The sequence below is a fragment of the Dyella sp. GSA-30 genome, assembly GCF_027924605.1.
Classification (GTDB): Bacteria; Pseudomonadota; Gammaproteobacteria; order Xanthomonadales; family Rhodanobacteraceae; genus GSA-30.
Map to the genome: position 1 here is coordinate 2,067,343 of NZ_AP027042.1, position 115,343 is coordinate 2,182,685.

Sequence of the window (115,343 nt, forward strand, 5' to 3'; positions counted from 1 at the left end):
CGCCCCTATCTGTTGATCGGAGCGTTGGTGATTCTGGTATCGAACTAGACGTTCGCGAACACCGGGTTGTCGGCGAGGTTGACGCGTTCGCTGCCCGGGTTCGCATGGCTCTTTGCCTGCAAACGGGTGATTTCCCAGACGACCTTGATGAACGCCGCGCTAGCAAGAACGCATATGGCGCGATAGGTGACCAGCCAGAACTGCAGACTCATGACGTCTTCGATGTTGGTCCCCTGGGTCAGCCGACCGGTGATGTAGCCGCCGAAGCTGTAGAGCAGAAACAACGTCCACCAGACAACAATCAAGGCGGGCTTGCTGTTGTCGTCCCAATCATGGGGTTTCTCGCTGGCCAGAAAAATCTGCCGCATGGCCCTGAAGGGCCGGACCAGGTTGGCAAAGGGTACCGCGTACCAGCCCACCGCCCAGCCAGGACTGTCGTCCAGATCGTCTGCGCCCAGCGCGCGTACGTTGCATGCAACGCGATAGATCCACATGCCGCCGCCGACGTAGCTGACCAGCAGGCAAAGCAGGATCAAGCCGTTGGTGACCACTAGCAACTTGTCGCCGGATGCCAGCGAAGAACGCGCGTCCACACCGGCAGTGGCACCATCCCGTACCAGACCGAGCAAGTGGTGCTCATAGATCAACACCGCGGCGTTCATGAGCAGCGCGGCGATATGCGCGCCCACGGTGATATAGGTGCCCAGCGCCAGCCCTTGAGCCGGTCGAAAAAAGTATTTGCCGCTCGTGGTCCTGTTGAGCAACTCGCTGCCTTGCAGCGCACTCTCGGGCGCGCTGTACGGATTTTCCGTCTGCATGTTCGACATCCCCCTGTCGTTCCCCCGCCAGCGGGCGCTGGCCTGCCGATCATGCGCAGCGAAACGTGGCAAGACAAGTCCGGTCAGGCGTTTCGCAATACCTTGCCGTAGGCGTGCACTTCGTCCACCAGCACCTTCACATGCTCCGGATCGACTTCCGGCGTGATGCCGTGGCCAAGGTTGAACACGTGGCCGGGGTGGTTGCCGTAGCTGTCGAGCACGGCGCGCGCTTCGCGGCGGATGGTCTCCGGATTGGAGCGCAATACCGACGGGTCGAGGTTGCCTTGCAGCGCGACTTTGCTGGCGACGGCCTGGCGTGCATCGGCCAGATCGATCGTCCAGTCCACACCGAGCGCGGTGCAGCCGGTATCGGCCATGGTCGACAGGTGGTGGCCGGCGCCCTTCGAGAACAGGATAATCGGCAAGTCACGAGCCGAGGCATCCGCCTTCAATGCGTCGACAACCTGCGCCATGTAACGCAACGAGAACTCACGGAACGGAGCCGGGCCAAGCAGGCCGCCCCAGGTATCGAAAATCATCAGCGCCTGCGCGCCTGCGGCCGCCTGTGCCGACAAGTACGCGGCGACCGACTGGGCCAAGGTGTCGAGCAGTTTGTGCGCCAGTTGAGGCTCGTTCCAGCACATCCCCTTCAGCCTGGCGAAATCGCGCGAGCCTTCGCCTTCGACCATGTAGCAAGCAAGCGTCCACGGGCTGCCGGAGAAGCCGATCAGCGGAACCCGGCCATGCAGTTCGCGGCGGATCAGGCTGACCGCATCCATGACATAGCGCAGCTCGCTGGCCATGTCCGGTACGCCCAGCTTGTCGATATCGGCCTTGCTGCGCACGGGATGCGCAAACTGCGGGCCCTCGCCGGTAGCGAAGGAAAGACCCAGGCCCATCGCGTCGGGAATGGTCAGGATGTCGGAGAACAGAATGGCCGCATCCAGCTCGAAGCGCTCGAGCGGCTGCAAGGTTACCTCGCAAGCCAGTTCGGGATTTTGCGCCAGGGCCATGAAGCTGCCGGCGCGCGCGCGGGTGGCGCGGTATTCGGGCAGATAGCGGCCAGCCTGGCGCATGACCCAGATCGGTGTGGTATCGGTGGGCTCGCGGCGCAGCGCCCGCAGGAAGCGGTCGTTCTTCAATGCATCGGTCATATCAACGTCCGTAGGGGCCTTCTTGTCCCTGGCTGAACATCACGCGGTAACCGCGCTTGAGTTGCGCGTCGCGTGCTTTTTCGAAGGCGACGATGGCTTCGTCGCGTTCGAGATATTGCTCGCGCTTGAGCGTGGCGCGGCCACCCTGGGTGCCGGTCTCGCGATAAAGCGTCCAGCCGCCAAGCAGATCCTGCTCCAGCACGATCTGGACATAGCGTGGGGCCTCGGCGGTGCCGGGCACGGTTTGCATATAGATGCGCATGGGGCCGAGAGTTTAGCTGGTTGTGCGGCGTGCTGTGCCGTTCAACCGGGACAGGCCTCGGTCAACACAGCTAGAACCTGGGCTTCGTCCACGCCACTGACGATCTCCGCCTGCCCGATGCCGCGCCAGAGAATCAACCGCAGAGTGCCGGCGAGGTTTTTCTTGTCCAGCCGCATCAGGCCCAGCAGCACATCGGGCTGCATGCCCGGCGGGATCACGGTCGGCAGGCCGGTGCGTTCGAGCAGGGTCTGCAATCTCGCGGTATCGGCCGCTTCGCTCAAGCCCAGCCGCTCGGACAACCGCGCGGCCAGCACCATGCCGACCGCCACGCCTTCGCCGTGCAACAACGTGGTGTAGTTGCCGGCCGTTTCCAGCGCATGGCCGAACGTGTGGCCGAGATTGAGCAGGGCGCGTTCGCCCTGTTCGGTTTCATCCCGCGCGACGACGCCGGCTTTGTAGACCACCTTGCGGGCGATCGCGTCGATCAGTGTTGCTGTGTCGCGCACGGACAGCGCATCGGCATGCTGTTCGAGCCAGCCGAAGAACTCGGGATCGCCGATCGCGGCACCCTTGATCACTTCGGCCAGACCGGCGCGGTACTCGCGATCGGGCAGGGTGGTCAGCGTGTCGGTGTCGGCGATGACGGCGCGTGGCTGGTGGAACGCGCCAATCAGGTTCTTGCCGGCGGGCAGGTTGACGCCGGTCTTGCCGCCGACCGAAGAGTCGACCATCGCCAGCAAGGTGGTCGGCATCTGGATAAAGTCGATACCACGCATCCAGCAGGCAGCCGTAAAGCCGGCCAGGTCGCCGACCACGCCTCCGCCCAGCGCAATGACGCAGGCATCGCGGGTCGCACCCAGATGCGCCAGCGCTTCGAGTGCACGGCCCACATTGGCAAAGCTCTTGTGCGCTTCGCCGTCGTCAAGCAGGAACGACGACCATTGCAGGCCATCCAGTCCCTTTGCGATGCGTTCGAGGTAGAGCGGCGCGACCGTGGAATTGCTGATCACCAGCGCATGGCGCCCACGCAAGCGGGCACGCCAATAAGCGGTGTCGTCGAGCTGCCCGGGTCCGATGGACACGGTGTAGCTGCGGTCGCCCAGGGTGACGTCGATGCGGCGAAGAAGGGAGGAGAGACTCATACGTCGGTTGTCTTCAAGGTGCCGGTATCGGCATGGTGGTGCGGAGCCTGTCGCTGCCAGGCCTGGTCGATCAGGCCGATGCTGCGCTCGCTCGCCGCGGGCACGCCTTCGAACTCGCCGGGGATGGCCAGGTCGGCGACTTCCCGATAAAAATCGACGCGTGCGAGCGACATGTTTTCCAGCCGCTCGCGGCGGTCGACGCCGGCCAGCAACGGACGCTTGGTGTCGCGTGCAAGGCGTTCGAGCTGTTGTTCGACGCTGGCCTGCAGCCAGATCACAAAACCGCGCTCGCGCAAATGCCGCCGGTTGTCGGCGGCCAATACGGCGCCTCCACCGGTAGCCAGCAAGACGCCCTGTCGTTGGCTGCATTCGTCCAGCAAGGTCGATTCGCGCTGACGAAAGCCCGCCTCGCCCTCGATTTCGAACACGGTACTCACGGGCACCCCGCAGTGGTGCTCGATCTCCTGATCCAGATCGATAAAGTGCAGCCCATAATGCGCAGCCAGACGTCGACCGATCGACGTCTTGCCGGCGCCGGTCGGACCGACGATAAAGAGATTGCACGAGGGATTCATAGGTGAACTTTAGCAGCGAACGCGTCCTGCTCGCCGGCTGCGGCGATTTGGGCCAGCGCGTAGCCCAGCGGCTTATCGATCGCGGTGCGTCCGTATGGGCCCTGCGCCGCCATCCACCCGCGTGGAAGGGGGCGCTTCGATGGCTGCGGGGCGATTTGTCCGACCCGGCCAGCCTGGCTAGCCTGCCTGCCGGTATCACCCGCATCGTGTTTCTGCCGGCGCCCGACGCGCGCGACGAAGCGGCGTATCGTGCGGTATTCGTCGAGGGCTTGCGGAATCTGCTTGGTGCGCTGGATCTGGCCGTGTGCCGGCGTGTGGTCTTTGTTTCTTCCAGTGCCGTCTATGGCGAGCACGATGGTGCGTGGATCGGCGAGACCACGCCGCCTGATCCGTTGAGCTTCAACGGTCGCGTGTTGCTGGAAGCCGAGCGATGGCTCGCCGATCAGGCGTTGTCATCGGTCGTGCTGCGCCTTGCCGGCATCTATGGGCCGGGGCGCATGCAGTTGATCGAACGCTTGCGCAGCGGTCAGGTACGCGTGCCGCGCGACGTGCCGCATTGGGCCAATCGCATCCATGTCGACGATGCAGCCGATGCGATCATGCATCTGCTTATGCTCGCTGAGGTCTTGCCGCTCTACGTGGGCGCGGATGACACACCGCTGCCGTTGGATGTGCTCTATGACTTTCTTGCGCGGCAGGTGGGTGTTCCGGTGCCCGCGACAGGGCCCGCACCGGCGGGTGTCGGCAGCAAGCGTTTGAGTAATGCGCGGTTGCGGGAAAGTGGTTTTGTTCCTCGGTGGGGCGATGCTCGGGAAGGTTATGCGGCGTTGCTTCAAGAGCCCCCCTCACCCCAACCCTCTCCCCCGGCATAGCCAGGGGAGAGGGGCCTGACTGAGGCAAGCTTTGCTCCCTCTCCCCTGGCTATGCCGGGGGAGAGGGTTGGGGTGAGGGGGAACAAGAGGCGATGCGAAGCGAGCCCGCCGCCGTATAGGATGCGCAAGACATCCCACGGAGCGTTCGTCCATGCCTCAGCGTATCCAGCCCCACCTGGTCAGCACCAGCAACGAAATTCCCGGTTTTCGCATCGTCCGCCCGGTCGGCATCGTGCGTGGCATCACCGTGCGTTCGCGCAGCGTCATCGGCAACCTCGGCGCCGCGCTGCAGACCCTGGTCGGCGGCAACATCACCATCTATACCGAGCTTTGCGAAAAAGCTCGCGAAGAAGCCTTCGAGCTGATGCTGCAGCATGCCGCCGAGCACGGCGCCAACGCGGTGATCGCGATGCGCTACGACGCCAACGATGTCGCCGAGGGCGTCACCGAAGTGCTCGCCTATGGCACGGCGGTATGGGTCGAACCGGTCGCCGGATAACTCTTAGTTGTGCGTAATGCCGGTGACGTGCCGGTGGTTGTCGTACTCCACCGCGCTATCGGCAAGCGACGGCAGGGTAGCCAGGGCATGGCGGCTCAGGCGTTCGTAGTGGGCGAGAAAGCGCACCATCGCCTTGGCGTCCATGGCCAGTGGAGCATGGCGGGCCAGCAGTTCTTCTTCCTGCTGGCTGCGCCATTGCCGCACGATGTCCCAGTTCGGTGCCTGCAGCACGATCAATGCGTCGAGCTTGCGCCACAACGGCTGGTAGCCGCGTAGCTGCTTGTTGACCCAGTGACGCCAGACGCAGTCGGGATCTTCATCGCGTTCGAGCGCGTTGATCGGCGGTTCGAGTGCTGACTGCAACTGCGGTCGAATACCCAGCGCCCAGCCTTCGAGGATGATCAGCCTGGGTGGACGGGTCACCTTGGGCCAGCGTGACGGTGGCAGGCGGGTATCGCGACCCTTGTCGAACCGCGGATAGCTGACCGGCAGTTTGTCCGAGGCATGCGGCAGGGCTGCCAGCACCGACATCAACAGCTCGATCTCGTGGGTGCCCGGCACGCCGCGGGTGCGCAGCAACGGGTGAATCTGATGGGCGAGCACCTCGCGCTCACTGCGCGAGTAGTAGAAGTCATCCAGCGAAAGGACCTCGGTCGGCCAGCCGCGTGCCTCGGCCTGGGCTTTCATTTCCCGGGCCAGGGTGCTCTTGCCGCTGCCTTGCAGGCCGGACAGGCCCAGCAGGTAGGGACGCCTGGCACGCGCGATGCGCCCGGCGTATTGATCGAGCAGGTGTTCGGCCAGGGCCGAATTCTGCATGCTAGCATCGATATTCATGCGCGCCATGATGGCGCGAGACGGCCACGAATCAAGAGTTTCCAGTCCTTATAACGTCATGCTGAATCAAGAAATTCTAGCTACCTTCCTACAACTGCTCGACGAGGCCAAGACGGCCGGCGAGCGTGAACCCACCGCCATGACCCTGGCCACCGTCGACGGCGACGGTCGCGCCAGTTCGCGAATCGTACTGCTGAAAGGCGCCGATGAGCGCGGCTTTCGCTTTTTCACCAACTATGACAGCGACAAGGGCCAGCAACTGGCGGCTCATCCGCAGGTTGCGCTTTGCTTTCACTGGAAACGATTGCGCGACGGCGTGCAGGTGCGTGTCGAAGGTGTGACGCGCAAGCTGCAGGCTCCCGAATCGGACGCCTACTTTGCTACCCGTGCACGACAAAGCCAGATCGGCGCCTGGGCCTCGCTGCAGTCGCAGACCCTGCCTGAGCGGGCGACGTTCGAGCAGCGCGTGGCGCACTACGAGAAAGAGTTCGAGGGCCGCGACGTAACGCGCCCTCCACACTGGGGCGGGTATGTGGTTGAACCCGACATGGTCGAGTTCTGGTACGGCGCCGAGTTCCGCCTGCACGAGCGCGTGCGTTGGAACCGCCATGGCCAGACCTGGACCCACCGCCTGCTTTATCCCTGAGCCATCCGCCATGACCGCACGCGCCAAGCCAGCCGATCACGTCGCCCAGCAAGGCTTCACGGTCCATAGCCGTGGCCGTGGTTTTGTCGAGATCAGCGACGAGGTTGGCGACGTCGTCAGTGCCTCGGGCGTGCAGACCGGCATCGTCAATGTCTTCGTGCAGCACACCAGCTGTTCCTTGCTGATCAGCGAAAACGCCGACCCGGCCGTGCGTGACGATCTGGAGCGCTGGTTTGCACGTGCGGTGCCCGACGGTGACCCGTTGTTCCAACACGACGCCGAAGGTCCGGACGACATGCCCTCGCATGTGCGCGCCATCCTCACCGGTGTCACCCTCACCGTGCCGGTTCATGGTGGCAAGTTGGCCTTGGGTACCTGGCAGGGCATCTATCTGTGGGAGCATCGGCGTGACGCGCATCAGCGGAAGGTGATGGTGACGGTGCTTGGGCATTGAGCGGGCTACGCGTGTTCACGGTCGGGTGGCTCAAGCAGGCCACCATTTTTCGCACAATGAAAATTCATGAGTTGGCGATCTTCGTGCTGGCATGGTGTCTGCTCGGATGTTCTCCTGAATCAGGGAAAAGAGATTCCGTGCCGCCGATGTTTCGAATGAGCGTTGCGCCGAACGACGCCTTGGCTCGATTTGATCTCGTGCTGGAATCTGAAGACCCGCACCCTCTTTGTTTGTCCGCTGAACAATGGCCTGACCAATGGGGAGAGCTCGGTGGTTGGACCGGGCAGGCGAAGGTCATCATGCATAACACGGTATCGCCGTCCAAATTTAAGAACTTTGGTTACTGCCCCTCTAACTGCACGAGGTGGACGATCACTCGGGAGCAGCCATTGCACGGATTTATTGCCTACGACCAATTCGCATCGAGCGAGCCGTTAGCCACGGTGGTCGACAAGCGATTGTTTTTCGAGGTGCAGCCTTATGTCTGCCCTAAAGCTTCCCGCTTCTGAAATGCCCGCCGGACTTGTGCGAAAGTAGGAAGTCCCTCCACGCCCAGCCGGTTCATTGTGTCCGACGCCTTCCCTAGTCGCATCGTCTGCCTCACCGAAGAGCCCACCGAAGTCCTCTACGCCCTTGGCGAAGAACACCGCATTGCGGGTATCTCCGGTTTCACCGTGCGGCCACCCCGTGCGCGCAAGGAGAAGCCGAAGGTCTCGGCGTTTACCAGCGCAAAGATCGGTGAAATTCTCAAACTCGAACCGGACCTGGTGATCGGTTTTTCCGATATCCAGGCCGACATCGCGCGTGACCTGATCAAGGCCGGCATCGAGGTCTGGATCAGCAACCATCGCAGCGTGGAGGGCATCCTTGCCTATATCCGGCGCTTGGGAGCGATGGTGGGCGCGGCGGAGAAGGCCGATGCGTATGCGCGCAAGGCCGAGCAGCATATCGCCGAGATCGAGGCCAAGGCCGCTTTATTGCCGCGTCGTCCCAAGGTGTATTTCGAGGAATGGGACGAACCGCTGATTACCGGTATCCGCTGGGTGGCCGAGCTGGTGCGTATTGCCGGTGGCGACGATGTGTTTCCGCATCAGGCCGGCGAATCGCTGGCCAAGCATCGCATCCTGGAAAACCCGGATGTGGTGATCGAGCAGGCGCCGGACATCATCCTGGGCTCATGGTGCGGCAAGCGTTTCCGGCCCGAGCGTGTCGCGGCCCGCACCGGTTGGGAGGCGATTCCCGCCGTGCGCGATGGCGAGCTGCATGAAATCAAATCGCCGCTCATCCTGCAGCCTGGACCCGCCGCATTGTTCGACGGGCTGGACGCGATTCATGCCGTGATCAGCGGCTGGGCGTCACGCAGGGCTTGATCTCGTCGGCGATCTGCTGGGCTTGCCAGGTCTCCGGGGCGAAATGCGCGACCAGCGGCTTTTCGCCAGAGCGGGAGGCGTCCTGAGTCCAGGTCAGTTCGCCGCCGGCAATCCCCAGGGCCTCGGCGACCCGTAGCAGCGACGCCGGGGCGCTCTTGGCTGGTGAGCCTTTGGGAGCGCGTTTGCCTTTCTTGGCGACCGGCGCGGGGCCGGTCATGGCCTGACTGACGGTAAATGTGTAAGGGGCTTGGCCACGGCTGCCGTAAGCGCCCACCGAGATCAGCGCCGGCGCTTGTTGCGAACCGGCCGAAAGATGCGCGCTGGGCTTCTTCGATGCCGCCGTGTTCGGACCCTCGTAGACGTCCAGGTCGAAATTGAGCCGTGCGGTGCTCATTAGTTGCAAATGCATGGAAAGGGCACCGCCCTGACCGGGCGCGCAGGTAATGGCGAGCTTTGCGGTTCGCTCGGTGCCGTCGGGCGTCCGCAGCGTTCCGTCGACAACCACTTGCGGCGTATCTGCCGAACTGTCTACCGCCGGCGCGCCGGCAAGCATGCCCGTGAACACCATCCATGCTATGGCGAACATCAAAACGACCTCTTGAGGATTGTCAGCCGACCGAGCCGATGCCCAGGGCGAGCTGCATACCGTAACCGGTTAGCGGCGCGACCACCAGCAGGCGCAGCAGGACCAGCACGATCATGACCACCCAGGGGCCGAAATCCAGCCCGGCGGCCACCAGTTTGCCCCTCACCGGGCGCAGTATCGGCTCGACCAGGCTGCTCATCAGGCGCAGGACCGGGTGGTAGCGATCGACCTGGAACATGCTCATCAGCGACCACACGAAAATCAGCACCAGGTAGAACACCAGGATGAAGTCGAGCAGGTCGGCAAACGACAACAGCAACAGCCCGGCGATACCGGGCATGCGGCCGAGCAGCACGAAGATCAGCAGGCGCTTGAGCAGCATCAGTAGCCAGGCGATCAGCACCGCCGCGGTATTGATCCGCCGCCAGTTGGGGATGATCCGCCGGATCGGCGACAGGATCGGATTGGTGTAGCGGTAGATGAACTGGCTGAGCGGGTTGTTGAAGTCCGCCCGGCTCGCTTCGGCCAGCAGGCGCAGCACGATCAGGGTAGCCGCCGCGCTGAAAACCACTTCAAGCAGAAAAGAGAACGCACTGATCAGGTAGCTCATGCGCCCATCTCCTTGTCCAGGGCGGTGGCCATTTCCTCGCCACGACGGGTGGCGGCGGCCACGGCGCGAGCGGTGATGCGCGCCAGGCCGTCGGCGGCGAAGCTCTCCAGCGCGGCCTGGGTGGTGCCATTAGGAGAGGTGACGCGCTGGCGCAATACCCCAGGGTCCTCGCCACTTTCGACCATCATGCGGCCGGCGCCAAGGCAGGTCTGCGCGGCCAGGGCGCGGGCGGTTTCGCGCGGCATGCCCTGGGCGACCGCGGCGTCTTCCAATGCCTCGACCAGGGCAAAGAAATAGGCCGGACCGGAGCCGGAGACCGCGGTGACGGTATCCATCAGGCGTTCGTCGTCGATCCAGCGGGTCTGGCCAACGGCGTCGAGTATGTGTTGAGCCTGCGCGCGCTGGGGTGGGCTGACCCGCTGGTTGGCGTACAGGCCGGTCGCGCCGGCGCCGATCAGGGCGGGCGTATTGGGCATGCAACGCACGATCGGCAGGCCATGGCCAAACCAGCGTTCGAGCTGGTCCACGCGCACGCCGGCAGCGATCGAAATCAGCAGGGGGCGGTGGCGTTGCAGGGTGTCGCGCAGCTCGGTATGCAGGCTGGGCATGATTTGCGGCTTGACCGCCAGCAGCAGCACCTCGGCTTCGGCAGCGGCCAGGCGATTTTCCGCAAAGCAGGCCACCCCGAATTCGCGCCCCAGTTCCTGACGCACGTCGGCACGGGGTTCGGCCACGCTGATGGAGGAACTGGCGATGCCCGTCTTGAGCAGGCCGCCGATCAGGCTGCGGGCCATGTTGCCGCCGCCGATAAATGCAATTCGTGTCATGCCGCTTCCTTACCTGTAGAACCTGCTTACCTTAGCGCACCGGGGGTGGCCGCGGTCATCGTCGCGTCATCGCTTATCTGGTCTAGTTGCGCACCTTTCATCAACCGTAGTTCGCACTTTGGACATAGGCCCGCCGATAAGGCTGGTGGCGCGGGCCTTGGCACGAGTAGTATCGGGTCCGCTGCACGGGGGGAACCTGCGGTCCGGGCCGGGTGCGCAAGCGCCTAACGCGTCCAGGTGCGCCCTCGGTAGCCAAAAGATAAGAACATCCGGACTTAAGGGTTTTAGGGGGAACCGATGGATATCGCCGAACTACTTGCCTTCTCGGTGAAGAACAAGGCATCGGACTTGCACCTGTCCGCCGGCCTGCCGCCGATGATCCGTGTGGACGGCGACGTGCGCCGCATCAATATTCCGGCGCTGGAGCACAAGCAGGTCCATTCGCTGATCTACGACATCATGTCGGACAAGCAGCGCCGCGACTACGAAGAATTCTTCGAGTGCGACTTCTCGTTCGAAATCCCCGGCCTGGCGCGCTTCCGCGTCAACGCGTTCAACCAGAACCGTGGTGCCGGTGCGGTGTTCCGTACCATTCCTTCCGAGGTGCTGACCCTGGAAGACCTGGCTGCGCCGCGCATCTTCCGCGAACTGATCGAGCAGCCGCAGGGCCTGATCCTGGTGACCGGCCCGACCGGCTCGGGCAAGTCGACCACGCTGGCGGCGATGGTCGATCACATCAACAAGAACGAATACGGCCATATCCTCACCGTCGAGGATCCGATCGAATTCGTGCACACCTCGCAGAAGTGCCTGGTCAACCAGCGCGAAGTGCATCGCGATACGCACGGCTTCAACGAGGCATTGCGTTCGGCGCTGCGCGAAGATCCCGACTTCATCCTGGTCGGCGAGTTGCGCGACCTGGAAACCATCCGACTGGCGCTGACCGCTGCCGAAACCGGCCACTTGGTGTTCGGCACGCTGCATACCAGTTCGGCCGCCAAGACCATCGACCGCATCATCGACGTGTTCCCCGCCGGCGAAAAACCGATGGTCCGCTCGATGCTGTCCGAGTCGCTACGCGCGGTTATCTCGCAGACGCTGATGAAGAAAGTGGGCGGCGGTCGTATCGCGGCTCACGAGATCATGGTCGGTATTCCGGCGATCCGTAACCTGATCCGCGAGGACAAGGTCGCGCAGATGTATTCGTCGATCCAGACCGGCCAGCAATACGGCATGCAGACGCTCGACCAGAACCTGCTCGACCTGGTCAAGCGCGGTCTGGTCACGCGTCAGGCGGCCGGTAGCTACGCGAAGAACAAAGAGCAGTTTAAATGAGCTGTGACTCGGGAGTTCAGCCATGAGCGATTTCGACTTCACCTCGTTCCTGAAACTGATGGTCCACAAGAAGGCCTCGGACCTTTTCATCACGGCCGGCATTGCGCCGTCGATGAAGGTGCAGGGGCGCGTGGTGCCGATCACCCAGAGCCCGCTGTCGGCGCAGCAGTCGCGCGACATGGTGCTCAACGTGATGACGCCTTCGCAGCGCGAGGAGTTCGAAAAGACTCACGAGTGCCAGTTTGCGATCTCGGCGCAGGGCGTAGGCCGCTTCCGCGTCTCGTGCTTCTACCAGCGCAATTGCGTCGGCATGGTGCTGCGCCGGATCGAATCGAAGATTCCGACCATCGAAGAGCTGACCCTGCCGCCGGTGATCAAGCAGCTGGCGATGACCAAGCGCGGCATCATCATCTTCGTCGGCGGTACCGGTACCGGTAAGTCGACCTCGCTCGCCTCGATGATCGGCTACCGCAACCAGAACTCCACCGGCCACATCATCACCATCGAAGACCCGATCGAATACGTGCACAAGCACGAGGGCTGCATCATCACGCAGCGCGAGATCGGCATCGATACGGACAACTGGGAAAACGCGCTGAAGAACACGCTGCGCCAGGCGCCCGACGTGATCATGATCGGCGAAGTGCGTACGCGTGAAACCATGGAATACGCGATCAACTTCTCCGAAACCGGTCACCTGTGCCTGTGCACGCTGCATGCGAACAACGCCAACCAGGCACTGGACCGCATCCTGCACTTCTTCGCCGAGGATCGCCGCCAGCAGTTGTTCATGGACTTGTCCCTGAACCTCAAGGGCATCGTCGCGCAGCAGCTGATCCCGACACCGGACGGCAAGGCGCGTCGCGTGGCGGTGGAAGTCATGCTGGGTACGCCGCTGGTGCAGGATTACATCCGTCAGGGCGAGATCCACAAGCTCAAGGAAGTGATGAAGGAATCGACCAACCTGGGCATGAAGACCTTCGACCAGAGCCTGGTCGAGCTCTATCACGCCGGTGAGATCTCCTACGAAGACGCTCTGCGTCACGCCGACAGCTCCAACGAAGTGCGCCTGCGCATCAAGCTCGCGCAGGGCGGCGATGCACATACCCTGTCGCAGGGTCTCGATGGCGTGGAGCTGGAAGAGACACGCGACAGCCAGAACTTCGGTGGTGGCTTGTACCAGCGCTGAGCTGCCGGGTTTCAACGACAGGTAGCGTTGGACTCCTCATAAGGGCGATTCGGGTCGAATCGCTCAGGGGCTTTGTAGTCCAATCCGCAGAGGTGTCCTTCGCTCGTCTTGAGTTGCAAGCGGGCACCGATCTGGTCGTTTGTCAGCATGATATTTCCGCTGTCTGCGACGGTACTTACCAGCTTGCCGGATATGTCCAGGACGGCGCTCCCCTGTGGTGCGGGCCGACCGTCCGCCATGGATGCGGTCAAGATCAGTTGACGGACCTGGGACGCATCTACGGTTCGGCGGATAACACTGCCGCGCGCAGGGGAGAGCTCTACGGTGCTGCTGGCGACGCGATACGTTATGGGAATGCTTTTGCCATCGACATATGCCGTTTGTGTTTGATAAGGCGACAACTGGGGAATGAGGCTGTATCCATGCTTGTTGGTCACCGTTGCGCCGCCCGGGCCGCGGAGGCGCAGGCCGGCAAGTTCCGGGAAACGCATAACGGCAAACGTATCCGTCAATGGTGAGGGGGAGAAAAGTAGATTCCGGTCGGCCAATACCATGCCGCCGGACGCATGGATACTTCCAGATCGCGACGATCGACCGACAGAGAAGCTTGCACTGGATCGGGCGAAACGATTGTTGAGCGATGTATAGGCTCCCAGCCGTGTGCTACCAGCGTTGTCTTGCGTGGCTTGAAAGCGATAGCTACCTCGGCTATCCGGGAGCGCATTCGAATAGCTGGCGGTGACACTACGATAGTTTCCGCTGGCTTGCGCGCTGTGTTGCCATCGAGCGGTTCCCAACGGGATGTCGACATTCAAGAATAGCGTTTGCCAACGGTTTCCATCGTGTTGAGCCGTTAGATTCCAAGTGGACGACTTCATCTTCCAGCTTGCTGTGAACGCGTGGCGGACGGGAGCAAGCCACGCGGTGGCCTGGTTCAGCGATAACGAATAGCTATAGGTACCCCATCCGGGCGAGAACCACGCGAGCGAAGATGTCATTGCGCGTTGCGACGATGAAGGAATGGCGCGCTGAGCGCTTACCCCAGGCAGTCGCCATAAACCTTGTTCGGGCGTTGCAAAGCGCCGCGAACGCACGAGCACGGATGTATTTGCCACTATCTGCGGTGTAAGAGCCCAGGACCCATTGGCCGATAGTTCGACGCCTGCGCCAAACGACGGTGTCTTGGACGCGCGGAGGTTTACTCCCGCACTGCGGCCTTTGTCGGGGTGGCTGGTATTCACGGAAATAGCGGCCGAACGATAACCTTCAGACCAGAGCAGGCCAAGCGATCCACTGGTGCGGGGAGTAAGCGGTGTACCCCGTTCCATGGTGAGGACCATCGGCGCGTGACGATCGCTGCCGCCGGCTCGGTAATCGGGCATATATCTACCCGCGCCGAACTGAAACGAAGCCACTTGCGTCACATACGCAGCGCCAGGCGGTACAGGGATGCTCAGTAATTGCCGATGTCCGCTCTCCTCGGTGATCGCGACCTCCATGTCGATGCCTGGAACAACGCCCGGTATGGATGAAAGTGAGAAGGGTCCGGGAGGCACGACGGTGCGATACCTTAGTTGTCCATGCTGGCGAATTTCGACAATGGCCTGCGTTTGCACTACACCTGTCGCTACCGCGGATGAGGCGCCTTGCTGAGATTGAGCGGTATCCGATGCGATCTGTACGCCCGTGAGGGGAAGACCACCCCATGAGAAGGTGCTACTGGTAAAGCGCCCTGCCTGAAAAATTGCGGATAGGGGTTCGATGGCTTTGGCGATGTACGCGCCTTCGTTCCAATAGCGACTTGTCCCCTGATAACGCGAATAGTAGGCCTTGGCGCGCAGGGTCCACCCGCTTACGTTGATGCCCGGCTCAAGTCGGGCATCAAAATAGTTCCAGTGGTGAGAGCGGTATTTGGACTGCGTTGCTTGAACATCGTAGTTAAGTAGAACCGCCTGTCCGCCGCGATCGAAACCATCGTGGTTTGGCGGCAATGCCGTGTCGGCTACCAGCAGCTCGATAGACGAGCGGGATGGATCCAGTGTCAGTTGGAGATGTTGCGAGGGCCTGCCGGGCGTCAGACAACCGGCAGGCATGTGTTCGCCGCGTATGCGTAGTTGCGTCCATAGGCGGTCGTCAAAACAAGGAAAGCCTTCCTCATTGAAGCTCAACTCCAAACTTTGAGGAGGTAGGCCATTAACACTTACCAAGACCGGCTGCACGCCGGGAAGGAAATGTGGTTTGTCGCGAAAATAAGTGGCTATTTCGTCGGGAAATCCGCGTGCGCGAAGGAGGTCCGCATCGAAATCGACCGGGCCGCCATGGGGAGCCGCGCAGCATGGTTTTGTTGCGAGGCAGGTCGAAAGCAGTGCGGTCGAAAAAACAACTCGAGATATCTTGATCGACATGTGACTCCGTTCATCATGGCGATGGATTAATTTGATGGTGGTGCGTGACCAGCTTTTTTTCTACACGCGGATATTGACTTATAGGCCTTGCTTAATGGTCAGCGTCAAATGGCCCTTCAATGGTGTGCCGTCCGGAGGCAGTCCCGCCATTTCACTTTCTGTTGCAAGCCTGGGGTTTACTTCAAGGTCTACTTTGAACTGCCGACCACTAGCTGGTAGGTTTCCATTGTCCAAGCGCATCCAGGTGCTGTGCGCCCCTTTTCTGAGAAGAGCAGTCGCGCTACCTTGGGGAGCAACGGTGTAAGTGGAAAAGAGCGCATCTTGACCGTCGACGGCAGGATTTTTTGCTGTAACTGTATAGGAGCCCAATTTCCCGGTGCTATTTACATTCCCAAGTCCGAAATTCCGATCGCCTAGCTCTGACGAGCTGGCGCTCTCAAGATCCGCCGTTGTGAGTGTGACGTAAGTTAATATGTCGCATGCCACCGTCCATGTGGCAGTCTGAGATTGAAGAGGGGTGGTTTGGTTTTTTCTAACGAGTGAAGACGAGATAGTGCCAAGGTCGTAAGTTCCACCATTTGATACATCTACGGAGCATTTGCCAGAGTCTCCAAAGACGCCAATGACATTAAGATCGGCGACTTGAGCATGAGATTCGAAGGCTGTCGCAATCAAGGCGGTTAAAGCTAGTATTTTTTTGTTCACGATGAAACCTCGCTGAGTTTGAATGACGTTGTTCGATGCGCTGCATTTGCGTTGGTGATCGCGCTGATCAAGCGTGACCGGCATCGGTCAGTCGCTGCCGATGTTTTTGACAGTGATGGTTATGGGTGTGAGTACGGATCCTCGTCTATTCATAGGGGTGATACGTATACGTTCTGGTTTGTCTGACAAGCGATGGCTTGTGACCTCTCCTGGCATGAGATAAGGCAGCTTCAAGGGGATGTCCGCGGCTTGAGGTTGAGTCTGTAGGCTGGGCAGTAGACGTACGACGTGTTTGCCTGTGTTTCGTATTTCGAGCCTGCCATCCTCATGGCGGACGGTTAGATCTCGCCAGGGCTCGTCCGTCGTCGCAATGGATTTCGGATAGATCATCAGCGGTATGATCTGTTTTATATTGATTGTCGCGGCGCTTTGTTTTTTAACGGGTATGGCCTCGAACGAGGCTTCCAGCATGTGTTCTTCCTGCAGCGCTTCGCCTTCTCGAAGCACGTAATGGATAAGCTGACTCTGACGCGGCTCGATGCGCGTTATGGGCGGGGTGACAAGAAGACGATCGGCGATGTCGTCTTCTTTCAAGTTTTTGACCTTGCTAATAACAAGAATGGGATCGTCGCCGGTATTGGTGACGTTGAAGGCAGCCCTGCCTTCATCCTCGTAAAGGAGAACGCTGCCGGCTTCCAGGGCAAACGTTGCCGCGTGACCATTTGCGGTCACGAACAAAAAGAGTACGACGAACCTCTGTGCGAGGCTCAATGATGTTCGCCAATCCATGGCTTGTCTCCATTGAGAGTGCAGCTATGCCGCTCAGTGTGGAAAGAGTATCGCCGACGAATTGCGATGTCTGTCGGATCGACCAATGTTTTTTTAGGTGTTCTATATCGATTTAATGCATGCCTTCCGACGCAAAAAAGACAAAAAAGAAGGGATCCTAAGATCCCTTCTGGTGTTGCGTTGTCACTGGCGCGGCGGCCGGATCGCCGGCTTTCAGTCGCTCGACGATTAGCTCGATGCCGGCGAAGCGCTGACCGTCAGGCCGCTGGCGTCCACACTCTTGACGCCCTTTATCTTCTTGGCGATCGCGGTTGCATGTGCCTTTTCCTTGGCGGTAGCTACAGTGCCGCTCAAGGTGACCACGCCCTCAGTAGTGCTTACCGAGATATCGCTGGCCTTGACGGCCTTGTTGGCGGCAAATTCGGATTTCACCTTGGTGGTGATCCAGGCATCGTCGACTTTGCCGGGCACGGTCTGGTTATCCGACGACTTGCTCATGCTGGCGCCGGAATCCTGAGCGACGGCCTGGGTGACCGGAATCGCGCCAAACGCAGCGATAAAACCAGCAGCGATCAGAGTCTTGCGAATTGAAAAGGACATGGCGACCTCCTTGCATTGGGGAAGATGCTGTCTTGCAAGACAGACGGTATGCCGAACTGGACAGTGACCGTGATCCCATGGCAACAGGAAGGAAGTGAACGCGATGTGCCCATCGCTTGCTTGCGTTCAGGCGAAAAGCGGGAATGCGAAATTGGCGTGCTTGAGTTGTACAAAGTTTGCTATTGCGCTCATCGTTGCAGCAGGAATGCAATCTTTGTAGGAGCGACTTCAGTCGCGACAGGTCGTGATGTAATTGTGGATCGCGATTGAAATCGCTCCTACAAAATCAGGTGGCTTTAGAGAGTTGCTCGGCCGCCAAAAAAAACGGGGCGCCGAAGCGCCCCGTCGAGTATCGCAATCGCGTTGTCGCTTACTTCAGTTCAACGCTGTTGGTGATCACCAGGCCGTGCTCGTCGACATGCATCTCGCCGGAGAGATCCTTCACGCGCGCAGCCTGTTGACGCATCGATTCAAACTGCGCCTTCGAACGTGCGGCAGCCTGCTGCTGTTCCTTGACCGCATCGGTGTCGGCAGCATCGTCGTCGCTCTTGCCCATGTTGGCGGTGAGTTGCGCCAGCTGTTCGGACTTGGCTTCCATCGCCTGCACCCAAGTCTGGTACATGTCGCCGGTCAGATGCATGCGCATCATGCGGCCGGCGTCGCCTTCGGATGCCTTGAGCATGTCGCCGAGCTTGCTGTCTTCACCGGTGCCGATGCCAAGCACCAGGGCCTTGTCGCTTGTCGCCACCCATGCAGGTTGGCCGAGCGTAGCGGTCATGTCGGCGGGCAGTGCCACCGGCTTGCCGTCGTTGGTCAGCTTGAGCTGGCCCAGCGCCGGCATGGCCATCTGACCCATCGCGATCAGGCCGGTCGGGTTGCTGGAAGCTATCAGCACGCGGCCGCTGAATTTGGGCAGCGTGGCGTTCGGATCGGGTGCAAAGGTATCGAGCACGATGCGCAGGCCCTGCATGTCGCCGAAGGGTGGCATCGCAGCACGCTGAGCCAGCTGACCGATCTTGGCGAACTGGTCGTTCATGTCGAGCAGTGCGGGGCAGGTGAAAGGCTTGGCGGCCACGGCATCGGCCTGCGCCGACCAGAACGTGCGTACATCCTTCATCGGCAGCGCGATGCTGAGATCGAACGGTGCGTCGCCGCTGCTACCCAGGCCCGGCAAGCCGACCTTCAGGCCGGAGAATGCCTTGACGATGTCATCGGCCAGCGCCAGATCCACGCGCGCCGACTGCTGCTTGCTGTCGAGCGTGGTGTAACCGAAGCTCATCGACGGTACGCGTGCAGCGATGCGTGCCGCGTCGGCCTGACAGGTCGGCGGAATCTGCATCTGATTGGCGACTGGCTCGCCGGTCTTGGCCGCTTCGCTTTCCGCGTGTGCCTTGAACATCGCGCTGAAGAACGGGTCCTTGCCGCCGGATACCAGTGCCAGGGTACGGGCGACGTCGAGTTGGCCGACGGCATAGGGCTTGTAACCCTTGTCCTTGGCCAGGGTTTCCAGGCGGCCGTCTTCCTGCAGGCTCTTGGCCGGACGATCCAGGCCCAGCGCCTGACGCAGCATCGACTCGGAGGCATCAGCCGGCAACAACGCCGCAACGGCCTGCTTGCCGACGACGGCTAGGATGACCTGGGTGCCGGCTTCGGTCGACACGTGCTTACGGTAGGACTGACCACCGACGCTCGCCGTGTCGAGCTTTTTGCCATAGGCCGTTTCCAGGCGGCCGACAAAGGCTTCGAATGCCTTCGGGTCGCTCAGCTCGATACGCGCCACCGGCGAAAGGCCCAGGCCGTAGAACGCCGAGTAGCCTTTCACATCCAGTCCGGTGTTCTGCGCAAAGGCCTCGGCGGTCTTGCCGTCGATCTCGGCGATAAAGGCCTTGAACAGACGTGCGTTGTCCGGATCCTTTATCTCGTCGGCAGCCGCTTTCATCTGCGCGACCTGGCCCGGCAACTGCGCATCGGCCTGGCTCAACAAGGCGGCGCGGGTGCTGTCATCCAGTACATCGAGGTTGGCAATGACATAAGGCGTATCGGCGGGCACGAAGGCCAGCGGAGCATCTTTGTCCTTGTGTGCGCAGGCGGCCAGCAATACGCCGGCAAAGCCCAGCGCGAAAAAGCGCGTCGTCGATCGCATCTTGATTCCCTAGTTTGAAGATGATGTTGCGCTGCGCATTATGCCTGCTTTACGGGCTGTCATAACGTGTAGCTAACAAAGATGATCGTGCTTGCTTTCAGTTTGACGACGCGCGCTTGATTTTATTGATGTCAATCATCATCTAATATGGCGAGTTTTCCAAGACCACCCCTCGAGGTCGCCATGCAACATCAGGATCCGATCGTCATTGCCGCGGCCGTACGCACGCCGCTGGGCCGTTTTCTCGGCGAGCTCACGCCGCTCACCACGCCCATGCTGGGCGCGAGCGTATTGACGGCGGCGTTACAGCGTTCTGGCCTGGCCGCCGAGCGGGTCAGCGAAACCATCATGGGCTGTGTACTGCCGGCCGGCCTTGGCCAGGCGCCGGCACGGCAGGCCGCAAGAGACGCGGGCCTGCCCGACGGCGTTGGCGCGACCACGGTCAACAAGGTCTGCGGTTCGGGCATGAAGGCGACGATGCTGGCGCACGACCTGCTGCTGGCGGGGAGCGCGGATTTCATTCTCGCCGGTGGCATGGAAAGCATGTCCAACGCGCCGTATCTGTTGCCCAAGGCCCGCGCGGGGTATCGGGCGGGACACCAGCAGGCGCTCGATCACATGATGTTCGACGGGCTGGAGGATGCCTACGAAGGCGGGCGACCGATGGGCGACTTCGGTGAGGCGACGGCTGCCAAGTACGGATTCAGTCGCGCGGACCAGGACGCCTATGCGATGGAAACGTTGCGGCGTGCACGTTACGCGGTAGAGCAGGGCGTATTCGATCCCGAGGTGGTTGCAGTCAGTGTGCCTACGCGTGGCGGCAGCATCGATACTTCCCGTGACGAACATCCGCTCAAGGTCGATCCGGCGAAGATTCCCAGCCTGCGTCCGGCGTTTCGCACGGACGGCACGATCACTGCAGCCAGCTCTTCGGCCAATGCCGACGGTGCGGCGGCGCTGCTATTGACCCGTCGTTCGCTCGCCGAACGGGAAGGGTTGCCGATCCTTGCTGAAATTCGTGGGCATGCCACGCACAGCCAGGCGCCGGAATGGTTTACCACGGCTCCGGCACCCGCTATTCGCAAGCTGCTGGACAAGGTCGGTTGGAAGCTGGGCGATGTCGACCTGTTCGAAATCAACGAGGCTTTTGCGGTCGTGGCGATGACGGCGATGCGCGAGCTGGGCATCGGTCACGACATCCTCAATATCCATGGCGGTGCGTGTGCGCTTGGACATCCGATCGGTGCGACGGGTGCGCGGTTGATCGTGACGTTGTTGCATGCGTTGGAGCGCAATGGATTGCGGCGTGGGGTGGCGTCGCTTTGTATTGGTGGTGGTGAAGCTACTGCGATCGCTATCGAGCGGGTCTAGAGCCCCTCCTCACCCCAGCACTCTCCCCCGGCAGAGCCAGGGGAGAGGGAGCAAATTCGCGCAACGTTGGAGACTTGCCTCCGTCAGTCCCCTCTCCCCTGGCTCTGCCGGGGGAGAGGGTTATGGGTGAGGGGGAAGCAAGAGGCGATGCGAAGCGAGCCTTAACGCCCCATCACCTCACACAAAACAGCCATCCGCACAAACACCCCATTACCCACCTGCTCGAGAATGCGCGACTGCGGCCCATCGGCTACCTCGGACGCAATCTCGATCCCGCGATTGAGCGGCCCCGGATGCATCACCAGGCACCCTTTGCCGGCCAGTGCCAGGCGTCGATTGTCCAGGCCAAAGCGCTCGAAATAAGCCGCCTCATCAGGCAGATCGGTCGACGCCATGCGCTCCTTCTGCAAGCGCAACATGATCACCGCATCCACGCCTTCGATCGCTTCGTCGAAATTCTCGACGATCGTGCAGCCGGGAAATTCGCTCGCTTCGGGCATCAGGCCGGCGGGGCCACAAAGGCGAATTTCCTTGGCGCCCAGCGCACGCAGCGCATGCACGTCCGAACGCGCCACGCGCGAATGTTTTACGTCGCCGCAGATCACCACTTTCAACTGACGGAAATCCGGCCGATGCTCGCGAATCGTCAGCATGTCGAGCAGGCCCTGCGTCGGATGCGCGCGATTGCCGTCGCCGGCATTGATCACGGCGACGCCACTCATGGCGTGGCGCACCAGTTCGTCCGGCGTGCCCGAGATCTTGTGGCGCACCACGATCGTGTCCAGATGCATCGCTTCGAGCGTATGCAGCGTGTCGAACAGCGCTTCGCCCTTGCTGGTCGACGACAAGCCGATATCGAAATTGATCACGTCCGCGCCAAGGCGCCGTGCGGCCAGCTCGAACGAGGTACGCGTGCGCGTGGACGGTTCGAAGAACAGGTTCAGCACCGTTCGACCGGCCAACAGGTCGAGCTTGCGCGTGCCGTGCGCGCAGGCGTCGCGCATCGAGACGGCGCGATCGAGCAAGCGTTCGATGGTGGCGCTGGGCATGTTTTCCAGCGAGGTCAGATGGCGCAGGCGTTGGCTCATAGAGATCGATCGATATGAATGAGGAAGATGGGCGGGGCTCATGGACTGGCAACGCCGGGGATGGCCTCGGTCATGCCGGTGAGCCAGCCTTCGAGAATGACGGCGGCAGCTTCGGCATCGATTTGCTGCGCGTCGCGTTTTCGCTTCAGACCGGCAGCGCGAGCCTGTGCGAAGCGACGTGCGGCTTCCTGCGACGTGTGCCGTTCGTCCACCAGCACCACCGGCAGGTTATAGCGTTCGCTCAGCTGACTGGCGAAGCGGCGCGCGCCGCGGCTGGCGGGTTGCTCGTCGCCGTCGAGCGTCAATGGCAGGCCGACGACCAGGGTGTCGGGCAGCCAGCTCTGGCGCAGGCTGTCGAGCTGCACCCAGTCGGGCGTGCCGTCGCGATTGGGGATGGCGGCAATGCCACGCGCACTGGCCGTCAACCGGTTGCCGACGGCTACGCCGATCAAGCGGCTGCCGTAGTCGAACCCGAAGGCACAGCTCATGCGTGGCCCGCGTAGCCGGGCAATTGCAGCGGGTCGACGCCGACCAGGCCGGCAGCAGCGCTCCAGCGCTCCTCCAGCGGTGTATGGAACACCACCCGCTCACTGGCCTCGACGGTCAGCCAGGTGTTGTCCTTCAATTCCTGTTCGAGCTGCCCGGCGCTCCAGCCTGCATAGCCCAGCGCCATCAGGGCCAGACGCGGACCTTCGCCGGCAGCCATGGCCACCAGGATGTCGCGCGAAGTGGTTACCGACCAGTCGGCATTGACGCGGTAGCTCGATTCCCAATGGCCGTGCTCACGGTGGAGCACAAAGCCGCGCTCCTGCTGCACGGGGCCACCGATCAGCACCGGCGCATCGGCCAGTTCGATATCCGAACAGCCCAGTTTCATCTGCGCCAGGACATCGCCCAGGCGGTATTCGGAAAGCTGATTGATCAGCAGACCCACCGCGCCGTCCTCATCGTGCTGGCAGACAAAGGCCACGCCGCGAGAGAAGGGCGGATCGGCCAGGCTGGGCATGGCGATCAGGAAATGGCCGGCGAGAGTTTGCTGACTGGGGGAGGTCATGGGGCCATTGTAAGCCGGGATGGTGCTCCGGGAGTGAGGATGTTGTTTCGCTCCCCACAAGCGACCTCAGTTTTCATCGTCGCCCCGGCGAAGGGGAGGCTGCGGGGACTACCGATTCCGCAGCACGTTATCCGGCCCGAACTGCCACGTACGCGTGATGTACAGCTCGTCCACCCGCTCCTTGTCGTCGGCAGGCAGGGCGGGGAAAGGCGCCGCCAGCCGCACGATGCGCTGCGCCGAGGCGTCGAGTACCGCCTCGCCCGAGCTCTTGATCACGTCGATGCTCTTGATGCTGCCGTCGCGGTTCAACCCCACGGTCAGCACCAGGTCGCCATGCAGGCCTTTTTGGCGGGCCTCGTTGGGATAGTTGAGGTTGCCCAGCCGCTCGACCCGGTCCACCCAGCCGCGCATGTAGGCGGCGTAGACGAATTCCTTGGTATTGGCCGAAATGAATTTCTTCTTCGGGCGCTTGGCGTAGGCCTCGCTCTTGCTGCGCAGCTCGGCAGCCAGCCTGGCCATTTCTTCCTGCTGCTTGAGCTCGGCCGCCGACTGCGGCTGGTCGGGCGTCAGCTCGGTCTGGCCGGTATCGCTGTTGACCGACTGCGCGCTGTTGCCAGTGGTGGTGACCAGCCGTTGGGCGGTGGCGTCGCGTGGCGCCGGCACGGTGGCATCGACGTGGCGCTGCGCGGTGCCTTGGGCCTCGGTCGGTAGCGGGCCGGAGAAGGGCTGCGAGGGGCGGGCGGCCTTGTCGCTCTCGCCGCCGCCGGAGTTATTGGCCTGGGCCAGGAAATCGGCCTTGTCCGGTGCCTCGCGGTTGGCGACGTCGACCAAGGTCACATCCAGCGTGGGCAGGCTGGGCTTGGCCTTGACGTAGTGAAAGGTAATGCCCAACAGCAGCACGCCGTGCAGCAGCAGCGAGAACAGCAACGTGGCGCCGATCGGGTCGGCGCCGTTGTTGGGGCGAACGGTGGCATTCACGCAGCTTGGGTTCCGAGGCTTTCGATGACGTCGAACAACTGGCCGGCAATATTAAGCCCGAACTGCGCGTCCAGTTCGCGCACACAGGTCGGCGATGTGACGTTGATCTCGGTGAGGTAGTCGCCGATCACGTCCAGGCCGACGAAGATCAGTCCGCGACGCTTGAGTTCCGGGGCCACTTCGGCGGCGATCCAGCGGTCACGGTCGGACAGCGGCACACCCTCGCCGCGGCCACCGGCCGCCAGGTTGCCGCGAAATTCGTTGCCCTGCGGGATGCGCGCGAGCGCGTAGGGCACCGGTTCGCCATTGACCAGCAGGATGCGCTTATCGCCGGAGGTGATCTCCGGGATGTACTTCTGGGCGATGGTGAAATGCCGCCCTTCGCCATGCGGGCCGCCGGCCAGCAGGGTCTCCAGCATCGAGTTGAGGTTGCTGTCGCCGGCCTTGACCCGAAAGATGCCGCGCCCGCCCATGCCGTCCAGCGGCTTGAGCACCACCTCGCCGTGCTCGGCGGCAAAGCGGCGCAGCTCGCCGGCATCGCGCGAGACCAGGGTGGGCACGATGCATTGCGGGAACTGCAGCGCGAACAGCTTTTCGTTGCAGTCGCGCAGGGCCTGCGGGTCGTTCACCACCAGCACGCCGGCCTTTTGGGCCAGCTCCAGCACCATCGTGTCGTAGATGAATTGCGGGTCGACCGGGGGGTCCTTGCGCATCAGCACCACGTCGATCTCGCGCAGGTCGCGCCACTGGGCCGCTTCCAGTTGGAACCAGGCCTTGGGATCGTCCTTGACCGACAGCTCGGCCACGCGGGCCCAGGGGGCGCCATCGCGGATCGACAGGTCGCCCTGCTCCATGTAGAGCAGCCTATGGCCACGCCGCTGGGCTTCCAGCAGCATCGCGAAGGTGGTGTCCTTGACGGTCTTGATGCCCGAAATAGGGTCCATGAGTACGGCGACCGACAAGGCCATCGTCATTCTCCGGTAGTCGAAACGTGTGAAAACGGCCATGTTCGCCGAGGGGGGCCTCGCGCGGCAAGGTTGGGGATCGTCGGCCTCCCGTACAAGGCGGCGGTTCCACGGGCAAATGTGAAGATGCAAGAATCGCGATTTCGGAAGCAGTGTAAGCAATTGCAGCTTGACGCCACGGCAGTGAAGGCGGTAAACAGCAAATGCATAAAAGCCCGCCTCACGAGCGGGTTACGGAATTATTCTTGCGGAATTCTTTGTATTCCATATCGAGCCGACGGCCACAAGGCTGACGGCTATGCGTTTACCTGAGCCGGGGCAGGTCGCAGGGGGGTTAAGTGAACTTGAACGTAAATGGCAATGGCCTGGCCGGTCTTAAGGTCATGGTTATCGATGACTCCAAGACGATCCGCCGTACGGCGGAAACCTTGTTGAAGAAGGAAGGCTGCGACGTGCTTACCGCCGTCGACGGGTTCGAGGCTTTGGCCAAGATTTCCGACCAGCGTCCGTCGATCATCTTCGTGGACATCATGATGCCGCGTCTCGACGGCTATCAAACCTGCGCGCTTATCAAGAATAATCCGCAGTTCCGCGGCACCCCGGTCATCATGCTGAGCTCGAAGGACGGGTTGTTCGACAAGGCCCGCGGCCGGATCGTCGGCGCGGAACAGTATTTGACCAAGCCGTTCACCCGAGACGAACTGCTTGGCGCTATTCATCGACATGTCAGCACGGTTTAAAACCTGCGACTACAGCATCTGAGGGGGAGCTGTGGCCCACATTCTCATCATCGACGACTCGCCGACCGACGTGCGCGTGTTCACCACGCTGCTCGAACGGGCGGGTCATCGTGTCGACTCGATCGGTAACGCCGAGGAAGGCATCGAGCGCGTCCGCGCCGAGCTTCCCGACCTGGTCATCATGGACGTCATCATGCCCGGCATGAACGGCTTCCAGGCGACCCGTACGCTGACCCGTGACCCGGTCACCTCGGGCGTACCGATCGTCATGATCACCACCAAATCGATGGAAACCGACCGCGTCTGGGGCTTGCGCCAGGGCGCGCGCGCGTTCATCACCAAACCGGTTAACGAGAAGGAACTTCTGGCCTGCATTCATGACCTGCTGCCAAGCGCGGCGGCCTGAGGGCAACGATGAGCCAGAACGCCAACCTGACCCCGTTTGAAATCCTCGCCCATTACGAGCGCCTGTCCCTGGCGCACGCCCTGGAGTCGTCGGACAAGCTCGAAGCCCCCGGGCTGTGGCGTGGTATCGGTTACCGCGCCGGCAGCCGTTCGTTCGTCAGCGGCATCGACGAGATCAACGAACTGCTGGCGGTGCCGCCGCTGACCCCGGTGCCCGGAACGCAGACGTGGCTGCTTGGCATCGCCAACGTGCGCGGCAACCTGGTGCCGGTGATCGACCTGGCGCGCTTCCTGTTTGGCGAACGCACCGTGACCACCGAGCGCAGCCGCCTGCTGGTGGTGCGCCAGGGCGCGGGCAGCGTGGCCCTGCTGGTCGACGAAGTGTTCGGGCAGCGCACCGTCGACGCCGAGCAGCGCCGCGAAGCCGAGCCGGAAAGCGATCCACGCCTGACGCGTTTCGTCGACGATCGCGTCGGCGAGCAGCGGCTGGGCTTGTTCAGCATGAATCGGCTGGTACGCGCGCCTGACTTTCGTCAGGCGGCGGCCTGACGGCCAACACACAAGCTTGGGGTCCGGCGCCTGTTGCGGCCGGGAGATTGAATGGTTCGAAGGGGCGGTTCGGCCCCGGACATCGCCGGCGCAAAGCGCCGGCGCGGTGTAGACGGCGAGGTGAAGAGCATGAGCACTACTGGGGGCGTCGGCAGGGAGCGCAACTATTCCGGCATCATTATCGGCGCGCTGCTGATCATGATCGGCTTTGCCGTGCTGGATTTTGTCCTGCTCACCATCAAGGCCGGTGAGGATCGCGAAGCGATCGGCCTGACCACGCAAATCCAGGTGCTTTCGCAGCAGACGGCCAAGTACGCCCTCGAAGCGGCGGACGGCAACGTCGAGTCGTTCAAGGAGCTGGAGAACAACCGCAACTCCATCGACTCGGCCGTGCAGCGCCTGAACAAGGGCGACTCCAAAGGCAGCATGCAGGCTTATGCCGACAACAACGCCTCGCCGACCGGCCGGGCGGTGTCCGCATTGAGCACCGCCTGGGGCCAGCTCGACGGCGACATCGGCAAGATTCTTTCGAACCGGGCCCTGGTGCTCGATTCGGCCCAGCGTGCCAGCACGCTTTCGCGCGAACTGCCGCTGCTGAACTCGTCCATGGAGCAGGTGGTGAACATCCTGCAGCAGCATGGCGGTAGCGCGGACCAGACCTATACCTCGGCCCGCCAGATGCTCCTGGCCGACCGTATGATCCGCCGAGTGCAGGAAGTGCTGCAGGGCGGCGATGCCTCCCAGCCCGCCGCCGACGGTCTGTCCCGCGATGGCCAGTTGTACGGCAGCGTGCTCAACGGCCTGCTCGCCGGTAACTCGGACATCGGCGTGCGCTCGATGGGCGATGCCAACGCCCGCAAGATCCTGACCGACATGCAGGGCAAGTGGAACGACGTCCAGGACCCGGTCAACAAGCTGATCAGCGCGGCCGGCAACCTGAGCGACGTGAAGCGCGCCGGCAACCAGGCCTCGCTCGATTCGCAGAACGTGCTGCTGCGCGCGAACGAACTGGCCGACCAGATCGGCAAGCTGCCGCTGCGCCGCCTGTTCCCGAACGTGTGGTGGGGCGTGCTCGGCGCCGGTGGCGCGGCGCTCTTCGCCGTGTTGCTCGTCGTGCAGCAGATCGGCGACCAGCGCCGCCGCTTCCGCGAGTCGACCGAACTCAACCAGCGTAACCAGGAGGCGATCATGCGCCTGCTGGACGAAATGGGCTCGCTCGCCGAAGGTGACCTGACGGTCAAGACCACGGTCACCGAGGACATTACCGGCGCGATCGCCGACTCGGTGAACTACGCGATCGACGAGTTGCGCACCCTGGTGACCACGATCAACGAGACCTCCGAGCAGGTGTCCTCCTCGGCACAGGAAACGCAGACCACCGCGCGCCATCTGGCCGACGCGGCCGAGCATCAGGCGCAGCGAATCAGCTCGGCGACCACGCTGATCAACCAGATCGCCAGCTCCATGGACGGCGTGTCCAAGGACTCGGCCGAATCGGCCGACGTGGCCGAGCGCTCAGTGCAGATCGCTTCGCGTGGCGCCGAAGTGGTGCGCGAAACGATCTCGGGCATGGACTCGATTCGCGACCAGATCCAGGAAACCTCCAAGCGTATTAAGCGCCTGGGTGAGTCCTCGCAGGAAATCGGTTCGATCGTGGAACTGATTAACGACATTGCCGAGCAGACCAACATCCTCGCCTTGAACGCCGCGATCCAGGCGGCCTCGGCGGGTGAAGCCGGCCGCGGTTTCGCGGTGGTGGCGGACGAAGTGCAGCGCCTCGCGGAACGCTCCGCGAGCGCGACCAAGCGAATCGAAACGCTGGTGCAGACGATTCAGTCCGATACCAACGAAGCGGTGAACTCGATGGAACAGACCACCGCCGAAGTGGTGGCCGGTGCCCGCCTGGCCGAGGACGCCGGTAGCGCACTGGGCGACATCGAGCGCGTGTCGCACGATCTGTCCGCGCTGATTCAGAACATCTCCGCCGCGGCACGCCAGCAGTCGGCCGCCGCGACGGACATCTCGCAATCGATGAACGCGATTCAGGAAATTACTTCGCAGACCTCGCAGGGCGCGAGCCAGACGGCCGACTCGATCGGTTACCTGGCGCAGCTGGCGAGCGACCTGCGGCGTTCGGTGGCTCACTTCAAGCTGCCGGGTTGAGACATGAGCCTGCCCGATATCTCCGAGTGGCCCGCGCCAGAAGCTGTTTGCGCGCAAGACCAGGAAGAGCGAGAGAGTGTATGTCGATACACGACCGAGTGATGACGCAGGATTGCGTGCAAACAGATCTGGCCCGAAGGGTTGGCTCTCTGCGCCCGCCCATCGCCGACGCGTGGCTCGACCTGACAGACGGTCAGGCGCGTCGCCACGCGTCACCAATGGACGAGCGCAGAGAGCCAACGCGGGCTACTCGGAGATACCGGGCAGGCTCAATGACAGGGGGCAACCTCAACGGTTGCGAGACGCGTTACAGCGCGGCCGCTGAGATGGGCGTATGAGACTTCAAGACCACATCGATTTCACCACGCTGCAGTGGGTCAAGCCCGAGCTTGACGAGACGCTGGCGCTCGCGCGTGAAGCGCTGGAGTCCTACGTCGACAACCCGGGCAACCGCGATGTCATGCGCTCATGCGCGGACAGCCTGCACCAGGTGCAGGGCACCTTGCGCATGGTCGAGCTCTACGGCGCCGCGATGGTCGCCGAGGAGATGGAAACCCTCGCCATCTCGCTGCTCGAAGACCACGTTGTCCAACGCGAAGACGCCTATGCCGCGCTGATGCGCGGCCTGATGCAGCTGCCCGATTACCTGGAGCGTTTGTCCAGCGGCCACCGTGACGTACCGGTGGTGTTGCTGCCGTTGCTCAACGACCTGCGTTCGAGCCGTGGCCAGCAGGCGCTGCACGAATCGGCGTTGTTCAGTCCCAATCTCGAAGCCGTGCTGCCGCCGGAAGCGCCGGGCGCGGCCACCAAGGAAATCGCCGACCACAAGCGTGGCGAAATCGCCGAGCTGCGCGTGCGTTTCCAGCAGCAGTTGCTGGCGTGGTTCCGTGGCCAGTCCGAAGGTGGCCTGGCCGGCATGCGCCAGATGCTCGATGCGATCAGTGCGCGTTGCTACAGCATTCCCGGTCGCCGTCTGTGGTGGATCGCCTCGGGTGTGCTCGAAGGTTTGCAGCAGGGCGTGCTCAAGCAGCAGGCGAGCGAAGTACGCCAGTTGATCGGCAAGGTCGATCGCAGCATTCGTCAGTTGATCGAACAGGGCGAAGGCCATATGCGCGGCGGCGACGCCGACGAACTGGCGCGCAAGCTCCTGTACGTGGTGGCGCAGTCCAAGCAGCGCACGCCGCAGATGGCGTTGCTCGCCAAGACCTATGCGCTCGATGCCTTGCTGCCCGACGCCAGCGAGCTGGAACATGCGCGCGGCTCGATGTCCGGGCACAACCGTGCCTTGCTCGACTCGGTCTCGCGTGCACTCAAGGACGATCTGCTGCGCGTCAAGGAAGCGCTGGATCTGTTCCTGCGCCAGGCCAACGCCGACCCGGCCCAACTGTCTGGCCAGATCGATATCCTCGAACGCGTCGGCGACACGCTGGGCATGCTTGCCCTGGGCGTGCCGCGCCGTGTCGTCAACGAACAGCGCCGCGTGCTGGACGAAATCGCCAACCGTATGCGCGCGCCGGACGAAGAGATCCTGCTCGATGTCGCCGGTGCGTTGCTTTACGTCGAAGCGTCTCTGGACGACCACATCGAAAGCCTTGGCGCCGAAGACGAGTCGGCCAGCGATTCGAATACGGCCATGCTGCCGCGTAGCGAAGCGCGCCACATCCTTGCCACCCTGATGCATGAGGCGATCGCCAACACCAGCAAGGTGAAGGAATCGATCGTCGCCTTCGTCGAGTCGGGTTGGCAGCATCAGGAGCTGACCGAAAGCGGCCCGCTGATGGATGAGGTTGCCGGCGCTCTGCGCATGCTTTCCGCGCCGCGGCCGGCTGAACTGGCCGAAGGCATCGGCCGTTTTATCGGCAACGAGTTGCTCAGCGATCGTCGCGTACCCAGTAGCGTGCAGATGGACCATCTGGCTGACGCTTTGGCTGCGCTGGAGTATTACCTCGAAGCCGCGCGCGAACACCGCGGTGGCCTGGAACACATTCTCGACGTAGCCGAGCACAGCCTGAGCAAGCTCGGTTACTGGCCGCCGCCTGCCGCGCGCGCGCCGGTCGAGGAAGCGCCGCTGGATCTGGCCGCTACGCCTGCGGCCACTACGCTCGATTTCTCCGGGCAACCGGATCTGTCCGAAACGGTCAGCCTGGCCGACGGCGTGGATCCGACGCGTCTGTTTATCGGTTCGCAAGAAGCCTTGCCGACCGCGCAGCACGACATCGCCGGCATGCGCCTGGCCGACACCGAACATCTCGGTGGCAGCGCCGCGCCGATATCGGACGACGCCGACTGGATGGAAATCGAAGAGGAAATCTTCGAGCAGGTGCCCGTGTCGGGCGCGCTGGCGTTCAACGCCGGCTTCCATGCCAGCACCGAAGGCATTGATGATGAGATTCGCGAAATCTTCCTGGAGGAAATGCAGGAAGAAATCGACAACCTCTACACCGCGCAGAAGCAGTGGCTGTCCGATGTCACGCAGCGCGATGCATTGACCTCGATCCGCCGCTCCTTCCACACCCTCAAGGGCTCGGGCCGCCTGGTCGGCGCCAGCCTGCTCGGCGAGTTCGGGTGGAAGGTCGAAAACATGCTCAACCGCGTGCTCGATGCATCGATCGAGCCGCATGAAGGCGTACAGGAACTGGTGCGTCACGCCATCGATGCCTTGCCGCAATTGCTGCAGGCGCTGAAGGACGACCACCAGCCGACCGCGCCGCTCGCCGCGATCATGGATACCGCCGACCGTCTGGCCGGTGGCCACGAAAACGCGCGTATCAGCGACTTTGTCGTCGGCCCGACCGAAACCGTCCGTCGCGTCGTGCGCCGTCGCGTGCCGCGTCTGGATGCGGCCGCCGATGCCGTACCGGCCGCCGCGCTGGCCGAGGTCGAGCGCACGCCGGCCGAGCCGGTATTCGAGCCCGTTCCCGAAGCCTATGCCGCACCGGTGTTGCCGCCGGTCGATCCGGTCTTGCTGGAAATCCTGCGCAGCGAAGTGGCGCAGTACCTGCAGACCATCCGCAACACGATCAACCGCGTCGACGGCGAAGTAAAGGTCGACGACGGCCTGCTGCGCGCCGTGCATACGCTGCACGGTGCGATCGCGATGGTCGACATCCCGCTGCTGACGCAGTTGCTGTCGCCGTTGGAAAGCCTGCTTAAGCGTCTGCGTGCTGCCGGCCAGCCGCTGTCGATCGAAGGCGTGAGCCTGCTCGCGCGCAGTGCCGACGCGGTCGACTATGTGATGGGCCAGTTCGACAACGCCAACCCGCAGTTGCCGGATCTGGAAGCGTTGATCGCACGCATTGTCGACCTGCGCGATAGCCAGCCCGAGCCCCAAGTGGCGCACGTGTTGTTCGAGCCGCAGGAAGACGAGATCGAGCAGGACGAAACGGAAGCGCGCGAAGCGGCTCCGCCCGCCGAGGCGCCCGCCGCCGCGCCGTCGCCGGAAGACGAACATCACAACGCCTACGCTGCCGAACTGCTGGCCGCGCTCGATGCATTCGAGCTCGATGCCGCCAACGAGGCCGAACTCGATGCGCCAGCACCGATCGTCAAGACCGGTCATGGTGATGAGGAAGACGACTTTGCGGCACTGTTCGGCGACCTGATCGAAGAGGACGCGAGCGAGCCCTCGACCGATGCCGCTACGCACGAGCAGGCGCCGACTGATGTCGAATCGTTTGCCGTGGCGCCGGTCGAGATCGAACCGGTGTTGACCGATATCCCGCTCGAAGCGGAGTCGGCCGACAACGTTACGCATACCTTCGTCCCCGAAGTGATTCAGGACGTTTCCGACCTGCCGTTGATCGAAGAAGAATCGGCACTGACCGATTCCAGCGAACTGGTTTCCCTGCACGAAGCACTGCAACACACGGAAGAAACGCAGCCGGCCGCGCTGCACGACGAGCCGGTTGTCGAGGCCATTCCAGCCATCGACGCCGACGCCGAAGCCCAGCTGCTGCGCGAAATCGAAGCGGCCGAAGCGAACCTCGCCGCTGCTGAAGCTTCGGTGGAACTGCCGGCAGTCGAAGCGCTTGCCGAACCGGCGGTCGAAGAAGTTCACGCCGTCAAAGCGCCGGTTGAAGAGGCCGTTGAAGAAGTCCCGGCTGCCAACGAAAGCAACGCGGCGATGGTCTACGGCCAGATCGACCCCGATCTGCTTGAGATCTTTATCGAAGAAGGTCGCGAGATCCTCGACCACGCCGATGGTGTGCTGGCGCAGTGGCGTGCCGAGCCGACCGAGCTCGAGCATGTCGCCAGCCTGCAGCGCGACCTGCACACCCTCAAGGGCGGTGCACGCATTGCCGGCATGCTCGCGGTGGGCGATCTCACCCACGCGATCGAAACCCTGCTCGAACGGCCGGTCGGCCAGCACACGCTGCAAGCGAGCGAGCTGATCTCCGCGCTGGAAGGCGGCTTCGACCAGTTGCACCTGCTGGTGCAGCGCGTGTCGCAGGGCCGTCCGATCGAGTACCCGCAGGCGATGATCGATCGCTTCCTCGAACTGTCGGGCGAGACCAGCGTCGAAGAGGCTGTGCCGCCGCCGGCTATCGCGCCGCTGCGCGTGGACCTGCCGGAACTGCTGCCCGAAGAGGGTCAGGAAGAAGAAAACCGCGGACCGCAGGAACAGATCCGCGTTCGCGCAGAACTGCTCGACAGCCTCGTCAACCATGCCGGCGAGGTGGCGATCTACCGTTCGCGCCTCGAACAGCAGGTGGCTGGCTACCGCTTCAACCTGGTTGAACTCGACCAGACCGTGCAACGTCTGCGCAGCCAGCTGCGCATGCTCGAAATCGAAACCGAAGCACAGATCATCGCGCGCTTCCAGCGCGAGCATCGCGAGGCCGGCCTGTCCGTCTTCGATCCGCTCGAGCTCGACCGTTACTCGCAGCTGCAGCAGTACTCGCGTGCGCTGGCCGAGTCGGTCTCGGACTTGGTCTCGATTCAGAACATGCTCGACGAGTTGACCCGTCAGGCCGAAACGCTGCTGATCCAGCAGTCGCGCGTCAGTTCCGAACTACAGGACGGCTTGCTGCGCACGCGCATGCTGCCGTTCGACACGATGGTGCCGAACCTGCGCCGCACGCTGCGCCAGGCCGCACAAGATCAGGGCAAGGGCGCCCAGCTGTACGTGGAAGGTGCCCACGGCGAAATGGATCGCAACCTGCTCGACCGTATCAAGGCACCGTTCGAACACATGCTGCGTAACGCGGTTGCGCACGGCATCGAAACGCCGGCCGAACGTCGCAAGGCGGGCAAGCCGGAAGAGGGCGCGGTACGCATCCGCGTCGCGCGCGAAGCTACCGAGGTGGTGGTACGCGTGACCGACGACGGTCGCGGTCTCGATCGTGAGGCCATTCGCAAGCGCGGCGTGGAGCGCGGTTTGCTGCGCGCCGAGTCGAACCCGAGCGATGACCAGATCCTGCAGCTGATCACCCAGACCGGCTTCTCCACCGCCAGCGAAGTCACCCAGCTGGCCGGTCGCGGTGTCGGCATGGACGTGGTCGCCAACGAGATCAAGCAGCTCGGCGGTTCGCTCGCGATCGATTCGCAACAGGGCAAGGGCACTACCTTTGTGCTGCGCCTGCCGTTCACGCTCGCGGTGACCCAGGCCATCCTGGTGCGCATCGGCGAGTCGAACTTCGCCATCCCGATGACCTCGGTACAAGGCGTTGCCCGTATCACGCCGGCCGAACTGGTCGTGCGCATGGCCGAGCCGAACCCGACCTTCGAGTATGGCGGCGAGCAGTACGGCATCCACGATCTTTCCGAACTGCTTGGCCTGGTACCGAATCACGCGCTGGACGAAGTCCAGTTGCCGCTGCTGCTCACCCGCGCCGGTGACCTGCGTGCCGCGATCCGCATCGATGCCGTCATCGGCTCGCGCGAAATCGTGGTCAAGTCGGTCGGCCCGCAGGTCAGCTCGGTGCCGGGTATTCTCGGCGCTACCATCATGGGCGACGGCTCGGTGCTGGTCATTCTCGACCTCGCGCCGCTGGTGCGTCATGGCATCGTGCGCCGCGAACAGCGCCTGAGCGAAGGCCTGAGCGCCATCCAGACGCCGGTGGTCGAGGAAATTCGCACCAAGCCGCTGATCATGGTGGTCGACGATTCGATCACCATGCGCAAGGTCACCGGTCGCGTGCTGGAGCGTCACGAGTACGAAGTCAGCACCGCGAAGGACGGCGTCGACGCCGTCGAGAAGCTGCATGACCGCGTGCCCGACCTGATGCTGCTCGATATCGAGATGCCGCGTATGGACGGCTACGAGCTGGCCACCCATATGAAGGCCGATCCGCGTCTGCGCAACGTGCCGATCATCATGATTACCTCGCGTACCGGCGATAAGCATCGTCAGCGTGCCTTCGACATCGGCGTCGATCGCTACCTCGGCAAGCCGTATCAGGAAGCCGAGCTGCTGATGCAGATCAACGAAGTGCTGGAACAGCGTGCGATGGCCGCAGTGGAGTCGATCGATGAGTGAGGCGGCAACAGCGGTCGCACTATTGTTCGACGATGCGGAACTCGGTGGCCACCTGCGCGACGCGTTGCGTGAACGCGGCGCGCAGATCGTGCACGAAGGCACGCTTGCCACACTCAGTCGCGAAGCCTTGCAGGGCTCCGGTGCCGAAGTCGTCGTGGTCAATCTCGACGACCAGGCGGTCGAAGTCATGGATCACCTCTATGACGTGATCGATTCGGATCGCCCGCGCGTCGTCTTCAACGATGCCCAGGCCAGCCGCGGCCTGGACGGTTGGGACCGTGCGCGTTGGGCGCGCCATCTCGCCGCCAAGGTCATGTCGCTGGTCGATCTCGACCCGCCGCGTCCCGCCGACGCACCGGCTTTCGTGCCGCCGCCATCGGCAAGTGCGGAGCCCGAAATCGTCGCAGCACCAGCGCCAGTACTGTCGGTGGTGCAGGACGTCGTCGACACGGCACCCATCGAGGCGCCGATCGAAATGCCAGCGCACGAAGAGACGGTGGTAGATGTAGCCGACGATCTGCCGCTCATCGACGATGCGCCGCTGGAATTCGCCAGCGACGGTGAAATTCCGGAAGAATCGATCGAAGCCTCGGAAACGCTGGCCGCCGAACTGGAAGCCTTGCTGGCCGCCGACGAGCAACATGTCGTTGAAGATGAATTCGGCAGCGGTCTGAACTACGACGCGGGTGATGAGCTGGCGTTGCACGACGGCGATTTCGCCGCGACGCCGCTCGACGAGCCCGAATTCGAGCCAGTAGCGATCGAGCAGCAGCCAACGCAGGCGCCGGAAGCCCCGGCAGTCGCGCGCCCCGCATTTCAGCTCGATCACCTTTCGCTAGCGCCGCTGGACGAGAACTTCGCGCCCGTGCTCGCAAACAAGGTGGCCACCGCGGATGCTCCGGCGTTCGGGCAGTCGTCGACCTGGTCGTTGATCGACGAAGACACGCCTGTCGCAGCGGTCGAACAGGCCAAGTCGTCGTCGGCCGAATTCGGCATCGAGAAACTCAGCGCTGCCGATTACCTTGCGCCCGATGCCGGCGACCACAACGAACACGACCTGCAGCCCGGGCTGAGCCTGGAACTGGTGTCGATGGAAGCGGCGATCGCTCCACAGCAGCGCGAAGACCACGAAGTCATGCTCGGCGAGCTCGACTCGGCGATCGCACGCGTGCTGCTACTCGGCGCTTCCGCTGACAGCACCGATGCCGTTTGCGAGTTTCTGCGTGCCTTGCCGAAGGGCCTGCGCCTGACCGTGCTTCACACCCAGCATCACGCATTCGATGCCGCCGATGCCTTGGCGCAACGCTTGAAAGATCACACCTCCATGCCTGTGCGCGTGGCAGGACGAGATAACCGCACGCGCGCGGGCGAAATCCTGTTCGTGCCCGCCGGCCAGCAAGTGCGCCTACTGCGTGATGGCCGTATCGAATCGCACGTCGTCGACGGGGCGGCTCCGCAACAGCCATCCATCGATGCAAGCTTCACCACCGCAGCCGGCGTATTCGGCCGCGACGCCATCGCGATCGTCTTCGCCGGCAACGCCACCGACGCTGTCGCCGGCGCGCAAGCCGTCTACGACCGCGGCGGCCAGGTATGGGTCGAATCCGCACCGGGCGACCACTACGCCGGCATGGTCCGCGGCATCGAAGCCGAACGCCTCGTCAGTTTCAGCGGCACGCCGCAAGAACTGGCAGCACGCCTCACCGAACAATTTGCCTAAGAGAGTCCCACGATGAGCGAACAACCGCTGCCGCGCGAAATCCGCTGCGTCCTGGTCCCCGTAGGTAACCTGCGCCTGCTGCTTCCCAACGCCACCGTTGCGGAAGTCATTACGTTGCCCACGGCTGAGCATGTCGATGACGCGCCTGAGTGGGTGCTCGGTCGCATTGCATGGCGTGGTTGGCGTGTGCCGTTGATTTCGTTTACCAAGCTTGCTGGTGCGCAGGAAGCCGACTCGGAGTTGAGCGTTCGTGTTGCTGTGCTCAAAGCACTAGGCGGCAACCCCAAGCTGCCATTCATTGCAGTAGTCACCCAAGGCTTCCCCCGCCTGACCACGCTCAACGCCGAACTCATCATTCCGACTCACGACGGCACGCCGCTGCCGCCAGGAGTTAAAGCCGAAGTGCTGGTGCGCGATGACGTGGCGGTGATTCCGGATTTGGAAGGGATTGAGGCGGAGTTGGCGGAGATGTTGGAGCTAGCAAGCTGATTGTAATAATGCTTTTCTAGTATCGACATCGGATTTGTCTATCCGATTTATTCGGAGTCTGCGATCGGATACACGATATTGCCCTGGTGGCTGAATTACCATTCAGGAAGAAATGGGGGGAATGGATGCGCATATCGATGTTTCTCGCGCTGTCTGCGATGTGTTTTCCCACGCACTGTGCAGATTATTATTGGGTATCGAACTCTGGTCCGGCTGGTCAGTTCCCGTCGGCAGATGCGGCTTGCCGTGCCGCATACGAGCAGTGGACGACGTGGGATGTTCAAGCCAATCCCACTCGTATTCCGCTTCCTTATAGGGCGCCATATGCCTATAGGGAAACCCTTTTCGTATGTGACCTGAAGGACACGACCTCCGCCACCGGAATGCCCGCAGGTGGCCAAGATTTCATTAGCCGCGGTGGCAGTAGTTGCCCGTCCGATGAAATTTACAATTCCGCGTCGGGTGCTTGCGAATCGCCAGACGATCTTTTGCCTCGAAAGCAACTGGGATTTCCTAAAGATATCCTGGGCGGCCCGAATGATTGCCACGGCAACCCAATCAACGGTTCCACGGGCAACAAGTTCCAGGAAGAGAACGACTATCAGGACGCCGGCGGTGAGCTTGAGTTCGCTCATATCTATAACGGCGTCGACGGCCAGTGGCATCATAGTTACAGCACGTCCATCTATGTTGGTAGCAGCTCGATAGTGCTGACCTTTGAGGATGGGCGTTCATCGCTCTTTGCGCTTGTGGGCACTGTGGCAACTGCGGAACCGACAGAGTTGGGTCAGCTAAGCAAAGTCGGGACTCAATGGGTCTATACCTCGCCGGCCAATGAGCAACTTAGCTTTGATACGCAAGGGCGCCTCGTGCGCTTGCAGCTGGCGAACGGAAAAGCGCAGGCCCTGAGCTATACCGCGTTGTCTGACGGATCCACGAAAGTGACTGTGGTGGATTCCCAGGGGCGGTCGCTAAACTTCCGGGAGGACACGGATCATCGACCGTTGAGCCTGGGGACTTCTGGACTGACGGCCACATATAGCTACAACGGATTCAATGAGCTATCGAAGGTCAATTATGCGTGGACGAACAAGTCCGCGACGCGGACCTATGTGTACGAAGACACCCGCAATCATGGTTGGCTGACCGGCATCGTTGATGAACGTGGAGTACGCTACGCGACCTGGCACTATGATGATCAAGGCCGCGCGATATCCAGCGAGCACGCGAATAGCGCAGAAAAAGTCACGCTGAGCTATAACAGCGACGGCTCAACGACGATAACAAACGCCTTGGGTCATGCATCGACCAATCACTATCAAGTGATTCAAGGCATCAAGCACATTACCTTGGTGGAAGGCGCGCCTGCTGCGGGTTGCCCGGCGAGCAATTCGAGCTACACCTATACAACAGTTGGTCAAGTCGCAACCAAGACGGATGCACTCGGTCATGTCACGGCTTATACCTATGACGCACAAGGGCGTGAAATACAACGTGTCGAAGCGCAAGGCACTTCACAGGCACGCACCATAGTTACTACTTGGCATGGTGCCACTTTTTTACCTGAATCCGTCGTCACGGCTGGTCGCACGACGACTTACACCTACGATGCACAGAATCGATTGCTTTCAACAAGTAGTCGATCGAACTAGGGTATTCAAGTCATGGTTGTTGGATTCGATCGACTTAAATTTTTCGTGTCGTCGTTCTTAGCTTTTGCGTCCTTTTGCTGCCACGCCACAGACTATTACTGGAAGGCACAAGTTTGGCCTGGACAAACTGACCCTGGGCCGCTGCCCTCAGCCGAGGCGGCCTGTCAGGCTAGCTACGCCAATTTTGTGGCAAACAACAAAAATATAACTGCCTACGTCGAGCTGACGCGGCCCTACAAGCCGCCCTATCCGGATCCCGCATATGCGCCGAACAACGAAGCGCATTTTATGTGCGAGTTAGTGGGCTATTCACAGGGAAGCTCTACAAACAACGCGGGAGGGCCGTACCCTATACCTAGATACGGAGACGGTTGCCCCGCTGGCGATGTCTATAACGTCGCACTCGGTCAATGTGAAAATGCTACCGATTTTTTACCGCGGAAGCAGCTTGGTCTCCCGAGGGATCCGCTTGGCGGGCCGACCACCTGCGAGGGAAACCCTGTCAATTCGGCTACGGGCAACAAGTTTGAAGATGAGGCCGATTACGTCGGGCCGGGAGCATTTCCGCTGCGGTTTACCCGCTACTACAACGGTGAAACCGGATTGTGGTCTACAAGCTACTCAGCTCATGTTGACGCCGGTGCGCTTGGAGCTGCTTTAACGTTTTCCGATGGTAGACAGTCTGTCTTTTCGTCGATATCGGGTGCGTTGAAGCCGGAAGCAACCGAGCTGGGGAGCCTGAGTAAGCTGGCAAGCGGCTGGCTCTATATCTCGTTAAATAACGAGCAGCTGTCCTTTGATACTCGCGGTCGGCTTGTAAAGTGGACGAGCGCGGAAGGCTTGTCTCAAACGGTCGCTTACGGAGCGATGGATTCTACGGGTAATACGGCAACCACGATTTCGGACGCCTCAGGTAACTCTCTAACGTACTCCGTCGACAATTTTGGCCGACTAATCAAGCTTTCCGCTGGAAATCTGCTCGTCACCTATCAATACGAGTGGTCAGCCCATCTTATAAGCGTCACGTACACTTGGCCGGGTAAATCCGTCGTACGCAAGTATTTATACGAAGACGGCACAAATGCTTCTTGGTTAACGGGCATCATCGACGAGCGTGGCGTGCGCTACGCCACGTGGCACTATGACGCGCAGGGCCGAGCGATCTCCAGCGAGCACGCGAACGGCGCCGAGAAAGTCATGCTGACCTATAACGATGACGGTTCGACGACGGTGACCAACGCCTTGGGTCACGTCGTGACCTATCGGTATCAGGTGATCCAAGGCATCAAGCACATCACGTCGATCGAAGGCGAGCCAGCGGCTGGCTGCCCGGCGAGCAATTCCAGCTATACCTACAACACCATCGGTCAGATCGCGACCAAGACGGATGCACTCGGTCATATCACAGCCTATACCTACGACACGCTCGGTCGCGAAACGCAGCGCGTTGAGGCGCAAGGTACGGCGCAAGCGCGAACGACCACCACGACGTGGCATGGCACCAGTTTCTTGCCTGAAACGGTGACCACTGCCGATCGCGTCACCACCTATACCTACGACACACAAAATCGCCTGCTGTCGACCGGCACGCACGCTGCTCAGGGGAGCGTTCCATGAAAACTGGATTTCGTTGGAGTCTGATTAATTTGCCCCTGTTGGCAGCTGCTTTATTGGGGGCGGCTGGTGGTGCTCATGCTACAGGCTACGGCTGGAAGTACGTCACGGGATACGGAGCGGGCAATGTCCCGATCTGGAGTCCGGATTACCCAAGCATTATGGCGGCCTGCATGGCGTATCTTCCCCAGGGGCAAGTTATCGTCACAGGTTTAAGGCAGCCAGTCACATATGTAAAAACCGGGGTAAGTAGTGCGGAATGCCGAGGGGTGTTTCCTCCATGGTATCCAAATGGTGGTTTTGCTTTTTTGGAGATTATCCGGGATGGAGGCTCATGTCCGGATGGGCAAATATACAACTCTGCCTTGGGTAACTGCGAAGATCCTGGTTCGCTGGTGCCTAGGAAGATGGAAGGATTTCCCGATGACTCCATGACTTGCAATGCCCCATCGAATGCGCAAGGCAATCCCGTAAACGCAGCTACCGGAAACAAGTTTCAGCTGGAAGAGGACTATGCTCCTCTGAAAGCCGGTGCGGTTAGTTTTACTCGCTACTACAATGGCGTCGATGGTCTTTGGCGTAGCAATTATTCGACCGGCCTAACTTTTCCCGATAGCAGCACCGTTTACTTGACAAAAAATGACGGAAGGGCATCGCAGTTCAAGCTGTCGGGAACCAGTTACGTTGCAGAGACAACTGAGCTAGGTCGACTATCTTCCGCCGGGCAGGTGTGGACGTATGTTGATTCTGAGAATTCAACATATACATTCGACGCCCAGGGTAGACTGACCGGAATCAGGTTTCCCAGCGGACTCGCCCAGAGCCTGGTGTACGGAATTACCTCGGTAACAGTGACAGATGCTTTTGGTGGTCAATTGATCTTTGCCGTAGGACCGGCAAATCAGCCTGCCAGTTTTAGTTCGGCTGGGTTGGTGGTGTCCTACGCATACACAGACCTCAACGGTTTTCGTCTCCTGACCGGTGCGACCTATAGCCAAGGTGCAAAGCAATGGTCGCGCCAATACCTGTACGAAGATACTGCGTATCCAGCGGCCCTGACCGGTATCACAGATGAGCGCGGCGTACGTTATGCGACGTGGCACTACGACGCTCAAGGTCGGGCGATCTCCAGCGAGCATGCGAATGGCGCCGAGAAAGTCACGCTGACCTATAACGATGACGGTTCGACGACGGTGACCAACGCCTTGGGTCATGCCGTGACCTATCGGTATCAGGTGATCCAGGGGATCAAGCACATCACGTCGATCGAAGGCGAGCCAGCGGCTGGCTGCCCGGCGAGCAATTCCAGCTATACCTACAACACCATCGGTCAGGTCGCGACCAAGACGGATGCACTCGGCCATATCACGGCCTATACCTACGACACGCTCGGTCGCGAAACGCAGCGCGTTGAGGCGCAAGGTACGGCGCAAGCGAGAACGACCACCACGACCTGGCATGGCACCAGTTTCTTGCCTGAAACGGTGACCACTGCCGATCGCGTCACCACCTATACCTACGACACACAAAATCGCCTGCTGTCGACCAGCACGCATGCTACTCAGGGGAGCGTTCCATGAAAACTGGATTTCGTTGGGGTTTGATCAGTCTGACCCTGTTAGCGGCCTTGGCGCATGCCGATACATCGGACCGGGTGTGGGCACGCACTTATAACGCGCAAGGGCTGATCGACACCCTGGATGGCCCACGTACGGATGTAAACGACGTTACGCACTACACGTACGACACCCAGGGCCACCTGGCGACAGTGACAGATGCGCTGGGCGGGGTGACGACGTTTGATACTTACGACATGTACGGCCATCCCGGTCGCATCGTCGATATCAATCAGGTCGTTACGACGATCAGTTATACCGCGCAGGGCTGGCCGCAGACGATCACTCGCGACAGCACAGGGACGCCTGCCACGACGACGCTGAGCTACAACGCCAGTGGCGATGTCACCCAGACGCAGGACGCCGACGGTGTAGTGATGAACTACACCTATGACGATGCTCGGCGCCTGACGGATATCACTGATGGCTTGGGCAATCGTATCCATTACACGTTGGATGCCGCGGACAACCGCACCAAGGAAGAGATTTTCGACACCACCGGTACGCTCAAGTACACGGTGTCGCGTACCTTCAATACGCTCAGTCAGCTGTTGACGGTGGTCGATGCACTCAATCGAACCGTGCTGACCTATAACTATCCTGACGGCTACGATGCCGAAGGTCACCCGACACATTCGGCCGATGCCCGGGGTATCCAGCGTAAGCAAGGCTATGACGCGCTCAACCGCCTGACCAGCACGATCGATAACTACAACGGTACGGACACAGCGACCCAGAACACGCAGTCGACCTTTGCTTACGACGTCAGCGACAACCTTGAAGGGGTTAGTGATCCGGACGGTCTTGCGACGGTTTATGACCACGATGGCCTGGGTAACCGCACCGGCCTGCATAGCCCAGATACGGGAAGTTCTGCATACACCTATGACGCGGCCGGCAACCTGATCAGTTCCACCGATGCCAAGGGCATCACGCGCACCTACAGCTACGATGCGCTCAATCGCCTTCTGGCGATGAGCTACAGCGACAGCAGTCTCAATGCGGCCTATCACTACGATGAGCCGAATGGGGCCACGGGGTGCGCTAGCTCGTCCTATCATGGTCACCTGACCAGTATCGTCGAAAGTGCGGTGACGACGGTCTACTGCTATGACGCACGCGGTAACGTGGTTCAGAAGCGGCAGGTGCAAGGCAGTCAGATCGATGTGACCCGCTATGGCTATACGCTGGCGAATCGCCTAAGCAGTCTGACCTCGCCGAGCCAGACGGTGACGCAGTACAGCCGCGATGCCGTGGGTCGTGTCAGCGGCGTCACGGTGACGCCGCTGAATACGGCAGGCCAGACTGTAGCCAGTACGGTCAGCTATCTGCCGTTTGGCCCGATCAGCGGCTACACGTTGGGGAATGGCCAGACGATTACCCGTAGCTATGACACCAATTACCAGCTGACGGACCTGGCTAGTCCGGCGTTGAATCTGCACTTCACGCGGGATGCAATGGGCAATATCACAGCCATCGCCAATAGCAGTGGTGCTGGCCCGATGGAGTCGTATAGCTACGACCCGCTGTATCGGCTAACGGCGGTCAACGATGCCAGTGGCGCGGCCATCGAAGCCTATGCCTATGGCAAGACAGGTGACCGCTTGAGCAAGATCAAGGTGGGTGGCTTGGCTACCGGCATCTATGGTTACCAGAGTGGCACGCACTGGTTAACCAGCATTGGCAGTGCTGCGCGGACGTATGACCTCAACGGCAATACGATCGGTAGTGCCAACGTCGGCGAGACGCTTGGGTATGGCTACAACGATCGCAATCGCTTGACGCTGGTACAGCGCAACCAGCAGACGGTAGCGACATACGTTTACAACGTGATGGGTGAGCGAGTGGCGAAAGCGGCCACGTCGCCGCAAACCATCAATGAGCGCTTCGCCTATAACGAAGCGAGTCAGTTGATCGGCGAGTATGGAACGACCAATCGCGACTACATTTGGCTAAGCAGTTTGCCTATCGCGGTAGTGGACAACGTGCCAACGAGCACTATCAACTATGTGCATGCGGATGGGCTGGGTACGCCGCGAGCGATCAGCGATGCCGTAGGTAACACGATCTGGCAATGGACATATACGAGTAATCCGTTTGGGGAGCAGCCTCCGATCGGGAGCTATAGCTATAACCTACGGTTCCCGGGGCAGTACTTTGATGCAGAGAGTGGACTGCATTACAACGTCAACCGCGATTACGAGGCGACCACTGGTAGGTATATAGAGAGTGATCCCATAGGATTGGCTGGCGGGATGGGCTCTTATGCGTATACAGGGAATGATGCACTCAACTATTCAGATGCCCTTGGCTTTATGCCAAGCGCGTTACCATCTCCATCTCCATCTCCATTTACGCCTTCCCCAGCTCCATCTACAGGTCCAGTTCCGAACTATGGGCCGCCGGCGAATGATGCTGCTCCATTTGAGGACCTACTTCCCTCATTGGGCTCTATGTGCGCACGGGTGTCCATTGGGGTGGCATTGTATCTATACCCGACGCCAACTAGCGCCTGTGACCAACCTCATCCTCCAGCGGCCAATCAGTGCCCGGGTGGGAACGATTGCGAGAAGCTATATCAGCAAATACGGCAGGCTCTGAATGTAGTTAAGAAGAGATTCTGGGATCTCCGTGGGGACGCAAAGACAGGCAATCTATTTAATCTCCGTCCTACTGGCACCATGTCTTGGGCCGGGCACCAGCAGCAGCTTGCGGGCTGGCAGCGATCGCTAAGAAAATTGTTGCAAGATGCAGATGCAAAGGGATGTCATGATTATCCAGATGATGCGTGGGCTTGGGCGGCACGCGGTGTTCCCACGCAACCAGCGCCTTGAGGACTATCTCCAATGACGAAAGATGAAATAAACAACGTTGCTAAACAGTGGATATCGCTACAGTTGTCTGGTTATCCGGATGATTTGGGTGGCGATGGTGTTGACGTCAATATGCTAGCAATAGAGCAGCCGGAGGATTGCTGGAAAGTTATTATCGAGGTGCTCAACATCACTGATGATGAGTGGGTTCTGGTCAATTTGGGTGCGGGGCCACTGGAGTCATTGTTAGCAATGCATGGCGCTGTTGTGATCCCATGGATTGGTCAAGAGGCGCGTTTGAATAAGCGTTTCCAAATACTGCTTGGCGGTGTTTGGAGAAATTCGATTCAGGACGATGTATGGCATCAGCTGCAAGGTATGGTCTGAATAAGGTGATGCCGCGCATCGGCCTCGCGGTAGAAGATATGGGACACCCAAGAAATGGGCGCTCGCTCTTAGGGAGCCTAGATTACATCTTTGCATCTACCTATTGTTATTCTGGCGATGGGGTAGAGTCCGGTGGCTCAAGGTTGAGGGGCGAGAGCTTTCTTGATTAGTAGTGAATTTAAATGTCGTGCAAGCTTCTGTCCGTAGCGCGAATTTTCAAAGGAAGGCAAATGAGGGGCGGCATGAAAGCGTTCTTATTGAGGCTGGCAAAACTATCATTTCGCTGCTACGCACTAACGTTTTCCTTTCTTCTGGTTTGGTTTGCTGTTTGCGCACAAGCAAACGCAGCGAATCAAGAGTTTCCGACACGTGCAGCTGCGATGGCGGCTTGTAATGCAGGCGCCACCACGAGCTGGTACGACTCGAATAGCCAAAACCAATGGACGTTAGATGGCGGGTCGTGCACGGATGTATCCCCCAACACCAACGGCCAGGGATGGATATTTGCCAACTATCACCACTGCTTTAGGGGCGAATGTGACAACTACGGTTGTTTTGGGCTCCTAGCGAGCTGCGACGAATTTGACTATGCCGCTCCCGGCAATGAGGTGGCGCGAAAAGCTGCCGGGAACAACAATGACTGCGGTTGCCATGACGGTGTAGCGAAGAATGACAATGGAGCGACTCGCTCTTCCGGGAGTAGTAGCGCTTCTGGGTCTTCCATGTTGGTCGGTGACCCCATAAATCCCTCCAATGGCAACTCATATCTCCAAGAAGATGATTACCTCGGTGCGGGGAAGCTTGTCTTTAGACGGTTCTACAACAGCAATGCACCCGTAGGTGCCACAAGCATCGGTTCGCATTGGCGCCATAACTTCAGTCAATCATTAGTCATTACTGGGAGCCCCGCCACGTCTATCGTGGTGTACCGCCCAGACGGCAAACAGGAAGTCTTCACCAAACTAAAAGGTGCCTGGAACACTGATCCAGATGTAACTGATGTTCTAAGCGAGGTCACCGACAGTCAAGGAAGCGTAACGGCTTACAAATTATTTGTGACCGCACTGCATCACTATGAAACTTTTGGAACGACAGGATTGCTCCAAAGTATTAGTAATGAGTCGGGGCTGATACTGAGCTTTTCGTACAGCACAACTTCTACGCCTACCACGATCGCGCCATCGGCAGGTCTTCTGATAACAGTCATGGACCCAACGGGGCGGCAGCTCGGGCTGACTTATGCAGCCAATCACAGCGTTCAGCAAGTGACTTTGCCCGATGGCGGCACTCTTAACTATACGTACGACAATGGTGGCAATCTGACGTCCGTGCAATACCCCGATGGAAAAACACGTCAGTACGTCTATAACGAAAGCAGTTTGACCTCGGGAAAGAACTTCTTCAGTGCCCTCACCGGCATCATCGACGAGTTTGGAGCGCGCTTCGAGACGACCTCTTACGACACCGCTGGTCGAGCTATATCCTCGTCGCTATCGGGCGGAGTCCAGAGCACACAGGTAACGTACAGCGCTAACGGTACCTCGTCGGTGCAGTTCCCGTTGGGCGTAACGATTGTTATGGGCTTTTCCGCGCCGCAGGGTGTGAATAAGGTGGGTACTGTCAATCAGTACTGTGGCCCGCTGTGCGGCCAATCATGGCATTCGCGTACGTATGACGCTAACGGGAACCCATCTGGATACACAGACTTTGATGGAAACGTAACTGCCACGACCTATACCTCTTTGGGTCTCCTAAGCCAGCAAGTTGATGCTCAGGGCCAGGCCAGTCAGCGGACCATGAATTTCACTTGGGACAGTACGCTGCGCGTTCCGTTAAGCCGGGCAGTCCTCGACAATGCGAACAACACGGTCGAATCCGGCTCCTGGAAATACAACGCCACAGGCCAGACGTTGGCTAGTTGCCAGTCCGATCCGCATGTCTCGGGAGCGGGCAGCTACGCTTGTGGTAGTGCGCCTAACGCACCATCAGGCGTGCAACAGACAAGCTTTACCTATTGCACCTCAGTCGATGGCACGCAGTGTCCTTTGGTGGGCCTGTTGCTTACAGTTGACGGCCCACGCACCGATGTCTCCGACATCACCCATTACAGCTACTACCTGACCCCCGACGAATCCGGTTGCGGCACGGTAGGTGGTGCGTGCCATCGTGCTGGTGATCTCTATCAGGTCACCGATGCGCTTGGTCATGTCGCCACCATGGTGGCTTACGATAAGAATGGCCGCCTGGTTCGCTCGCAAGACAGCAACAACGTCATCACCGATCTGACCTACACCCCGCGCGGTTGGCTCAAGACACGCGCGATCGGTGGTGCGACGACTACCATCGACTACGATGCCGTCGGCAACGTCATCAAGATCACCGACGCCGATGGCGTGTTCATCGGCTACACCTACGATGCCGCCCACCGCCTGACCGACATCACCGATGCGGCCGGCAATCATATCCATTACACACTGGATGCGGCCGGCAACAAGACCAAGGAAGACACCTACGATAGCGGCAACACGCTGCGCCGTACGCTGTCGCGCAGCTACAACACGCTCGGTCAGCTGACCGGTGTCACCGATGGCCTCAGCCATACCGTCTTCAATGCCAGCTATACCGACAGCTATGACGCCAACGGCAACCTGGTGCATACGGCCGATGGCTTGGGCATTCAGCGCAAGCAGGGTTACGACGCCCTCAATCGTCTGGTCAGCACGCTGGATAATTACAACGGCACCGACTCGGCGACTCAAAACACCCAGGCTACCTTTGCTTACGATGTCCTCGACAACCTTGAAGGCGTCACCGACCCCGGCGGCCTAAGCACCACCTACGACTACGACGGCCTCAGTAACCCCAGGGCGCTGCATAGTCCCGATACCGGCACCACCAGCTTCCAGGTCGATGCCGCGGGTAACCGCATCCAGCAGACCGACGCCAAGGGCATTGTTCGCACGACCACCTACGATGCGATCAACCGCCCGGTCACGGTCAGCTACCCCGACAGCTCCCAGAACATTGCCTATCACTATGACGAGGCGGACGGTGTTACCGGCTGCAGTGGTTCGTTCCCGATGGGGCGATTGACTCGGATCGTTGAAACGGCGGTGACTACCACTTACTGCTACGACAACCATGGCAACGTCACCAAGAAAACCCAGGCGCAGGGAGCTCAGGTCGACACCACCAGTTACAGTTACACCGGTGCTGACCGGTTGAGCAGCATCACCACGCCCAGTCAAACGGTCACACAGTACAGCCGTGACGGTGCCGGTCGTGTCAGTGGTGTGGCGGTGACGCCCAGCGGCGGCGCGAGTCAAACGGTGGTCAGCGCGATTAGCTACCTTCCGTTCGGCCCGATCAGCAGCTACACGCTGGGCAACGGCCAGATCATTACCCGTAGCTACGATGCCAACTACCAGCTGACAGACCTGACGAGTCCGGCGTTGAACCTGCACTTTGCCCGCGACGTGATGGGTAACATCATCGGGCTAGGAAACACATCTGGAGCCAATCCTGCGGTTGAAACTTACGGATATGACCCGTTATACCGCTTGGCAGGAGTCAATGATGCCAACGGCAATGCCATTGAGGCTTATACCTATAGCAAGACCGGCGATCGCTTAAGCAAGGTCAAGGCGGGTGGCTTGGCGACGGGTGTGTACGGCTATCAGAGCGGCACGCATTGGCTGACGAGCATCGGTAGTGCTGCCCGCACTTATGACCTCAATGGCAATACGATCGGTGGTGCCAATGCGGGCGAGACGTCGGGCTATGGTTACAACGATCGCAACCGATTGACGCTGGTGCAGCGTAATCAGCAGACGGTGGCGACGTATGTTTACAACGCGATGGGTGAGCGGGTGGCGAAGGCGGTCACCTCACCACAAACCATCAATGAGCGCTTCACCTATAACGAGGCTAGTCAGTTGACCGGTGAGTACGGTACGACTAATCGTGACTATATTTGGCTGGATGGTCTGCCAGTCGCAGTGGTGGATAGCGGAACGACGAGTACGATCAACTACGTCCATGCGGATGGGCTGGGCACGCCGCGTGCTATCAGCGACTCAGCAGGTAACACGGTTTGGCAGTGGGCGTATCAGAGCAATCCATTCGGCGAGCAATCGCCGATAGGTAGTTATGTCTATAACCTACGCTTTCCAGGCCAGTACTTCGATGCAGAGAGTGGGTTGCATTACAACGTCAATCGTAGCTATGAGGCTGCGATCGGGCGCTATGTGCAGAGCGATCCGATCGGGTTGGCAGGTGGAGTTAGTTCATTTGGATACGCCTTAAGCCGGCCAATGGCGTTCACAGATCCACTCGGGCTTGCACCCAAAGATCGCTGGTGGGAGTTTACGGATAGAGAGTTTCAACGTTGGTATCACCAGTGCTGGAAGCAAAGTGGTGATCCGGATGCTACGCGTGATGAACTTGGTGATGCGCATGATGAGTGGAAAAAGCGGGGCTCTCCTACCGAGGGGCGCTGTTGGGGTGACCCTCAGACTTGTCCGGAGACATCCACTGAGCAGCAGCCGGAAGTCGTCCCTGAAGTTCCCCAAGTACCGGACCCTGATGCTTCACCTGAGCGGCACCCTGATGTGGCTCCCGCAGCAAGGCGCCTCATTGCCACTGCTGCGGTTGCCCGTGTTTTATATGCAATAGCATTAGCGGCTTCTGAGGTCCTATGAACACAGCTAAGCGTATCTATACCGTAGACTTTCGTATATCGGGAGAGGGTGTGAAGCCTGAGCAGATCTCGTCAGATCTCGGCTTGGTTCCATCTCAGACAAGGTACGCGGGGGAGCCTAAGGGAAAGGTCGGTTTCTTTACTGATGGGCTTTGGGCGTACGCAATTTCGAATGAAAAGCTTGGTCGCAACGAATGGTGGTCCTTGGAAGAGGGATTGTCTTCTGCATTGAAGGCGCTGACTGAAAAGAGAGAAAGCATTCTTGCGTACGCCAAAAGATTCGATGTCTATTGGTGGTGTGGGCAGTTTCAGTCTTCCTTTGGTGGAGGTTTTACTCTTTCTGCCGACCTGCTGCGTGACCTTTCTAGTTTTGGGGTGGAGCTTAGGTTGGAAACCTACTGGTCCGACGGTTAGGAAAGTATGAGTTTTCGTATGAGGTCACCCAGGTGACAAAAGCAGAATTCTTGACATTGATGCGCTTTCCTATGGAGTGGCTGTCGTGGAATTTGTATCCAGACGAGCTGTTCGAAGGACAGTTTGGTCTGTACGAACCAGGTCACGAGCGCGGCTCGGAACACGATCGAAACGGAGCGTTTCACTGGTGGCTAAATAGAGATCCAGATACAGATACGCTCTGGAAGCTCCTGTCGCTGACGAAGTTGGATCCGGATCAGCTTATGGCTCAGGACGCGCGTCGGTACATTCTTAGAGCGTTATCTAGAAAAGAGAAGTTGGATGCCAGCTCTGCGTTGAATCGACTCGAATCCAGGTCGGGCTCTGTGGATCTACAGGTAACGTCCATATGTGAGCCGGGTGATCTTGTCTCAGGCGTGGTGCCGTACGAGGAATCAGGGGCTTCTGTTTTTTCAGCGCCGCCCGCTATTGTCGCTGAAGCACGAGATGCCTATCCGTACGCGATCAGTATCACGGATGTAGGTACGGCCTGTTTCACTCTGGTACTTGCTCTGATTAGTCCTAGGAAAGGGGCAGAGGTGTCCGTGTGTGTTGACTGGGAGGCTCTCTTGGAGCTTGAGTAAATGCCGCTTCTCTATCCGATAGGGGCTACATCTCGGGAACTCGGGTGGGAGCGGGCCGTTTCAGCTCTTGGTGCAGAGAATTTCATACTGATTCGCGCTTCCGGCATGTATTAGTCGCAAATTTCTTGGGTAGACTCGTTAGCGAAATGGCTCAGGGGGTAGCATGAAAAAGAATCCAAGGGTGGATGTCATGCCTCTACAAGGCTATCGGGGGACGGTGGCCAAGAATGCGACGAGGCCGGCGAAGCCGAAGGGTGTCTTGGACCCCGATGCTGCCAATTGCGTCTACTGTCGACTAGCCGTGGGTGAAGGCGGGGTGGACGCTGAATCGCGAGAAGCTTCATTCGATGACTTATGCGCGTGGCATAAAGCGCGCGTGCTCTCCGGTTCTTGAAGATCCCGCATGAGAACCTTCCTCGCTGCGTGCATCGCACCTAGCGCATCGCCTCTGCTCACCGCCATATTCGCGTGGATCGTGTTGCATGTAGGCGCTGAAAGCGATGAGCTTGCCCGATGGGTTCGATTTGACGATCTGTGGCCGCTATTTCTGGGCGAGTTCGTTCTCGTGCTCGTTATTACCTGGTGCGCTGGTTATCCCATTTTTTCAATGGCTCGGTCCAGGAATGCAGTGTCGGCGTTGGGGCTATGCATTGCTGGCACTGTAACGGGTGCAACGATCTTTTTTCTGGTCGCGTTGATCGCCTCCCTGGCTTCGACGCTTTCTTGGGCTGTTCTGTTTGCAGCCGCAATTGGCGGCATCAAGGGCGCGGCTGTTGCGGTAACGTTCTCCTGGCTCGCTGGCATCCCAAGTGTCGCATCTCATTCGATGCTGCTGCAGCGCGATGTTGCGAAATCGGATGTATAGGCGGATGAATCTGGGGCGGGAGTTCATCACTCTGGAAGTGGGACTCAGTGTTACCGGACTCGAACGATAGACGCCTTGATGCCGCTCGCCAAAGCGCATCAGTCGGATAGTTTCCGCACCCATACCTGATAATCATGCTCGAGGATCTCCAGCTTGTGCGCATTGGCTGCCAGGAAGGTGTCGATGGCTGGCTTAGGTGTGCCGTACTCGTTGTAGTCCGGATCGTTCCACAGATAGTCGTCGAAGCCGATGATGCCGCCTACGCGAATGCGGCGATAAGTCAGAACGGCGTCTTCCAGTACGTCGCAGGTGGAGTGGCTGCCGTCGATGTATGCAAAGTCGAACAAGTGGGGTGATAGCTGTACCAGGACGTCGCGTGAGTAGCCGATCTTGACGTCTACTTTGTGGCTTTGTCCTGTTGCCATGAGGTTGCCGGCAAGATTTGGCTGCTCTTCGATATCAATGCAAGTGAGCTGGGACTCCGGGTGCGTTAGGATGTTTTCAAGCAGCCACGCGGCTGACCGCCCTTCGAGTGTTCCCACCTCAAGGCCGCGCGTTTTTTTTCCGACAAATTGCGCGAGGCATCGCTCGAACACCGGGATGCGATGCGTGAACCAGTCGTACTTAAAGTCAAATGCCATGGCAGATTCTAACCCCCGACTATTAGGTCACATTGTGGTCACCGCGTAGCTCTCCTTTCCAAGTGCTTCACGGAGGCTATACCTGGCCTTCATTCACGTTTAACGCATTTTCCTATTACATCGTAACGACTGATTAGAGGGTCATATAATGCGTTATACAGGCATTTATTGACCACCGAGATCAAGTAAGGATAAGTCATTTTTTAAGTTGACATAAGGAGTGATTTGGCTATGAGGCTTGTCCTGATCAGTGACGGTTGCCCACACGATATCAGCTTGTTTTCAGGGACTCTTTACTTTATGTACAAGGCTTTAAGGATGGAGTTTGAAGTTGTCTTTGAGGGTTGGGGGTTGACTGGTGATGAATTAAACGAAAAGTTGTCTGGTAGTAATGTCGAGGCGGACTACATTTTATGTGCCTCCGGTTCTGGGGTCATCCCGAAATACAACTACCATATACCCATAGTGTTTTGGCATGATAGTACATGGCATACCTATCAGCATGCCTATATTGACGAAGCTAGATTCTCTAATTTTAAACTGGAGGATAGGGAGCACTATCTTTGGGATATGGCTGTTCTTTCTAAGTGCGATATTTTAGTGTATTCGTCGGATTATGTTGCAGATGCCTGTGTGAAGGATTATGGGGTTGATCGGTCGAAAGTTAAAGTGATTCCATTTGGGGCAAACATTTTCGAACCTCCGTCCGCGGATAATCTTGAGAAGATCTTGTCAGAAAGAATAAGCAGCGACACCTTGAAGCTGATGTTTCTTGGTATGGATTTCTGGAGGAAGGGCGCGCTTAGCGCAATTCGTCTTACGGAAAAATTGAACTCGATGGGGATCAAATCCATATTGAATGTTGTTGGGTGCAAGGTTGAAAGTGATTATGAGGGAGTGCCCAATGTTATTAATTGGGGTCGACTCAACAAGAATGATGAGCGTGACCTGGATATTTTGCTCGGGATATTTCGTGACAGCCATTTTCTTGTTCATCCTGCCGTTTCAGAACCGTTTGGAATAGCGCTTTGCGAAGCAAATTCCTACGGTATGCCGGTTATAGGGACGGATGTGGAAGGGCTGAAGACAATCGTCAAACATGGCGAAAACGGATATTTGTTCAGCAGGGAGGATTATGTTGAAAAGACATCTGGCCTTATAAGGTCAATTTATGATGATTTTTCAAAAAACTACACGACACTTTTTTATAATTCGTTATCTGAATTCAACTCAAGGCTGAATTGGACGTCGAGCGCAAAGCGGCTCAAGGAGGTATTGAGAGAGCATGCGCTAGTTAGCAGGCCTTGATGAGTCAGTGCTGGCGCCGTCTCTTTCATGCAGTTGCGTCGCGACTGACGTCGCTCCTACAAGGGTTTAGGTGCGTAGGTATCATTCATGCGTCGCTCCGTTGCTGCTCCATGTCTGGCGTCATGACAATCGCAGGTTTCGGTCTGGCGGATAGCACGGCCATGAGCAGCGATGCCTGGTACGGCACGGACTGCGCCAGCAGCATGGCTATCCAGCAGGCGTTATCCAATGAGCGAAGGTCATGCGTTATGCCAATGGCAATTGCGCCGCTCCATAGCAGCAACAAGATAGTGAGCTCTTCGCGCGCTTCGACCAGGGCATGCCAGAGTCTGGGGCGTTCGATGTTTTTTGGCGTACGGGTGAAGGGGATGCGTCGGGTGACGAGACCGAAGAACACGGCCTTGGCGATCGTGTGGTAGACGGCACTGCCCGCGGTAACGGATCGGATGGCGTCCTTGAACTTGTCCTCCGGTAGACGACGTCTCAGGTGCATCATCTTGCTGGCCCGACTGAGCAATACCATGATGGGTGTCAGTGTAAATATCCAGGGTAATGCTGCTACTTGTGAAGTAGCTAGCATGGCCAGCGACCAGAGCAGGGTGAAGATGGTCCAGAAGAGGTTCATGCTTTCGAACACCCAGGGAAGCCAGCCCACAACGAAGTGATAACGTTGGCGGATGTTGAGCTTCGTGCCGCGCCCCAGCAGCAGGCTGCGCGCATGTTGCTTGATGATTTGCATGGCGCCATATGCCCAGCGGTAGCGTTGCTTTTTGAACGCGGCAAAGGAATCGGGAATCAAGCCCTTGCCGTAGCTGCGATGCACGTAGGCGGTCGCATGCCCGTGCTCCACGACGCGCAAGCCGAACTCGGCGTCTTCGCAGATACAGCTTTCATCCCAGCGAAGGTGCGCCAGCACCTCGCGGCGAATCATGGTCATCGTGCCATGCTGGATGATCGCGTTGTGGTCGTTGCGCAGGATCATTCCCACGTTGAAGAAACCCTGGTACTCGGAAAAGCAGAAGTCCTTGAATGAACTCTCCTCGCTGTCACGATAATCCTGGGGTGCCTGGATGACTGCGATTGTCGGGTCGATGAAATGCGGTACGAGGTGCTTGAGCCACTGGCGGTCCACGATGTAGTCGGAGTCGATGATGGCCACGACATGTACGTCGATTCCCGTACGATCGAGCAGATAATTCAGGGCGCCGCTCTTGTAGCCTTCCAGTGGTGCGACGTGAAAGAAATGAAAGCGCGGGCCCAGCGTTGCCACATGGGCCTGGATGGGCTGCCAGATGGCTGGATCGACGGTATTGTTGTCGATCACCATCACTTCGTAATCCCTGTAGTCCAGATGGGCCAGCGCATTGAGTGTCTGCTTGACCATCTCCGGGGGCTCGTTATAGCAAGGCACGTGGATGCATACCTTGGGGAAATGGCCGATGGGCGCCCGCCATGGCAGAAACATGCGTCGTCGCTCCGGTGTCCAGGCCTGCTCAGCCAATTCGTGCATCTCGGTGATCAAGCCGAGAAATAGCTGAAGTACCCAGGTAAGGCTCAGGGCCGCCCCAAACACGCTGCCATATTGATCAGTGCGCGCATAGCCGAATGCAATCAAGGCGCAAGCGGCGAGGATCGCCACCGCGCCGAGCATGAACCATTCTGCGGCCGATAATCGCGAACCATCGATAAGCTTGTAGAACAGGCCGCGCCATTGCAGTTTGATAACGACCGGGCCGGTGAACGCGAATTTCGGTTGGCGTTTCGCATCGAAGACACCCCAGTGCTGGCCTATTTCCCCTTCTTCGGTTTTCCAGCGCTGATCGAATGCTTCCATGACGAAGTAGCTGCGTCCGACGCGATTAAGCTGCTCGACCAGCATACGAATATGCACCGCCTGATGACCGGGGGCGGTAATACTGCCGTTACCGGGATGGCGGCCTTGGCTGGGCCATCCCACCTCGCCAAGCACCACCGGCTTGCCCGGGTATAGGCGTTCGAGGTGCACGATGCGATCGAGGACAAGATGGAGGCTATCGTTATAGAGAGCCGATTCCCAATAGGGCAGAATATGAGTCGAGATCATGTCGACATGCTTGGCCAGGATCGGGTGCTCTTCCCATATATGCCACTGTTCGGAGGCGGAGATGGGTACATCGACGGAGGTACGGATTCGGACGATATAGGCAATGAGCTGTTCTTCGGTAACATCGTGCCGGAAAAGAGTTTCGTTGCCGACCAGGACGCCTTTGACGTTCGGTGAGCTGCGAATGACCTCAATCGCGCGTTCTACTTCACGGTCATTGATTGCCAGATCCGTGCCGATCCATACGCCCAGAATGACCTCCATGCCGAATTCGGCGGCTAGCATCGGAATATCGGCTTGACTGCCATCGACTGAATAAGTGCGGACACGATTGCTTAATTGGCTGATGATGGCCAGGTCCTGGCGTATTTCATCAAGCGAGGGGTAACTCTTTTCCGGCGCCTGCCCAGGGCGGAAAGGCGTGTATGCGAAGCCATGGATTTTGTCCGGAGCCCGCAATTCCGGAGGGTAATGCCGTGTATGGAGGTAACGTATATAGGCGAGGGCGACGGAGGCGGCTAGAACTGAGACCAACGTAAAAACGAGGCCATGCAATAGCATATCCATAGCTCCGTGGCGTCGGAACGGTGAGGGTGCTAATGAGTTGTCTTCCGATTTTGCTATCTAAAACATTAAGTCGCGGTGATTTTTTATGTGTCCAGCCAGCGCCGGGTTAATGATCGGGCCGATTAATGGCAATAATGGCCGGTTGGTCCATCGCGCCAGCAATGGACGGTTATGTCCGCAGCGGTAGTTATTTATAGGGGTGTCGACTTGGCTGGATTAAAGGTCGCCGTATAACGCCTGTAGCGCGGCGAGTGCGGCAAGTCCGGCCGTTTCGGTGCGCAGGATGCGCGGCCCTAGCACCAGCCCGCGAAAGCCGGCTCCATTCAGCGCGCTCACATCCCGTTCGCCCAGGCCGCCTTCCGGGCCGACGACAAGCACGCCGCCGGTGGGTGAAAACCTGAGCTGGTTTGCCTTGACGCTGCCCTCGGGCAGTAGAGCCAGGCGGACCATGTCATCGGCAGGGAGTTCTCGCACCCAGGCTTCCAAGGGCTGTGGCGCCGTGATCTCCGGCAAACGCGCACGGCCGCTCTGTTCGCATGCGCTGGCAGCGACCGCTTGCCAATGGGCCACACGCTTTTCTGTGCGGGACGCGTCCAGTTTCACTTCCGAACGTTCGGTGAGGAGGGGAACAATCCGCGCCACGCCGAGCTCGGTCGCCTTCTGCACGATCAGGTCCATCTTTTCACCGCGTGCCACGCCTTGGGCCAGGGTGAGCCGCAGAGGGGACTCGTTTTGCAATGGCTGTTGAGCCTGTACCTGGACGATGACCTCACGCTTGCCGACGCTGGCAATCTGCGAGGGGTAGTCGCTGCCGTCGCCGTTGAACAGAGTGATCGGGTCACCGGCGGTCAGGCGAAGGACGCGGGCGACGTGTTCGCTGGCCTGGCTGGGCAGGGCCAGCTCGGTACCGCTGCTCAGGGGCTGGTCGACATGAATGCGAATGGTGCGCATGGAGCGAAATCGTGTGGAAAAACGCAAGGATAGCGGATGGCGTGCGGCGGCGAACCTGAAGCGTCGGTGGCGCTTGGTGAACCGAAACCTTGCCCCAACGTTATATACGCAGGAGCATCCACTCGTCCCCACGTTTCAGGTGCGCCCAGGAGGTGCCTTGTCATGTCCAAGCTTTCCCTTGTTTCCTTCGCGCTGGCCGCTGTGCTGAGCGCGGGCGCGGCGTACGCCCAGGCCGCCGATCCTGCTGTGCAGGCCCCTTCAACGGACAAACAGGTCGTCAAGCCGGGAGATCGCAATTGCATTCGCGATACCGGTAGTTTGATCAAGGCCAAGCAGGGCAAGTGTTTGCCGGTGGCTGGCCGTAGTTATGGTCAGGAAGATATTCGCCAGACCGGCGAGACGCAGCTTGGGCCGGCGCTGCAGAAGCTGGATCCGAGTATTACGGTGCGTGGGCGGTAGGTCAGGGTTCGGCGAGCACCCGGCGCCCCCTCACCCCGGCCCTCTCCCCCGGCAGAGCCAGGGGAGAGGGAGCGAGGTTTTTGAAGCGTTCTAGCGCACTGCTTTTTCAATGCCCGCAGTGGCAACGTCAACAAGAAAATCAATCTCGCTCTCCGTTACGACATACGGCGGCATGAAGTAAACAACGTTGCCCAATGGGCGCAACAACGCGCCATGTTCCAATCCATGCAGATAAACCCTAAGCCCACGGCGTTCGTCTGCAGGGAAAGGCGCGCGCGTGAGTTTGTCTCGCACCAGTTCCACCGCAGCAATCATGCCGGTCTGCCGCACATCGGCGACATGCGGATGATCGCGCAACGGCGCCAGACGTTGGGCCAGATGGGCGGCCAAATCGCGGTTACGCGCCAGCACCGGCTCGTCGCGGAATATCTGCAGCGTAGCCAGTGCGGCACGGCAGGCAAGCGGATTACCGGTATAGCTGTGCGAGTGCAAAAACGCCTTGCCCGCGCTGTACTCGGCATAGAACGCTTCGTAGACAGCGTTATGGGTGAGTACGGCCGAAAGCGGCAGGAAGCCGCCAGTCAGCCCTTTGGACAGGCACATGAAGTCGGGCGTGACACTCGCCTGCTCGCAGGCAAATAACGGCCCCGTGCGACCAAAGCCAACAGCGATTTCATCGGCAATGAAATGCACATGGAACTCGTCGCACAACGAACGCAGGCCACTCAGGTAGCGTGGGTGATACATCCGCATGCCACCGGCACATTGCACCAGCGGCTCGACAATGACCGCACACGTTTCATGTGCATGTTGCTCAAGCAAGTTACGCAATTCACTCAGGCGACGTTCCGCGGTCTGCTCGGCGCTTTCACCCGGCTCGCCTTCGTAGGCATCGGGAGAGGGCGCAAGAAACGGGGTGAGCAACAACGGGGCGTATGTCTTGCGATAAAGCGCCACATCGCTGACCGAGAGCGCTCCCAATGTCTCGCCGTGGTAGCTGCCGCTCAGCGCGATAAAGCGCGTCTTTTCACCGTGGCCCAGATTGAGCCAATAATGAAAACTCATCTTCAGGGCGACTTCGATCGCGGCCGAGCCATTGTCAGCCAGGAACACCTTGTCCAACCCCGGCGGCGTAATGCGCACCAGCTCCTCGGCCAACTCGATCGCCGGCTCATGGGTAAAGCCGGCAAAGATCACGTGTTCCAGCGTATCGAGCTGGGTTTTCAGGGCGGCGGCGATGCGTGGGTTGGCGTGGCCGAAGATATTGGTCCACCAGGAGCTGATGCCATCCAGGTAACGGCGGCCATCGGCATCGATCAGCCAAGCGCCTTCGCCGCGCACGATGGGTAGCATCGGCACGGTCTGGTGGTCGTGCATTTGGGTGCAAGGGTGCCAAAGATGACGAAGATCGCGCTCGGCGAGCGCGGCATTGCTGAGGAGAGGACTGGTCATCCGGTTATGATCGGGGGTAGCCGTGCGGCGGCTCAAGTCCTGCCGCAGTTGTCATTTTCAAGGAGCTCCCTGGTTTGAAGCCATTGCGTGCGTTGCTGGTCGTCCTGGTGCTGGTGGTACTGGTCGTCGTGGGTCTGGGTTGGTTTCTGCCGGCCCGCTGGGTGCAGCCGCAGATCGAGGCGCGCCTGCACGGGCTGCGCCTGGACGGGGTAACTGGTTCGATCTGGGATGGGCATGCCGACCAGGTGCTGGCTGCCGATGGGCACAGCATCGGTAGCCTCAATTGGCAGCTGTCTCGTCTGACCCTGCTCGGTCACACCGCCGCAAATGTCGATCTCAAGGGCAAGGTCTGGACGTTCCGCGGCCATATGGAGCGCCTTAGCGAGACCACCACGCATTGGGAAGACGTTCACGCGCGCTTCGATCTGACTGAGGCCGGCCTGCATGCCTTCGCATGGGGGCAGCCTCAGGGCGTGCTGGAGGTCGATATCACCAGTGCGCTGATCCAGGCGCAATGGCCGATCAGCCTGAGCGGCACCGGGCAGTGGGAAAACGCCGCCATGGCCACGTCGCAAGGCACATTGCCACTCGGTACCCTGCACTGGGAAGCGCAGGTCAATAACGCGGTGTTGAAAGGATCGTTTGGCGATGTACGAGACCCGGAGGGTCCGCTGCAGCTGTCGGGCAGTTTCGGCGTCAGCGCGCTGGGTTGGCGTTACGGCCTGGAGGCGCAGCCGCGCGGGCATCAGCCGGCCCTGCAGCGCTGGCTGGCCTCGTTGGGGCCGGTGGGGTCCGATGGCACGCTGCATCTGGAACAAAGTGGCGGGTTCGCCAAGTGGGCAAAGGGAAAATCATGAGCACGACGGATTACTCGACCGCCCTCGACGCGGCACGCCAGGCCGCGTCCGCAGCCGCGGATATCCTGCTGCATTACTGGCGCAAAGGCGTGTCGGTGGAATGGAAAAGCGACGCCACGCCCGTCACGGTAGCCGACCGCGAAGCCGAGCTGGCGATTCGTGACATCTTGCGCACCGCCTTGCCCCAGGCCGATATCTACGGTGAAGAGTTCGGCCGTGAAGGCGACACACAGGAATGGCTCTGGCTGGTCGATCCGCTCGACGGCACCAAGAGCTTCGTGCGGCGTACGCCGTTTTTCTCCACCCAGATCGCGCTGATGCACAAGGGCGAGCTGGTGCTGGGCGTGTCCAGCGCGCCGGTATATGGCGAGACGATGTGGGCCAGCACCGGTGGCGGGAGCTGGTTCGAGGGCGAGCGCGTCCAGGTCGCCGAGACGGCCGAGCTGGCCAAGGCCTCGATTTCCTTCGGCAACATCAAGTCGCTGACGGCGGATGGACGCTGGAACGTATTGGGTAGCCTAGTGGCCGAGGCCAACCGCATTCGCGGCTATGGCGATTTCTGCCACTACCATCTGCTCGCCCGCGGCGGACTGGATCTGGTGATCGAGTCGGATGTGAATATTCTCGACGTCGCGGCGCTGGCGGTGATCGTGCGCGAAGCCGGCGGCGTGTTTACCGATCTGGAAGGGCAGGCGCTGAATCTGGATACGCGCAGTGTCCTGGCCGGCACGGCCGCGATGCATGCTCTTTCGTTGCAACGATTACGTCATGTCACTCAGGGAGTTTGAATAATGGGAAGTATGGGGAGTTTTCCGGCCTTTGCCGGGTTGCTGCTGGGCAATAGCCCGGCGATTGCCGCGTCCTTTGCCGGCATTATCGTCGCGGCCATCGGCTGGCAACGGGCACCTCGTGCCGCGATGTTGCTGATGATTGCCAGCGTGGTGAATCTGCTGCTGGCCTTCGTCAACGTATGGCTTTACGGCGTCTATGTGCCGCAGCTGCCCTCCGAGACGCGCTACGCCTCCCTGCAGATGATTGGCGTATGGAGCGCGGTGGCCGGCGTGCTGCATGCCGTGGCCTATGCCCTGCTGATCTGGGCCGTCTTTGCCGGGCGCCCGCCGGTGATGCCGCGAGCCCGGGCCTGAGGCGGGTTACAATCGCCCGATGCGCAAACCACCGATCATCCATGCCACCCGCGACGTGCACGGCAGCAGCTTCCTGCACGTCGAGCAACTGGATCTGGAATTCTCCAACGGCGAACGCCGCACCTACGAGCGCCTGAAGGGCAGCGGCACAGGCGCGGTGATCATCGTGCCGATGCAGGACGATGAAACCGTGCTGCTGGTACGCGAGTACGGCGCCGGCGTCGGTCGCTACGAGCTATGCCTGCCGAAAGGGCGGCTCGATCATGGCGAAACCGCGCTGGAAGGTGCCGATCGCGAGCTCAAGGAAGAGATTGGTTTTGGCGCACGCAAGTTGACCCCGCTACATAGCCTGTCCCTGTCGCCGTCGTATATGACGCACATGGCGCATGTGGTGCTGGCGCAGGATCTCTACCCGGAGCGCCTGCAAGGCGACGAACCGGAAGAGCTCGAAGTGGTGCCGTGGAAGATGTCCGAACTGCACCACCTGGTCGCACGCGACGATGTCACCGAAGGGCGTTCCATCGCCGCCCTGTTCATGGCGCGCGAGTTCCTCGCCGGCCGCTTTCGTCCCACGTGAGCGCTGAACTTTCCCCCTTGCTGCAACGCGTGGGCGACATCGCCCGCGCGGCCGGCGAAGCCATCCTCACGGTTTATCGCAGCGACTTCGACGTGGTGCAGAAATCCGATCGCTCGCCGGTCACGGCGGCCGATCTGGCCGCGCAGGAAGTGATCGTGGCTGGCCTGGACGATCTGGAACCGCGACTGCCGGTGGTGTCCGAAGAGGCACATGCAGCCGCCTGGAGCGAACGAAAGGAGTGGACGCGCTATTGGCTGGTCGATCCGCTCGATGGCACGCGCGAGTTCGTCAAGCGCAACGGCGAGTTCACGGTCAACATCGCGCTGATCGACAACCATGAATCCGTGCTTGGCGTGGTGCTGGCGCCGGTAACCGGCGAGCTTTACGTCGCACGGCGCGGCGAAGGTGCCTGGTTGCAGAAAACACCGGGCGGTGCCTGGCAGCGCATCGGTACACGCGACCTGGCGCAGCCGCCGACCGTGGCCGGCAGCCGTTCGCATGGTGCTAGTGTGGTATCGATGTTGCAGGCCTTGCTGGGTGACGAGTACACCTCGCATCCGCTGGGATCGTCGTTGAAGTTCTGCGTGATTGCCCGTGGTGAAGCGGACGTCTATTTGCGTCGCGGGCCCACCAGCGAGTGGGACACCGCTGCGGCGCAGTGCGTGCTGGAAGAAGCCGGCGGCGCGGTGCTGGATTTGCGTGGCGAGCCTTTTCGCTACAACCGCGGGGAGTCGCTGCTCAATCCGGAATTCATTGCCGTGGGCGATACGAGTATCGATTGGCGCGGGCGCTTGCTGGCATTGGATTTGTGATCGTTACGGCTGGTCGTGACTGAAGTCGCTCCTACAAACTAGCCGGGCACTGCTAGCTTGTAGGAGCGACTTCAGTCGCGACCATTCAAAGCAAGGCATTCACAAAATTTGGCTCGTTTTCGAGGTTTTCGGACTATGTCGCGTCACACCCTGAACGATCTTCTCGACATCATGACGCGCCTGCGCGACCCCGAGCGGGGTTGCCCTTGGGACGTGAAACAAAACTTTGCCACCATCGCGCCCTATACGATCGAAGAGGCCTACGAAGTAGCCGATGCGATCGACCGGCAGGACTGGCACGACCTTCGCGATGAACTCGGCGATCTTCTTCTGCAGGTCGTTTTTCATGCGCAGATGGCCAAGGAGGCAGGGCTGTTCGACTTCGACGATGTGGCGCACGCGATCAGCGACAAGATGCTGCGTCGGCATCCACACGTGTTTGGCGATGCCAGCTACGACGATATCGAGGCGCAGAAACAGGGTTGGGAAGACATCAAGCGTGCCGAACGCGCCGCCAAGGGTGACGGCGTCGACGACACCAGCGTGCTGGCCGGCGTGTCGCATGGACTGCCGGAATGGAAGCGCGCCACGAAGCTGCAGCAACGCGCGGCCAAAGTCGGGTTCGACTGGCCGAACGCAGCGCCGGTGCTGGACAAGCTGGCCGAGGAACTGGACGAAGTGCGTGCCGAGTTCGCCGATGGCGCGGATGTTGGGCGGCTGCAGGACGAAATCGGTGACGTGTTATTCGTCACGGCGAATCTGGCCCGCCATGCCGGGGTCGATTTTTCGCAGGCGATGCGGCATGCCAATGCCAAGTTCGAGCGTCGGTTTCGGCGGATGGAGGCGTTGGCGGAGAGTGAAGGCCGGCCCCTGGCCGAGCGTGATCTGGCTGGGCAAGAGGCGCTGTGGCAGCGGGTGAAGGTGCTGGAGCGCTCTTAAAGCCGGGCCATGACTGCTGGCGGTTGACGGTTCCTGGGCGCGGACGCAACCTTTTTCCCACGGGTTGCATCTGAGTCTTCGAACCGTTCACTTAAAGGAACCTCTCCATGCGTCGCTTGATTCTTGCCGCCTTGCTGGTGGCCCCATTGGCCGCCCACGCGCACGACGACTGCAAATACCAGGCGCCCCGCGCGATGAAGCTGGACTTGTCCGGCGTGCGGGAGGTGCAGCTCGAGGTCAATAGCTACGACCTGCATGTCACCGGCAGCGACAGCGCTACCGTCGGCGATCTCAATGGCCGTGCCTGCGCATCCGACCAGAAGCTGCTGGAGGATCTCACGGTCACCCAGCATCGCGAAGGCGATCGCCTGATCGTCGAGCTCGGTGGACACCATACGACCATCAATTTTTTCGGTAGCACCTATACGGACCTGGACATCAATCTCCAGTTGCCGGCGAAGATGCCCGTATCGATCAATGTGGGTTCCGGCGATGGTTGGGTGAGCGGCGTGCACACGGTCAAGGGACGCGTGGGTTCGGGTGACCTGCACCTCACCGACATCGACGACACCTTTATCGGCGGCGTGGGTTCGGGTGATATCGATGGGCGCAATATCGGGCGTATCGAGCTGGGCTCGGTTGGTTCGGGCGACGCGAAATTCCATGACATCAAGGGTGATGTCAAAGTCGGCAGCATCGGCTCCGGCGATGTGACACTGGTCGGTGTCGGCGGCAGCGTGCGGGCCGATACGCTCGGTTCGGGCGACCTGACCGTGCGCAATGTGCGCGGCGATTTCAGCCTGGGTGCGAAGGGTAGCGGCGACGTGCACAAGTCCGATATCTCGGGCAAGGTGAGCGTACCGCACGATGATGACGATGATTGAGTTATTAGAGCCCCCCTCACCCTAACCCTCTCCCCCGGCAAAGCCAGGGGAGAGGGGACTGACTGAGGCAAGTCTTCAACACCGCGCGTTTTTGCTCCCTCTCTCCTGGCTCTGCCGGGGGAGAGGGCTGGGGTGAGGGGGCGCTCTTAATGCAGCGCCGTCCAGACCAGATAAACCACCGGTGCGCACACCAATAAAAACGGTATCGACACCTTGTGAAACAGCCCCATCGCATGAGGCTGTTTTGCCAGGCGCAGGGCGATCAGGTTGGCCAGCGAGCCGATCACCAGACCAAAGCCGCCGACGTTGACGGCAACCGCGAGCGCCATGGCATCCGAGGCATGGTTCAGCAGCAACACCGTCGAGGGCACGTTGCTGATGAGCTGCGAGGCGACGATGCCGCCGATATAGAGATTCAGCGGTTTGTCGAGGCTGAGCCGATCAAGACCCATTTGCACAAACGGCAGTTCGGCCAGGTGACCCAGGCCGAGAAAGATCACCGCGAACGTCGCCAGCAGCAGCCAGTCCAGGCGCTTGAAAGTCTGGCGCTCGATCAGAAACGGCAGGATCACCAGGCCTGCGCCGAGCAGGGCTTCGCCGTGCTCCATCATCATCACCATCATCGATAGCGCAACGATCGACAACAGCCCCAGTGTCGAGCTGACAGGCTGCTCTTCGGCCAGGTGCGTATGCAACTCGATGCGCTCGCGCGGCAGCCAGAACCAGGTAAGCAGGGCGACCATGACGAACATGGTGGCGGCGACCGGGAACATGACGCGTACGAAGGTCAGAAAGGGCAGGTGTTCGTACTGCCATAGCAGCAGGTTTTGTGGGTTGCCGATCGGGCTTAGCGTGGAGCCTGCGTTCACCGCTAACGCTTCGAGTATCACCATGCGCAGAATCGGCAGGTTCGACATGCCGCCGATGGCGACGGTCAGCGGCACCAGCAGGAACAGGCTGACGTCGTTGGTCAGCACCATCGACAGAATTGCCGTGGCCGAGACCAGGAGCAGGCCCAGGCCGCGCAGTGAATGTACGCGCTCGACCAGCGAAGCGGCGATGCGCTGCACCCAGCCGCTATCACGAATCCCTTGGATGGCGAGCATCAGGCCGAACAGTCCCGCCAAGGTTGGCAGGCGCAGCCAGCGCTGGTGCTCATGCAGCGAACGTGGATCGGCGATGGCCAATACGAGCGTGAGCGCCGCAAACAGGATGAGCAGCCATTCCTGTTTGAGGCGTTGAATGAAGAGCGAGGTGGTTGCCATAAGCGCTAAGGTAGCAGCCCGGCCCTACCTATTTCGTCATTCCGGCGAAGGCCGGAAGCGCTTTTCAACAGCGAAGCTGGTCATCCATTCCTCAACGTGTCGCTCGTCAGAAGACTCGACTGACAAGCGATATCCTGAGGAGTAGATTCCGGCCTTCGCCGGAATGACGAAATTGTGGGCGTGAAGTTTGAATCTAGCCTTCGCGCAATAGGCGCATCGGCGAGGTACGCGTCACCTTCCTAGTGCCTGCCAACCCTAGCAACATCACCACCAAGGCCGCCATCAGCGCCGCACCAAACAGCGGCCACAACGGCGGCACGAAACCGTCGATATGAAACACCGCATGGCCCAGCCAGATACCGGTGCCCGTGGCTCCCAGTGCCGCGGTCAAGCCAGCCACCAGCCCAAGCAAGGCAAACTCGCAAGCTGCCGCCGCACGCAATTGCGATCGACGCGCGCCCAGCGTGCGCAATAACGCGGCCTCATGCCGACGCTCCGCTGCGCTGGCCGCCAACGCAGCCGCAAGCACGAGTGCGCCAGCCAACAGGCTGAAGCCCAGTACCCAGCGAACCGCGTTGCCGACACGGTCGACGATTTCGCGCACTCGGTCGAGCAGCGAATCCACATCGATCAAACTGAGGTTGCTGTAGTCGCGCGACAGCGTAGCCATCTGTTCGGCGTGGCCACGTGGCACGTAGAAACTGGCGATCCATGTGTGCGGCAACTGATCCGCATGCGTGGGATCGAGCAGAAGGAAGAAGTTGACGCGGAACGAGCTCCAGTCGACCTGCCGAATGCTGCCGACCTTCGCATCGATATCGCCTTCGCCGATGTTGAAGCTCATCGTGTCGCCGACTTTCAGATGGAACATGTCGCGCCAGCTGGTATCGATCGACACCTCGGCCTGCGCCGGGTTGGCTCCGGACCATTGGCCGGCGATCACCTCATTGCTCGGCGGCAGTTCACTGGACCAGGACAAGCGCAACTGCCGGTCGGCCCAATCTTTCGCGCGTTCGTCCTGGAAATGAAGGCTGTCGATCGGCTTGCCGTTGATCTTGGTGAGTTTGCCCACCGCAAGCGGCAGCATGTTGAGTTTTTGCCCGCCGATGGACGTGAGCGTTTGCTCGAAACTCGCGCGCTGGTCGTCCTGCAGATTGAGTACGAACCAATTGGGTGTGTCGACGGGCAGCTCACGACGCCAGCCCTCAAGCAGCGCGGGCGCGACAATGGCAAGCAGCAGCAAGGCGACCAACCCCAGGCTGAGTGCAGTGGCCTGGATCAGGCTCATGCCACGCCTGCGTGCCAGCGCCGCCAGGCCCAGCCGCAACGCGGGGTGCGCGCCCGGTGCAACGCGGCGTGCCGTCCACAACAAGGCGGCCGCCAACAACGCTGCGACGATGGCTACACCGACCAGGCTGGCCGCCAGGATACCTGCGAGCTTGGCCGAGCCGCTTTGCGTCCAGATCAGCAGCAACGCGACGACGGCAGGCACCAGATACAGCGCGTCGAAACGGCGTACTTGCCGCGTTACGCTCTCGCGAAACACCGCGACGGGCGGCACATCGGCAAGACGTGCCAGCGGCGGCAGCGCGAAGCCCGCCAGGACCGCAATACCCATCGCGGCCGAAGCGAACACCGGACCGAGCGGCAGTTGCGTCGGCACGGCGGAAAACAACTGGCTGGCGAAGGCCCACGCACCCTGGGCAAGGGCAAGCGCGATGACGATGCCCAAGGCCGCGGCGGGAATCGCCAACGCGGTGAGCGTACCGATCAGCAGGCCAAGTACGCGTCGGCGCGGTGTGCCGATAGCTCTTAGCAGCGCGACCTCGTGGGTCTTGCGGCGCGCATAACGCTGCGCCGCAAGTGCGATGGCCACACCGGCCAGCAAGGCCGACAGCAAGGCCGTCAGGCGCAGGAACGAGCCGGCGCGGTCGAATGCGCTGCGCATTCGTTCCTGGGTCTGCTCCGGCGTCATCAATTCCGCGCCCTGCGGCAGCTTGCTGTCCTGCGCGTAGCTGCGCCACTGGCGCACCGGCGTGGGGTCGCCCGCGATCAGCAGGCGGTGCCGTGCACGGCTGCCCGTGCCGAGCAGGCCGGCCTGGGTGGCGTCGTCCAGGCTCATCAGCGCACGTGGTGCGAGCGCAAACAGTTCGCCGCCATCGGGCTGGCGTACCAGTTCGGCGGCAATGCGCAAATTGCGTCCGCCCAGTTGCAGCGGATCGCCCACCTTCAGGCCGAGCGCGACCAGCGCACGGTGATCGAGGTAGACGTCGCCGCTTGTCGGTGCGTGTGCATCGGTACGGTCACGGCCCTGCGTATCGATGACTTCCAGCGTGCCGCGCAACGGATAGGCCGTGTCGCTGGCCTGTACGTCGAGCAGCTGGCTGTGTCCGTTGGCGAAGGCGACGCTGGGGAAGCTGGCGCCGCGGCTGGTTTTCAGGCCGAGCTTTGCGGCCTGGTCCGCATAGTCGGCCGGAAGCGATTGCGGCGCTGTCATGCCGAGATCGCCGCCGATCAATTCGGCGGCGCTGGCGAGCATGCCGCGCTCAATACGCGCGGTCAGCGTGGCAACGACACCGAGAGCGACCACGGCCAGCACCAGCGATGCGGCCAGTGTGCGCAGCTCGGGCAGGTGCCATTCGCGGCGCAGGCTGCGCAGGGCGAGGCGGAAGAGTTTCATGCGCGCGCTCCGCTGCAGGTCTTTGTAAGGGCGACCTCATAGCCTCGGTTTTTCATCGTCATCCCGGCGCAGGCCGGGATCCAGTGGCTTCTGTTGTCGATTTTCGCGAACGGCTTCAGGCTCTTTCGCGACAACCGAGCAATAACGCCACTGGGTCCCGGCCTGCGCCGGGATGACGAGCCGATGGCGGTGTGCGTGCCGCTCATGAAGCCACCTTGGCGGCAGGCTCGGTGCTGGTAACCACACGCCCGTTGTCCAGTTCGACATGACGCGAACAACGCGCGGCAAGCTTGGGATCGTGGGTGACCAGGACCAGGGTGGTGTGGTGATCCTGGTTCAAGGCAAACAGCAGGTCAGTGACATGGTGGCCGGTGCGTTGGTCGAGGTTGCCAGTGGGTTCGTCGGCAAACAGCAGGCGCGGGCTGTGCACGAAGGCGCGGGCGATCGCCACGCGTTGTTGCTCGCCACCGGAAAGCTGCGCGGGATAGTGCTTGCGTCGAGGCGTCAGCCCGACCGCTTCGAGTGCTTCGCGGGCGCGGCTGCGCGCTTCGTTGCTGCCTTCCAGCTCCAGCGGCAGCATCACGTTTTCTTCGGCGGTCAGCGCGGGCAGCAGGTGAAACGACTGAAAGACGAAGCCGACCAGCCGGCGGCGCAGGTCTGCACGCTTTTCCTCATCGAGTTTTTCTAACGCGTTGCCATCGAGCAAAATGCTGCCGCTGGTGGGCGTGTCCAGGCCAGCCAACAGGCCGAGCAATGTGGTCTTGCCGGAGCCGGAGGCACCGACGATGGCGAAGCTCTCCCCTGAATGCACCTGAAGGCTTACACCCCGAAGAATGTCCAGCTGCCCCTCGGGACCTCGTACCGACTTGCTAACATCGCGGGCATCGAGAAGAACACGGGATGTACCACTCATGCTTCGTTTCCTTTCAGTGCTACTGCTGTCGTTGTGTATCGGCGTGGCCCAGGCGGCAACGCCTCGGACCGTGCTGGTCCTTGGAGATTCCCTGTCCGCGGCGCACAACATCCCGGTGGAGGCGGGCTGGGTGCATTTGCTGGGCGACCGTCTCTCGAACATGGAGACGGGTTGGTCCGTGGTCAATGCCAGCATCAGCGGCGAAACCTCATTGAGCGGCCGCAACCGCCTGCCGGCCTTGCTGGCCAAGTACAAACCCTCGGTCGTGGTGCTGGAACTGGGGGCTAACGATGGCCTGCGCGGCCTGCCGTTGGATGCCCTGCGCGCCAATCTGGCTGCCATGATCGATCAGTCCACGGCGGCCAAGGCCAAGGTGCTGTTGCTGGGGATCGAGCTGCCGGTCAACTACGGGCCACAGTATCGCGACGGGCTGCGCGCCATCTATAGCGACCTATCGGCTCAGAAGCACACGGCGCTGGTGCCGTTCCTGCTCGATGGCGTAGCGCTCGATCCGAAGCTGATGCAGGACGATGGTCTGCATCCGGTGGCCGCAGGCGAGCCGAAAGTGCTCGATACCGTCTGGAAAGGGCTGCAACCGTTACTTAAGTAATGCAACGGTATCTGAATCGTTGCCACGCGCTTTCACGCATCTGTCACCGGCCGAATCGTTAGCTGTTCACCTTTGTGAAATTCCAAACGTCCGCGGATGGGAGGCAAGCATGAGTTCACGTGACGAGCAAGCAGGTCTGGTGCTGTTGGTAGAAGATAATCGGCAAATTGCCGAGATGGTCGGCGAATTTCTGGAACGCCGGGGTTACTCGGTCGACTACGCCGCCGATGGCGTCAGTGGCCTGCATCTGGCCGTTTCCAACAGTTATGACGTAGTGGTACTCGACCTGATGCTGCCGGGCATGGATGGCCTGGATGTATGTCGCAAGCTGCGCAAGGACGCCAAGAAATCCACGCCGGTGCTGATGCTGACGGCTCGCGACACGCTGGAAGACAAGCTGGTGGGCCTCGAGGCCGGTGCCGACGATTACCTGGTCAAGCCGTTCGAAGTGCGCGAGCTGGAAGCGCGTCTGCGCGCCTTGATCCGTCGCGATCGCCGCCAGGTATCGACCGAGGTGCTTACGGTCGGCGACATGACGCTGGATACGGCAACGCTTCGCCTTACGCGCGGGGGGCAGGAACTGACCGTGTCGCCGATCGGCCTGAAGCTGCTGGCGATCCTGATGCGCGAATCGCCCCGCGTGGTCAGCCGTCGCGATATCGAGCGCGAAATCTGGGGCGACACCTTGCCCGATTCGGACACCTTGCGTTCGCACCTCTACAACCTGCGTCGGGTGATCGACAAACCGTTCGAACGTCCGTTGCTGCATACCATCCACTCGGCCGGCTATCGACTTGCCGATCTCGAGTCGGAGGTCGCATCGGCCATGTAACCGGCTCGCGGCCGGCGGCTTCTTATGGAGACCAGGGGTAGTTCGCAAACATCGAAGGGTTCGCAGGGCGGAACGTACTATCGGCGTATTGCGCTGATATTCGGTTTGCAGCTGCTTGCACTGATTATCGTCTCGCTCATGGGCGCGTTCAACGTGGCTCCCTTGGGAGCCGTGTTGGCGCTTGTCGTGATCATCAGCGTGCTTGGCTGGTTGGCCGCGCGACGCGAATGGTCGCCGGTCGATCATCTGGTAAGCGTCCTGCGCGGATGGGACGAGCGCAAGCCGGATCTTGGGAGCTGGGAGCAGGACAAGATGCCGCGTCGTTCGACGTCGGATATGCGCGAACTGGCCAAGGGCATGGGCCAGTTCGCCACGCGCATCGCCGGTTACAACCAGCGCGAGCGCGAGTTCACGCGTGATGCCAGCCACGAACTGCGCAGCCCGTTGACGGTGATCAAGATGTCGGCGGACATGCTGTCGGATGAGCAGGCGCTCGGTGAATTCGGGCAACGTTCAGTCCAGCGCATCAAGCGCGCCAGTCGCGAAATGGGCGCGCTGGTGGAGGCCTTGCTGATTCTTGCGCGCGAATCGGATAACGGCCTGAGCATGGAAGAATTCGTGGTCAACGAAGTCATCCGCCGTGAGCTGGAAGACGCACGCGATCTGCTGCACGGGCGGCCGATCGAACTGCAACTGGAAGAGCCCGCGCGCTTTGCCCTGCATGGTTCGCCACAGGTGTTTTCGGTGCTTTGCTGGCAGTTGATCCGCAACGCGTGCCAGCAGGCCGAGCAGGGCACGATCGTGGTGACGGTGTTGCCCGGCGCCGTATCCGTGTTGAGCCGATCATCGATCGATCAAGCCCATGCGGTCGACCGGCATGGCTTTGAATTGGCGATCGCGCGGCGCATCAGCGAGCGCTTTGCGTGGGAGCTGGAGCTGCAGACGCGTGAAGGCAGGCAGCATATTGCGCGAGTGAAGTTTCCGCAGACGTTGCCGGTTAGCTCGAGCTAGAGCGCCCCCTCACCACAACCCTCTCCCCCGGCAAAGCCAGGGGAGAGGGGACATACTGAGGTAAATTTGAATCGTGCGCGCTTTTAGCTCCCTCTCCCCTGGCTTTGCCGGGGGAGAGGGCTGGGGTGAGGGGGCTCTTAAAGCCCAGCAGCCACCTTGAACTCACACCCCGTCTTAGCCTTCACCTCATCCACCGTCACCCCTTCCTGCAGTTCGATCAGCGTCAGGCCCTGGCCCTTCGCCACTTCGAACACGCAAAGATCGGTGATGATCAGGTCGACCACTTCCTTGCCGGTCAGCGGCAGGTCGCATTCGTTCTTGATCTTCGGCGTACCGTCTTTGGCGGTGTGTTCCATCAGCACGACGACGCGCTTGACGCCGCTGACCAGGTCCATTGCGCCGCCCGGGCCCTTGACCATCTTGCCCGGCACCATCCAGTTGGCCAGGTCGCCGTTGCAGGAGACTTCCAGGCCGCCGAGGATCGACAGGTCGATGTGTCCGCCGCGAATCATCGCGAATGATTCGGCGCTGGAGAAATAGCTCGAACCGGGCAGGCTGGTGATGGTCTGCTTGCCGGCGTTGATCAGGTCAGGGTCAACGTGTGCGTCATCCGGGAACGGGCCGATACCGAGCAGGCCGTTCTCGGACTGCAAGGTGACGTCGATGTTTTCCGGGATGTAATTGGCCACCAGGGTCGGAATGCCGATGCCAAGGTTGACGTAGAAACCGTCGCGCAACTCCTTGGCGGCGCGCTGTGCCATCGCGATGCGAATCGGGCTTTCCTTGCCGGTGTTGGCGCCGGCAACCGTGCGGAATTCGATGCGCTTTTCGTACTTCTCGCCCTGGATGATGCGGTCGACGTAGATACCCGGCACATGGATTTCATCCGCCGCCAGTTCACCCACGTCGACCAGTTGTTCCACTTCGGCGACGCAAATCTTGCCGCAGGTAGCGATCATCGGATTGAAATTGCGCGCGGTCTTGCGGAAGACCAGGTTGCCCAGCTTGTCGCCTTTCCACGCCTTGACGATGGAAAGGTCGGCATGGATGGCCTCTTCGAGTACGTATTCCTTGTCGCCGAAGGTCTTGGTTTCCTTGCCGTCGGCCAGCTTGGTACCGAACGCGGTGCGGGTGTAGAAACCCGGAATGCCCGCGCCGCCGGCCCGCAGCTTCTCGGCCAGCGTGCCCTGGGGCACCAGATGGAGTTCGAGCTCGCCAGCCAGTACCTGGCGCTCGAATTCCTTGTTCTCGCCCACGTAGGACGCGTACACACGCTTGACCTGGCGGGTCTTCAACAGCGGACCCATGCCGAAATCATCCACGCCGGCGTTGTTGCCGACGATGGTCAGTCCCTTGGTGCCCGCGGCGAGCAGGGCGCCGATCAGGTTCTCCGGGATGCCACACAGGCCGAAGCCGCCGGCGGCGATGGTCATGTCGTCGATCAGCAACCCGTCCAGGGCCTGCTTCGCGTTTGCGAAAACCTTATCCATAGCGATGCCTTCTACCTAACTGGGGGAGAGTCAGCTGCCTAGGATACGACGGATCGGTGTCAGCCCATGCTGTACGAAGGTCCAGGTTGCGTCGGGATCCTGTTGACGACCTACGTTTACATATGTAATTGTTCGTGTCGCTTACACATGTAAACGGTGACCCATGTCGATCAGCGAAGCCGAATCGGTAGTCATGGAGGTGCTGTGGCGGCAGGCGCCGCGCAGTGCCGAGGAGATCTTGGCCGAGGTCGGCCCGCAGCAGGGGTGGCAGGAGGGCACCGTCAAGTCGCTGCTCAACCGGTTGCTGAAGAAAAAGGCCGTTCGCGCGGAGCGAGAGGGGCGCCGTTATCTGTATTCGCCCAAGCTCACGCGCGAGCAGTACGTATCCCAGGAAAGCAAAGGCCTGCTCGATCGCCTGTTCGACGGACGCATCGCGCCGCTGGTGGCGCACTTCTCCGAACAGCGCAAGTTGAGCCGCAAGGACGTTGCCGAGCTGAAAAAGCTGCTCGAGGAGCTCGATGATGAGCAGCCTTGAGTCCTGGCTCCCTTCGTTGTGGCTGGCGATTCTCGCGTCGACTTTGTCGCTGGTATGGGTCTTTCTGATGCGTCGTCCCATGCGCCGCTGGCTTGGCGCGGAAACGGCGTTCTTCCTTTGGGCCTTGCCGCCGGTTGCCATCGTGATGACGCAGTTGCCACACCCGACCGGCATTGCCTTGCCGCCGCTGCCGCCATTGATTGTCAGCGTGACGCAGGCGTCGGCGATCCCGGCGGCGCATGGTGTGTCCAGCACACTTCATGCGAGCAGTTTGCTCGTGCTGACATGGTTGATTGGCGTGGCGATTTGCGCGGTCACGGCTGTTGCGCGGCAGCGCCGTTATGAGCGCCATCTGCACACTGCGGTTCGTTGGACTGCGGCCGAACTGGTGTGGCCCATATGGCAGGCGCCGGACACTCGCACCGGGCCGGCCATGGTGGGCGCATGGCGTCCACGCATCGTATTGCCCGGTGATTTCGAACAACGTTACGACGCCACCGAGCAGGCGCTGATTCTTGCGCACGAAGCCAGTCATGCCAGCCGTCGCGACGGCTGGTGGTGCTTGGTGGCACAAGCGATGGCATGCCTGTTCTGGTTTCACCCGCTCGTCTGGTGGGCGCTGCCGGCGTTCCGCCACGACCAGGAGCTCGCCTGCGATGCCGCCGTCATGCGAAAGCAACCGGGACAGCGTCGCCGTTATGCCCTTGCCATGCTCAAGACCCAGGGGGCGATCGATGCCTTGCCTGTGGGGTGTGCATGGTCCCCTCGTCATCCCGTTATGGAGCGTGTTGCCATGTTGAAGCGTTCGCAGGTCGGTTGTGTTCGTCGTTGGGTCGGAAAGGTGACTGTGGTCGGTCTGGTATGCGCTTTGGGTGGCGTTGTGTATGCAAGCGCTGTGGACACGCCGTCTGCGTCGCCTGACGTGAAACGCTTTACCTTGAAACTCGAAGTCGCCACCAAAGGGCAACCGGCGCATCTGCATTCGACGAGCTGCCTGGCTCCAGGGCGTGAGCATTACGAGCTGACCGATACAAGCACGGAGGGCTTACCGCCTTGGCACGCCCTCATCAGCGTATCGCCGGCCGAGAAGGGGCAACTGATGGTCAACGTGGAAATGTCCGGCGGTACGCTGGACAAGACGATCAACCCCAAGATCCTGGTACTGGCAGGACAGCAAGGCACGATCCAGGTCGGTGAAAAAATAGAGGGTGGCGCAGGCAAGCCGGAAGAGGATCGCACCATCTCGATCAAGGCGACGCCAAGCGTGGGTTGCTGACCTTTCGGAGCGTGGCCGATGAGCAGTTTCGAACCCTGGTTGATATCGTTCTGGCCGGCCCTGCTGGCGCTGTCCTGTTCGCTGATGCTGGTGCTGTCGTTGCGATGGCCGACGCGGCGTTGGCTAGGCGCGGAATCGGCGTTCTACGTGTGGCTGCTTCCGCCATTGGCCTTGCTGGTGAGCGCGCTGCCTCATCCTGTGATGGGGCCGTTACCGTCGCCGCCGCAGTTGATCGTTCAGATAACCGGTGCGGTTGCCCCATCCCCAGGATACGTCGCCGTGCCGGCAGTGGCGTGGAAGAACCTGCTGTCACTGGCATGGATCGCGGGCTTCATCGTGGTCGCATCGACCTTGATCGAGCGGCAGCGCGGTTATCGGCGTCGCTTGCGCACGGCGACGCGATGGCCGGGCGCTGCCGGCGCATGGCCGGTCGTGCAGGCGGGAGACAACGACACGGGACCGGCCAGGATGGGAGCGATCCGTCCGCGCATCGTGCTTCCCCGGGATTTTGCCGGGCGCTACGACGCCGATGAGCGCGCGTTGATCCTGGCGCATGAAATCATGCATGCGCGTCGTGGCGATGGCTGGTGGTGCCTGCTTGCCAGCGTGTGCCTGTGTCTGTTCTGGTTTCATCCCCTGGCCTGGTGGGCGTGGCTTGCCATGCGACACGACCAGGAACTCGCCTGCGATGCTGCCGTGATGCGCGAGCACGCGGGGCAGCGTCGGCGTTATGCCATGGCGATGCTCAAGACTCAGCATGCAACGGCGGTGTTGCCGGTGGGCTGCGCATGGTCATCCCGTCATCCGGTGGTGGAGCGTATTGCGATGTTGAAGCAGCCTGTTGTTTCCCGCCGCCTCGGCAAGGCCGGTGTCGTGGCGATAGCTGTTGTCCTGGCTGGCGCGGTCTACGCCGGTGAGCAGCCTGGACCGCTCAGTGCCGACGCAAGGGCCATTGCCGAGGCCACGCATTTCAGCGTGGATCTCACCATTCGTCGGGACCATGAGCCGGTTCCCATGCATCAGACAGTCTGTCTTGCCCGTGGCGAGCACTACACCCTGGATATACCCGCCATCGGCGACAAGCCGGCATGGCATGGCTCGTTCGTGGTGGAACCGGTCGAGCAAACGTACCTGGCCTTCCGCGGCACGCTGTCGGGAGGGCCATGGCTTGGGACATTTACACCCAAGCTTCAGGGGGCGCCGGGGCAGTCTTCGACTGTACTGATCGAGAATCACCGGCCACCGAGTCCATCACATGGCCCGGGCTTCGATCACAGCTTCGGCATGGGCGTGATCATGAAGCTGGGATGTTGAGTCCGTACGGCTGAGCACGGCGTCGGCGCTGGCTATACTCGGCTCACGCCGCCAGTCCGGGAGAACGTCGCGTGAAGTTGCAGTACCTGTTTGCCGCCATGACCGCCCTTGGCATGGCCAGCCTCGTGCATGCCACGACACCCGTGCTGGTGATTCATGGCGGTTCGGGGGTGATCAAGCGCGACATGAACCCGGCGAAGGAAAAAGCCGTGCGGGCCGCGCTGACCCAGGCATTGCAGGCGGGCTACGCTCAGCTGAAGAACGGCAAGGCGGCGATGGATGCGGTGACCGCCGCCATCACCGTGCTCGAGGACGACCCGAACTTCAACGCCGGCAAGGGATCCGTATTCACCCACGACGGCAAGAACGAACTCGATGCCGCGGTGATGGACGGCTATTCGCTCAAGGCCGGCTCGATTGCCGCCGTGCATCGCGTAAAGAATCCGATCCTGCTGGCGCGCGCGGTGATGGATAAATCACCGCATGTCATGCTGATCGGCGATGGTGCCGAACAGTTCGCCAAGGAGGCCGGTATCACGCTGGTCGATCCGAGTTACTTTCGCACCGAAGAGCGCTGGCAGCAATTGCAGAGGGCGCTCAAAGAAGACAAGGCAGCCAAGCCGCATGCCGATGAAGAGACCGCCAAGCATTTCGGCACGGTGGGGGCTGTCGCGCTCGACACGTTCGGTCACCTTGCCGCGGGTACGTCGACGGGTGGCATGAACGACAAGCGTTATGGCCGTGTCGGCGATTCGCCGCTGATCGGCGCCGGCACCTATGCCAATTCCGGTTGTGCGGTATCGGGTACGGGATGGGGCGAGTTTTATATCCGCACCGTTGCTGCGCACGAGATCTGCATGCGAGTTACGCAGATGCGTGTGCCGCTGCGTCGCGCCGCGGCCGAGGTGATCAATCAGGAAATTCCGTCGATGGGTGGCAACGGCGGTGCCATCGCGCTCGATGCGGACGGCAATGTAGCGATGCCGTTCAATACGGATGGCATGTATCGCGGGTGGATTGGCGCCGATGGCGCGCCGCATGTGGCGATCTATGGTGATGAGGATGATGGGGCGGGCGATCCGTTGCCTGCGGTGGGTAGCAGTTCTTCGGAAGAACCTTGAGTAAGAGCCCCCCTCACCCCAGCCCTCTCCCCCGGCAGAGCCAGGGGAGAGGGGGCACACTGAGGCGAGTTTGAATCTTGCGTGCTTTTAGCTCCCTCTCCCCTGGCTTTGCCGGGGGAGAGGGCTGGGGTGAGGGGGCGCTTTTATCTAACCCTCACCCTCCGGCCGCTCCCGCACCGGATGCTTGCTCAACTTCCGCTGCAACGTCCGCCGATGCATCCCCAAACGCCGTGCCGTTTCCGAAATATTGCCATCGCATTCGGTCAATACGCGCTGGATGTGTTCCCACTCCAGACGGCGTAGCGCCAGCGGCGCTTCCGGTGCATCGACAACGTCGTCTTCGCCTGCCGACGAATCGCCATCGAGTAGCGCACGCACCACGGCGTCGGCATCGACCGGCTTGGAAAGATAGTCGTGTGCGCCGCGCTTGATCGCCTCGACCGCCGTGGCAATCGATGCGTATCCGGTCAACAGCAGGACACGAATCTCCGGCACCAGGGCCTTGAGCTCCGGAATCAATCGCAAGCCGTTTTCGTCGCCGAGTTTCAGATCGAGCACGCAATAGCGCGGATGATGGCGTCGAGCCAGCGCGCGCGCTTCGTCGGCGTTGCCGGCGGTGATGACTTCGAAACCGCGGGAGCTCAGCGCACGCGCGAGCACGCGTGCGAAGGTCGGGTCGTCGTCGATGATCAGCAGCGGTTGTGCCGGTGTCGGGCGAGGCGAGTCAGTCATCGAAAGGCTCCAGGTGTCACGGTATCGCGGGCCTCTACAACGGCCAGCGGGAGGCGCAGGCACATCTGCGCGCCATCGTCGTAATTATCCGCTATCAGCTCGCCGTCCAGGCGTTCGGCGGTCGCTTCGGCCAACGCCAGGCCGATCCCCAGGCCGGTCAGCTTTTGTGACAGACCCAGCGCGATGTCGGCGTCTTCGTCAAAGCCGGGGCCGTGATCGCGCACGACCAGCTCCAGCCAGCCGCCTTGCTGGCGCACGGTCAGGCTGACCGCGTTGGACTGTTTCAGCGACGAGGCGTCGACGGCGTTGTTGAGCAGGTTGATCAGCGCATGGCGCAAGCCCGGCGGTGTGCGCAGCACGATCAGGCTGGTGTCCTCATGGATATCCAGCGTCAGTTCGGCCTCGGGCCGGAGCAGCTGAAAGCGCTCCAGGCAGCCGTGGATAAACCGCAGCACGGTAAAGCGCTCCGGCTCCTGCGACAGCTGCGCTTTGCCGAACGCCACCATCTCGCGCAGGATGGTGCGGCAACGGTCGACCTGGTCCTGCAGCAGGGTCAGGTCTTCGCCGAGTGCCTGGTCCTGCGCATGATCGCGGCGCAGTTCCGGCAGCAGGGTACGCATGGTCGACAAAGGCGTATTGAGTTCATGCGCGGCGCCGGCAGCCTGGGTTGCAATGGCGAGGATGCCTTCGTCGCGCAACGCACGCTCACGAATACGCTGCACTTCCATCTGCTGCACGCGCAAAGTGCGCGCAAGCGTATTGATAAAGAAGCCGAGCAGCAGGGCGCTGATAACGAAGTTGACGCCCATGCCGGCGATATACAGTGCAATGCCGCCGATAAACGCGTCCTGCGGCGGCTCGGGCAGCGGCACGTACCAGACCAGCAAAGTCAGATATGCCACGCCCGCCAGGGTGGCGATCGTAAGCACGGCCGTTACGGACAATGCCGCCGCACTCAGTGCGATCGGTACCAGCAGCAACATGATGAAGGGATTGCTGGCGCCGCCGGTGAAATACAGCAGGTACCCGAGCACCAGCGTGTCGGCTGCCACGTGCACGATGGTTTCCCACTCGCGCATCGGCGCAGGTTGGGTCAGACGCCATGCGGCAAAGACGGAGAAGATTGCCAATGCGCCGATGCCGATCAGCAGCGGCAGCAAGGGGATGGCCAGGTGCATCCAGAGCGCGCAGAAAAACACCGCGAGGCTCTGGCCGGAAATGGCGCAGAGCCGCAGCCAGGCCAGTGTCCGGGCAAGAGCGGCCGGGCCGGTGCGTTGCAGTTGCGCTTGGCGCGAGCGGTATTCCATACGGTTCAAACGCAGGCCGGCAGCTGATCGCTACCGGCTTATGGTGCGGTATCAGGCCAGCTCTTCGCTATGCACGGCGGGTAGCGGTGTGTGTTCGGCGTGCGTATTGGAGAGCTTCTTCATCACCGGCAACACCGCCAGCGCCACCACGGTGCAGGCGATGCCGACCAGACCAAGCTTGTTGAACAGGCTGATATAGATCGGCAGGGACTGTACCGGGTCGCTGACATCCTGCGGAATGCTGGCGTAGTTGGCGACGATGCTGCCCAGGTACTGCGAGATGCCGACGGCGACGTAATACGCGCCCATCATGAAGCCACCCATGCGCGCCGGCACATAGCGGGCGATCATGGCCAGCCCCAGGCCGCTGACCAGCAGCTCGCCGAGCGAATATAGGCCGTAGCCCCAGACCATGGTCCAGGAAGACACCTGGCCGGCGACGGCGCTCATCGCACCGATGCCGTACATGAAGAAACCCACCGCAACGGCGGCGAAGCCCAAGGCGAACTTGGCGGCAACGGACGGATCCTTGCCGATGCGGCCGAGCGAGTTATAGAAAAACACCAGCACCGGACTCAGGATCACGATCCAGATCGCGTTGAGGTTCTGGTACTGCTCGGGGATCCAGGTGAACAGATGGAAGCCGAACACGTTGAAGGCGAGGTCGACGTTCTTCTGCGCAAACAGGTTCAGCGACGTCGCCATCTGCGCGTAGAAGATGAAGAAGAAAATCGTCTGCACCGTCAGCACCAGCGCCACGATCAGTCCGGAACGCTCGCTCTTCTGACTGTTCGAAATCAGGTAGGCAAAGATGCACAGAATAATGATGCCGGCCAGGATCACCGCGCCCTTGGCGATCAGCAGGCTCTGCAGGATGCTGGCGGCGACGAACACCATCACCAGCGAGGCGGCGAGCAGGGCGAGAATGCGCTTGATACCCACGGGTCTTTCGTCGGCCGGCGAACCGATGTGCGCCAACGTGCGAAACATCAGCATGTAGTTGCCCAGGCCGAGGATCAGGCCAACCGCGCAAGCACCGAACGCGGTATGCCAGCCCAGCGAATCGCCATAGTTTTCGCCGACGTAGTTGCGGATCCACGGCGTGGCGGTCATCGAAATCATCGAGCCGACATTCACCGCCATGTAGTAGATGGTGAACGCGCTATCGATGCGCGTGTCGTCGCCTTCGTAGATTTTGCGCACCAGGTTGCCGGCATTGGGTTTGAAGAAACCGTTGCCGACCACGATGACGCCGAGCGCGGTGTAGAGCAGCGTCGGGTTGCTGGAAGGGATCCACAGCATGGCGTAGCCGAGCATCAAGACGACGGCGCCGGTCAGCATGGTGCGGCGGGTGCCGATCAGCTTGTCGCCGACCCAGCCGCCGATCGCCGGCGTGGCGTAGATCAACGCCGCCGCCGCGCCCCAGACGAGGTTGGCCTTGGTATCGACGAAGCCGAGCTTCTTCATCATGTAGGTGACCATCAACACCTGCATGCCGTAGAAGCCAAAACGCTCCCACATCTCGATCAGAAAAACGGTGGTGAACGATCGAGTCTGCGAGACCGGTAGGTTCTGAGTTGCCATAGTTGTTCCGTACACGATTCATACAACGGCCGCATGGCGACCGGCGGATGGCCCCTGAGTGGCGGCCATAATCGGTCAAGGTTACCCGATTCGTTCGGCCGGTCGCGCTGCGGCGCGTCAGACAAGACCTTGCGCCAGCTTGGCCGGAGTGTGGCCCGGGGCGGTCAGCAAAGGGGCGCTTGTGGCATCATGCCGCGCTTATCGCCTGAGAATTCCGCCAGATCATGCCGATTTTCCCGCTTTACAGCCTGTCGACGCCTGCCCGCTTCCGGGCCGGAAAGGGCGGCTGATCGATGGCCGCGCAGGGTTTTCGTGGCCCCCGGCAGGTCTGGGCAGCCTTCAAATGGTCGATGAAGGGCCTGCGCGCGGGCTGGGATTTCGAAGCCTCGTTCCGGCTCGAGGTGGTGCTGGCGGTCATCTTGGTGCCCGCAGGCCTGTGGCTTGGCCAGGGCGGCCTGGAGAAGATGGCGCTGATCACCCCGATCATCCTGGTGCTCAGCGCGGAGCTGTTGAATTCCGCGGTCGAGGCGGTGGTGGACAAGGTCAGCCCGGAGTTTCACGAGCTGGCCGGCCGCGCGAAGGACATGGGCTCGGCGGCGGTGTTTCTGCTGCTGTTGCTGACCTTCCTGAGCTGGGCGCTGATCCTGGGGCCGCGCTGGTTTTAATTGAGCTAGTGGGATTTTCCGCCGGCAGGCTGGGTGTTTTCGATCGCGCCGACGGTGACGGTGCCTTTCCATAGCGAATCGGCGGCTGAAAAATATTGCTTGGGGTCCCAGCGCGAGGATGCATAGATATCGCCGCAACCGGTGATCGGTGCGAATTCGATGGTGGATGCACCGCATGCGGGCATCGGGCCCGACCCGTTGAACTGCTCTGGCGTCATCGTATAGACGGCATTGCCTGCGGAGTTGCCCAGAAGAGAGCCGGTCATTTCGCTGCGACCCTGGCGTAGCGCGCGCTCCATACGAGGCTTGGCCACCGTGTCGCCATATTCGGCATAGAGCTGTTCGACGCGTTGCTTTGCCTGCTCGCGTTGCGATGCATCCAGGCTGGCCCAGATCTGATCGCGCGTTGCCAGAAACTGCGGGAACTGCCGCTCCGCCGCAATCGCCGCCCAGGCGAATGCCTCCACCGGATCTTTCTGGACGCCATCACCATTCAAATACATCAGCGCGATGCTTAGCTGGGAAAGTTTGTCCGCATAGCGGGCGCCGCTCTTAAATTGCTCCATCGCACGTTTGAAGTTGCCGTGCGCGTAGCTTTGCATGCCACCGAATTGGCCTTCCTGGTCGGGATGCCCATAGGTAGACGAGCGTTGCATGGCCAGGAGCGCATCCTGGGATGCCTTGTCTTTCATGTCGGCCGCATGGGCGAACATTGGCATGGCGATGGCGATGGCGATGGCGAGACAGATGGAGAACAGACGGCTGGATATCGACTTCATGACCCCTCTCCTTGGAAATCAGACTGCGCTGTCACCCCTGAAGTACTGACCTAAGTCATTGGCATCGGGTCGATTTCGGCCGAATGATACCCTTCGGCCTAGGCCGAGGGGAGTGCCGAAAGATGGCCGTTCATGATTGCGCTCTACTACCGCGAAATGCTGCAATGGGGCATCCATCGGAGCGGAGATCGACCTTATGAAACTTTTACGCATCATTGCGCTGTTGGTGATGATCGTCGGTCTTTCCGGCTGCGGCTATAACGCCATGCAGCGGCAGGACGAAGCGGTGAAGGCAGCCTGGTCCGAAGTGATCAACCAGTACCAGCGGCGCGCCGATCTGGTACCGAACCTGGTCAATACCGTCAAAGGCTACGCCCAGCACGAAGAAAGCGTGCTGACCCAGGTGACCAATGCCCGCGCCAAGGTCGGCACCATGCAGCTTTCGCCGGAGGCCTTGAACGATCCGCAGAAGCTGCAGCAGTTCCAGCAGGCGCAGGGTGAGCTGTCCAGTGCGCTGTCGCGCTTGATGGTGGTTACCGAAAATTATCCGCAGCTCAAGGCGGATGGTTTGTTCCAGAACCTGCAGGCACAGCTGGAAGGCACGGAAAACCGTATTACCGTGGCGCGCAACCGCTACGTCAAATCGGTCGAGGAATATAACTCGATGATCCGCACCTTCCCGAACAACCTCACCGCGAAGATCTTCGGCTATCAGGTCAAGCCGAATTTCACGGTCGACAACGAAAAGGCGATCTCCACGGCGCCGACGGTGGACTTCGGTACGCATCCGGCGCCAGCCGCCAGCGCGCACTGAGCATGTTTCACCTGGCTACGAAGCGTTGCGCGGCATGCTCGCCCGCAACGCTTCGGGCAATGCGAGGTCATATGCCGACACATGATGGGGCAGGGCATCCAATAGCGGCCGCGGCGCGCTGGCTGGTCAGCCTCGCGCTGGCGTGGACGCTGGCCGCTGGTGTGGCATATGCCGATGATGCGGCCGTTCCGCATCTGACCCGGCACGCCACCGACCTCACCGGTACGCTCACGCCGCAGCAGGTCGATCAACTCGACGCACGTCTGGTCGAGCTGGAGAAGCGCAAGGGCGCGCAGCTGGTCGTGCTGATGGTCGGGACGACCGCGCCGCAAGACCTGGAAAGCTATTCGCTGAGCGTCGCCGAAACGAACAAGATCGGCCGCAAAGGCAGTGATGACGGTGTGCTGTTGTTGGTGGCCAAGAACGATCGACGTGTTCGCATGGAGGTCGGTTACGGTCTGGAAGGTGCCATACCGGACGCTGCTACGGCACGCATCACGCGCGAATATATCGCGCCCAAATTTCGCAATAACGATTACTACGGTGGCATCAACGATGCGGTCGGTGCCTTGACCCAGTTGATCGACGGCGAGGCATTGCCGCCACCGGTCGAGCCGGTGGTGCGACAACATCGCGGCGTCGATTTGCAGTCCGGGTTGATGATCGGCTTGTTTGCCGCGTTTTTTATTCGCGGCATTTTCGGACGTGTGCCTGCCGGTCTGCGTTTCGTACTGGGCGGCGTGTTGGTCGGCGGTCTCCTGTGGTTGGTAGTTTCGATGTTCGCCGGTATCGCCGGCGCCGTACTTGGCGGCCTGTTCATGCTGTTGCCCTCAGGCGGCGGCCGCTCGATCGGCGGCGGTGGCTGGGGCGGTTGGGGTGGTGGCCTTGGCGGCGGTGGCGGCTGGGGTGGAGGCGGTGGTTTGGGCGGCGGCGGTGGTGGCGGTTTCAGCGGTGGCGGCGGCAGTTTCGGCGGCGGTGGCTCGTCGGGGAGTTGGTGAGATGGCGCTGACCATGCGACTGCTGCAAAACGCCTTCGACGGCTGGTTCCAGCTTCCCAAGCGTTTTCCGGCGCCGTTGCTCGACGAAGTTGCCAAGTTGGTCGGGCAGGGCGAACAGACTCACGATGGCGAAGTGCGTGTGGCGATCGAGGCGCGTCTACCGCTATCGGCCGTGCTGAGCGGTGTGACCGCAAACCGGCGTGCGCATGAAGTGTTTGCGCATTTGCGGGTATGGGACACCGAACGCAATAGCGGCGTGTTGCTTTACGTGTTGCTGGCCGAGCATCGGATTGAAATCGTTGCCGACCGGGGTATTGCCCGGCGTGTCGCCGCTGAGGAATGGAAGGCCATTTGCGAGCAGATGCGCGAAGGATTTGCGCGTGACGATTGGCGCGGTGGTTTGTTGCGTGGCGTCGAGCAGGCCAATGCGCTGCTGCGGGAGCATTTTCCGAGCGATGGTTCGCATCGTGGCGGTGAATTGCCGGATCAGCCGATTATTCTTTAAGAGCGCCCCCTCACTCTAACCCTCTCCCCCGGCAAAGCCAGGGGAGAGGGGGCTGACTGCGGCAAGCTTGAGTCATGCGTGCTTTTGGCTCCCTCTCCCCTGGCTTTGCCGGGGGAGAGGGTTGGGGTGTGGGGGCTCTTGCCTCCGACAGCCTCAAACAAAAAAAGGCGAGCCCGAAGGCTCGCCTTTCCCAAAAAAGTCCGGCTCGTTCGAGCTTAGAACTTCTGGTTGTAACGCAGGAAGAAGAAGCGACCGATGTCGTACGACGGGTTCGCCACAAAGCCACTGTTGCCGATCGAGTTGCTCGATGCGGTGTAGAACAGCGGGGTCTTGCGGTTGAACACGTTGTTGGCACCGACCGAGAACGTACCGTTCCACGGAGCCGTCCAGCGCAGCGACAGATCGTTGAACGCGATCGCACCGACCTGGCGCTTCGGCGTAATACCGACGCCCGGGGTGAAGTAGTTCGGCAGGTTGCACTCCGGACCGCCGGTCAGATCGAACGAGCAATCTTCCTTCAGGCTCGAGTAGTAACGGATGCCCCAGGTCGCGCCGAAGTCGCCGTAGGTCCAATCCAGGTTAGCATTGGAACGCACGCGCCACGTCGAGTACTGACCGACGCTGTACACGGTCGGCTTGTCGCCGCCCAGCTCCTGGTTGTACTTGCTGACGTAGTTCGTATCGAGGTTGATACGGAACTCACCGAACGAGAACTTCGGCAGGCGGTAGGTCACGTTGAAATCGTAGCCTTCCGTTTCCAGACGACCGCGATTGGTCAGCGTATGGACCAGATTGACGACCTGGCCAGTGGCCGGATCACGACTGAACGCACCGCAGGCCGAGCTGATGCTACGCAGGTAGCAATCGTCCAGCACGTCGTTGGAGCTCACCGCGCTGATGACGTTGTTGATACGGATGTTGTACCAATCCAACGACACGTTCAGGCCATCGACGTAGCTCGGGCTGTAGACCAGGCCCAGCGTCTTGCTGAGCGAGGTTTCCGGCTTCAGCTGGTCGTTCGAGCCGGACAGGAACGGCGTGATCGATGCGCCCGAGCCGCCGTCGATGGGCTTGCCCGCCGCGTCGGTCTGGCGGAAGGTCGGCGCCAGGCCTGCCGCACGGCAGTTGGCGATCGCATTGGGGTTGCCGGTGCCGACGGCACCCACGGCCGAGTCGCACGGATCGGTGTACACGTCGAACGTCTGCGCCTGGCCACCGTACAGGTCGTTGATGGTCGGCGAACGGAAGCCCTCGGAGATGCTGCCGCGAACGAGCAGATCGTCGAACGGCTTCCACTGCAGGCCGAACTTGCTGTTGGTGGTGCTACCGAAGGTGTTGTACTTCGAATAGCGGCTGGCCAGGTCGACCGACACCAGCTTGGCGAACGGCAGGTCGGCCAACACCGGGATATTCAACTCGGCGTAGGCTTCCTTGGTGTTGTACTTGCCCGAGGTCGACTGCGACGAGGGGTTCGTCGAGAAGCCGGTCTGCGAGAACTCATCGGGGTGGTTGAAGCCCGCATTGCGGCGATATTCCAGGCCACCGGCGAACTGCATCATGCCGGCCGGCAACTGCACGACGTCACCGGAGATATTGGCGGAAAGGCCAGTCTCCTGCGTGCCGTAGGTGCCGTTGGTCGGCGCGCCGATGTAGTTCAGCATCTGCGAGGTCAACCCGCCCTGGGCGCTGAGAATATTGACCGGCGTGCAACCGGAAATCACTGCACCCGGACGACCGCACTTGATCGTGCCGTCGGTGTCCTTGAAGGACGGGCCGAGCGCGTTCTGCAGGTTGATCAGGTTGTAGTTGCCGGTACCGAAGACGTCGCCGTGGTTCTTGTTGAAGTAACCGCTGACATCCCAGTTGAAGTTACGCTCACCGACCTGGAATGCACCTTCGAAACCTGCGCCAACGCGGTAGGTCTTCAGCGTGTTCTTGGTGACGCGCGGATCTTCGACGCCGCGACGCAGGAAGTTGACGTCCTGCGGAGCCGCGTAGCCCTGCTGGCTGCCCAGCGGGTTGTAGTAGCTGTCCTTGTCGAGCAGCACGCCGGTGTTGCTGGTGCCCAGCGGGTAGCCAGCCACCTGGATGAGCGAAGTGCGTTCGCTGTAAGCAGCATCAGCGCGGAAGCTGACGTTGTCAGTGATGGCGTAGGTGGCCTTGCCGAAGAGCGACTTACGCTTGGTTTCGGGCTCCAGCATCATCTGCTGGTCGGCGTTGTAGTTGTCGGCCGCACCGCGATAGCCGTGGTAATCGGCCAGATTGGTCGGATCGCCGCCCGGGTTCAGCTTGAGCGCGCCACCGGGAGCGTTGAGGATCAGGCCGCTCGGGCCGAAGCTCGACAGGCCACTGTTCGGATGCAGCGGACCCTGCGGGTAGCGCGAGAAGTCGCGGTCACGTGCCCAGACCGGATCTTCCTTGTTATAGGTGCCGCTGAACACGTAGGACAGCTTGCCGATCTTGTTGCCCCAGGTGAAATCGTACTGCTGCTGGGTGCCGTCGGTCTGGCCGTACTTGCCGTAGTAGACGTTGGCCTCACCACCCTGGATATCCGAGCGGGTGATGATGTTGATCACGCCGGCGATCGCATCGGAACCGTAGACGGCCGAGGCGCCATCCTTCAGGACGTCGATGCGCTCGATGATCGAGGACGGGATGGTGTCCAGATCGGTGTAGCCGTTGGCGTTGGTGCCCCAGCGACGGCCGTCGACCAGCACCAGCGTGCGCGAGAAGCCCAGGCCACGCAGTTCGACATACGAACCGCCGGCATAGGTGTTGGAGGTCAGCACGGCCGACTTGCTGTAACCAGGTGCGCCGGCTGCGGTGATGTGCGACAGGATGTCGCCGACGTTCACGTAGCCCTGCTTCTGGATTTCCTGGCGGGTCATCGTGAAGACCGGCTGGGCGGTCTCGACGTCTACGCTACGGATGCGCGAACCGGTGACCGTGATGGTCTCCAGGTTCTGCGTCTTGGCCTGGTCAGGGGCGGTGGGGGCGGCGTCTTGTGCCGAGGCAGCCCAAACGGGCATCACGAGAGCCGCTGCAATGGCAGCGGCCAACAAGGTCTTTTGCTTCATTAGTTATGCAACTCCGAAAAATCCCCAGACGCCCGCACTCCTTGCCGGCTGGTCTGGTTCCCTAGATTTGCACGCTGCCCTCGGGGTTGAGATCGCGTGCCTCGGCATCGCTGATGCTGTGGGGCATGCGATGTGAGCCCGACGTTAAGGCAAGAAGATGCGTTAACGCAATATGTAGCGCGCAAAAAGAAGCGAAAGTCGCGATAAATTGTTGTAACACAAGAAATTTTATGTCGACGAAGGCCGTTTGGCGTGTCAATTTCGATTATAAATACTTTAGATTCAAGTATTTATAATGATTCTGTCATGTTGGTTTGGTATGCAGAGGCATGATTTCCTTCATGGAACTGACACCCGTACCATTTTCGTTTTCTTGCGCATAAATTTGCTCTTTTGTCTAGTTTTGGTGAAGACGGTCGGCGATTTTGGGTGCCGTGGTCGCGGCCGGCCACCACGTAATCTCACAAAAAAGGCGGACCCGAAGGCCCGCCTTTCCGAAAAAGTGCAGCTCGGACGAGCTTAGAACTTCTGGTTGTAGCGCAGATAGAAGAAGCGGCCGTAGTCGTACGACGGGTTGTAGACGAACCCGCTGTTGCCGATCACGTTGCTCGATGCCGTGTAGAAGAACGGCCCCTTGCGGTTGAACACGTTGTTCGCGCCGACCGAGAACGTACCGTTCCAGGGTGCTGTCCAACGCAGCGACAGATCGTTGAATGCGATCGCACCGACCTGGCGCTTCGGCGTCACGCCGATGCCCGGCGTCACATAGTTCGGCAGGTTGCATTCCGAACCGCCGGTGAAGTCGAACACGCAGTCTTCTTTCAGGCCGGAGAAGTAACGGATGCCCCAGGTCGCGCCGAAGTTGCCGTACGTCCAATCCAGATTGGCATTGGAGCGTACACGCCAGGTGGCGTACTGGCCCACGTTGTACGACGTCGGCGTGTCGCCACCGAAGATCTGGTTGTACTTGCTGACGTAGTTGGTATCGAGGCTCACTCGGAAGCTGCCGAACGAGAACTGCGGCAGACGATAGGTGATGTTGAAGTCGTAGCCTTCCGTTTCCAGGCGGCCACGGTTTTCAAGCGTGTACGACAGGTTGGTTACCTGGCCATTGGCGTCGCGCTTGAACTGGCCGCACGCCGACTGCACGCCACGCAGGTAGCAATCGTTCAGCACGTCGTTGGGCGAGACCGAGCTGATGATGTTGTTGATGCGGATGTTGTACCAGTCCAACGACATGTTCAGGCCGTCGACGTAGCTGGGGCTGTAGACCAGGCCCAGCGTCTTGCTGAGCGACGTCTCCGGACGCAGCTTGTCGTTCGAGCCGGAAACGAACGGCGTAGTCGATTGCGCTGGCGCGGAGTCGACCGGATTGCCGGCACCGTCGGTTTGACGGAACGTGGGCGACAAGCCCGCGGCGCGGCAGTTGGCGATAGCAGTGGCATTACCGGTACCGGCGGCTCCGAAGGAGGTATCACACGGGTCCGTATAGACGTCGAAGGTCTGTGTCTGGCCGCCATACAGATCGTTGATCGTCGGCGAGCGGAAGCCCTGCGAGATGCTGCCGCGAACGAGCAGGTCGTCGAATGGCTTCCACTGCAGACCGAACTTGCTGTTAGTGGTGCTGCCGAAGGTGCTGTATTTCGAATAGCGGCTAGCCAGATCGACCGACAGCAGCTTGGCGCCTGGCAGGTCGGCCAACACCGGAATATTCAACTCGGCATAGGCTTCCTTGGTGTTGTACTTGCCCGAGGTGGCCTGCGACGAAGGATCGGTCGAGTTGCCGGTGGCCGAGAACGCATCCGGGCGGTTGTAGCCCGCCTCGCGACGGTATTCCACACCCGCGGCAAACTGCAGCATGCCGGCCGGCAACTGCACGACATCACCGGTGATATTGGCGGACAGGCCGGTGGTCTGGGTGCCGTAGGTGCCGTTGGTGTTGACGCCGATGTAATCGAGCATCTCGGGTGTCAGGCCACCCTGGCCCGACAGAATGTTCACCGGCGTGCAGCTGGCAATCACGGCACCCGGACGGCCGCAGCGAATGACACCGTCGCCATCGCGGAAAGATGGACCGAGTCCGTTCTGCAGGTTGATCAGGTTGTAGTTGCCGGTACCGAAAACGTTGCCGTGGTTCTTGTTGAAGAAGCCGCTGACGTCCCAGTTGAAGTTGCGGTCGGCTGCCTGGAACGCGCCTTCGAAACCCGCGCCGACGCGATAGGTCTTGACGGTGTTCTTGGTCATGCGGGGCACTTCCACGGCGCGACGCAGGAATTGGACATCCTGCGGGTTGGCGTAGCCCTGCTGGCTGCCCAGCGGGTTGTAGTAGCTGTCCTTGTCCAGCACTACGCCCGTATTGCCCGAGCCGAGCGGATAGCCGGCGATCTGGATGTTGGCGGTGCGCTCGGTATAGGCGCCGTCCAGACGGAAGCTGACGTCGTCGTTGATGGCGTAGTTGAGCTTGCCGAACAGCGATTTACGCTCCGAGCCGCTCAACAGCATCATCTGTTGGTTGGCGATGTAGTTATCGGCCGAGCTGTAGGGATGGTAGTCGCCGAGCTTGGTCGGATCGCCCCCCGGGTTCAGCGCCAGGCTGCCGCCAGGGGCGTTGTTGATGATGCCGTTGGGTCCGTACGGCGACAGACCGGAGGTTGGGTGCAACGGGCCCTGCGGGTAACGCGAAAAGTCCCGATCACGCGCCCACACCGGGCTTTCCTTGGTATACGTGCCATTGAACACGTACGACAACTTGCCGATCTTGTTGCCCCAGGTGAAGTCGTACTGCTGCTGGGTGCCGTCGCCCTGACCGTACTTGCCGTAGTAGACATTGGCTTCGCCGCCCTGGATGTCCGAACGGGTGATGATGTTGATCACGCCGGCAATCGCATCGGAGCCGTAGATGGCCGACGCACCGTCCTTCAACACATCGACGCGCTCGATGATCGACGAGGGAATCGAGTCGAGATCGGTAAAGCCGTCGGCATTGGTGCCCCAGCGACGGCCATCGACGAGCACCAGCGTGCGCGCGAAGCCAAGACCGCGCAGTGCGACATACGAACCGCCCGCATAGTTGTTGGACGTCAAGACGGCCGATTTGCTGTAGCTGGGCGCGCCGCTTGATGTGAGGTTCTGCAGAATGTCGCCGACATTCACGAAGCCCTGCTTCTGAATGTCCTGACGGCTCAGCGAGAACACCGGCTGCGCGGTCTCGACGTCGACGCTGCGAATGCGCGAACCGGTGACAGTGATGGTTTCGAGGTTCTGCGTCTTGGCCTGGTCGGCGCTTGCAGAGGAGGCATCCTGCGCGAATGCAGTGAAGGGCAGCACGAGAGCCGCTGCAATGGCCGTAGCCAGCAGTGTCTTTTGCTTCATGTTGTAAAAGCTCCAGTTTTGACTTTGAACAACCAGCAGCCCTCCGCCAGCATTTCCTCGCCGGTCGTAAGGGGTTCCTTGGTTGGCGTGCCGTGCCCGGGGTTGGGTCGGCATGCCGCGGCATCGCTGGCCGTGGGGGCAGACGATGTAAGGCGGACGTTAAGCCAAAACGGCGCGCAGGCGCAACTTCTTACGAGTCAAAGGGTGGTTCGATGACTTGCAAGTCATTGTTATCTATGAGCTATAAAATTCGTGGCCGGCAGGCGCTGCCGGCCACGAGGTCTCCGCTTAGTGGCTTGCTGCTGCGTCCGGGCCAATATTCTTGGCCAGGAAGGCGGCCAGGCGGTTGTAGAACTCGACGTTGTTTTTCTCGTCGTAGAAACCGTGGCCCTCGCCCGATTTGGTGAGCGACTCGTAAGGCTTGTGTGCGGCGTCGAGCGCGGCACGCATTGCCTTGAACTGGGCGAACGGAGCGACCTGATCGTCTTCGCCATGAACCAGGAAGACGGGGATGTCGATCTTGTCCGCGAGCTTGTCAGGCGAGTTGGCGGCAAGTTCGGCCGGGTCCTTGCCGAGCGTCTTGTCAAAGAAGCTGCGATCGAATTTGCTCGAGCTGACGTCGTGGTCGTACATCATCTTCAGATCGTAGACGCCTGCGTAACCGACGGCGCATTTGAACAGGCCCGGTGCGCGAAGGGGGGCCATCATGGCCGAGTAGCCACCGAAGCTGGCGCCGAACACGCAGATGCGCTTGGGATCGGCGTAGTTCTCGCTGATCGCCCACTTCACCCCATCGATCAGATCCTGCTGGATACGGCCGCCCCATTGCTTGTAGCCGGCATGTTCGAAGTTGACGCCGCGCCCGCCCGAACCGCGAAAGTTGACTTGCAGCACGAGGTAGCCGCGGCTGGCGACGAACTGCGCGAGGTCGTCATAAAACCAATCATCCTTGATGCCGAAGGGGCCGCCATGGGGCAGCAGTACCATCGGCAGGTTGGCTTCGTTGACATCGCGCGGGATGGTCAGGATCGCTTCAAGCTCCTTGCCGTCATTGGCCTTGAAGCGCACCGGGCGGCGCGATGCCATCTTGCTCGGATCGATCCACGGTGCCGACGCGAAAAGCTTGCGTACTTTGTACGTGGTGGTATCGATCAGCATATAGCTGCCCGGATCGCGGTCACTGGAGACCGAGAACAACAGCTGCTTTCCGTCCTGGCTGTAATTGATGAAGTTAACCAGTTCGCCCGGAAATTTCTGGCTCAGCGCCATGTGAAGCTTGGCGGCGGGCAGGTCCGGATTGGTATAGACCGGCTTTGGAATGCCGGTGCCGTAGGTCACCGCAAAAGGCTCGTAAGGGTGCGGCGTATATTGAATGTCGTCGATTTCGCCGAACGCGTCTTGCGCCAATACACGTCGATCGCCGCCGCTTTCGTCCTGCTCGATCAGGCTGGTGGGGCCGCCGTCGGCGCTGTAGAACGCATAGACATGCTTGCGGTCGGGCGTCAGTGCCTTGGGTTCGAAATAACTGCCGACCAGTTTGCTGTCGAGGTTGGCCCAACCACTGGCTTCGCGATGGTAGACCACGTAGTTGAAGTCGTTGTTGTTGCCGAACGCGTAGTGAGCGACACCATCGTCACCGACAAAGAACTGCATATTGCCAACGCTGATATCGCCGGCCAGCCTGCGTGATCCCTTGATCCCGTCGATCTCGTAAACCGAGCTGATGTTGTCGTTATCCCAGAGGTTCTCGCTCGCATAAAAATGGCCGTCATTCTTTTCCGGGATGGCGGTTACAAAAGCGGAGCCACGGTCCCGGCCACGCGTGCTGCCGCGCTTGCTGGCGCCCACGTCGTAACCGTAAAGATAGTCCTGATTTTTGCCGTCGAGATCGGTCGCGATAATTTCGCCGGTACGCTTGGGTACGTCGATGGAGCCGAATACGCGCCCTTTTTCGACGACCAGGCGCGTGGGGCTTACCCAGTAGATATCGGCGGGTAGCTCGTATTTAGGCATCCGCAGCACGCTGACCGGCTGGGTCATGTCGTCGACGCGAAATACCATGAGCGAATGATTGCCGGCGGAGTTGTCGTCCATGCGCAGCGCCAGATATTGCCCGTCCGGCGACAGGCGCGGGGTGGACAGCTCGGCGTGGCGGGCGAAATCTTCGACCGGAATCAGGTCTGCTGCGAGCACAGCGACAGGCAATGACAGGCACAACGCGGACAGCGCAGTCCGCGCAACTCGAAACAGCATACGTTTTCCCCCATTCGCTCCTTCGACAATGCCCTGGACGCCAAGGAGCCTGGCGGCCGGCACCCGGAGGTCTCAAGTCCCGTACTCCCCAGTAGCCGGGTCTGCCTTCCGTCCCGCGAGTATAGCGACGGCTCGGCGACAGTCGAGCGTGCCTCCGGCGCGTTACACTTGGCCTTTGCCATTGCTCCGAGTCCCATGAGCCAGCCTTATACCGTCGCCATTGACCCTGTCGCCTTTCACCTGGGGCCGGTCCAGATCCACTGGTATGGCCTGATGTATCTGTTGAGCTTTCTGGGCGCATGGATGCTGGGCGAGCACCGCCGCAAGCAGGGCCGCTTGCCGGTAAGCCGCGATGCGCTGGGCGACCTGGCTTTTTACGCGATGATGGGCGTGATCGTCGGCGGCCGCGTCGGCTACATGTTGTTCTATACCAATATCCACTGGATCTGGACCGACCCGCTGGCCCTGTTCAAGGTATGGGACGGCGGCATGAGCTTCCACGGTGGCCTGCTCGGCGTGCTGGTGGCGGGCTTGTGGTGGTCGCGCCGGCACAAGCTGCATTTCATGGACACGGTGGATTTTGTCGCGCCGCTGGTGCCGATCGGCCTGGGGCTGGGTCGCCTGGGCAATTTCATCAATGGCGAGCTTTGGGGTAAGCCCAGCAACCTGCCGTGGGCGATGATCTTCCCGAACGCAGGCGAGCAGGATACGCAGCTGGCGGCCGGGGACCCCGCCTTGGCCAAGATCTTCGAGCAGTTCCACGGCCTGCCGCGCCAGCCTTCGCAGCTATACGAAATGCTGCTGGAGGGCGTGGTGATGTTTTGCGTGCTGTGGGTGGTGTCGATGAAGCCCCGCCCGCGCTATCTCATTTCCGGCCTGTTCGCCCTGATGTATGGCTGCTTCCGCTTCCTGGTTGAGTTTGTCCGGCTGCCCGACGTGCAGCTGGGCTACCTCGCCTTCGGTTGGCTGACCATGGGGCAGATCCTGTCGCTGCCGCTGATTGCCATCGGGCTTATATTGCTGGCCATGTCGCGGCGTGCGCCCATCCTGTCGCCCGCGACCGAATCGGCCAAGGTCTAGTCTTATGCGCGCCTATCTTGATCTCCTGCAGCATGTACTCGACCACGGGGCCGAGAAGTCTGATCGCACCGGTACAGGCACGCGCAGCGTATTTGGCTGGCAGATGCGCTTCGATCTGGCCAAGGGCTTCCCGCTGGTCACGACCAAGAAGCTGCACCTGAAATCGATCATTCACGAGTTGATCTGGTTTCTGCGCGGCGACACCAATATCGCCTACCTCAAGGAAAACGGCGTCAGCATCTGGGACGAATGGGCCGATGCCGACGGCGAGCTGGGCCCGGTCTATGGCAAGCAGTGGCGCGCGTGGCCCAAGGCCGATGGCGGCGCTGTCGACCAGATCAGCTGGGTGGTCGACGAGATCCGCCGCAACCCGGATTCGCGCCGCCTGATCGTCAACGCGTGGAACGTGGGCGAGCTACCGCAGATGGCGCTGATGCCGTGCCATGCGTTGTTTCAGTTCTATGTGGCGAACGGTCGTTTGAGTTGCCAGCTGTATCAGCGCTCGGGCGATATTTTTCTGGGCGTGCCGTTCAATATCGCCAGTTACGCGCTGCTTACGCACATGATCGCGCAAGTCTGCGGCCTGCAGCCGGGCGATTTCGTCTACACGCTGGGCGATGCGCATCTGTACAACAATCACGTCGAGCAGGCTCGGCAGCAACTGGCGCGTGAGCCCAAGCCATTGCCCAGGCTGGTGCTCAACCCTGACGTACACTCGGTGTTCGATTTCCGCTTCGAAGACATCGCCGTGCACGACTACGCGCCGCACCCGGCCATCAAGGCGCCGGTCGCCGTCTGAGGGCAAGAGCTTGCGCCGCGCCTGTCGAGCCCCCTTGGCGCGATCCTGCTAATATTCGATGCGCTGGGCCGGACGATTTGTTCGGCGCAGGGTGTTCTTTAGGCTGCTGAACTAGGATTTCCATGGCTATTTCGTTGATCGCCGCGCTGGATGAAAACTCTGCCATTGGCCGCAAGGGCCAGCTTCCTTGGCATTTGCCGGACGATTTGCGCTGGTTCAAGCAGCTCACCCTCGGCAAGCATGTGCTGATGGGTTACAACACGGCCATCTCGGTGGGACGTGCGTTGCCCGATCGCGTCAACCTGGTTCTGAGCCGCAAGCACGAAGCGCCGTTTCCGGGGCAGATCACCGTTCGCACGGTGCAGGAAGCCCAGGCCCGCTGCGGCGATACCGGCCTGATGGTCATCGGTGGCGCGCAGGTATACGCCGAAGCCCTGCCGATGGTGCGCCGCATGTACCTGACCTGGGTCAATGCAGCGACCGAGGGCGCGGACACGTTCTTCCCCGGCGTCCATTTCAGCGACTGGACCGAAGTCTCGCGCGTGCATCACAAGAAGGATGCCGAGCATAAGTACGACTTCGACATGGTCGAATACATCCGCAGCGCCTGAGTTTTTCCGGCCATCCCATGCATGTAATGGCCGGCATCCTTCGCGATACCGCCGGCCGTGTACTGCTCGCGCAACGGCCGCCCGGCAAGCATCTGGCCGGGCTATGGGAATTTCCTGGCGGCAAGATCGAGCCGGGCGAAAGCCCATGGCATGCCCTGGTGCGTGAGCTGCGCGAAGAACTCGGGATCGATGTCGAAGACGGCAAGCCGCTGATTCGCATTCCCTGGCGTTACGAGAAGGGCGAGTTATGCCTCGACGCATGGCTGGTCGAGCGTTGGGATGGCGAGCCTGCATCGCTGGAAGGGCAGGCCTTGCAGTGGGCGTTACCGGAGGCGGTGGATCTTTCCATGCTCGCGCCGGCCGATCGACCCATTCTTCAGGCGCTTCGGCTGCCCTCTGTCTATGCGATTACGCCAGCGGATGCGCAGCAGGCGGATTGGGGCGTGTGGCGGGAGCGTGTCGCTGATGCGATCGAACGAGGTGCCCGATTGATCCAGCTGCGGTTGCCCTTATGGAGCCGAGAGGCTGTGCGCGAGCTGGCGGCTACGCTGCTTTCGTCGGCGCGATTGCGCGGCGTCTGGCTGATGCTCAACGAAGATATCGAGGGTGCGCGGCAGTTGGGCGATGGGGTAGGGGTGCAGCTCAAGAGTGCGCAACTCAATGCGTGTGCCGAGCGGCCTTTGCCGTTGCATCAGCTGGTTGGCGCCAGTTGTCATGATGCGGCTGAGTTGGTCATGGCGGCATCTCTATCCGTCGACTTTGCGACCTTGTCGCCGGTGATGCCCACCGCTTCGCATCCGGGTGCTTTGGCGCTTGGATGGGAGCGTTTCGAGACTTTGGTTGAGGCAGCTTCGTTGCCGGTTTTTGCGCTCGGCGGAATGTCGCCTGCCGATCTTTATCAAGCGCGTCGTTGTGGCGGTCAGGGTGTGGCTGGGATTCGCGGGTTTTGGTGATGGTTGACGTTATGAAAAATCTGTACTGAGGTTTAAAAGCCCCGTCACCCCAACCCTCTCCCCCGGCGAAGCCAGGGGAGAGGGAGTAAAGAGGGCGCAAGGTTCAAACTTGCCTCAGTTGGCTCGCTCTCCCCTTGCTTGCCGGGGGAGAGGGTTGGGGTGAGGGGGCACAAAAAGCGATGCGAAGCGAGCCTTCAACGCGCGCCGACAAGCCCTAGATACTTCTCATGCAACCGCGCAACAGCAGGCCCGAGCGCCGCCTCATCCCCACTGTTATCAATCACATCATCAGCAATCGCCAGCCGCTGCTCCCGACTGGCCTGCCGATCCAGCATGCGCTGCGCCAGCGCGGCATCGATACGGTCGCGCTGCATCAGCCGATCTAGCCGCACGTCGTCCGGCGCATCAACCGCCAGCACCCGATCGACCCAACGATAGTGCTCGATATTCTCAGCCAGCAGCGGAATGGCCAGCAGGCAATAAGGGCCGCGATCGGACAACGCGTGCTCACGCAGCCACTGGCGCACCCGAGGATGGGTGATGCTCTCAAGAGTCAGCCTGGCCTGATCATCCGCAAAGACCCGGCGGCGCATGGCTGCACGATCGAGCCTGCCTTCGGCATCCAGGGCCTCGGGCCCGAACGCGGACACGATCGCCTGCAGCCCCTCGCTTCCCGGCGCAACGACCTCGCGTGCGGCGATATCCGCGTCATAGACCGCAACACCCAGGGATTCAAAGCGTCGCGTCACCGCGCTCTTGCCGGAGGCAATGCCGCCGGTCAGCGCGATGACGTAGGGGTGTTGCGCAGAGCTCATCGCATGCCGCTAAGGTTCAAATAGGCCTGCAGCAGTGTATCGCCCGCCATGAACCAGACCCACCCGGCCGCTGCGATAAACGGCCCAAACGGCATCGGCACCTCGCGCCCGAGCTTGCGGGTCGCGATCAGCACCACGCCGAATAAAGCGCCGATCAGCGAAGACAGCAGGATGATCGGGAGCAGGGCGGATGGGCCCATCCAGGCGCCCATCGCGGCCAACAGCTTGAAGTCGCCATAGCCCATGCCCTCCTTGCCGGTCAGCAGCTTGAACAGCCAGTACACGCTCCAAAGGCTGAGGTAGCCGACAACAGCGCCAATGATCGACAGGTTCGGCGTAGTGAACATCGTCCACAGGCTGAGCAACAAGCCCAGCCACAGCAGCGGGTAGTTCAACGAATCGGGTAGCAACTGGGTGCGGAAATCGATGCCGGAGAGGGCGATCAGCAGCCAGGTAAAGGCGAGCCCGGCCAGGGTGGCCCAGCTGACGCCGAGCTTCCACACGATCAGCGCGCTCAGCACGCCCGTCAACAGCTCCACCAGCGGGTACTGGATCGAAATGGGCGCCTTGCAGTAACGGCAGCGCCCGCCCAGGAACAGCCAGCCGAACAGCGGAATATTGTCGCGAATCGCCAGCTTGTGCTTGCAGTGCGGGCAGTGCGACGACTCCACCACGATGCCGGGGGGCAGCGGGCTTTCGTCGGCCGGCAGCGCCAGGATCTCGCGTGCCTCATTGCGCCACATCGCATCGATGCGCGCCGGCAGCCGCAGGATCACTACATTGAGAAAACTACCCACCAGCAAGCCGAAGACGGCAGCGATGACGATCCAGATCCAAAGGTCGAGCTCGGGCATACGGGCGTTTCCGAAACGTAGATAAGACAAAGCCCCCCTCCCGGCGGGAGAGGGGCTTCACGCAGCAAGCTTACACGGTGCCGGCGAGTTTGAAGATGGGCAGGTACAGCGCAACCACCATGCCACCGACCAGGCCACCGAGGATGACCATGATCATCGGTTCGAGCAGAGTGGACAGGGTGTCGACGGCGTTGTTGACCTCCTCCTCGTAGAACTCGGCCACCTTGAACAGCATATTGTCCAGGGCGCCCGATTCCTCGCCGATAGCGGTCATTTGCACCACCATGTTCGGGAACAGACCGGTCTGACGCATCGACAGCTGCAGCTGGTGACCGACGGCAATGTCGTCGCGCATCTGCATGATGGCCTCACCGTAGACGATGCTGCCGGTGGCGCCGGCGACAGCTTCCAGAGCTTCGACCAATGGGACACCTGCGCGGAACGTTACGCCTAGCGTACGGGCGAAGCGGGCGATTGCCGACTGGCGAAGGATGTTGCCGATGACTGGGATCTTGAGTGACACGCGGTCGAGAAAGTGGGCGAACTTGAGCGAGCGCTTCTTGGCGAAGATCAGTGCCGCAATGCTGCCCACGATGCCGATTAAAAGTGCCCACCAATAGGACTGCATGAACTTGGATGCGGCCACAACGACCAATGTTGGCACGGGCAACTCAGCACCAGCATCCCGGAAAGTCTGCTCAAACACCGGTACTACGAAGAGCAGCATGATGACGCAGACCAGCAAAGCCACCGCTAGCACCATGACGGGGTAGAACATGGCCTTTTTGATCTTGGCCTTGATCCCTTCCATGCGCTCTTTATAGGTCGCGACGGTATCGAGCACCGTATCCAGCACACCCGCCGATTCGCCGGCATGAACCAGGTTGCGATAAAGCTCGTCGAACTGGACAGGATGCCGCGCCAGTGCCTCATGCAGCGCCTGGCCACCCTCGATCCCCTGCTTGACGTCGGTGAGAATGTTCTTGAAGCGGACGTTCTTCTGACCATCGGCGATGATGTCAAAGGACTGCACCATCGGCACGCCCGAGGCCATCATGGTGGCGATCTGGCGGCTGAAGATCGCTACATCGCGCGGCTTGACCGTGCTGCCCGATGAGCCAAACAGAGGCTTGGGTCGTTCGCGCACCGTCTGGGGGTTCATACCCTGACGCCGCAGCTCCGCCTTGACCAGCGAGGCGTTCTTGGCGGGCATATCGCCCTTCATGCGCTTGCCGCGCTTGTCCAGCGCGACCCACTCGTATGTGGTCAGCGCGCTCACGGTGGCGCGATCTGCGCCGACTGAGCGTGCCTTGTTTGCGGTTGCGGTAGCCGTCGCCATGCGCTTGATTCCCCCGATGATTCGTTCCGGCCCGACATTCCCATCCTACGGGCACGATTTTTCAGAGCTTATGTCATTTCTACCGGTCAATCCGTGGTGCCGAACGCAAGTTAAGCGTTACGGGCATCGCAAAATCGCCGGCTGGATCAATCCTTGGTAACGCGGTCGATCTCGGCAAGACTGGTAACTCCTTGTTTTACCTTCTCCAGCGCCGAGGCGCGCAGGTCGTTCACCCCGGCCTTGCGCGAGACCTCCGCAATCTGCAGGGCGTTACCGCCTTGCAGGATGATTTTCTGGATATCTTCGAGCATCGGCATGACTTGATAGATACCTACGCGGCCTTTATAGCCCTCATTGCAGGCATCGCAGCCGACCGCCTCGTACACCTTCAGTCCAGCGTCGATATCGGCCTGGCTAAAGCCCGCGGCGAGCAGCAGCTGTGGCGAGATATCCATCTCTTTCTTGCAGTCATGCAGGCGGCGAGCCAGACGCTGGGCAATGACCAGGGTGACCGACGAGGTGATGTTATAGGGCGCGATGCCCATGTTCATCAGGCGCGCGATGGTCTGCGGGGCATCGTTGGTATGCAGGGTGGACAGGACCATATGGCCGGTCTGCGCTGCCTTGATGGCAATCTCGGCGGTTTCCAGGTCGCGAATTTCGCCGACCATGATCACGTCTGGATCCTGGCGCAGGAACGAGCGCAATGCGGCAGCGAAGGTCATGCCGCGCTTGGTGTTCTGCTGGACCTGGTTGATGCCTTCGACGCGGATTTCGACCGGGTCTTCGACAGTCGAGATATTGCGCTCGGCCGTGTTCAGGATATTGAGCGCCGTATACAACGACACGGTTTTACCCGAGCCGGTCGGGCCGGTCACCAACACCATGCCGTAAGGCTTGTGGATGGCGTCGACATACAGATTTTTCTGGGGTTCGTCATAACCGAGCTTGTCGATACCCAGCCTCGCCGAGGAGCCGTCCAGGATACGCAGCACGATCTTTTCGCCGAACAAAGTCGGCAACGTGCTGACACGGAAGTCGACCGCGCGGCTCTTGGACAGATTCAGCTTGATGCGACCGTCCTGCGGTACGCGACGCTCGGCAATGTCCAGGCCGGACATCACCTTCAAGCGCGAGGAGATACGCGACGCCAGCTTCATCGGCGGGCTGGCTACGGCACGCAGCATGCCGTCCATGCGCAGACGCACCCGGTACTGTGTCTCGAACGGTTCGAAGTGGATATCCGAGGCACCCCGGCGGATCGCGTCCACCAGGATCTTGTTGACGAACTTCACCACCGGCGCATCGTCGTTGGCGTTGGCGTCGATGCCGGTCTGCTCGGCATCTTCGTCGCCGCCTTCCAGCGCCAGCTCGTCCAGATCGCCGCCGCCCATATCGGGCACGGCATTGCTCATCGTATTGAGCAGGTTCTCGATAACCCGGATCAACTGGCCACGTTCGACCAGGATCGGCTCGACCATGCAATTGGAGTTGAACTTGATCTCGTCCAATGCATGCGACTGCATCGGGTCGGCGATACCGACGAACAAGCGCTTGCCGCGCTTGAACAGTGGCAGCGCCTGATGCTTGTTGATCAGCGCCTCGCTGATCATGTTGTGCGGCATGGTGGCGGGATTCAACGCCGAGACGTCCATCATCGGCATGCCGAATTCGGCAGACGCGACCTGGGTCAGCCTGGGGCTGTCGACCAGGCCCTTATCCAACAGCCATGCGGCCAGGCTGGCCTTTTGCTGGGTGGAGTCCGCCACTGCCTTGCGCACGTCGGCCTCAGGCAGGACGCCTTCCGAGACCAGCCGCCGAGCCATGCCCGAGAGGCCAGCTAACGATGGTTGCAATTGCGATGACATGAGTTTGGTCCAGCCCCCTGATTGGAGAGGAATTTACAGTAGTTGAGGCGGCGGGTCATCTATTGCTCGAAGCGGCGTCCCCGACAGTGATTGAGCGCACATCGGCGGCGCTCGATCGCAGATTTTTGCCCTCCTTTGGAGGGGCTTGGCATGGACGGGACCCCGGCTTTCGGATAGAACGGCGGTCTTTGCATGAAGTTCCCATGTCCGAAGCCTCTCTAGCCCCCTTCCTGGTCTTTGGTGCGCCCCTGATCGGCGAGGAGGAGATCGCCGAGGTCGAGGCCGTTCTTCGTTCAGGTTGGCTGGGGACTGGCCCTCGGGTGGCGCGTTTCGAGCAGGATTTCGCTGCCTGGCGCGGCGTGGCCCCCGCCCAGGTCGCGGCCGTGAACTCCTGTACCGCCGCCTTGCATGTGAGCATGGTCGCGGCCGGCCTGGAGCCTGGCAGCGAGGTCATCACGACTCCACTGACCTTCTGCGCCACGGTGAACGCGATCCTGCATGCGGGGCTGAAGCCGGTGCTGGCCGACATCGATCCCGTCACGCAGAACATCGACCCGGAGGCGATCGAGGCGGCGATCACGCCGCGTACGCGAGCCATCCTGCCAGTGCATTTTGCGGGGCGGCCGTGTTCGATGGACCGCATCATGGCGATTGCCCGCAAGCACGACCTGGTCGTCATCGAAGATTGCGCGCATGCGGTCGAAAGCGAGTTCCAGGGCCAGGCGGTCGGTACCTTTGGCGACTTTGGCTGCTATAGCTTCTATGCCACCAAGAACGTCGTTACCGGCGAGGGCGGCATGATCGTCGGCCGCGACGAAGAGCGTATCGCCCGGGCTCGGATGCTCGCCCTGCATGGCATGAGTCGCGACGCCTGGCACCGCTTTAGCGACAAGGGCTACAAGCACTATCAAGTGGTGGAGTGCGGCTTCAAGTACAACATGATGGATATGCAGGCAGCGATCGGCATCCATCAGCTGGCGCGGGTGGAGGCTAACTGGAAGCGTCGCAAGGAACTGTGGGCCCGCTATGACGCCGCGTTCGCCGATCTGCCGATAGGGTTGCCGGCCGCACCGGACGCCGATACCCGGCACGGTTACCATCTTTATACGATCATGCTCGACGAGGCCGAGTCGGGGATCGATCGCGACGGCTTTCTCGAGGCGATGAATCGCCTGCGTATCGGCACCGGCGTGCATTACCTGTCGATTCCCGAGCATCCCTATTACCAGCAAACTCTGGGGTGGCGGCCGGAACAATGGCCGATGGCGCAGCGTATTGGACGCCGTACCGTCAGCCTGCCGCTGTCGCCCGCGTTGACCGATGCGGACGCCGAGCGTGTCATCGACGCGGTACATACGATTATCCTGCAACGCTGATGACTTCATGCGCGGGTCATGGGCTACCTGACGCGAACCGATATGATGTCTGTGTTAACTCCGGGAGCTGTCTTGATTCCTTTAAGCATCATCTTGCCCGCCAAGGACGAGGCTGCCGCGCTGATCGCGTTGCTGCCACGGCTACGTGCCGCTCATCCGGCGGCGGAAATCATCGTGGTCGACGACGGCTCGACCGATGACACGCGCGCATGTTGCGCGTCCGCGGGCGTGACCTGTCTATCCTCTCCGTATTCGATGGGCAATGGCGCTGCCATCAAGCGCGGTTCGCGCGCGGCGCGCGGTGACGTGCTGGTCTTCATGGACGCGGACGGACAGCACGATCCCGCCGACATTGCGCGCCTGCTCGCCAAGCTCGACGAGGGCTATGACATGGTCGTCGGAGCGCGCGATTGGGATAGTCAGGCCGGCGTCGGTCGTGGCCTGGCTAATGCGCTCTACAATTGGCTGGCCTCGCGCATCACGGGTCACGCCGTGGCCGACCTGACTTCCGGCTATCGCGCGGTTCGTGCGGATAAATTCCGCGAGTTCCTACATTTGCTGCCCAATGGCTTTTCTTATCCGACCACCAGCACGATGGCGTTCTTTCGTAGTGCTTACGCGGTGGCCTATGTGCCGATCAAGGCGGCCGAGCGAGTGGGCAAGAGCCATATCAAGCCGCTGCGCGATGGCTTGCGCTTTCTGCTGATCATTTTCAAGATCGCCACGCTGTATTCGCCGCTGAAGTTGTTTGTACCGACCAGCGTGGTTTTCTTCCTGCTCGGCCTGCTCAACTATGCATGGACCTTCATGCATGATGGCCGTCTGACCAATATGAGCACGCTGCTGTGGAGTGCTGCAGTCATCGTGTTTCTGATCGGACTGATCTCCGAACAGATTACGTCGCTCACCTACCGCCGGAATGACTGAGCAGGTCGGCCACGGCGAGCGGCTGCGGTTGCTCGTACTTACCTCGACCTATCCGCGCTGGGCAGGTGATCCTGAGCCGGGTTTTGTGCACGAGTTGTCGCGAAGGCTTGCCGACACGTTCGATGTGCAAGTGATCGGGCCACATGCAGCCGGTGCGCTTGCGCGGGAAAGACTCGATGGGGTCGATATTCATCGCTATCGCTACGCGCCGGTAGCGCTGGAAACTTTAGTCAATCACGGCGGTATTCTTACCAATCTCAAGCGCTCGCTGTGGAAGTGGCTGTTGGTACCCAGCTTTCTTGCTGGCCAGTACCTATCGCTGCGTAGAGCGCTGCGCGAGTTTCGGCCGCAGGTGATCCACGCGCATTGGCTCCTGCCCCAGGGATTGATCGCCGCATTGGGTCGACAAGATGTGCCGCTCGTGGCGACTTCGCATGGTGCCGACTTGTTTGGCCTGCGTGGTAAATGGTTCGCCAAGTTGCGTCGCTGGGCGGTGCCGCGAATGTCGGTAGTGACGTTGGTAAGCGAGGCGATGCGTCAACGCTTGCTTGCCGAGCAGCCGCAGGCGAACGCGTTGGTCATGTCGATGGGCGTGGACGTGCGCGAGCGCTTTGTCCCGGCAGCGGTGGAGCGAAACCCTGCCGAGCTTCTCTTCGTCGGCCGCCTGGTCGAAAAGAAAGGCTTGCACCATCTGCTGCATGCCTTGCCTCAGGTTATCGCCGCATATCCAGGGGCACGCTTGACCATCGTGGGATTTGGCCCCGAACGCGAGCGCCTGGAACGTATCGTCGCCGAGCTTGATCTGAAAGAACACGTGGCTTTTGCTGGCGCGATGTCCCAGGCCTCCTTACCCGCGCTTTACCAGCGCGCCACCCTCTTCGTTGCCCCCTTTATTGAAGCCGATGATGGCGACCAGGAAGGTTTGGGTCTGGTAGTGGCCGAAGCGATGGCCTGCGGTTGCCCGGTTGTTGTCGGTAACGTTCCGGCGACGCAAGACCTGGTCGACGAAGATAGCGGCATTCGTGTGCCGGCATCCGATCATGCCCAGTTGGCCCGCGCCATCATTGTCCTGCTCAAGGATGACGAGGGGCGCGCTCGCATGGGTCGTCATGCGCGTGCGTACGTAGAGCAGCATTACTCATGGGATGCGGTAGCCGAGCGTTACAGCCGATTGCTGGCAGATGTGGCCAGGGCGGGGCGCACATGAGCGCTCGCCCTTTACGAATCTGGTTGCCGAGCCTACGCGCGGGCAGCGGCATCGATGTATTTGCGATGCGGTTGGCCGAGGGGCTTGCGCGTGCAGGACATGAGCCGCTATTGCAATGGTTTGACCATGCCTACGAATTGAAACCGTGGCTGTTGCGTAAAGTGCCGTCGCCCGAGCGCACGGATATTGTGCACGCTGCCAGTTGGCAGGGCTTTGCGTTCAAGCGCCCAGGTATCCCGCTTGTTGTAACGGAACATCAGTACATCCGGCATCCGCGTTTTTTGCCGCACCGCGGCTTGATGCAGACGCTGTACCACCGAGTTTTTATCGATCTGTGCATCGAGCGTTCCTATCGTGTGGCCGACGCCCTGGTCACGGTTAGCGAGCACACAGCAAAAGCCATGCGCGCTGATGTCGAAAAGCCGGTGCAGATGATTCATAACTGGGTCGATACCGACGTATTCAGGCCCGCAGCGCAGAGAAGCCGGATGGAAGGGCAGCCCTTCCGTCTGTTGTTCGTGGGAAACCCCTCGCGCTGGAAAGGCGCCGACCTGCTGCCTGGTCTGGCCGCCGAGCTTGGGCCGGCGTTCGAGATACTGTGCGTGGCGGGCCTGCGCAAATCTTTCGACACCGCAGCGTGGCCGTCGAATATGCGTGTGGTCGAACGGACGGAAGCGAAGCATATGCCCGCCATCTATCGTGAAGCGGACGCGGCGCTCGTGCCTACACGCTACGAGGCGTTCGGTTATGTGGCTGTCGAAGCGATGGCCTGCGGTCTGCCTGTGATCGGTTTCGACAGTACCGGCACGGCGGAGGTTTGCATGGACGGCGAGACCGCTCTGCTGGCACCTATGGACGATACAAAACGACTTGCAGCGCATGCGCGACGATTCGCTGCCGATACATCCCTGGTCGAGCAGTTGGGACGCGCCGGGCGAAAGCGCGCCGTGGAGATGTTCAGCGAAGCGCGGGCCATCGCTTCCTACGAGTCGCTTTATCGGCAACTGCTTAAAGAAGGTCGCCGCGATGGCTGAGCAAGACCACGCATGGTCCTGGAGTGCGGACGAGCTGGAAGACGTGCCGCAATGCCCCGTATGCGATGCGGGCGACTCCAGGGCTGTCTATGACACCTTGCGAGATCATCTCGAAGATGTTCCCGGCGCGTGGCCGATGCGCATTTGCCTGAATTGCGAAAGCTTGTACCTTGCCCGACGGCCGACCATCGCATCGATCGGCAAGGCCTATTCAAGCTACTACACCCATGCCGACAGCCAGGCGGCGTATGCCGACGACAACGGTCAATCGTTGCTGTGGCGCTGGTCCAATGGCTATATGAATTCGCGTTTCGGTGCGACACGTATGCCAGCGGCGCGAAGAGGTCGCTGGATCATGTCGATGATCCCGCCCTTGCGCCAGCAATTGGATTTTTTCTACCGCCATCTCCCGCATGGACCGGGACGATTGCTTGATGTGGGGTGCGGTAACGGAGTGTTCCTGCTTCGCGCTCGCGATGCGGGATGGAACGTCGAAGGCCTTGAGCCTGATCCCGCCGCTGCCGCCGCTGGACGTCGATCGGGCTTGGATATTGCGGATGGCACGCTGGATGGATTCGCTCCACAGGGATCATTTGATGCCATTACAGCCTCGCACGTTATCGAGCACGTGCATCACCCACGACGCTTCCTTGAGCAGATCTTTGCCTTGTTGCGACCGGATGGCCAAGTCTGGCTGGCGACGCCCAACGCGCATAGCCTTGGGCGCCGATGGTATGGGCCTTATTGGCGTGGTTTGGAGCCACCGCGGCATATGACGGTGCTCTCGCCCAAGGCTTTGGTCCTGCTGCTGCAACGTGCGGGGTTTGACGACATCCAACTACTCCGTCGTGGCCGTGGGTCCAGCTATATCTTGCGTTCCTCCGCGGAGACGATGCGGCACGAAGGTGTGCGAAAAATGACCTTGTCCCCTTTGCTGGTGGATGCGCTTGCAAGCTTGCGGGCGAGCTGGTCAGAAGAATGCGTCGTTCGTGCATATAGGCGGAGTTGAATTTGGACAGGCGCATTGTTGGACTTCTGCTGAACTATCGCGATGCATCGCGCAGCGCCGCGTGCATCCGATCCTTGTTCAATGAAGGGGTCGAACATGTCGTCGTTTGGGATAACTCCGCCGATGGTAGTCTGTCTGCGCAAGCCATTCACTCGGCATACGCTGCGGATCCTCGCGTGCTTATTCACGTGAGCGACGAAAATCTGGGCTTTGCCGCCGGCGTGAATCGTGGGTTGAAACTTTGCGCCACGCAGCTGAATGCCACAGACGTGTTGCTGATTAACAATGATGCAGTATTGCAGCCGGGTGCGTTACGGACGTACATGGATACCGTAAGTAATCACCCGAATGCAGCCGTGATCAGCGCTGATGTCGAGCATGCGGGACAACGGCAAGGTCCGATGTACTACCAGCGTTGGTGCGGTTTGCAGTTCAAGCGCCCTGCGTGGGGTGCCTTTGCCTACGCCAGCGGTAGCTGCCTTTGGATCGTGCTCAAGAACTCGCCGTCGCCGTTGCTTGACGAAGATTTCTTCATGTACGGAGAAGACTGTGAGCTTGGTTGGCGCTTGCGCGATCGCCCCGATGCCTGGGTCCATGTGCCGCGCTGTCTGGTGACCCATGAAGGCTCCGCAGCTAGCGGATTGGGCTCCTCGTTTTACGAGGCGCGGATGGTCGCTGCACATATCTTGTTGGCTCGAAAACTTTCTGCCAATCCAGTGGAGCAACTTTTACTTTTCGCTCTGCGGATACCGGTTTTACTCGCACGCGCGTTTGTGCGTAGTTTGCGCTATGGCTCGCTGGAACCCTGGCGCGCGCTAAGTGCAGGGATGCGGTTGACCCACCATTCCAGTCAAGACTGAACATCCCGGCGTCTGCGCCTCAGTTGGCGCACAACCATCCCTGTTCCCAGCAAAGCCATCGCGATCTCCGCCGCAATGACTGCCGTGATCAGGCCAAACACGCCGAAGCTTTTTGTCAGCACCAGCATGCCGATGGTCAGGCAGGCGATGCCGAAAAACTCAAACGCGATTCGCTCCAGCGGGTGACCGCTGGCTACCAGAACGCTTCCGGCCGCCAGCCGCACGGACAGGAACGGGGCCGTTATAGCCATCCAGGGCATGAATCGCGCCGTCTGTTCATAGCTGCTCCCGAACAACCATGGCAACAGTGGACTGGCTATGGCGAGCAGTACGCCACTGATGAGCCCCCAGGTCAGAGCGGCGGCGAACAGCATTCCAACCAAACGTGCCATATCGCCATCTGCGGTGCGCGCATGACGAAACAACCGTGGTTGCGCCGATAGCAGCATCGCCAGCACCGGCATCACCAAGGCGCCCATGACCCGTGATCCCGCCGTATATAGCCCGGCCTCCGTTGCGCCGACCTGACGTACCGCCACGATCTTGTCCAGCTCGGTCGGGTTGGCTGCGACAAGCAACATGGCGGCATAGGTGCTGCCATCTTTCAGTTCGCCCGGCGTGGCGCGCCGAGGACGCCAGTCCAGCGTCACATGCTGGCGCACCACCCACCAGCCGAGCGACAAACCGATCAATGACGCGATCAATTGCAATGCAGCATACGAGGGCAAGCGCTGCGTCAACGGCAAGAGAAAGCACGGCAATGTCGCGAACACGCGTAAACCCAGTGGCAGCCACTGCAATAGTTGGCTTAGAGGAACACGCTCGCTGGCCTGCAAGGCGAAGCTGAGCAGGGTGATGAATGGTGTTGCCAGCAGCTCGGCTGCGCCGATCAGGCATAACACCTGCCAACCGAGCTGACCTTCCGAGAGCCAGAGCGCAAGGCCGATGTAGATAGGCCATAGCAAGGCGCCGATACCCGCGGTCAACGGCCATGCGTAGCGCCATACGTTGGCGGCAGCAGCGAGGTCACCCGAGGCTTTCGACAGCAGGACATAACCGCTCCCCAGGCTGGGCAACAATCCCATCACCACCGCAAGCGCAGCCACCGAGGCGTAGTGGCCGTATATGGCCGGCTGCAGCAGCCGTGTCAGCAGCACCAGCGTTGCCGCCTGGGTAGTCAGGCGCAGTCCCAGGACACCGGCAGTCAGTACGCTGCTGCGAGCCAGTTTGCCGATCATGATGACGTGGGCGAGCTCGATGTGGCCGCAGTCTCGACCTGTCGCCGCAAGGATTTCAACTGGCTGTCCAGATGACCGCCAAGATTGAGACCTTCCAATTGCGCAAGACGCGCCCGTGCTTCGTCGAACTTATGTTGCGCGACCAGCATTCGCGTCAAGGTAATCAGATAAGCCGGCTCTTGTGGCGCGCCGTTTACAGCACGCACTTGCAGCCTCGCGCCGAGTTCGCGCTGGTCCATCACATTCCAGGCATAGTCCGCGTAGGTGGACATCAGCCGCGGGCTGGGCTCGGGGTGCGACATGGCCGCTTCGAAAGCCGCCTGCATCTTGCCCTTGGGCAGATCGCAATCGTCATGGCGTGCACAATCGACCAGGGCTGCCAGCGAACTCTCATCCTGTACACCAGGGCGCAATGCGGCCAGCTTCGCCGTCATGCTGTTCCACCAGGCGTCTTTCAGCGGCAATTCCATGCGCGAATTCATGAAGATCAGCGCCTGCTGCGGCAGGATCGACGATTTCGGCAAGGCTGCCGCGCGCTCCAGCGGCGCATAAGCAGCCTTCGTATACGGCGATCCCGGCTCGTAATGGGAGTAAATAATGTAGGTACGCCCGAGCTCATACTGAGCACGCGGCGAATCCGGCCCGCGCTCGGCCAATGCCTGAGACAGCCGCAACGGCTCACCCCAGGCATAAGCACTCAAGGCGGTCATACCGACCCACCAGAGTATCAAGCCACTCAACACCACCCCTCGCCACCCAAAGATATGTGTAGCAGCGACTTCAGTCGCGACCCGCGAGTCTCCGGTCGCGACTGAAGTCGCTCCTACAAAGGACCCAATAGGCCATAACAAGGAGAACAACGCCAACATCAACCCAAAACTGGCGAAATAATTCCGATGCTCATAAACCAGCTCCAACGGTAGAATCGTTCCCGTCAACACCTGACACCCCAGAAACAGGGCGATCCCAAGCGCAGCCAAAGGACGGCGCTTGCGCAGCCAAAACATCAACCCAACCAGCGCAAGCAGACATATGCCACTCGCCAACGTCGTCCACGGCGAAAGCAACCCGCTCGAAACCACATAATCATCGTGATAGAACGATAACGAATGCGGCAACGGCAGGATCGTCCAGCCGATGTAATCGACCACGATACGCATCTCGGTCAATAACCGCGTACCCATGGTGAAGTCGCGCGTAGCCCAGGACTCGGGCCGCAGTAGACGAGGCACGAGCCAGGCAAGCCCCACGATCATGGGCAGCAACAGCACGATGACGAATAGGGCAGCGATGCGACGATCGATGCGCTCCGGTAAAGCGCCGCGAAAGCGAAATACCAACCATTCGATCAGCAAAGCATAGAGCGGCAGCATCACTGCCGTTTCCTTGGCCAGTACGCCGATGGCTGAGGGAACGATCAGACTGGTAATGGATAACAGCAGATCGCCAAAGCGACCCGGATGGTCAAGCATCCGCTGCCTGCCGACGACATAGCCAAGCAATCCGAGCAACACGAACAGATTCGCCATGCTTTCCATGCGTTGCACCACATAGAGCACGGAAGTGAGATTAATTGGCAAAAGCAGCCATGCCATGGCGATCAACGCAGCCACATTGCCCGCGCGTTGCTTTCCGCGATCATCGGCATCGATCTGCATTAACGCTCGCGCCAGCAGAAAAACCAACAGGCCGTTCAACAAGTGGATGACGAGATTAGTGGCCTTCATCCAGAACGGATCAAGGCCGGCAGCAAGATAATTCGCCGCGAAACTCAATGAGGCCAGCGGTCGCTTGAAGTCGCTGGCAGGCGACGACAGGGCAGCGCCGATCAGGGAGGGCAGGTCGCCTTGCGCCGGTTGTACACCATGGTTATCGACGATATTGGGGTAGTCGTCGAACAGCCAACTGCCATAGAGACCGGGCCAATAGACGATTGCCGTGGCGATCAACGCCAGCGCGAAGAGACGCCAACCTGTACGGGGAAGCAAAGCATGGAGCGTCACGGTATCGGTTCGACCTGGGCATCGGACCGAGAAAGCTTAACGCATTGTCGACGGTTACCGGTTTAGCCGGACAGTGCGTGCGCTGGGGCTGGCGTCGTTGCCGGGTGCACTACGGCTGCTGCAGGGACATTATCTGGACGCGTGCAGCTGGCGGGCTTGATCTGGGCGTTACCTGCAATGATGTCGCAGCTCCAGGTCAGCGGCGCTCCACCTTGTTTGCTGTTGGTCTCGATCGGCGTCAGCAGGAAGGTTGGGTCAGGGCTTGAGCCCGTGTCTTTGGTGGCAATCGTGATGCGGCCACTCTGGGAAATGTCGATCTTGGATACATAGGGGCTGGATGCCGATGCTGCGTTGTAGCTCAGATCCCCAGGCTGCAGGCGGATCAGGCCGCCGCGAGTCGTGACCGCTTCCATAACCACCAGCTTGGCTGCATCCCCAGCCTTCAATGCCTGGTCGGCACGTGTCGCGATCTGGTGATTGCGCCAGGCAGGGATGGCAAGCGCCGCTACTACGACCATTATAGCGGCGATGACGAGCACATTGATCAGTGAAATACCTTTTGAGGCATGCATCAGTGGCTTCTCCACGAAGGCGCTGTCTCAAATGTGCGATATGGGCGATGATGGAAACGTTAAGGGCTTCAGTCGATAGTTTGGTGAAGCTTAGTTTGCTGCCGGGCAACTGGCTGGCGCGTATTTCGTGCCAATGGTGCTATCGACAGCGCAACTCCATGTGCCATCGGATGAGCGTGTCCAAGTAATGATACCCCCGATGATCTTTGGTGAAACATGCCCACCGAGGGTCGCTTTAATGGACCCGGTGTCTGTGCTGCTTTGAGGTAGTTGTATATGCGGGACGCCGAAGCCTGCTGGGGGCGCAAGTCCCATTTCACTGCCGCCATTTAGAATGTCCGACATTCCAAGGGCCGTAACGTCGCATTGCCCGTTACTTGTGCCAATTTGTACTTTTCCAGAGGTCGCGCAGTCTTCCACAAAAATTTTGGCGTCACTCGCCTCACTAACGGCACGGGTAACTTGTGACCTGATGACGTAAGTCTGATATTGCGGGATAGCTATGGCTGCCAAGATTGCGATGATAGCAACGACGATCATCAGTTCGATCAGTGTAAATCCCCGTTGAGCAAACTTCGTCGTTACTCTTATCGTCGGTTTTGAGTTGCAAGGACGCAGATGCGACGACAGGTTGCGCCAATCCAATAGACCTTTTGAGGTGACGATTTTAGCCATAGCACATTGCCCATGCGTGGACGATATTTCTAGGTTCAAAAAGAAACGGCACCTAAGTGGCGCCGTTTCTACCTAAGCTAAATAGCCTGTACTTAGCTATTAGGGGTTCGGGCAGCTGGCCGGAGCATACTTGACACCGATTTTTGCGGCGTCAGTAGCACAGGTCCAGGTTCCGTCAGTCGTACGAGTCCAGGTAACCGTACCAGCGGCAACCTTTGCGGACGCGTGGTTGCCCAAGGTGGCCAAAATGTTGGCGCTGCCATCGGTGTTGAGGGTAACGACCGGATAACCGCCAACGAAACCAGCGGGAGCGGTCACACCCGCCGGAGCTGCGCCGGTAAGAATGTCAGAACCGGTAATCGAGCTTTCGTCGCAAGTGGTGGCGTCGAGCTTGCCATTATTGATGCAATCTTCAACCAGCACCTTTACGTCGCCAGCTTCGCTCATTGCACGCGTGACCTGCGAGCGGATGACGTAGGTCTGGTATTGCGGGATAGCGATAGCAGCCAAGATCGCAATGATCGCAACGACGATCATCAATTCGATCAGGGTAAAACCCTTTTGAACGTTCTTCATGGTGATTCCTCTGTTTTCTGGTTAGCTAACCGAGATTTGGTGATGCCCCCTGAGCCCCGGTCCCGTACCCCCTAGGCGGATCCGGCCCCCCACAACTCACGTAGTCAGGAACGACCAGGAAGCTCGTGGCAGTTGCAGCACGTTATGTGCCATGGCTGCCGCGGCAGTTACCTGCTTGTCGGGCAGGTGCTGGGATTGTGCAAAGGTTCTCACTGGGCGACAAGCGGGCTGGGCTATTGAGATGTCGGTACTGTGGAGCGGTTGGCGGCGATCTTGTGATCTGGGCTGTCGAGATGACGCACTGTGTCAGGCGCTGACATTTTTGGTCAGCTTTCGACCGCTTTTCAGCTTGGCGTGCAACTGACAGGGGCATATTTGGCGTCCAGGGTGGTAGTGCAGCTCCAGGAACCTTCTGTGCTGCGGTTTAAAAGGATCTGCTTATCTTTAACGGCAGGGCCGCCTTTAAGTTTGCAGGTGATGTTGCCTTCGCCTGAAACAGGCGCCGCTACGGTGATGGAGCAACGATCACTTTCCGTCACTAGCCCGAGACTGTCGATATTGTTGTAGGCGTCGTTGTCGATGGTGCCCTGGTTCACTAGGGTTTCGTAGGCGGTGCGCCCGGGCGAAATTTCATCCAGCGCGGCCACGGCCTGTGATTTGGCTACATACGTCTGATACTGCGGAATCGCAATCGCAGCCAGAACGGCAATGATCGCCACAACAATCATCAATTCGATAAGCGTGAAGCCTGCGGAGGTTCGCTGGCGTGACATGGCAGACTCCCCTGAGTTTGTCAGAGGGGGCGAGGCAGGTTTTGTACCAAGCTGAGACGGCCTCTAGCGGTTGGGTGGTCCAGGCAGCTGTATCGCAAGATTTTGTGATTTGCGTCACATTTTGATGGGCATTGGTGGGTAACCGCACAAATTGTCCGTCGGCTGAAGCTGGTGTGGCGGGTGGCACTCTTATAGACGTTGTAGGCCGCACTAGGGGGCAGACCGCAAGCTTGCACGAACCTCTCGCGCCTCTTACCGTCATGACCTTTCGCAACACCTAAAGGGAACCGAATCCATGAAGCCCCTGTTTGTCGCGCTGGCGCTTGCGCTGGCGTCCACCTCTGCCGTGGCGGCCGAGGTCGAGAGTCACACGCCGCATCCGTTCGGGATCCGGGATCTGGTGATGATGGATCGTGTCGGCGATCCGCAATTATCGCCGGATGGCCGGTACGCGCTCTATACCGTCCG

Annotated in this window: 99 protein-coding genes and 1 pseudogene (1 of these 100 running past the window's edge); 55 read left to right on the forward strand and 45 right to left on the reverse strand. The window is 60.7% G+C overall.

Translation table 11 applies throughout. The features are described from left to right. Positions 1–44: 44 nt before the first annotated feature. The 5 genes from QMG46_RS09130 to QMG46_RS09150 form a co-directional block, all read right to left on the reverse strand. Positions 45–818 (reverse strand): DUF4328 domain-containing protein, encoded by a 774-nt coding sequence (locus QMG46_RS09130; RefSeq protein ID WP_281852196.1) that lies wholly within the window; start codon positions 816–818, stop codon positions 45–47. Positions 819–901: 83 nt separating this feature from the next. After that, the gene (gene hemE, locus QMG46_RS09135; protein ID WP_281852197.1) at positions 902–1,972 is read right to left on the reverse strand and encodes a uroporphyrinogen decarboxylase; all 1,071 of its coding nucleotides are present in this window, start codon (positions 1,970–1,972) and stop codon (positions 902–904) included. Position 1,973: 1 nt separating this feature from the next. Beyond that, the gene (locus tag QMG46_RS09140) at positions 1,974–2,234 is read right to left on the reverse strand and encodes a WGR domain-containing protein (protein ID WP_281852198.1); all 261 of its coding nucleotides are present in this window, start codon (positions 2,232–2,234) and stop codon (positions 1,974–1,976) included. A 41-nt stretch (positions 2,235–2,275) separates the two neighbouring features. Beyond that, on the reverse strand, positions 2,276–3,376 hold the full coding sequence (aroB, locus tag QMG46_RS09145; protein ID WP_281852199.1) for a 3-dehydroquinate synthase: 1,101 nt from the start codon (positions 3,374–3,376) through the stop codon (positions 2,276–2,278). Next, positions 3,373–3,951, reverse strand: coding sequence for a shikimate kinase (locus tag QMG46_RS09150; RefSeq protein ID WP_281852200.1), 579 nt, complete (start codon positions 3,949–3,951; stop codon positions 3,373–3,375). The genes aroB and QMG46_RS09150 overlap by 4 nt, the downstream gene beginning before the upstream one ends. Before the next feature lie 2 nt (positions 3,952–3,953). Here QMG46_RS09150 and QMG46_RS09155 point away from each other — a divergent pair, with 2 nt between their 5' ends. Further along, positions 3,954–4,823, forward strand: a complete 870-nt coding sequence (locus QMG46_RS09155; RefSeq protein WP_281852201.1) for an SDR family oxidoreductase — start codon at positions 3,954–3,956, stop codon at positions 4,821–4,823. Positions 4,824–4,974: 151 nt separating this feature from the next. Continuing rightward, positions 4,975–5,322: a YbjQ family protein gene (locus tag QMG46_RS09160; RefSeq protein ID WP_281852202.1), complete on the forward strand. Its 348-nt coding sequence runs from the start codon at positions 4,975–4,977 to the stop codon at positions 5,320–5,322. A 3-nt stretch (positions 5,323–5,325) separates the two neighbouring features. On the opposite strand, the gene QMG46_RS09165 is transcribed toward QMG46_RS09160, so the two are convergent. Next, the gene (locus tag QMG46_RS09165) at positions 5,326–6,138 is read right to left on the reverse strand and encodes a kinase (RefSeq protein WP_281852203.1); all 813 of its coding nucleotides are present in this window, start codon (positions 6,136–6,138) and stop codon (positions 5,326–5,328) included. Positions 6,139–6,214: 76 nt separating this feature from the next. Here QMG46_RS09165 and pdxH point away from each other — a divergent pair, with 76 nt between their 5' ends. The 4 genes from pdxH to QMG46_RS09185 are packed head-to-tail and all read left to right on the forward strand — an operon-like array spanning position 6,215 to position 8,626. Beyond that, positions 6,215–6,802 carry a pyridoxamine 5'-phosphate oxidase gene (gene pdxH, locus QMG46_RS09170; RefSeq protein ID WP_281852852.1) on the forward strand — a complete coding sequence of 196 codons (588 nt, stop codon included), beginning with the start codon at positions 6,215–6,217 and terminating at the stop codon, positions 6,800–6,802. Positions 6,803–6,812: 10 nt separating this feature from the next. Next, positions 6,813–7,256: a secondary thiamine-phosphate synthase enzyme YjbQ gene (locus QMG46_RS09175; RefSeq protein WP_281852204.1), complete on the forward strand. Its 444-nt coding sequence runs from the start codon at positions 6,813–6,815 to the stop codon at positions 7,254–7,256. Continuing rightward, a complete protein-coding gene (locus QMG46_RS09180; RefSeq protein WP_281852205.1) occupies positions 7,253–7,765 on the forward strand; it encodes a hypothetical protein in 513 nt (170 codons plus the stop codon). Before QMG46_RS09175 ends, QMG46_RS09180 begins: the two co-directional genes overlap by 4 nt. Before the next feature lie 57 nt (positions 7,766–7,822). Next, the gene (locus tag QMG46_RS09185; RefSeq protein ID WP_281852206.1) at positions 7,823–8,626 is read left to right on the forward strand and encodes a cobalamin-binding protein; all 804 of its coding nucleotides are present in this window, start codon (positions 7,823–7,825) and stop codon (positions 8,624–8,626) included. On the opposite strand, the gene QMG46_RS09190 is transcribed toward QMG46_RS09185, so the two are convergent. From QMG46_RS09190 to proC, 3 genes are read right to left on the reverse strand one after another with little or no spacing between them, the layout of a single operon-like run. Next, positions 8,598–9,212, reverse strand: coding sequence for a hypothetical protein (locus QMG46_RS09190; protein WP_281852207.1), 615 nt, complete (start codon positions 9,210–9,212; stop codon positions 8,598–8,600). The two genes, QMG46_RS09185 and QMG46_RS09190, sit on opposite strands and share 29 nt — an antisense overlap. A gap of 22 nt (positions 9,213–9,234) precedes the next feature. Beyond that, complete coding sequence (locus QMG46_RS09195) at positions 9,235–9,822, reverse strand: YggT family protein (protein ID WP_281852208.1); 588 nt, start codon at positions 9,820–9,822, stop codon at positions 9,235–9,237. Beyond that, positions 9,819–10,649 (reverse strand): pyrroline-5-carboxylate reductase, encoded by an 831-nt coding sequence (gene proC / locus QMG46_RS09200; protein ID WP_281852209.1) that lies wholly within the window; start codon positions 10,647–10,649, stop codon positions 9,819–9,821. Before proC ends, QMG46_RS09195 begins: the two co-directional genes overlap by 4 nt. A 297-nt stretch (positions 10,650–10,946) precedes the next feature. Here proC and QMG46_RS09205 point away from each other — a divergent pair, with 297 nt between their 5' ends. Both QMG46_RS09205 and QMG46_RS09210 read left to right on the forward strand, forming a co-directional pair. Then, positions 10,947–11,984 carry a type IV pilus twitching motility protein PilT gene (locus QMG46_RS09205; RefSeq protein WP_281852211.1) on the forward strand — a complete coding sequence of 346 codons (1,038 nt, stop codon included), beginning with the start codon at positions 10,947–10,949 and terminating at the stop codon, positions 11,982–11,984. A 22-nt stretch (positions 11,985–12,006) separates the two neighbouring features. Continuing rightward, positions 12,007–13,173 carry a PilT/PilU family type 4a pilus ATPase gene (locus QMG46_RS09210; protein ID WP_281852212.1) on the forward strand — a complete coding sequence of 389 codons (1,167 nt, stop codon included), beginning with the start codon at positions 12,007–12,009 and terminating at the stop codon, positions 13,171–13,173. Between the two features lie 11 nt (positions 13,174–13,184). Here the strand turns inward: QMG46_RS09210 and QMG46_RS09215 are convergent, their stop codons facing one another. The 5 genes from QMG46_RS09215 to QMG46_RS09235 all read right to left on the reverse strand — a co-directional run bounded on the left by QMG46_RS09215 (position 13,185) and on the right by QMG46_RS09235 (position 19,815). Next, the gene (locus QMG46_RS09215; protein ID WP_281852213.1) at positions 13,185–15,578 is read right to left on the reverse strand and encodes a fimbria/pilus outer membrane usher protein; all 2,394 of its coding nucleotides are present in this window, start codon (positions 15,576–15,578) and stop codon (positions 13,185–13,187) included. A 78-nt stretch (positions 15,579–15,656) separates the two neighbouring features. Then, entirely contained in the window at positions 15,657–16,367 is a 711-nt protein-coding gene (locus QMG46_RS09220) for a DUF1120 domain-containing protein (RefSeq protein ID WP_281852214.1), read from the reverse strand. Between the two features lie 3 nt (positions 16,368–16,370). Then, a complete protein-coding gene (locus QMG46_RS09225) occupies positions 16,371–17,072 on the reverse strand; it encodes a fimbria/pilus chaperone family protein (RefSeq protein ID WP_281852215.1) in 702 nt (233 codons plus the stop codon). 228 nt (positions 17,073–17,300) lie between these two features. Further along, positions 17,301–17,672, reverse strand: a complete 372-nt coding sequence (locus tag QMG46_RS09230; RefSeq protein ID WP_281852216.1) for a BON domain-containing protein — start codon at positions 17,670–17,672, stop codon at positions 17,301–17,303. A 370-nt stretch (positions 17,673–18,042) separates the two neighbouring features. Further along, a complete protein-coding gene (locus QMG46_RS09235) occupies positions 18,043–19,815 on the reverse strand; it encodes a hypothetical protein (RefSeq protein WP_281852217.1) in 1,773 nt (590 codons plus the stop codon). Between the two features lie 183 nt (positions 19,816–19,998). Between QMG46_RS09235 and QMG46_RS09240 the strand changes: the two genes are divergently transcribed. Then, positions 19,999–21,186: an acetyl-CoA C-acyltransferase gene (locus tag QMG46_RS09240; protein WP_281852218.1), complete on the forward strand. Its 1,188-nt coding sequence runs from the start codon at positions 19,999–20,001 to the stop codon at positions 21,184–21,186. Positions 21,187–21,347: 161 nt separating this feature from the next. On the opposite strand, the gene QMG46_RS09245 is transcribed toward QMG46_RS09240, so the two are convergent. The 5 genes from QMG46_RS09245 to gshB form a co-directional block, all read right to left on the reverse strand. After that, positions 21,348–22,274 (reverse strand): aspartate carbamoyltransferase catalytic subunit, encoded by a 927-nt coding sequence (locus QMG46_RS09245; RefSeq protein ID WP_281852219.1) that lies wholly within the window; start codon positions 22,272–22,274, stop codon positions 21,348–21,350. A 38-nt stretch (positions 22,275–22,312) separates the two neighbouring features. Continuing rightward, positions 22,313–22,762, reverse strand: a complete 450-nt coding sequence (ruvX, locus tag QMG46_RS09250; protein WP_281852220.1) for a Holliday junction resolvase RuvX — start codon at positions 22,760–22,762, stop codon at positions 22,313–22,315. Continuing rightward, a complete protein-coding gene (locus QMG46_RS09255) occupies positions 22,759–23,328 on the reverse strand; it encodes a YqgE/AlgH family protein (protein WP_281852221.1) in 570 nt (189 codons plus the stop codon). Before QMG46_RS09255 ends, ruvX begins: the two co-directional genes overlap by 4 nt. Positions 23,329–23,436: 108 nt before the next feature. After that, entirely contained in the window at positions 23,437–24,306 is an 870-nt protein-coding gene (locus QMG46_RS09260; protein WP_281852222.1) for an energy transducer TonB, read from the reverse strand. Next, positions 24,303–25,274 carry a glutathione synthase gene (gshB, locus tag QMG46_RS09265; RefSeq protein ID WP_281852223.1) on the reverse strand — a complete coding sequence of 324 codons (972 nt, stop codon included), beginning with the start codon at positions 25,272–25,274 and terminating at the stop codon, positions 24,303–24,305. Before gshB ends, QMG46_RS09260 begins: the two co-directional genes overlap by 4 nt. Before the next feature lie 335 nt (positions 25,275–25,609). On the opposite strand from gshB, the gene QMG46_RS09270 reads away from it, so the two are divergent. From QMG46_RS09270 to QMG46_RS09340, 15 genes are all read left to right on the forward strand, one after another. After that, a complete protein-coding gene (locus QMG46_RS09270) occupies positions 25,610–26,011 on the forward strand; it encodes a response regulator (protein ID WP_281852224.1) in 402 nt (133 codons plus the stop codon). A 31-nt stretch (positions 26,012–26,042) separates the two neighbouring features. Continuing rightward, positions 26,043–26,417, forward strand: a complete 375-nt coding sequence (locus tag QMG46_RS09275; RefSeq protein ID WP_281852225.1) for a response regulator — start codon at positions 26,043–26,045, stop codon at positions 26,415–26,417. A gap of 8 nt (positions 26,418–26,425) precedes the next feature. After that, positions 26,426–26,965: a chemotaxis protein CheW gene (locus tag QMG46_RS09280; RefSeq protein WP_281852226.1), complete on the forward strand. Its 540-nt coding sequence runs from the start codon at positions 26,426–26,428 to the stop codon at positions 26,963–26,965. A 129-nt stretch (positions 26,966–27,094) separates the two neighbouring features. Beyond that, complete coding sequence (locus QMG46_RS09285) at positions 27,095–29,128, forward strand: methyl-accepting chemotaxis protein (RefSeq protein ID WP_281852227.1); 2,034 nt, start codon at positions 27,095–27,097, stop codon at positions 29,126–29,128. A gap of 334 nt (positions 29,129–29,462) precedes the next feature. Then, entirely contained in the window at positions 29,463–35,606 is a 6,144-nt protein-coding gene (locus tag QMG46_RS09290; protein WP_281852228.1) for an Hpt domain-containing protein, read from the forward strand. Then, entirely contained in the window at positions 35,599–37,326 is a 1,728-nt protein-coding gene (locus tag QMG46_RS09295; protein ID WP_281852229.1) for a chemotaxis protein CheB, read from the forward strand. The genes QMG46_RS09290 and QMG46_RS09295 overlap by 8 nt, the downstream gene beginning before the upstream one ends. 12 nt (positions 37,327–37,338) lie before the next feature. Then, positions 37,339–37,815 (forward strand): chemotaxis protein CheW, encoded by a 477-nt coding sequence (locus QMG46_RS09300; RefSeq protein ID WP_281852230.1) that lies wholly within the window; start codon positions 37,339–37,341, stop codon positions 37,813–37,815. A 137-nt stretch (positions 37,816–37,952) separates the two neighbouring features. Beyond that, positions 37,953–39,467 carry a DUF6531 domain-containing protein gene (locus tag QMG46_RS09305; protein ID WP_281852231.1) on the forward strand — a complete coding sequence of 505 codons (1,515 nt, stop codon included), beginning with the start codon at positions 37,953–37,955 and terminating at the stop codon, positions 39,465–39,467. A gap of 12 nt (positions 39,468–39,479) precedes the next feature. Beyond that, positions 39,480–41,084, forward strand: a complete 1,605-nt coding sequence (locus tag QMG46_RS09310) for a DUF6531 domain-containing protein (RefSeq protein ID WP_281852232.1) — start codon at positions 39,480–39,482, stop codon at positions 41,082–41,084. Further along, positions 41,081–42,661 (forward strand): DUF6531 domain-containing protein, encoded by a 1,581-nt coding sequence (locus QMG46_RS09315; RefSeq protein ID WP_281852233.1) that lies wholly within the window; start codon positions 41,081–41,083, stop codon positions 42,659–42,661. The genes QMG46_RS09310 and QMG46_RS09315 overlap by 4 nt, the downstream gene beginning before the upstream one ends. Then, complete coding sequence (locus QMG46_RS09320) at positions 42,658–45,531, forward strand: RHS repeat-associated core domain-containing protein (protein WP_281852234.1); 2,874 nt, start codon at positions 42,658–42,660, stop codon at positions 45,529–45,531. The genes QMG46_RS09315 and QMG46_RS09320 overlap by 4 nt, the downstream gene beginning before the upstream one ends. Positions 45,532–45,543: 12 nt before the next feature. Beyond that, complete coding sequence (locus tag QMG46_RS09325) at positions 45,544–45,897, forward strand: DUF6869 domain-containing protein (RefSeq protein WP_281852235.1); 354 nt, start codon at positions 45,544–45,546, stop codon at positions 45,895–45,897. A 242-nt stretch (positions 45,898–46,139) separates the two neighbouring features. After that, on the forward strand, positions 46,140–50,597 hold the full coding sequence (locus tag QMG46_RS09330; protein WP_281852236.1) for an RHS repeat-associated core domain-containing protein: 4,458 nt from the start codon (positions 46,140–46,142) through the stop codon (positions 50,595–50,597). Positions 50,598–50,647: 50 nt separating this feature from the next. Beyond that, entirely contained in the window at positions 50,648–51,010 is a 363-nt protein-coding gene (locus QMG46_RS09335; RefSeq protein ID WP_281852237.1) for a DUF4279 domain-containing protein, read from the forward strand. A 1,026-nt stretch (positions 51,011–52,036) separates the two neighbouring features. Next, entirely contained in the window at positions 52,037–52,498 is a 462-nt protein-coding gene (locus QMG46_RS09340; protein ID WP_281852238.1) for a hypothetical protein, read from the forward strand. Between the two features lie 98 nt (positions 52,499–52,596). On the opposite strand, the gene QMG46_RS09345 is transcribed toward QMG46_RS09340, so the two are convergent. Beyond that, complete coding sequence (locus QMG46_RS09345) at positions 52,597–53,139, reverse strand: class I SAM-dependent methyltransferase (RefSeq protein ID WP_281852239.1); 543 nt, start codon at positions 53,137–53,139, stop codon at positions 52,597–52,599. A gap of 231 nt (positions 53,140–53,370) precedes the next feature. Here QMG46_RS09345 and QMG46_RS09350 point away from each other — a divergent pair, with 231 nt between their 5' ends. Next, positions 53,371–54,447 (forward strand): glycosyltransferase family 4 protein, encoded by a 1,077-nt coding sequence (locus QMG46_RS09350; protein ID WP_281852240.1) that lies wholly within the window; start codon positions 53,371–53,373, stop codon positions 54,445–54,447. An 85-nt stretch (positions 54,448–54,532) separates the two neighbouring features. Here the strand turns inward: QMG46_RS09350 and QMG46_RS09355 are convergent, their stop codons facing one another. Then, positions 54,533–57,091, reverse strand: coding sequence for a glycosyltransferase family 2 protein (locus QMG46_RS09355; protein WP_281852241.1), 2,559 nt, complete (start codon positions 57,089–57,091; stop codon positions 54,533–54,535). A 222-nt stretch (positions 57,092–57,313) separates the two neighbouring features. After that, entirely contained in the window at positions 57,314–58,048 is a 735-nt protein-coding gene (locus QMG46_RS09360; RefSeq protein ID WP_281852242.1) for a 16S rRNA (uracil(1498)-N(3))-methyltransferase, read from the reverse strand. A 162-nt stretch (positions 58,049–58,210) separates the two neighbouring features. Here QMG46_RS09360 and QMG46_RS09365 point away from each other — a divergent pair, with 162 nt between their 5' ends. Beyond that, a complete protein-coding gene (locus tag QMG46_RS09365) occupies positions 58,211–58,507 on the forward strand; it encodes a hypothetical protein (RefSeq protein ID WP_281852243.1) in 297 nt (98 codons plus the stop codon). 90 nt (positions 58,508–58,597) lie between these two features. On the opposite strand, the gene QMG46_RS09370 is transcribed toward QMG46_RS09365, so the two are convergent. Further along, a complete protein-coding gene (locus QMG46_RS09370; protein ID WP_281852244.1) occupies positions 58,598–59,959 on the reverse strand; it encodes an adenosylmethionine--8-amino-7-oxononanoate transaminase in 1,362 nt (453 codons plus the stop codon). Between the two features lie 74 nt (positions 59,960–60,033). Between QMG46_RS09370 and gspN the strand changes: the two genes are divergently transcribed. The 7 genes from gspN (at position 60,034) to QMG46_RS09405 (ending at position 65,173) form a co-directional block, all read left to right on the forward strand. Continuing rightward, entirely contained in the window at positions 60,034–60,816 is a 783-nt protein-coding gene (gene gspN, locus QMG46_RS09375) for a type II secretion system protein N (RefSeq protein ID WP_281852245.1), read from the forward strand. Further along, complete coding sequence (locus QMG46_RS09380; RefSeq protein WP_281852246.1) at positions 60,813–61,604, forward strand: inositol monophosphatase family protein; 792 nt, start codon at positions 60,813–60,815, stop codon at positions 61,602–61,604. The genes gspN and QMG46_RS09380 overlap by 4 nt, the downstream gene beginning before the upstream one ends. Positions 61,605–61,607: 3 nt before the next feature. Continuing rightward, entirely contained in the window at positions 61,608–61,961 is a 354-nt protein-coding gene (locus QMG46_RS09385) for a hypothetical protein (protein ID WP_281852247.1), read from the forward strand. Between the two features lie 19 nt (positions 61,962–61,980). Beyond that, a complete protein-coding gene (gene nudE, locus QMG46_RS09390; protein ID WP_281852248.1) occupies positions 61,981–62,538 on the forward strand; it encodes an ADP compounds hydrolase NudE in 558 nt (185 codons plus the stop codon). Beyond that, positions 62,535–63,350 carry a 3'(2'),5'-bisphosphate nucleotidase CysQ gene (gene cysQ / locus QMG46_RS09395; RefSeq protein WP_281852249.1) on the forward strand — a complete coding sequence of 272 codons (816 nt, stop codon included), beginning with the start codon at positions 62,535–62,537 and terminating at the stop codon, positions 63,348–63,350. Before nudE ends, cysQ begins: the two co-directional genes overlap by 4 nt. A gap of 135 nt (positions 63,351–63,485) precedes the next feature. Further along, positions 63,486–64,289: a nucleoside triphosphate pyrophosphohydrolase gene (gene mazG, locus QMG46_RS09400; RefSeq protein ID WP_281852250.1), complete on the forward strand. Its 804-nt coding sequence runs from the start codon at positions 63,486–63,488 to the stop codon at positions 64,287–64,289. A gap of 107 nt (positions 64,290–64,396) precedes the next feature. Then, complete coding sequence (locus QMG46_RS09405; RefSeq protein ID WP_281852251.1) at positions 64,397–65,173, forward strand: DUF4097 family beta strand repeat-containing protein; 777 nt, start codon at positions 64,397–64,399, stop codon at positions 65,171–65,173. A 146-nt stretch (positions 65,174–65,319) separates the two neighbouring features. Here the strand turns inward: QMG46_RS09405 and QMG46_RS09410 are convergent, their stop codons facing one another. The 3 genes from QMG46_RS09410 to QMG46_RS09420 form a co-directional block, all read right to left on the reverse strand. Then, the gene (locus QMG46_RS09410; protein ID WP_281852252.1) at positions 65,320–66,438 is read right to left on the reverse strand and encodes an SLC13 family permease; all 1,119 of its coding nucleotides are present in this window, start codon (positions 66,436–66,438) and stop codon (positions 65,320–65,322) included. A 193-nt stretch (positions 66,439–66,631) separates the two neighbouring features. Next, positions 66,632–69,118 carry an ABC transporter permease gene (locus tag QMG46_RS09415; protein ID WP_281852253.1) on the reverse strand — a complete coding sequence of 829 codons (2,487 nt, stop codon included), beginning with the start codon at positions 69,116–69,118 and terminating at the stop codon, positions 66,632–66,634. A gap of 202 nt (positions 69,119–69,320) precedes the next feature. After that, positions 69,321–70,031, reverse strand: a complete 711-nt coding sequence (locus QMG46_RS09420) for an ABC transporter ATP-binding protein (protein WP_281852254.1) — start codon at positions 70,029–70,031, stop codon at positions 69,321–69,323. Here QMG46_RS09420 and QMG46_RS09425 point away from each other — a divergent pair. The 3 genes from QMG46_RS09425 (at position 70,030) to QMG46_RS09435 (ending at position 72,484) form a co-directional block, all read left to right on the forward strand. Then, positions 70,030–70,641 carry an arylesterase gene (locus QMG46_RS09425; protein WP_281852255.1) on the forward strand — a complete coding sequence of 204 codons (612 nt, stop codon included), beginning with the start codon at positions 70,030–70,032 and terminating at the stop codon, positions 70,639–70,641. The genes QMG46_RS09420 and QMG46_RS09425 overlap by 2 nt on opposite strands. A 109-nt stretch (positions 70,642–70,750) precedes the next feature. Continuing rightward, positions 70,751–71,473, forward strand: a complete 723-nt coding sequence (locus QMG46_RS09430; RefSeq protein WP_281852256.1) for a response regulator transcription factor — start codon at positions 70,751–70,753, stop codon at positions 71,471–71,473. 24 nt (positions 71,474–71,497) lie between these two features. Then, positions 71,498–72,484, forward strand: coding sequence for a sensor histidine kinase (locus QMG46_RS09435; RefSeq protein WP_281852257.1), 987 nt, complete (start codon positions 71,498–71,500; stop codon positions 72,482–72,484). A 137-nt stretch (positions 72,485–72,621) separates the two neighbouring features. Here QMG46_RS09435 and QMG46_RS09440 read toward each other — a convergent pair whose 3' ends face one another. Further along, positions 72,622–73,245 (reverse strand): 3-oxoacid CoA-transferase subunit B, encoded by a 624-nt coding sequence (locus QMG46_RS09440; RefSeq protein ID WP_281852853.1) that lies wholly within the window; start codon positions 73,243–73,245, stop codon positions 72,622–72,624. Positions 73,246–73,386: 141 nt separating this feature from the next. Further along, positions 73,387–73,974: pseudogene (locus tag QMG46_RS09445) on the reverse strand (CoA transferase subunit A); the annotation flags it as partial. Positions 73,975–74,137: 163 nt separating this feature from the next. On the opposite strand from QMG46_RS09445, the gene QMG46_RS09450 reads away from it, so the two are divergent. From QMG46_RS09450 to QMG46_RS09465, 4 genes are all read left to right on the forward strand, one after another. Then, on the forward strand, positions 74,138–74,509 hold the full coding sequence (locus tag QMG46_RS09450) for a BlaI/MecI/CopY family transcriptional regulator (protein ID WP_281852258.1): 372 nt from the start codon (positions 74,138–74,140) through the stop codon (positions 74,507–74,509). Next, entirely contained in the window at positions 74,496–75,785 is a 1,290-nt protein-coding gene (locus tag QMG46_RS09455; RefSeq protein ID WP_281852259.1) for a M56 family metallopeptidase, read from the forward strand. Before QMG46_RS09450 ends, QMG46_RS09455 begins: the two co-directional genes overlap by 14 nt. Positions 75,786–75,803: 18 nt before the next feature. Next, positions 75,804–77,099, forward strand: a complete 1,296-nt coding sequence (locus tag QMG46_RS09460; RefSeq protein WP_281852260.1) for a M56 family metallopeptidase — start codon at positions 75,804–75,806, stop codon at positions 77,097–77,099. Positions 77,100–77,197: 98 nt separating this feature from the next. Next, on the forward strand, positions 77,198–78,220 hold the full coding sequence (locus QMG46_RS09465; RefSeq protein ID WP_281852854.1) for an isoaspartyl peptidase/L-asparaginase family protein: 1,023 nt from the start codon (positions 77,198–77,200) through the stop codon (positions 78,218–78,220). 147 nt (positions 78,221–78,367) lie between these two features. Here QMG46_RS09465 and QMG46_RS09470 read toward each other — a convergent pair whose 3' ends face one another. From QMG46_RS09470 to QMG46_RS09480, 3 genes are read right to left on the reverse strand one after another with little or no spacing between them, the layout of a single operon-like run. Then, positions 78,368–78,952: a response regulator transcription factor gene (locus tag QMG46_RS09470; protein ID WP_281852261.1), complete on the reverse strand. Its 585-nt coding sequence runs from the start codon at positions 78,950–78,952 to the stop codon at positions 78,368–78,370. Next, on the reverse strand, positions 78,949–80,259 hold the full coding sequence (locus QMG46_RS09475; RefSeq protein ID WP_281852262.1) for an ATP-binding protein: 1,311 nt from the start codon (positions 80,257–80,259) through the stop codon (positions 78,949–78,951). The genes QMG46_RS09470 and QMG46_RS09475 overlap by 4 nt, the downstream gene beginning before the upstream one ends. A 51-nt stretch (positions 80,260–80,310) precedes the next feature. Next, positions 80,311–81,843 carry a peptide MFS transporter gene (locus QMG46_RS09480; RefSeq protein WP_281852263.1) on the reverse strand — a complete coding sequence of 511 codons (1,533 nt, stop codon included), beginning with the start codon at positions 81,841–81,843 and terminating at the stop codon, positions 80,311–80,313. 293 nt (positions 81,844–82,136) lie between these two features. Here QMG46_RS09480 and QMG46_RS09485 point away from each other — a divergent pair, with 293 nt between their 5' ends. Continuing rightward, positions 82,137–82,508 (forward strand): diacylglycerol kinase, encoded by a 372-nt coding sequence (locus QMG46_RS09485; RefSeq protein WP_281852264.1) that lies wholly within the window; start codon positions 82,137–82,139, stop codon positions 82,506–82,508. 5 nt (positions 82,509–82,513) lie between these two features. Here the strand turns inward: QMG46_RS09485 and QMG46_RS09490 are convergent, their stop codons facing one another. Further along, positions 82,514–83,287 (reverse strand): SEL1-like repeat protein, encoded by a 774-nt coding sequence (locus QMG46_RS09490; RefSeq protein ID WP_281852265.1) that lies wholly within the window; start codon positions 83,285–83,287, stop codon positions 82,514–82,516. 196 nt (positions 83,288–83,483) lie between these two features. Between QMG46_RS09490 and QMG46_RS09495 the strand changes: the two genes are divergently transcribed. The 3 genes from QMG46_RS09495 (at position 83,484) to QMG46_RS09505 (ending at position 85,604) form a co-directional block, all read left to right on the forward strand. After that, positions 83,484–84,101 (forward strand): LemA family protein, encoded by a 618-nt coding sequence (locus tag QMG46_RS09495; protein ID WP_281852266.1) that lies wholly within the window; start codon positions 83,484–83,486, stop codon positions 84,099–84,101. A gap of 71 nt (positions 84,102–84,172) precedes the next feature. After that, a complete protein-coding gene (locus tag QMG46_RS09500) occupies positions 84,173–85,099 on the forward strand; it encodes a TPM domain-containing protein (RefSeq protein ID WP_281852267.1) in 927 nt (308 codons plus the stop codon). A gap of 1 nt (position 85,100) precedes the next feature. Beyond that, on the forward strand, positions 85,101–85,604 hold the full coding sequence (locus QMG46_RS09505; protein WP_281852268.1) for a TPM domain-containing protein: 504 nt from the start codon (positions 85,101–85,103) through the stop codon (positions 85,602–85,604). 215 nt (positions 85,605–85,819) lie between these two features. Here QMG46_RS09505 and QMG46_RS09510 read toward each other — a convergent pair whose 3' ends face one another. From QMG46_RS09510 to QMG46_RS09520, 3 genes are all read right to left on the reverse strand, one after another. Continuing rightward, the gene (locus QMG46_RS09510) at positions 85,820–88,681 is read right to left on the reverse strand and encodes a TonB-dependent receptor plug domain-containing protein (RefSeq protein WP_281852269.1); all 2,862 of its coding nucleotides are present in this window, start codon (positions 88,679–88,681) and stop codon (positions 85,820–85,822) included. Between the two features lie 519 nt (positions 88,682–89,200). After that, positions 89,201–92,053, reverse strand: coding sequence for a TonB-dependent receptor plug domain-containing protein (locus QMG46_RS09515; RefSeq protein ID WP_281852271.1), 2,853 nt, complete (start codon positions 92,051–92,053; stop codon positions 89,201–89,203). Positions 92,054–92,341: 288 nt separating this feature from the next. Beyond that, positions 92,342–94,306, reverse strand: coding sequence for an alpha/beta hydrolase family protein (locus QMG46_RS09520; RefSeq protein WP_281852272.1), 1,965 nt, complete (start codon positions 94,304–94,306; stop codon positions 92,342–92,344). Between the two features lie 195 nt (positions 94,307–94,501). On the opposite strand from QMG46_RS09520, the gene lgt reads away from it, so the two are divergent. The 4 genes from lgt to QMG46_RS09540 all read left to right on the forward strand — a co-directional run bounded on the left by lgt (position 94,502) and on the right by QMG46_RS09540 (position 97,749). Further along, entirely contained in the window at positions 94,502–95,386 is an 885-nt protein-coding gene (gene lgt, locus QMG46_RS09525; protein ID WP_281852274.1) for a prolipoprotein diacylglyceryl transferase, read from the forward strand. A gap of 4 nt (positions 95,387–95,390) precedes the next feature. Continuing rightward, positions 95,391–96,185, forward strand: coding sequence for a thymidylate synthase (locus QMG46_RS09530; protein WP_281852275.1), 795 nt, complete (start codon positions 95,391–95,393; stop codon positions 96,183–96,185). A gap of 122 nt (positions 96,186–96,307) precedes the next feature. Then, positions 96,308–96,796, forward strand: coding sequence for a dihydrofolate reductase (locus tag QMG46_RS09535; RefSeq protein ID WP_281852276.1), 489 nt, complete (start codon positions 96,308–96,310; stop codon positions 96,794–96,796). Positions 96,797–96,813: 17 nt separating this feature from the next. Continuing rightward, a complete protein-coding gene (locus tag QMG46_RS09540) occupies positions 96,814–97,749 on the forward strand; it encodes a Nudix family hydrolase (protein ID WP_281852277.1) in 936 nt (311 codons plus the stop codon). Between the two features lie 194 nt (positions 97,750–97,943). Here the strand turns inward: QMG46_RS09540 and coaE are convergent, their stop codons facing one another. The 4 genes from coaE to pilB form a co-directional block, all read right to left on the reverse strand. Continuing rightward, positions 97,944–98,564 carry a dephospho-CoA kinase gene (coaE, locus tag QMG46_RS09545; RefSeq protein ID WP_281852278.1) on the reverse strand — a complete coding sequence of 207 codons (621 nt, stop codon included), beginning with the start codon at positions 98,562–98,564 and terminating at the stop codon, positions 97,944–97,946. After that, entirely contained in the window at positions 98,561–99,418 is an 858-nt protein-coding gene (locus tag QMG46_RS09550) for a prepilin peptidase (protein ID WP_281852279.1), read from the reverse strand. Before QMG46_RS09550 ends, coaE begins: the two co-directional genes overlap by 4 nt. Before the next feature lie 70 nt (positions 99,419–99,488). Continuing rightward, positions 99,489–100,757, reverse strand: a complete 1,269-nt coding sequence (locus QMG46_RS09555; protein ID WP_281852280.1) for a type II secretion system F family protein — start codon at positions 100,755–100,757, stop codon at positions 99,489–99,491. A 146-nt stretch (positions 100,758–100,903) separates the two neighbouring features. Further along, positions 100,904–102,625, reverse strand: a complete 1,722-nt coding sequence (gene pilB, locus QMG46_RS09560; RefSeq protein WP_281852281.1) for a type IV-A pilus assembly ATPase PilB — start codon at positions 102,623–102,625, stop codon at positions 100,904–100,906. Positions 102,626–102,828: 203 nt separating this feature from the next. Between pilB and QMG46_RS09565 the strand changes: the two genes are divergently transcribed. From QMG46_RS09565 to QMG46_RS09590, 6 genes are all read left to right on the forward strand, one after another. Continuing rightward, positions 102,829–104,001, forward strand: coding sequence for a DegT/DnrJ/EryC1/StrS family aminotransferase (locus QMG46_RS09565; RefSeq protein WP_281852282.1), 1,173 nt, complete (start codon positions 102,829–102,831; stop codon positions 103,999–104,001). A gap of 72 nt (positions 104,002–104,073) precedes the next feature. Next, positions 104,074–104,928 carry a glycosyltransferase family 2 protein gene (locus QMG46_RS09570; RefSeq protein ID WP_281852283.1) on the forward strand — a complete coding sequence of 285 codons (855 nt, stop codon included), beginning with the start codon at positions 104,074–104,076 and terminating at the stop codon, positions 104,926–104,928. Beyond that, positions 104,921–106,135 carry a glycosyltransferase family 4 protein gene (locus QMG46_RS09575; RefSeq protein WP_281852284.1) on the forward strand — a complete coding sequence of 405 codons (1,215 nt, stop codon included), beginning with the start codon at positions 104,921–104,923 and terminating at the stop codon, positions 106,133–106,135. The genes QMG46_RS09570 and QMG46_RS09575 overlap by 8 nt, the downstream gene beginning before the upstream one ends. Beyond that, entirely contained in the window at positions 106,132–107,169 is a 1,038-nt protein-coding gene (locus QMG46_RS09580; protein WP_281852285.1) for a glycosyltransferase family 4 protein, read from the forward strand. The genes QMG46_RS09575 and QMG46_RS09580 overlap by 4 nt, the downstream gene beginning before the upstream one ends. Further along, complete coding sequence (locus QMG46_RS09585) at positions 107,162–108,178, forward strand: class I SAM-dependent methyltransferase (RefSeq protein ID WP_281852286.1); 1,017 nt, start codon at positions 107,162–107,164, stop codon at positions 108,176–108,178. Before QMG46_RS09580 ends, QMG46_RS09585 begins: the two co-directional genes overlap by 8 nt. Before the next feature lie 74 nt (positions 108,179–108,252). Continuing rightward, a complete protein-coding gene (locus QMG46_RS09590) occupies positions 108,253–109,038 on the forward strand; it encodes a glycosyltransferase (RefSeq protein ID WP_281852855.1) in 786 nt (261 codons plus the stop codon). Here QMG46_RS09590 and QMG46_RS09595 read toward each other — a convergent pair. The 6 genes from QMG46_RS09595 to QMG46_RS09620 all read right to left on the reverse strand — a co-directional run bounded on the left by QMG46_RS09595 (position 109,029) and on the right by QMG46_RS09620 (position 114,875). Next, positions 109,029–110,276, reverse strand: coding sequence for a lipopolysaccharide biosynthesis protein (locus tag QMG46_RS09595; protein WP_281852287.1), 1,248 nt, complete (start codon positions 110,274–110,276; stop codon positions 109,029–109,031). The two genes, QMG46_RS09590 and QMG46_RS09595, sit on opposite strands and share 10 nt — an antisense overlap. Beyond that, a complete protein-coding gene (locus tag QMG46_RS09600) occupies positions 110,273–112,279 on the reverse strand; it encodes a phosphatidylglycerol lysyltransferase domain-containing protein (protein WP_281852288.1) in 2,007 nt (668 codons plus the stop codon). Before QMG46_RS09600 ends, QMG46_RS09595 begins: the two co-directional genes overlap by 4 nt. A gap of 62 nt (positions 112,280–112,341) precedes the next feature. After that, positions 112,342–112,851: a hypothetical protein gene (locus tag QMG46_RS09605; protein ID WP_281852289.1), complete on the reverse strand. Its 510-nt coding sequence runs from the start codon at positions 112,849–112,851 to the stop codon at positions 112,342–112,344. Positions 112,852–112,941: 90 nt separating this feature from the next. Further along, on the reverse strand, positions 112,942–113,526 hold the full coding sequence (locus tag QMG46_RS09610; protein WP_281852290.1) for a pilin: 585 nt from the start codon (positions 113,524–113,526) through the stop codon (positions 112,942–112,944). Between the two features lie 99 nt (positions 113,527–113,625). Next, positions 113,626–114,102, reverse strand: coding sequence for a pilin (locus QMG46_RS09615; protein WP_281852291.1), 477 nt, complete (start codon positions 114,100–114,102; stop codon positions 113,626–113,628). A gap of 344 nt (positions 114,103–114,446) precedes the next feature. Further along, positions 114,447–114,875 carry a pilin gene (locus QMG46_RS09620; RefSeq protein WP_281852292.1) on the reverse strand — a complete coding sequence of 143 codons (429 nt, stop codon included), beginning with the start codon at positions 114,873–114,875 and terminating at the stop codon, positions 114,447–114,449. Positions 114,876–115,170: 295 nt separating this feature from the next. Between QMG46_RS09620 and QMG46_RS09625 the strand changes: the two genes are divergently transcribed. Next, on the forward strand, positions 115,171–115,343 hold the beginning of the coding sequence (locus QMG46_RS09625) for a S9 family peptidase (protein WP_281852293.1). The gene runs 1,903 nt beyond the window's last position; only the first 173 of its 2,076 coding nucleotides appear in the window; it begins with the start codon at positions 115,171–115,173; the stop codon falls past the right edge of the window.

What these genes read in the sequence shown, in the direction of transcription:
- QMG46_RS09130 (WP_281852196.1), bottom strand. Translation starts at nt 818, where the DNA reads ATGCAGACGGAAAATCCGTACAGCGCGCCCGAGAGTGCGCTGCAAGGC.
- hemE (WP_281852197.1), bottom strand. Translation starts at nt 1,972, where the DNA reads ATGACCGATGCATTGAAGAACGACCGCTTCCTGCGGGCGCTGCGCCGC.
- QMG46_RS09140 (WP_281852198.1), bottom strand. Translation starts at nt 2,234, where the DNA reads ATGCGCATCTATATGCAAACCGTGCCCGGCACCGCCGAGGCCCCACGC.
- aroB (WP_281852199.1), bottom strand. Translation starts at nt 3,376, where the DNA reads ATGAGTCTCTCCTCCCTTCTTCGCCGCATCGACGTCACCCTGGGCGAC.
- QMG46_RS09150 (WP_281852200.1), bottom strand. Translation starts at nt 3,951, where the DNA reads ATGAATCCCTCGTGCAATCTCTTTATCGTCGGTCCGACCGGCGCCGGC.
- QMG46_RS09160 (WP_281852202.1), top strand. Translation starts at nt 4,975, where the DNA reads ATGCCTCAGCGTATCCAGCCCCACCTGGTCAGCACCAGCAACGAAATT.
- QMG46_RS09165 (WP_281852203.1), bottom strand. Translation starts at nt 6,138, where the DNA reads ATGCAGAATTCGGCCCTGGCCGAACACCTGCTCGATCAATACGCCGGG.
- pdxH (WP_281852852.1), top strand. Translation starts at nt 6,215, where the DNA reads ATGCTGAATCAAGAAATTCTAGCTACCTTCCTACAACTGCTCGACGAG.
- QMG46_RS09175 (WP_281852204.1), top strand. Translation starts at nt 6,813, where the DNA reads ATGACCGCACGCGCCAAGCCAGCCGATCACGTCGCCCAGCAAGGCTTC.
- QMG46_RS09190 (WP_281852207.1), bottom strand. Translation starts at nt 9,212, where the DNA reads ATGTTCGCCATAGCATGGATGGTGTTCACGGGCATGCTTGCCGGCGCG.
- QMG46_RS09195 (WP_281852208.1), bottom strand. Translation starts at nt 9,822, where the DNA reads ATGAGCTACCTGATCAGTGCGTTCTCTTTTCTGCTTGAAGTGGTTTTC.
- proC (WP_281852209.1), bottom strand. Translation starts at nt 10,649, where the DNA reads ATGACACGAATTGCATTTATCGGCGGCGGCAACATGGCCCGCAGCCTG.
- QMG46_RS09205 (WP_281852211.1), top strand. Translation starts at nt 10,947, where the DNA reads ATGGATATCGCCGAACTACTTGCCTTCTCGGTGAAGAACAAGGCATCG.
- QMG46_RS09210 (WP_281852212.1), top strand. Translation starts at nt 12,007, where the DNA reads ATGAGCGATTTCGACTTCACCTCGTTCCTGAAACTGATGGTCCACAAG.
- QMG46_RS09215 (WP_281852213.1), bottom strand. Translation starts at nt 15,578, where the DNA reads ATGTCGATCAAGATATCTCGAGTTGTTTTTTCGACCGCACTGCTTTCG.
- QMG46_RS09220 (WP_281852214.1), bottom strand. Translation starts at nt 16,367, where the DNA reads ATGCCGGTCACGCTTGATCAGCGCGATCACCAACGCAAATGCAGCGCA.
- QMG46_RS09225 (WP_281852215.1), bottom strand. Translation starts at nt 17,072, where the DNA reads ATGGATTGGCGAACATCATTGAGCCTCGCACAGAGGTTCGTCGTACTC.
- QMG46_RS09230 (WP_281852216.1), bottom strand. Translation starts at nt 17,672, where the DNA reads ATGTCCTTTTCAATTCGCAAGACTCTGATCGCTGCTGGTTTTATCGCT.
- QMG46_RS09235 (WP_281852217.1), bottom strand. Translation starts at nt 19,815, where the DNA reads ATGCGATCGACGACGCGCTTTTTCGCGCTGGGCTTTGCCGGCGTATTG.
- QMG46_RS09240 (WP_281852218.1), top strand. Translation starts at nt 19,999, where the DNA reads ATGCAACATCAGGATCCGATCGTCATTGCCGCGGCCGTACGCACGCCG.
- QMG46_RS09245 (WP_281852219.1), bottom strand. Translation starts at nt 22,274, where the DNA reads ATGAGCCAACGCCTGCGCCATCTGACCTCGCTGGAAAACATGCCCAGC.
- ruvX (WP_281852220.1), bottom strand. Translation starts at nt 22,762, where the DNA reads ATGAGCTGTGCCTTCGGGTTCGACTACGGCAGCCGCTTGATCGGCGTA.
- QMG46_RS09255 (WP_281852221.1), bottom strand. Translation starts at nt 23,328, where the DNA reads ATGACCTCCCCCAGTCAGCAAACTCTCGCCGGCCATTTCCTGATCGCC.
- gshB (WP_281852223.1), bottom strand. Translation starts at nt 25,274, where the DNA reads ATGGCCTTGTCGGTCGCCGTACTCATGGACCCTATTTCGGGCATCAAG.
- QMG46_RS09280 (WP_281852226.1), top strand. Translation starts at nt 26,426, where the DNA reads ATGAGCCAGAACGCCAACCTGACCCCGTTTGAAATCCTCGCCCATTAC.
- QMG46_RS09285 (WP_281852227.1), top strand. Translation starts at nt 27,095, where the DNA reads ATGAGCACTACTGGGGGCGTCGGCAGGGAGCGCAACTATTCCGGCATC.
- QMG46_RS09290 (WP_281852228.1), top strand. Translation starts at nt 29,463, where the DNA reads ATGAGACTTCAAGACCACATCGATTTCACCACGCTGCAGTGGGTCAAG.
- QMG46_RS09295 (WP_281852229.1), top strand. Translation starts at nt 35,599, where the DNA reads ATGAGTGAGGCGGCAACAGCGGTCGCACTATTGTTCGACGATGCGGAA.
- QMG46_RS09300 (WP_281852230.1), top strand. Translation starts at nt 37,339, where the DNA reads ATGAGCGAACAACCGCTGCCGCGCGAAATCCGCTGCGTCCTGGTCCCC.
- QMG46_RS09305 (WP_281852231.1), top strand. Translation starts at nt 37,953, where the DNA reads ATGTTTCTCGCGCTGTCTGCGATGTGTTTTCCCACGCACTGTGCAGAT.
- QMG46_RS09310 (WP_281852232.1), top strand. Translation starts at nt 39,480, where the DNA reads ATGGTTGTTGGATTCGATCGACTTAAATTTTTCGTGTCGTCGTTCTTA.
- QMG46_RS09315 (WP_281852233.1), top strand. Translation starts at nt 41,081, where the DNA reads ATGAAAACTGGATTTCGTTGGAGTCTGATTAATTTGCCCCTGTTGGCA.
- QMG46_RS09320 (WP_281852234.1), top strand. Translation starts at nt 42,658, where the DNA reads ATGAAAACTGGATTTCGTTGGGGTTTGATCAGTCTGACCCTGTTAGCG.
- QMG46_RS09325 (WP_281852235.1), top strand. Translation starts at nt 45,544, where the DNA reads ATGACGAAAGATGAAATAAACAACGTTGCTAAACAGTGGATATCGCTA.
- QMG46_RS09330 (WP_281852236.1), top strand. Translation starts at nt 46,140, where the DNA reads ATGAAAGCGTTCTTATTGAGGCTGGCAAAACTATCATTTCGCTGCTAC.
- QMG46_RS09340 (WP_281852238.1), top strand. Translation starts at nt 52,037, where the DNA reads ATGAGAACCTTCCTCGCTGCGTGCATCGCACCTAGCGCATCGCCTCTG.
- QMG46_RS09345 (WP_281852239.1), bottom strand. Translation starts at nt 53,139, where the DNA reads ATGGCATTTGACTTTAAGTACGACTGGTTCACGCATCGCATCCCGGTG.
- QMG46_RS09350 (WP_281852240.1), top strand. Translation starts at nt 53,371, where the DNA reads ATGAGGCTTGTCCTGATCAGTGACGGTTGCCCACACGATATCAGCTTG.
- QMG46_RS09355 (WP_281852241.1), bottom strand. Translation starts at nt 57,091, where the DNA reads ATGCTATTGCATGGCCTCGTTTTTACGTTGGTCTCAGTTCTAGCCGCC.
- QMG46_RS09360 (WP_281852242.1), bottom strand. Translation starts at nt 58,048, where the DNA reads ATGCGCACCATTCGCATTCATGTCGACCAGCCCCTGAGCAGCGGTACC.
- QMG46_RS09365 (WP_281852243.1), top strand. Translation starts at nt 58,211, where the DNA reads ATGTCCAAGCTTTCCCTTGTTTCCTTCGCGCTGGCCGCTGTGCTGAGC.
- QMG46_RS09370 (WP_281852244.1), bottom strand. Translation starts at nt 59,959, where the DNA reads ATGACCAGTCCTCTCCTCAGCAATGCCGCGCTCGCCGAGCGCGATCTT.
- QMG46_RS09380 (WP_281852246.1), top strand. Translation starts at nt 60,813, where the DNA reads ATGAGCACGACGGATTACTCGACCGCCCTCGACGCGGCACGCCAGGCC.
- QMG46_RS09385 (WP_281852247.1), top strand. Translation starts at nt 61,608, where the DNA reads ATGGGAAGTATGGGGAGTTTTCCGGCCTTTGCCGGGTTGCTGCTGGGC.
- nudE (WP_281852248.1), top strand. Translation starts at nt 61,981, where the DNA reads ATGCGCAAACCACCGATCATCCATGCCACCCGCGACGTGCACGGCAGC.
- mazG (WP_281852250.1), top strand. Translation starts at nt 63,486, where the DNA reads ATGTCGCGTCACACCCTGAACGATCTTCTCGACATCATGACGCGCCTG.
- QMG46_RS09405 (WP_281852251.1), top strand. Translation starts at nt 64,397, where the DNA reads ATGCGTCGCTTGATTCTTGCCGCCTTGCTGGTGGCCCCATTGGCCGCC.
- QMG46_RS09410 (WP_281852252.1), bottom strand. Translation starts at nt 66,438, where the DNA reads ATGGCAACCACCTCGCTCTTCATTCAACGCCTCAAACAGGAATGGCTG.
- QMG46_RS09415 (WP_281852253.1), bottom strand. Translation starts at nt 69,118, where the DNA reads ATGAAACTCTTCCGCCTCGCCCTGCGCAGCCTGCGCCGCGAATGGCAC.
- QMG46_RS09425 (WP_281852255.1), top strand. Translation starts at nt 70,030, where the DNA reads ATGCTTCGTTTCCTTTCAGTGCTACTGCTGTCGTTGTGTATCGGCGTG.
- QMG46_RS09420 (WP_281852254.1), bottom strand. Translation starts at nt 70,031, where the DNA reads ATGAGTGGTACATCCCGTGTTCTTCTCGATGCCCGCGATGTTAGCAAG.
- QMG46_RS09430 (WP_281852256.1), top strand. Translation starts at nt 70,751, where the DNA reads ATGAGTTCACGTGACGAGCAAGCAGGTCTGGTGCTGTTGGTAGAAGAT.
- QMG46_RS09435 (WP_281852257.1), top strand. Translation starts at nt 71,498, where the DNA reads ATGGAGACCAGGGGTAGTTCGCAAACATCGAAGGGTTCGCAGGGCGGA.
- QMG46_RS09440 (WP_281852853.1), bottom strand. Translation starts at nt 73,245, where the DNA reads ATGGCACAGCGCGCCGCCAAGGAGTTGCGCGACGGTTTCTACGTCAAC.
- QMG46_RS09450 (WP_281852258.1), top strand. Translation starts at nt 74,138, where the DNA reads ATGTCGATCAGCGAAGCCGAATCGGTAGTCATGGAGGTGCTGTGGCGG.
- QMG46_RS09455 (WP_281852259.1), top strand. Translation starts at nt 74,496, where the DNA reads ATGAGCAGCCTTGAGTCCTGGCTCCCTTCGTTGTGGCTGGCGATTCTC.
- QMG46_RS09460 (WP_281852260.1), top strand. Translation starts at nt 75,804, where the DNA reads ATGAGCAGTTTCGAACCCTGGTTGATATCGTTCTGGCCGGCCCTGCTG.
- QMG46_RS09465 (WP_281852854.1), top strand. Translation starts at nt 77,198, where the DNA reads ATGACCGCCCTTGGCATGGCCAGCCTCGTGCATGCCACGACACCCGTG.
- QMG46_RS09470 (WP_281852261.1), bottom strand. Translation starts at nt 78,952, where the DNA reads ATGACTGACTCGCCTCGCCCGACACCGGCACAACCGCTGCTGATCATC.
- QMG46_RS09475 (WP_281852262.1), bottom strand. Translation starts at nt 80,259, where the DNA reads ATGGAATACCGCTCGCGCCAAGCGCAACTGCAACGCACCGGCCCGGCC.
- QMG46_RS09480 (WP_281852263.1), bottom strand. Translation starts at nt 81,843, where the DNA reads ATGGCAACTCAGAACCTACCGGTCTCGCAGACTCGATCGTTCACCACC.
- QMG46_RS09485 (WP_281852264.1), top strand. Translation starts at nt 82,137, where the DNA reads ATGGCCGCGCAGGGTTTTCGTGGCCCCCGGCAGGTCTGGGCAGCCTTC.
- QMG46_RS09490 (WP_281852265.1), bottom strand. Translation starts at nt 83,287, where the DNA reads ATGAAGTCGATATCCAGCCGTCTGTTCTCCATCTGTCTCGCCATCGCC.
- QMG46_RS09495 (WP_281852266.1), top strand. Translation starts at nt 83,484, where the DNA reads ATGAAACTTTTACGCATCATTGCGCTGTTGGTGATGATCGTCGGTCTT.
- QMG46_RS09500 (WP_281852267.1), top strand. Translation starts at nt 84,173, where the DNA reads ATGCCGACACATGATGGGGCAGGGCATCCAATAGCGGCCGCGGCGCGC.
- QMG46_RS09505 (WP_281852268.1), top strand. Translation starts at nt 85,101, where the DNA reads ATGGCGCTGACCATGCGACTGCTGCAAAACGCCTTCGACGGCTGGTTC.
- QMG46_RS09510 (WP_281852269.1), bottom strand. Translation starts at nt 88,681, where the DNA reads ATGAAGCAAAAGACCTTGTTGGCCGCTGCCATTGCAGCGGCTCTCGTG.
- QMG46_RS09515 (WP_281852271.1), bottom strand. Translation starts at nt 92,053, where the DNA reads ATGAAGCAAAAGACACTGCTGGCTACGGCCATTGCAGCGGCTCTCGTG.
- QMG46_RS09520 (WP_281852272.1), bottom strand. Translation starts at nt 94,306, where the DNA reads ATGCTGTTTCGAGTTGCGCGGACTGCGCTGTCCGCGTTGTGCCTGTCA.
- lgt (WP_281852274.1), top strand. Translation starts at nt 94,502, where the DNA reads ATGAGCCAGCCTTATACCGTCGCCATTGACCCTGTCGCCTTTCACCTG.
- QMG46_RS09530 (WP_281852275.1), top strand. Translation starts at nt 95,391, where the DNA reads ATGCGCGCCTATCTTGATCTCCTGCAGCATGTACTCGACCACGGGGCC.
- QMG46_RS09535 (WP_281852276.1), top strand. Translation starts at nt 96,308, where the DNA reads ATGGCTATTTCGTTGATCGCCGCGCTGGATGAAAACTCTGCCATTGGC.
- QMG46_RS09540 (WP_281852277.1), top strand. Translation starts at nt 96,814, where the DNA reads ATGCATGTAATGGCCGGCATCCTTCGCGATACCGCCGGCCGTGTACTG.
- coaE (WP_281852278.1), bottom strand. Translation starts at nt 98,564, where the DNA reads ATGAGCTCTGCGCAACACCCCTACGTCATCGCGCTGACCGGCGGCATT.
- QMG46_RS09550 (WP_281852279.1), bottom strand. Translation starts at nt 99,418, where the DNA reads ATGCCCGAGCTCGACCTTTGGATCTGGATCGTCATCGCTGCCGTCTTC.
- QMG46_RS09555 (WP_281852280.1), bottom strand. Translation starts at nt 100,757, where the DNA reads ATGGCGACGGCTACCGCAACCGCAAACAAGGCACGCTCAGTCGGCGCA.
- pilB (WP_281852281.1), bottom strand. Translation starts at nt 102,625, where the DNA reads ATGTCATCGCAATTGCAACCATCGTTAGCTGGCCTCTCGGGCATGGCT.
- QMG46_RS09565 (WP_281852282.1), top strand. Translation starts at nt 102,829, where the DNA reads ATGTCCGAAGCCTCTCTAGCCCCCTTCCTGGTCTTTGGTGCGCCCCTG.
- QMG46_RS09575 (WP_281852284.1), top strand. Translation starts at nt 104,921, where the DNA reads ATGACTGAGCAGGTCGGCCACGGCGAGCGGCTGCGGTTGCTCGTACTT.
- QMG46_RS09580 (WP_281852285.1), top strand. Translation starts at nt 106,132, where the DNA reads ATGAGCGCTCGCCCTTTACGAATCTGGTTGCCGAGCCTACGCGCGGGC.
- QMG46_RS09585 (WP_281852286.1), top strand. Translation starts at nt 107,162, where the DNA reads ATGGCTGAGCAAGACCACGCATGGTCCTGGAGTGCGGACGAGCTGGAA.
- QMG46_RS09595 (WP_281852287.1), bottom strand. Translation starts at nt 110,276, where the DNA reads ATGATCGGCAAACTGGCTCGCAGCAGCGTACTGACTGCCGGTGTCCTG.
- QMG46_RS09605 (WP_281852289.1), bottom strand. Translation starts at nt 112,851, where the DNA reads ATGCATGCCTCAAAAGGTATTTCACTGATCAATGTGCTCGTCATCGCC.
- QMG46_RS09610 (WP_281852290.1), bottom strand. Translation starts at nt 113,526, where the DNA reads ATGGCTAAAATCGTCACCTCAAAAGGTCTATTGGATTGGCGCAACCTG.
- QMG46_RS09615 (WP_281852291.1), bottom strand. Translation starts at nt 114,102, where the DNA reads ATGAAGAACGTTCAAAAGGGTTTTACCCTGATCGAATTGATGATCGTC.
- QMG46_RS09620 (WP_281852292.1), bottom strand. Translation starts at nt 114,875, where the DNA reads ATGTCACGCCAGCGAACCTCCGCAGGCTTCACGCTTATCGAATTGATG.